This is a genomic window from Arcobacter aquimarinus (genome assembly GCF_013177635.1).
Classification (GTDB): Bacteria; Campylobacterota; Campylobacteria; order Campylobacterales; family Arcobacteraceae; genus Aliarcobacter; species Aliarcobacter aquimarinus.
The window spans coordinates 1,960,003-2,075,345 of the sequence record NZ_CP030944.1; the positions used below are offsets into that span (position 1 = coordinate 1,960,003).

Here is a 115,343-nt window from a genome sequence, read left to right on the forward strand (position 1 = left end):
ATAAACTTACTTCTATCTTCTTTTAATTTTATTATATGTTCATCTATATTTTGAATATTTATTTCTGTACCAAAATCTTTATATGATGAAATTCCCAAAAGTCTATCAAGAACAATATTTCCCAACTCTTTTTTATAATGACTAGATTCCCAATGATATTTCATTATTTGTTCATTATCTTTTGGTATTTGCTCTGCTGTTAGTTCATGATAAACTGAAAAATCTATAATTTTAAATGGCTCTTTATTTTCTTCTTTAGCTATTTCTTCTACAAATAAAACTACATCTTTTTTCCATTGTAAAAATACATCATATCCTATATAATAATCAAAAGATTCCCACTGTCTAATATGTGAAGGTCCAAATATAATATTTAATTTTATATTATTTTCATGACATAATCGTAATATTTCTTTAAAATCATCAAAGCTATTTTTACCAGTATCTTTATATGTATTATTTGAAGAAAACATTGAATAATAAAATTTTTCTTCTTTTTTCATCAATTTTAAATGACCACCTTCTTTTATGACATATAAAGCCATATGACTATCATTCATTAATCCATTATCAAAGTAAATATTTTGTGTATTTTGATTTTTCAAAGTATATATACTATCTTTAAAAGTAGTATAATTCAATAAAAATTTATATGGATTAAAAAAATTAAAATAACTTTCAAAATCTTCTGTCTTTTTCATTTGTACATCATTAAACATTCTCCAATCAAGAACTAATAATATGCTTTCTAAATTTTTTCGCTTTACTATATCTTTCACATAAAATTTTGTTTCATACATAGTTGCTCCACTATTTGACAAATTGTAAGAAGGCTTATTAAAATAATTATGATTAGGATCTATTGCTAAATCTGCTCTAGAAGTACCTAAAATAACTGATTTAGGTTTTATATCTCTAACTTGAGATAACTTAACTAATCTCATTTGATTAATTAATTTTGGTTTTATCTTATATAAATTAGTTTTATATAAATTATAAGGGTCAACAATATAATTTAAAGCTGCTACAAAAATTATAACAATTAGAATCAACCCTAATAGAATTTTAGTCCATAAGATACTAGTAATTTTCATAATAAAGCCTTAAAAATTAAAATATAAAAATTCAGAAATCTTATTTAACTGAAAAATTGAATAAATTATAAATGAAAATGACAAAAATAAATTAAAATAAGTTGGCTTAAATTTATACATTTTTTCCATACTATTTTTAAAAGCTAATACAACAATAAACCCAACAATAATAAATACAGTTGTATTATCTTTTCCTAAAATATTCTCATAAACCGTACCAAAATTAAAATAAACTTCATTATATTCTGCTAAAAACTTAAAATATTTCTGTGGCAACACAACATTATCCAAGCTAAACATTGAACTTAAAACCTTTATAGCATCTTCCCATTCCTTCGCTCTAAAAAACACCCATGCTATATTTACAAAGTTAAATGTTATAAACCATGCTAGGATTGTATTCATTCTAAATCCTAGGTTTGTCCATGCCCTATGTATTATCAATGCCATTCCATGCAGAAATCCCCAGAACACAAATGTCCATCCTGCTCCATGCCAAAGTCCACCAATTACAAAAGTAGCTAGTAGATTATTATATGTTCTAAAGCTTCCTTTTTTATTTCCTCCCAATGGAATATACACATAATCTCTTAAAAATCTTGAAAGAGTTATATGCCATCTTCTCCAGAAGTCTTGGATATTTGTCGCTTTATATGGAGAGTTAAAGTTAATAGGAAGTTTTATATTAAACAGCAGTGCTATTCCTATTGCCATATCTGTATATCCTGAAAAATCAAAGTACAATTGAAAAGTATAAGATAGGCTTGTTGCCCATGCTTCTATTAGGTTTAAAGTTTGAGCATTATCAAATCCTGCTGTTGCCCAAGTTGCAAATGTATCTGCTATTACTACTTTTTTAAACAATCCTATTGAGAATATAAAAAGACCCAAAGCAATATTTTTATAATTCTTTACCATATTCCATTTACTTGCAAACTGAGGCATCATCTCTTTATGATGAACTATTGGTCCTGCTATTAGTTGTGGAAAAAATGTTACAAACAGTGCATAGTTTAAAAAGTCATACTCTTTTGTTTCACCTCTATAACTATCAACTAAATATGCTATTTGTTGGAATGTAAAGAACGATATTGCCAATGGCAAAACTAAATGTAAAAGGTTTACATTTGAAGAAGTTACTAAATTAAAGTTTTCAATAAAAAAATCTGCGTATTTAAAGTATCCAAGCAAAGATAAATTTACTATTATTCCAAAAATCAATATTGATTTTTTTGAAAATGATTTATTCAATCCTTTTTTATTCTCTTCACTACTTTTTGCTAAGCTATTTCCAACTACATAATTAAACAGCATTGATATCAATATCAATGGCAGATATGCTATATTCCACCAAGAATAAAAAAACAAACTTGCAAATACCAAAAAACCTTTTGAGGCTTGCGTTAATCTTTTACTATTTAAGTAAAAGTATACAAAAAAAGTTATTGGCAAAAATGCAAATATAAATTCGTATGAGTTAAATAACATTATTCTCTTCTTTCTTTATTAGTTTCTGTTTATATCTTAAACTCTCTTTTTTTGGAAAACCTTTCAACATTGATAAAAATATTGCCAGTCCATTTTTTTTCTTAAATACCCTAAAAAACAATTTAAAAAATAGTGCTATTTTTAATAAAACTCTCTCAAATACATTAAAATGTTTATTTAATAAATGATAATAAGATATATAAAATTCTCTTTCCATTAGAATATTTTGTGAGGTACTACCACCTGATTTATGATAAACTTCTGCTTCTGGAATAAAATAAACTTTTTTGCCAATATCCCAAACCTTTTTAGAAATATCTTCTTCTTCACAATAAAGGAAAAAAATTGTATCAAATCCTCCAATATCACAAAAAATATCTGCTCTAAAAAACATACAAGAACCACTAATTACTTCAACCTGAGAATTTTTATTCAATTTTATTTTATTACTTGGAAATTTGTTTTTAGAAAAAAATCTTTGGATACTATTGCCAAAAAGTTGCTTTAATACATGAGGAAATTGTTTATATGAAGATGAAAAATTCTTTTTATCATCTAATACTTTTGCTGTAACTAAAGCAACATCATCATTATTATCCAAAAAGTTTTTTAAAATACCTGCTGTATTATTCAGTAAAAGACAATCATTATTAATAAAAAAATAATATTTTCCTGAAACATAATTTACACCCAACATATTTCCACTTGCAAAACCACTATTAATATTATTTTCTATTAGTTTTAAATTGCTTATATTTTTAGTAAAATTTTTTAAAGTTGAAAAATCTTCTTTTTCTGAAGCATTATCCACTACTATTATTTCAAAATTTAAATCTTTAGTTTGAGAAATAATACTCTCTATAAGTTTTATAGTAAAACTTGAAGAGTTGTAATTTATTGTAATAAATGATATATCTATATTTTTCACTAATATCCCTATATAGAATAAAAAAATAATTTTAATAACTTGTTTTTTGAAGAATATCTATTAATATATCTATCTCTAGTTTTTTCTCTTTTTATTGCAAGAAGTTCATTTTTATATTTTATTAAACAAGCTTTCATTTTAAAATTAAAATAACCTTCTTTGTAATGAGAATAATGTTCTATAAAAATATCTAGAATTTCTTTTAAATCTTCATCTATATTTTTTACATTTCTAAAAGCTTTACAATAATTTACTAAATTTTCAGCATGAAGCAAATAAGAATTTTGCTTTTTATTCAATCTATCTCTTATTGATTTGTAATCTTTTTTTACATTTTTTGTAACTTGTTCATTATATCTTCTATAATAAGTCATTGATTCATCTGTAAAAGTAATAGTTCCATTAGTTGAGGCTAAAAAAGCGATCCATATATCATGAAAAGTAACATCTTTAGGAATTGGAATAATATCTTTAACCAACTCTTTTTTAAACATCAAAGTATTTCCTGAAACACAATTATAAAAAATAAAAGATTTATTACATTTCCCTTTAACTAAATTACCATCTGGTCTAATTAATTGATTTCCTGTTTCTTTTGAATGTTCATCAATTAATATAGCATCTGAATAAATCAACATATTTTCATTTATATTTTTGAGAAATACTTCTAATTTATTTTTTTTCCAAATATCATCTTGATCTGCTAAAGCTATAAACTCTCCATTACATAAACTTATTGCTTTTTCAAAATTCTTAACAAATCCGAGATTTTTTTCATTTTGAAAAAGTTTTATTCTACTATCCTTTGACTGATACTCTTTTATTATCTTTATAGTATTATCTTTTGAGCCATCATCAACAATAATTAATTCAAAATTCATATAAGTTTGTTCTAAAATAGAATCAATTTGTTCTTTTATAAATCTTTCCCCATTATAACTGCACATTGCAATAGAAATTAAACTATGCATTTATCTCTTCCTTATCATTTTTTGTAGTCAAACATATAATTATTGATATAAAAATTGCACTAAGCAACATTACTTCCCTTTGCCAAAATAAATTAGACGATAAACCACCAAAAGTTACAACAAATAAAAATGAATAACGTATATAGTTTAAATAATAATCATCTATTTTTATAGTAAATAAATAGTACCACAACATTAAAAAGATGAACAATCCAACAAATCCTAATCCAGCAAAAATAGTTATATAAGTGTTATGCAAGTGCCCAAATGTTCCACTAAAAGAACTATCTTTACCAAACTTATCAATATGTATTTTTTGAATTATTTTATCAACTTCACAATATCCCATTCCAAAAAACACATTAAATTCTTCATTTTTTATAATATCTGGAATAATAATATACGAAGATAACCTTATTCCCCAACTTGTATTATAATCTTTTTCCTTAATTACTTTTTTTATATCACTATAACCTTGTGTTAGCCTAGTGTTTACATTTGAACTAAAATTAAAAGCAAGTATAAATATACATCCTAAAGTTATTAAACTAAATACTATATATTTCCAATTTCGTCTAAAATATATACCTACTAAAAATAATGAAGTTATAAAAAGTGTAAATTGACCTGTTCGCCCTATAGTAAGAAATAAATTTGTAATCATAGTAATTGAAAATACTAATAAAATTACTTTTAGTATTTTATTATTTACTTTAAAAATACCGAATAATGACATAAGTATTGATAGAGATAAAAATAGAGTATATTCAATATGAGATGTTAAAAAAGGAACAGGATTAGACTTATGACCAACAATATCAAATCCTAAAAATTTATCTTTAATAAATTCAAAATAAATTCCATATGATATTAACTCATTTATAAACATTCCCAATAAAAATGAACTTAATAAATATTTAATGTGCTCTACTTTTATACTCGTAGATATAATCAAAATGGGTAATAAAAAATATTTAATGAAGTTATCAAAATTATAATAATTTGTAGTAGGAGTCATTAAAATAGAAAAAATAATCCATATAAAAAATAAAATTATTAAGAAAAATATTTTGTTATTTTTAAAATTAAAATATAATTTTTTAAAATTTAAACTTAATAACCAAATATAAAACATATTATTTAACAACTCTTTGCCAATACTTGGATTAAAAGATACAAAAAAACAGAATAATAATATTGATAAAAATAATATTATCTGAAAAAAACTAGTAAATTTTTCATATTTCAAACTAAAAGAAGAAATCATTTATTATCTTTATATTTTTTTAATTATGCCATTATCACAGAAAAACTTATTTGCATCAAAATTTTTTTTCAAAATAGCATTATTTATAATTCCTTGAGAACTATCAAATCTTTTTTTATGATATAAATGAACTAAATTAGCATTATATCTACAAGATTTAAGCTCTATCCCTAATCCTCTAAATCTCCATCCTAAATCTACATCTTCTCCAACAGAAGGAAGATAATAAGTCTCATCAAAACCATTTATCGTCAAAATATCTTCTTTAAAAGCAGACCAATTGCAACCAATAATATAATTAACTTCTTTTTTTACAAATGGAGCTAAAAATGATTTATAAGAAATATGTAAAATATCCTCCAAATGCCTAGTTTTATCTTTTATTAATTTTATTGCATATAACCAATAATTATTAGTTAATTTTGAAACTGTTAATTTTTTAGAACGAATTTCTTTTGTAATTTGCTCACCTAACTCTACTCTTTTACCTGCTAAAACTATCTTTTTAGAAGCTTGTTTTACATGATTTTCAATAAAATCATCAAAAGGAACACAATCCCCATCTATAAAAATTAAATATTCATATTTTGAAGCAATAATTGCTCTATTAAGAGCAATATTTTTTCTCCATCCTATATCTTCTTGAAATAAATGAGTTATATCTAAATTATTATATTTATCTTTTACATTAGCTACATATTCAGCCATTTCCGCACTATTTCCATCTTCTGAAATAATAATTTCATCTGGAACTACTGTTTGTTTTGATAAAGAATCTAAAATCAAATCTAAACTATCTGTATCTTTATATACAGATATTATTATTGAACATTTCATTTACAAATCCCATATTTATTTAAATACCACTCAATAGTCTTAATTATTCCACTATCAAAGTTCTCATCTGCTTTCCAACCTAGTTCATTTTCTAGTTTACTCGCATCTATTGCATATCTTCTATCATGTCCGGCTCTATCTTCTACGAAAGTAATAAGACTTTTATATGAAAAATTAGGTTGTGGAACTTGTTGGTCTAATATAGTACAAATTCTATCAACTATTTGAAGATTTGTTCTTTCATTTCTTCCACCGATGTTATAAGTTTCTCCTTTTTTACCTTTATGGTAAACAAGGTCTATTCCTTTACAGTGATCTAATACATACAACCAATCTCTTATATTTTTCCCATCACCATAGATTGGAATAGGATTATTATTTAATGCATTTCTTATAATTGTTGGAATTAGTTTTTCATCATGTTGTTTTGGTCCATAGTTATTTGAGCAGTTTGTTATAACTGCGTTTAATCCAAATGTTTCTACATATGCTCTTATTATCATATCACTTGAAGCTTTACTAGCTGAGTATGGAGAGTTTGGAGCGTATGGAGTTTTTTCTGTAAATAGTTCATTTGGGTCTAGGCTTAATGTTCCATATACTTCATCTGTAGATATATGATGAAATCTACAGTCTTGATATTCTATTTTATAAGTAAATGGTTTTTCCATCCAATATTTTTTTGCTACATCTACAAGGGTATATGTTCCATTTACATTTGTTTGTACAAACACACCTGGATTTTTAATAGAGTTATCTACATGTGATTCTGCTGCAAAGTGAATAACACCTTTTATATCATATTCACTAAATATAAATTCAACTAATTCTCTATTACAGATATCACCTTTTATAAATTTATAGTTAGGATTTAGTTCACACTCTTTTAGATTTTCCAAATCACCTGCATAAGTTAAAAGGTCTAGATTTACTAAGTTATAATTTGGGTATTTTTCTAGAAAGTATGGCACAAAGTTTGAACCTATAAATCCTGCTGTTCCTGTTAGTAGTATTGTCTTATTTTTATTATTGAACATTTTATTTTCCTTTATCTTCTTTCACCTAATCTTCTTAAACAATCATCCAATCCATCTTTCCAATATGCTATTTCTATATTGAACATAGATTTAATTTTCTTTTTATTTAATAGTGAAAAATGAGGTCGTTTTGCTGGTGTTGGGTATTGATATGTTTCTATTGGATTTATTTTACAGTTTAATTTTGCCATTTTCATTATTTCTTTTGCAAAATCATACCAAGACAATACACCTTCATTTGAATAATTATAGATTTCAACTTTTTGATTATTTATTTGAGGAACAATATCAAGAATAGTAATTGCCAAGTCTTTAGCATAAGTAGGAGTTCCTATTTGATCAAATATTACACCTAATTCTTCTTTTTCTTTTCCTAATCGAAGCATTGTTTTTACAAAGTTATTTCCATAGTAACTATAAACCCATGAAGTTCTTATGATTATAGAATTTAATGGATTTATATCTCTCATTTCATTTTCACCATCAAGTTTTGTTTTACCATATATTGATTGTGGGTTTGTTTGGAATTCTTCACAGTAAGGTTTAAAATTTTTACCATCAAATACATAATCTGTAGATATATGAATTAATTTAATATTTAACTCTTTAGAAACTAAAGCTAATTTTTTTATTACTTTTCTATTTACTAAATCTGCATTTTCTATATCACTTTGGGCTTTATCCACTGCTGTATATGCTGCACAATTTATAATCACATTAATAGAGTTTTTTTCACAATAAGATTTAATACTCTCTTTATTTGTAATATCTATATCATCTCTTGTTGTAAAAAAGAAGTTATAGTTATAATTTGAACTTAATTCTTTTATTTCACTTCCAACTTGTCCATTTGAACCTGTTACTAAAATATTAAAATTAGGCATAATAGTTTACTCCAAATTCAAATATTTCTTTATCATCTTTTATATCAAAAAGTTTTGGTTGTTTTGTATCTTTAGCTGACAGATTTAATTCATCATGATTTAAAATCCAATCTATATTTAGATTTTTATCATCAAAGGCTATTCCTCTATCACATTGTGGGCTATAATAGTTATCTACTTTATAAGCAAATACTGTATCATCTTCAAGTACAACAAATCCATGAGCAAATCCTCTTGGAACCAATAATTGTTTTTTATTCTCTGCACTTAAAATAACTGCTACATATTTTCCAAATGTTGGTGAGTTTTTTCTAATATCAACTGCTACATCTAGAACTCGTCCGTGAATTACTCTTACAAGTTTCGTTTGAGCATGAGGTGGAAGTTGATAATGAAGTCCTCTTAGAACTCCTTTTGAAGATTTACTTTCATTATCTTGGCAAAAGTTTATTTTATATCCTAAAAATTCTTCAAGTTTATCTTGCCTAAAAGTTTCAACAAAGTATCCTCTACTATCACCATGAACAGTTGGTTCTATAACTACTACATCTGGAATTTCAGTTCTTGTAAATGTCATAATTATTTCATCCTTCTTGGTTGATTTGCTCTAGTTATTAGATATTGACCATATTGGTTTTTCTTTAAAGGCTCTGCTAATTCAAGAAGTTTTTCTTTTGAAATATATCCCATTTCATAAGCTATTTCTTCAAGACAGGCTACTTTTAGGCTTTGTCTATGTTCTATAGTTTGGATAAAAGTACTTGCTTCAAGCAGTGATTCATGTGTTCCTGTATCAAGCCAAGCGTATCCTCTTCCCATAAGTTCAACTTTTAATCTATTTTCATTTAGATAATCTTGATTTAAAGTTGTGATTTCAAGTTCACCACGATCACTTGGTTTTACTTCTTTTGCTTTTTTTACTACATCATTTGGATAAAAATACAATCCTACAACTGCGTAGTTTGATTTTGGCTCTTTTGGTTTTTCTTCAATAGAGATTACATCTCCACTATCATTAAATTCTGCAACTCCATATCTTTGAGGATCTGAAACATAGTAACCAAACACCGTAGCTTTATTTTCATCTTTTATATTTTTTACACTTTTTGCTAATAATTCTGTTAATCCATGACCATAAAAAATATTATCACCTAATACTAAACATGCATCATCTCCATCCAAAAATTCTTCACCAAGAATAAATGCTTGGGCTAATCCATCTGGGCTTGGTTGAATTACATATTCAAATCTCATACCCAAATCTTTTCCATCACCTAAAAGGTTAATAAAACTTTGCTGATCTTGTGGAGTTGTTATTATAAGTACTTCTTTGATACCTGCTAACATTAAAACAGACAAAGGATAATATATCATAGGTTTATCATAAATTGGAACTAATTGTTTTGAAACACCCTTTGTTATTGGGTACAATCTTGTCCCACTCCCTCCTGCTAGGATTATCCCTTTCATATACTATTCTCCTTGTTTTTTTTCTTAATAACTTTCATTATACTATAACTTTGCTTTTAATTAATTCATCTATAACCATCTTAGCACTTATATTTTTCATGCACAAATTATCTTTACAAGCCTTCATAACTTCTGTTTTATAACAAGGACTGCATTCTAATCCTGCACTTATAATAGTTACTTCATTAAAAGGTGTTTTATACGGTCCTGTTTGAACAGCTGGTGTTGGACCAATTAAACAAAAAACAGATGTATTAACTGCTGATGCAATATGAGCAGTTCCTGTGTCAGTTACAACCAAAGCTTTTGCGTTTTCAATAATACTAACCATTTGAGGAATTGATATTTTTCCTACTAAATCTATTACATTTGAATTATATGGTTTTAATGGCTCAAAAAAATGTTCTTCACCCTTTGCCCCAATAACTACAATCTTCATTTCTTTGGGTAATAGATTCAAAAACTCTTTCCAGTTTTCATGACGCCATGCTCTATAATTTATACCTTTTTTCTTATTATGAGAATTACTTGGACTTATTATTATATATTCATTTGGTAAAGATAATTTTTCTTGTATTTTTTCAAAATTTTCTCCTATTAATCTTGGAAAAGAGTTCCCTAAATTCTCTTTTGAAACAATACTTGAATAAAACTCTTTACAAATCTCAACCATATGAGTTTTTGTAATATTTATATTTTCACTAAACCAACCAATTTTTCTATTTGCAACGATATTCTCAACTAAACTTTTGAACTGTTTACCCATTTCAAAATTTATCAAAATATCATAAGGTTCTTTTTTTGATTCATTTATAATAGCTTTTTTTTGAGAACTAAAAAAAATAGGTATTTTTTTATGTTTCAAAAAAAATATTTTATTAACTCTTTTATCATATTCAAATAATTTAGAGCTACTAGGAGTTGAAACAAAATCTATTTTTATATCTTCTCCATACTCTAATCTCAAAGCATCAAGTACACTTGTTGAATAAACCAAATCTCCTAATGCTCCGCATCTAATAATCAATATTTTTTTAATATTTTGCATATTTAACTACTTTTCTAAAGAATTTAAAATCTCAAAAAGTTTAAAGAAGTTTTTTACATCACTTCCTAACCTTTTTTTTATAAATGAAACATTACTCAACCAAATAAAAAATGAAATCTTTTTACTAAAATTTCTTAATTTTTGTGTTAAATCATCACTTTTTGTCAACTCTTTATATCTGTTTATTATAAAAAAATAATCTACTTCAAAAGATAATTCCTTCATTTTTACAAAAGATAAAATAAATAATAAAAAATCTCTAAACTTCAAAGTTTCAATATCTGTACTATTTGAAAAACTCTCTTCTAAATCTATTACATAAACATTATCATTTTTATAAGTAAAATTTCGTATTTGCGTTCCACCATGAAACTCATTTTGATTATGAATTTTTGCTAATTCAAAAAGAAGTTTTTCAACAAAATCATAAAACTTTTCTTTAGTTATATTTTTATCTCTTAAATAAGCATTTACACTATTTCCACAATCTTCTAAAACAAAAAAATCATCACACTTATAAACTACTTTAGGAGTGTTTATTCCTAAACTTCTAAATTTTTCTAATTTAGAAGTTTCATAATCCAAAGCCTGAAGAGCTGTTTTATTTAATGATGGTATTAAAAGTTCAAGTGGGAAAAATCTATAAAAAAATTTTTGTATTTTATTTGCTTTAGTTTGCCTAGCTCTTTTTATCCAATATCTTTGATTTTCAAACTCTATTGGAAAAATCTCAGCACTATTTGAAAGAAACTCTTTTTTTGCTATTTCTTCCAGACTAGACACTTTTTTCCTTTCTATAAATATCATTGTGATATTTTTTAAATCTTTTGTGTTGCCATAACCAATAATCAGGTTTAAAAAAAACTTGTTTTGTAATCAAATCATTTTGAAGTTGTGTTAGTTCTTGTATTTTATCATCTGTTTTAAACTCTAAAGTTTTAACATCAATAGCTTCACCTACGTTAATAGTATAATCTCTAAAATCATTACAAACTGTAAAAATAGGAATAATAATAGCATCAAACTTCAAAGCTAATCTTGCTGTTGAATCTGTTGCCATATCTTTTTGTCCTAAAAATAAAACATCAACTCCACTTCCTATATGTTGGTCAATTACAACAGCAACTGATTTATTCTCTTTAAAAGCTTTTATCATTCCTTTTGCTGCAACTTGTTTTTCTAGCATTGTAATCTTATTTTTACTTCTTGCTTGTGCGTAAAGTTTTTGAATATGCGGATTATCCATTTTTCTATTTACTACAGCTATTTCTCCAAACATTAAAGCAATATAAGGTAAAGTCAATTCCCATCCACCATAATGAGCTGTAATATATATAACTTTTCTTTTTTCATCATGAGCTTTTTTAATTATATCGGCATTTATAATATTTGCTTTTTTAAACATATCTTCTTTTGAAATAGTTTGATTTTCCATAAATTCATACATATTGAAAACTAAAGATTTATAAGAGTTATAGATAATTTCTTCTTTTCTTTTTTCATCTATTTGGTTTTGATAAACTAAATCAAGATTTGCTTTTGCAATACGTTTATGTTTTTTATTAAATTTATAAGCAAAAAAAGCTAGAAATTGTAAGATTTTTTTCATTATAAATTTTGGAGTTATTAGAAAAATAAATCTAAAAACAATATATAAAAAATATCGAAAATAATCTTTAATCTTTCTTTTCATATAAAAGTTCCTTTGCTATTTTTACTATCTCTTTTTCATCTATTTCATTTATAGAAAAATCATTTTTATCTAATTTAAAAGGATTTACTAAACTCTTTGATTCAATAATTTTATTTACTGAAGTTTGATAAGTATTTCTATATCCTGGAGTATTTCCAAAAATAGTGATAGAAGCAATATTTAAAGCCCAAGCCATATGAGTAGGACCTGTATCATTACCAATTACTAAATCAACCTTTGAAACAACAGCTTTTAAACTATTTAAATCCAATTTTGGTAAAACTCTAGCCTTTGAAATTTTTTCTATAAATAAAGCACTTTGTTTTTCTTCTTCATTTCCCCAAGTAAGTAAACAATTTTCATCTAAACTATCTATTATTTTAGCGAATTTTTCTTTAGAGTAAATCTTACTTGGCCAACTAGCTCCAATTACAAATAAAACATTTTTTTTATTTGTGTCAAGATAATCATAAATAACCTTATCTTCATTTTTAAAAAATAAAAATGGTTCCTTATTTAAAATATCATTTTTTGTGATTTCAAAACCCAAACTTGAAGATAAAACCTTTGCATTTCTTTCTATTGCATTTTTATCATAGGCTATATCTATTTTTTTTGTATAAAAAAAAGAAGCTAATTTCTCTCTTGTAGAATCTTTGCTAAAACCTGCTCTATTTTTACCTAAAAATCTAGCAACTAAAGATGATTTTATAAGTCCTTGTGCATCAATTACTAAATCATAAGAGTTTTTCGAATGCTGCTTTACAAGTTTAAGCTGACTAAAAATTTCTTTTTTATCTTTTTTTATACCTTTTAGATTTAGTCTTATTATTTGATTTATATGTGGATTATTTTCTAAAACTCCACTAAAAGCACCCTCAACAAACCAATCTATTTGTAAAGATGGAAAATGTTTTTTTATATATTGCAAAGCTACCATAGCATGAATAATATCACCCATTGCAGATAGCTTTATGATAGCTATTTTTTTCATTATAAAATCTTTACAGTTAAATCTTCTGGTGTTTCTAATTTATCTATATTTGATTCTATCAAAAAAGATTTATTTGAAAGATTAATTTCTAAAGTTTCATCATTCAAAAAATATTCTACTTTTGGTCTTGAAAAATCTTGATTTACTGCAAAATTTAAAGATATCATAAAACTCATCCATTGCATAATTTTCAAACTTGGAAGAAGTTCTTCATATTCTAAAATATCACTTCTTGTTGGTAGAGATTTTTTTGAAAACTTAATCGTATAAGCAACAACAACCCTTGATGTATGTAAAAAATCATAATTCAAACCATTTAATATAAAATCAAAAGCATTATCATTTGATTTATAAAAATTCAAAGTTGAACCAATAGAATGAAGTTTTGAAGCAATTACTAATAATCCTCTATATTTATTATCTAAGTTATGTAAAGGTTTTAAAGCATCAAATATTTTTTTTGCATTATTTCCAAGATATGCACTTTGTTTTTCATCTATTTGAAATCTATCGAGTAAACTTCTAACGCTAACATTGAAATTTTCAGGAAATTTATGATTTGAATTTCTTAATAAATCTGTTAAATAAACTCCTTCTCTAACTCCAACTCCTGAAGTTACAACTTCATTTATTTTAAGTTCTTCAAGAATTGTTTTAAAGATAAAAGAGCCTTCTTTTATAGTATCAAATCTATCTTTTTTTACTCCAAAAGATTTTAAATCATCATTATCTTTTGCTCTTGAAATTCTGTCAAAAAAAGACAATTCATCTTTTACATCATAAGCAAATCCATGTAAAATATCTAAAGGATACTCTTTTTTTGCCATTACTATTTTTGATAAAGCTCTAATACTTCCACCAATACCAACAACTTTTTTAGGTATCTCTATATCTAATTCAAAAATCTTTTTTAAATTATCTAAAATATAATTTTTAGCACCTTCAGTATTATTTTTATTAAAATACAGCTCTTTTATTCTAACAGTTCCTATATTTAAAGAGATAGATTTTTCTATTTTTCCATTTTTTACAAATGAAAATTCTGTAGAACCACCTCCAATATCAACTGTTACAAAAGTGTCATCATGAAGTAAATTTGAAGCTGCAACTCCACCATAATATGCTTCTTTTTCACCATCTATTACTTTTATATTTAATCCTAAATCTTTTCTGACTTTTGATATAAAAATATTTGAATTTGGAGCATCTCTAAGAGCTGATGTAGCAACACAGATAATTTTTCTTGATTTTAGTGCATTTGATATATTTAAAAAAGATTTTAAAGATTCATAGGCTCTTTGCATAGGAATTTCTTGAAGATTACCATTATTTTCATAACAACCCTCAGATATTTTAACCCTACTTTTAGTCTCATTTATAAGATTAAAAGCAAACCTACTACTTTTTTGCAAGACAACCATTCTCATTGAGTTTGACCCAATGTCAATGATTGTTGTTACTTTAGACATTAATTTTCTTCTTCCATTAGTTGTTCATATTTGAACTTTAACTCTTCCATTGTCTCTTCGTTATCTGGATCTATTATGATACAGTCTACCGGACAAACTTCAACACATTGTGGCTCTTCATAATGTCCAACACACTCTGTACATCTATCAGGATCAATTACATAAATTGGATCACCCTCTTCGATAGCATAATTTGGGCACTCTTCTCTACATGCATCACATGCGATACATTCATCAGTAATCATTAAAGACATATAATTTCTTCCTATTGTAATTTAATTGTGTTGGAGTTATAACCTAAAATTGATTAATAATTTCTTTAATTAGCTTATAATTTTCTTCACTTTTTGATATAAACAAAAACTTTTCTGTTCTGTAAATATATAAATTTTTACATATATATAAAGCAGCTTCCACATCAAATTCTCTTATTTTTCCAGCATGTAAAACAAAATTATAATTTATAGCATCACTTAAAGACAAAGCAACTGCACCTAAACTTCTAAATTTTATTCTATTTTCATTTAATTTTTTACAAATATCGGGATATTCATAAGCTCTTTCAAAAACTGCTATTTTGCTTTTTTCAATGAAAAATGAATTAAACTCTTTCATTTGCAATAATGAAAAATATTTAACTTCGTCTTCAAATGCTCTATACACAATAGCTCCAGTAGCTAAATTAGTAACAAAACCAGCAACTATTTTTTCATCTTTTTTTAATGCAATAGAAGTTCCATAATAAGGTAATTTTGAATAAAAATTATTACTTCCATCAAGTGGATCAATTATAATTGTAAAATCTTTATTTTGATTTCTGAAACCACACTCTTCTGAGTATATATTTCCAAATTTTTCTAGATGTTTTATAAATATATTTTCAGCAATTAAATCTATCTTTAAAGAATTATCACCACCAAAACCAGTGATATTTGTATATTCAAAATCATTTAAAGATAGATTATTATTTATATAGTCAAAAAGTTCTTTATTTGCAAGTATTACAGCCTCTATAAAAGCTTTTTTATACAAGGCTGTAATATTTTTCATTTTTTACAATAAATCTTTTATTATTGCTTTTGCTGCTTCTCTTCCATCAACAGCAGCAGTAACAGCTAAGTGTGCTCCTCTTTGGCAATCTCCACCTGCATATACTTTTTTATTTGAAGTTTTATAAGAAGAGTCAATCACAACTCCACCCCATGAATTTGTTTCAACATTTAATTCTTTTAAAAATGCTGGAACTTCAGGAGAGAATCCAAGTGCTAAAATCACTATATCAGCATCTTCAAAATATTCACTTCCTTGATTTATTACAACTTTTTGTCTTCCTGAAGAGTCAGGCTCACTCATAGAAGTTTCAAGTAATTCAACTGCAATAGCTTGGTTATTTTCAACTTTTATAGATTTTGGGCTTACATTAAATACAAACTCAACACCCTCTTCTTTTGCGTTAACAACCTCTTTTTTACTTCCTGGCATATTTTTTTCATCTCTTCTGTAAAGACATTTAACACTTAAAGCACCTTCTCTAACAGAAGTTCTAACACAGTCCATAGCAGTATCTCCACCACCAATAACAACTACTTTTTTATCTCTAACATCAATATACTCAACATTTTTATTTCCAAGATTTCTTTTTTGAATCCCCGTTAAAAAATCAATTGCAAAATGTACATTAGAAGCATCTTCTCCATCTATTTTCACTTTATTACTAGCAGTTGCACCTATTCCTAAGTAAATTGCATCAAATTCTTTTTCTAATTCAGAGATTGACTTATCACGACCAATTTCACAATTTAAATGAAGTTTCATTCCAGCTTCTAATAACCAGTTTATTCTTCTATCAACTGTTGTTTTATCAAGCTTAAATCCAGGTATTCCATACATTAAAAGACCACCTGCTCTATCCGCTCTTTCAAACATTTCAACTTCAAAACCTTTTCTTAATAAAAAAGTTGCTGCTGAAATTCCTGAAGGTCCTGAACCAATAATAGCTACTCTTTTATCATTTTTTTCTTGAGCAAATTTAGGTTTCATACCTTTTTCAAATGCATCTTCTGAAATATGTGTTTCAATAGCTCCAATAGAAATAGCACCATGACCTGTATTTAAAGAACAAGCACCTTCACAAAGTACATCTTGAGGACAAATTCTTCCTAAGATTTCAGGGAAAGGAGATGTTTCATTTGATAAAGCAAAAGCTAAATCAGGATTTTTAATAGCTGTTTGTTTTAACCATGCTGGAATATAATTTCCTAATGGACAACCAGTATGACAATATGGATCTCCACATTGCATACATCTATCAGCTTGTTCTGTTGCTCTTTGCTTTGTAAATACTTGATATACCTCATCAAAATCTTTTAATCTTTGAAGTACATCTCTTTTTTCAGGATTAATTCTTTCGAATTTTGTAAAATTTAACATCTCTTAATCTCCCTTGTCTGGATCTAATGGTAATACAGTCATATTTTTTGGTTTTACCATCCAGAAGTTTCTAATTTCTGCTCTAAAATTTTGTAAAATATCTTCTGCCATTTCACTTTCAGTTTCATGTAAATAATCAAGTAATAATCTTTTTAAGAATAATCTCTCTCTTTCTGTATCATCTGTATCAATTCTTACTGATTCTATTAATTCTTGATTCATTTTATCAACAAATGTTTTTTCAGGGTCATAAACAAATGCTAAACCACCTGTCATACCAGCTCCAAAATTAATACCAGTATTTCCTAAAATTACAGCAATTCCACCTGTCATATATTCACAAGCATTATCTCCTGTTCCTTCTACAACCGTTGTACATCCTGAATTTCTAACAGCAAATCTTTCTCCTACAGTTGCTCTAACATATAGTTTTCCACCTGTAGCACCATATAAACAAGTATTTCCAGCTCCTGCGAAATTTTTTCCTTGATGTACTGGATTTATGATGATTTTCCCACCATTCATACCTTTTCCAACATAGTCATTTGCAGCACCATCAAGATATAAATTCATACCTTTTGATAAGAATGCTCCAAAAGATTGACCCGCAATTCCTTTTAAATTGATTGTAATAGAGTTTTCAGGTAAACCTTTATCCCCATAAAATCTTGCTATTTCTCCTGAAATTAAAGCACCAAAACTTCTATTTAAGTTAGATATTTCAGCACTTACTTTTACAGGTGAGCTTGGATTTTCTATAGTTCTGTGAACTTTTTTCAATAACTCTTTTTCAAATTTATTATCATCAAAAGGAGCATTTGTCTCTTTTTGACAAGTATCAATTCCATCAACTCTTCTTAAAATATTTTGGAAATCAAATTTTTGTGCAAATTTGTCATCAATAACTTTTAATAAATCACTTCTTCCAACAATCTCTTCAATTGTTTTATAACCTAAACTTGCAAGAATATTTCTTACATCTTCAGCAATAAATGTGAAGTAAGAAATCAATCTTTCAACTGTTCCTGTAAAGTGGTCTCTTAATGTTTCATCTTGAGTTGCAACCCCAACAGAACATTTATTTGTATGACAAATTCTTAAAATTTTACATCCAAGTAATGTTAAAGAAGCTGTTCCAAAGGCATAAGATTCAGCACCTAACATTGCAGCTTTTACAACATCAAGACCTGTTTTTAATCCTCCATCTGTTTGAACATGAACAAACTCTCTTAAATGGTTTGCTTTTAAAGCATTATGAGCTTCAGAAAGTCCCATCTCCCATGGATTTCCAGCGTGTTTGATAGATGTTAAAGGGGCAGCTCCTGTTCCACCATCTCCACCTGAAATAATAATTTTATCAGCATAAGCTTTTGCAACTCCTGCTGCAATTGTTCCAACACCAATTGAAGATACAAGTTTAACTGTGATTTTAGCCAATGGATTTATCTGTTTTAAGTCAAAAATCAACTGTGCTAAATCTTCAATAGAATAAATATCATGGTGTGGTGGTGGTGAAATTAAAGTAACACCTGCAACTGTGTGTCTAAGTGTTGCAATTAGTCCTGTTACTTTATGCCCTGGTAATTGTCCACCTTCACCTGGTTTTGCACCTTGTGCTACTTTGATTTGTAACTCTTCAGCACTTCTTAAATATGCTGGAGTTACCCCAAATCTTCCTGATGCAACTTGTTTGATTTTAGAGTTTCTAATCGTTCCAAATCTTTTTGAATCTTCTCCACCTTCACCTGAGTTACTCATACCACCAATTGTATTCATAGCAATAGCCATTGCTTCATGAGCCTCTGGTGAAATTGAACCTAAACTCATAGCAGCTGTTGCAAATCTTTTGAAAATATCCTCTTTTGATTCTACTTCATTTACATTTATTGGTTTTCTATCTGAATTAAACTCTAAAAAATCTCTAATAAATTTTTTATCTCTGTTTGCTACAAGCTCTCTTAAACCATCAAAATCTGTTAATTCTTCTTTTGTTGTTGCAGTTTTATTATGCATTGCTTTTGTAGTAGCTGGACCATAATCATGATATTCACCACCATTTGAGTATTTATAAAATCCTCCTAAATCAAGTGGGAAAATAGAATTTTCTTCTTTAAATGCATTATGATGTGATTTATCAATTCTTTGCTCAATATCAGCATAAGTTAACCCAGCTAATTCACTATGAGCTCCTGTAAAACAGTCATTTACAATTTCATCACTTAAACCAACAACATCAAACAATCCTGAATTTCTATAAGAAGCTATTGTACAGATACCCATTTTTGACATGATTTTTAATAAACCAGCATTTACTGATTTTTGAGTATTCTTTAAATATTTTTGCATCTCATATTTACTTGGTTTTTCTCTTTGGAAAAAAGAAACTGTCGATGCATACATCATATATGGATATATTGCCGTACATCCAAATGCTATTAAAACAGCAGACATGTGTGGATCATATACTTCACCAGTTACAGCTACCAATGAAGCATTATGTCTTACTTCTGCTTTTAATAATTTCTGATTTATATATCCAATAGCCATAGCCATAGGAATAACTTTTTCATTTTCATTTATGTTTCTATCATCTAAAATAACTACAGAAACTCCATCTTCTTTTACTGCTTTAATTACATAAGAAGCTAAAGTCTCTAATGCTGCTTTTAAATTTGTTTTAAAAGTTGTTGAGAAAGTTCTATTTTTGTAATAACTGTCATATCTTGGTGACTTTTCATCTCCAAAAGAGTATAAAATATCATATTTTTCTTTCATTAAAATAGGACTTGTTACTTTTAATCTTCTTGCATATTCTGGTTTTTCATCTAAAATATTATGAACTTTTCCAAAACCTGTTTCTAAAGACATAACTACTTTTTCTCTATATGGGTCAATTGGTGGATTTGTAACTTGTGCAAATTTTTGTCTAAAGAAATCAGTAAAATTTCTATTTACATTTGAAAAACATGCCAATGGAGTATCATCACCCATAGAACCAACTGGTTCTTTTCCATCTTTTGCCATAGGCTCGATTACTTGGTCTAATACTTCATAAGTTATATTAAAATATTTTTGTTTTTTATCTAAATTTTCTGGCTTATAATCTTTTACATTTAAAAATGTATCTTCGATATATTCTTGAATATAATCCATATCATCATTTAACCAAGTAGAATAGTGTTGTGATGATTTTAAATAATCATTAATATCTTGCTCTTTTAGAATTTTTCCATGTTTAAGGTCAAGTGCAATCATCTGTCCTGATTGTAATCTTCCTCTTTCTAAAATATTACTATCTTCAATATTTAGTGTTCCATACTCAGATGTAATATATAATTTATCATCTTTTGTAATTACATATTTAGAAGGTCTTAATCCATTTCTGTCAATCAAACATCCAATATGTCTTCCATCTGTTAAAGATACAGCAGCAGGTCCATCCCATGCTTCCATCGCAGTTGCTGTATACTCATAAAACGCTCTTAAACTAGAATCCATGTGAGGAGAATTTTGCCATGGTGCTGGAATTAAAGCACGTGCAGCTTTGAAAAAATCCACTCCATTTACTATTAAAAACTCAAACATATTATCTAAAGACGTAGAATCCGAACCAATTGGTTGTAAAATTGGTAATAATCTTTTCATCTCTTCATCTGAGAAAATTTCTGATTTTAATTGTCCTGATTTTACTTCTACATTAAATCTATTCGCTTCAACAGAGTTTATCTCTCCATTGTGAGCTATCGCTCTAAATGGTTGTGCTAATCTCCATAAAGGAAGAGTATTTGTAGAAAATCTTTGATGAAATAAAGAAAAAGAAATTTTAAAATCTTCATCTCTTAAATCAATATAAAATTTTCTAATATGAGTAGGCATTATTAGCCCTTTGTAGGCAATAACTTTAGATGAAAATGTAGGTATATAAAAATCTTTTTTATCTATTAATTTATGTTCACACTCTTTTCTTGTCAAATAAAGCATTGCATCAAATCTTTTTGATGACATTAAAGTATTTGGTACAACAAACACTTGTACAATATTTGGCAAACTATCTAAAGCTTGTTGTCCTAAAGCATCTGTATCAACAGGCACTGTTCTTGTAAGAATAACTTTTAAATCATTTATTTCACAATACTCTTTAAATGTATTTATATCTTCTAAATCTCTTGAAAAAATCATTGCAACAGCATAAATTTCTGGTAAATCAACACCTTTTTGTGTTGCAATTTTTCTCATAAATGAATCGGGCATTGATAATAATAAACCAGAACCATCTCCAGTTTTTCCATCGGCTGCTACTGCACCTCTGTGCATCATTCTTTCAAGTGAAGTTATTGCATCTTCTAAATTTTTATGACTTGGTCGATTTCTTAAATCTGCTACTAAACCAAACCCACAATTATCTTTAAAAGAAGTTAGTAAGTCTAAATTGCACCCCATCATTTTCCTTTATATTAATCTTTCTTCTATCCTATTTGTTAAGTAAAAAAATATACTATAAATAAGTTTAAATATAGTTAAACCCCTAGAATATCGCATTTTTGCTAGAATAATTATACAACATTATTTTTGATTAATTTTGGCTTTATTGTATATATTTTATACAATTGTTAATTTTTTCATAAACTAAGATTTTTTAGATATTTATTGGAATTTAGATAGAATAAAAATAAACTAAGGAGAGAGATGAACACACTAGAATCTGAGATTTTTTCTTTTTTAATAATCACTTTTACAGTGATTTTATTAGCATATTTTACAAAGAAAATCCAAGATAGAAATACTAAAGAGTAATATTTTCAAATATAACTCCACTTATTTTTGTATATATTTTATTATATTGGTTATTTTTTCTTACTGTCCAAATTAGAATTTCTAAATTTTTATTTTTGCAAAAATTAAATATTTTACTTTCAAATAATTTATAATCTAAAGAGATAAAATCTGGTTTTATTTTTAAATATTTATACAAAAAAATCAGATTTTCATATTTTTCAAATTTTTTTGGTACTTTTTCAAATATCAAACCTATTTTTAAATCTTTTCTATTTTTTCTAAACCAAAATAAAATATCTGTTTGAAAGGAGCAAATAAAATAATCTATTTTATAAAAATCTAACATCTCAAGTAAAAATTTTTCTAAAACTCCAATATTTTTATGTTTTTTTATCTCTATTATCAAAGAAATATCTTTTTTTAAATCTATTAAAGTCAAAACTTCTTTCAATAAAGGTATTTTTTCCTTTGTATCAAAAAGAGAGAGATTTCGTAAAAAATCATAATCTACCTCTTCTATTTTTTTATCTATATTACAAACTCTTTTTAAATCCTCATCATGAAAAACTACTATTTGCTCATCTTTTGTAATATTTATATCAAATTCTATAGAGTAGTTTTTTTCGATTGCTTTTTTAAAAGCTAATAGGGAATTTTCTGGTATTTCTCTATTTTTATGTAATCCTCGATGAGCTATTAACTTAATCTGTGATTTGCTCATCTTTTTGTCCATACTTTACGAGTTGGTCGAGTTTTATAAAATAAGAATGTCCTAAATAAATTATAAAATAAACAGCACTAAATAGTGTAGCAAAAGGAATCATAGAAATTATATATAAAAAAAGTGTTCTAAGCCTAAAATTATTTGCTTCTTTTTTATAAATAATTTTGTATTGTTCCTTATTTAAGATAGTTGAGCTAACATCAAAATTTAGAAGTTTATGGAAAAAATAATAAAGTGGTAAAGCAAGTGCAAACACGTTTATAACAGGTACAAAATAGACAGGAATCAAAAGTACAAATAAAAGAATCATCATAAAAACACTTTTAAATAAAACCCAAACAGATAAAGAAATTGTTCCATAACCTTCAAGTTTTAAATGAGAATAATATCTTTTATGTAAAATTCCTAAAATCATAGGAGTTAAAAATCCAATTATTACAATAGTTAAAATAATAGAAGCTTGTAAAATAATAATTGTCCCTATTGTATAAAGTAAAAATCCTGCTATCCAAGAAGTAAAAGAATATTTAAATAAAAAAACGATGAAATAAGTAGCCCAAACAAAATAAAATGGAGCATTTTCATCAATCACAACTTCTTGTCCATTTTGTGAAGCTGCTGCTATTTCTTGCAGGCTTGAAATCCCAAAATCAGCTGCTGCAAAAAACATCATATATAAAATAATCATCGTTACAATCAAAGGAACTAAGGCAATTTTTAACATAGAACTTGTAAAAAAGTCCTTTATACTTTTAAGTATTATTTCTATTTCGTTCATTATTATCAATCCTTTTTATCAAATCTTGTTCGATATTCACACTTTTGACAAAGTTCTTCAACTAAAATATTTTGTTTAAAACCTTTTTGAATATCCAAAACTCTTTTTGAATTTAATATATCTTTTAGTTGTGTATTATTTGTATTTCCAAGTTTTATACAAGCATTTTGGTCTAAACAACAAGGAATTACATCACCATTTGCTAAAATACCAAAATGAGAATCCAAACCATAACAAAATCCAGTCTTTGAAACTATCTCATTTTTTAAAGATGGCCAAGAGAAATACTCGTCAAAATTAAAAAATATTTTTCTAGCAATTCTTATATTTTTAGGTTTTTCTTTATAAACTTCATCAATATTTATATTTATTTCAAAAGTTTCATTTATTTTGTCAAAAACTTTTTTATTAAACTCTTTTGCACTTTTTTCTTCATCTAAATTCCAAATTCTAAAGTTTATAAAATATTCATGGTTTTGTTTTTGAGCAAATTTTACAAAATTTAAAATAGGATTTAAATACTCATCAAGTGATTTTTTATGACTATTTGCATTATAAGAGTTGATTGAAAAATTTATTTGTTTGATTGTTAGATTCATAAGTGATAAATAGTGTTTTTCATTTATATTATTCGCAGTTGTTGTAATATTAACTTTTAAATCATATTTTAAACTAATATTCAAATACTCATTTAAATTTGTCAGCACTAATGGATCGCCAACAATATGATAAGCCAACTCTTTTGTATATGGTTTAAGTTGAGCATTTAAACTCTCAAATTTTTCTAAACTCATAGTTGCACTAGGAGATATTTTGGGAGGGCAAAATGTACATTTTAGATTACAAATATTGGTTATTTCAATATGTACTTTTTTAAATTTTTTTATAATACTTCCTTTAAAAATTTTCAAAATTGTATCTAATAGTTCATAAAAACTAATCTTTTGCTAACTTCTGTTTGACTATAATCCAAAAAGCAAATATAAGGGCAAAATATGGAAATGATTTTAAATGAAAATGATTTAGTTGTAGGTGCTAGATTTGAAAATGGAACTATTCAAGACTATGTTGATGAGAAAAAAACTTATGGACTTATAAGAATTGAAGATTCTACGGCAAATTGGTTTTTATTCAACAAAGATGAAAGTGATGATGATTTACAAGAACTATATAAAAAAGTTTTAAAACAAGAACATCTTATTCAAAATGATTTTGGTGAAGAGATTGTTGTTTTTAATAAAACAGGTTCTAAATCTTTTGAAGTATTCATCAAAAAAATTGATGAATACTTAGGAGATGAAATGGGAAGTTTTATCTAATTATCTATTAAAACTTTTTTATAAATAAAATCAAAATTCTGAATAGCAGGAAGATTAAAATCTTCCTCTTTTTGAGGATTCCAATATAAGTATCTATTTCTAAATTTATCATTACTTGTTACAAAAAAGATATTAAAAGCTGTTGCTAAAACTATATTTGTCTGTTTATCAACAAATTTATATTCATATTTTCCGTAAATCTTTGGTAAAAATGTCTCAACTAATTTTTTTGTAACTTCAAATCTTGCTGTTTCTTCTTTTGGAGATGGAAAATTACCATTTAAATATACTCGTTCATTATTTAAAATATATCTATTAAATTTATAAGAGTAAGTTGAAATATCTATGAATTTTTCTACATAATGCTCATGTAATTCTTTTATATCTTCTATTTCTGTTTCAGTTAAATTTGTAGCATATTTCAAAGGATGAATATAAACTCCTATCATTGATAGACTATCTATTTTAAACTCAGAATTTTTTGGAGTTTTTGCATAAATTTGCGAATCCATTTTTACAAAAGAGTAATAGTTTCTAATTGTATATTTCACAAAAATATCATAATAAGCAATACTCAATAAAGATATCAAAAGTACAAAAAACACTATATTACTTTTAAGTATTCTTGATAATAAAAAACTTATAAAAAAACAAAAAGAGATAAATGATAAATTTGCAGGAATAAATAAAAAACTCTCAGGAACGACTAATTCAAAACTTGGCATCTAAACTCTTAGTTTAATAAATAAGGCAAATCTCTTTTTAGAGATTCTAATAAATCTTTATTCAAGAAAAACTCTGAATATTTTGTGTTTTGATTTTTATAACAATGAGCACAAATATATCTATTTCTTTTTATAATTTCTACACCTTTTTCTAAAAACTCTTGTAAAGAAGAATCACTATGAAAATATTCATACATTTTTTCTAAATTATTAGAAATATCACTATCTTTTATAAAAACAATACTCTCTTCCATAAACTCTATGACATTTAATTCTTTTGATTTGATATTTAAAAATGCTGCCTTTACATCTTCAAATCTTATATCAAATTTAGCACCTGCTAAAAGTAACTCTTTTAGATTTTTCAAGTCATTATTTTGAAAATAATACTGTAATAAAAGATTTAAATAATGTTTTTTTACATCTGTTGGATAATTTTTCAAAACTTGGAAAACTTCATTTGAATTATTTATTTTTCCATTTTCAATTAGTGTATTGTGTAATACACCTATTTCTCCAATAATCTCATGTAATCTATCACTCATGAAATTCCTTTGTTAAATTTGTTGTATTCTATCCAAAATAGTTTTTAATATTATTATGAAATTATGTTATGATATTATAAAAAAGTAAATTTACTTAATTTTGAGAAACATAATGAAAAAAACTCTATTAAAATTTTTAATATTATGCACTATTTTATGTCAATCTATTTTAGCCAATACTCAAAAAGTAACCCTACAACTAGAATGGAAACATCAGTTTGAATTTGCTGGTTTTTATACTGCTATTGAAAAAGGTTATTATGAAGACATTGGTATTGACCTTGAAATCAAAGAGTTTCATGATGGCATTAACATTTCTCAAGACGTCTTAAATGGCAAATCTACTTTTGGTATCTCTTCTTCTGCTTTAATTTTAGAAAGGCTCAACAACAAACCTATTGTTTTAATCGCTTCTTATTTCAAGCAAAATGCTCTTGCTTTAGTTACCAAACCTGAAATTAAATCTCCAAATGATTTAAAAAACAAAAAAATTATGGCTTTAGATTGGGAAATGGGTCATACTAGTTTAGGAGTTATGTTAAAAGATTTTGGCATTAACAAGAACGATTATGATTTAGTTTTACACGATTATCAAATTGAAAAGTTCATAAATGGAGAAGTTGATGCTATGAGCATATTTACTACTTCTCAACCTTACGAGCTAGACAAGCTTGGAGTTAATTACAATATTTTAAATCCTGCTAATTTTGGAATATACTCTTATGATGTTGAGTTATTTACAAGCGAGGACACAATAAACAAACATCCAAAGATGGTAGAGGATTTTGTAAATGCTACAAATAAAGGTTGGGAGTATGCCTTTAACAATAAAGAAGAGATAGTAGATTTAATATATAACAAATATTCAAAAAGAAAAACAAAAGAAGCTTTATTATATGAAGCAAATCAAACAGAGCAGATATTCAAAACAAACATATTTAAAATAGGAGCAATAGCTCCTGAGTTAATAAAACTAAATGCTGACATGTATACAAATCTTGGTTTAGTTGACAAAAACTTAAAAATTACTGATTTATTGAATGGGTATTATCAAAAAAAGGGTTATCATTCTATAGTTGAATTAAATAAAAATGAAAAAGAGTATCTAAAAAACAATCCAAAAATAAAAGTTCACAATGAATCAAATTGGCCACCATACAACTACAATACAAATCAAACACCAAAGGGTTTTTCTATTGATTATATGAATCTTTTAGCCTCAAAACTTGGAATACAAGTAGAATATATTTCAGGTTTTAGCTGGGATGAGTATATAGAAAAACTAAAAAACAATGAAATTGATGTGATGTTAAATATTGCTAAAACACCTCAAAGGGAAGAATTCTTTAATTTTACAACAAATTATACAAAATCAATAGATACAGTTTTTACAAAAAAAAATTCAAATCTTAAAAATTTAGATGATTTTGATGGAAAAACAGTAGCTGTAATAAAAGCTTTTTATGAAGAAGAATTATTAAAAAAATACTATCCTAACATAAAACTATTGGTTGCTGAAGATAGTATTGAAGCTTTAAAAAAAGTAGCATTTGATGAAGCAGATGGAGCTATTGATAATTTTGCTGTTGGAAGTTATTATATTCAAAACAATTTAATTTCAAATCTAAAACCAGCTTTTGAGATAAAAGATAAAAGATTCAATTTAGAGATGCATTTAGCAACAAATAAAAACAATGAAATTTTAAGGGATATCCTAGAAAAAGCAAAAGCAAAGGTAACAGAAGAAGAACTATTTAAGCTAAAAAAGAAATGGATGGATGAAAAGGTTTACCTAAATAGTTCGAACATCTATCTAACACAGATAGAACAAAGCTATTTAAATAATAAAAAAGAGATTACTATGTGCGTTGACCCAGACTGGGAGCCTTTTGAAAAAATAAATGAAAATAAAGAACATGAAGGAATTGCTGCTGATTTAATCGCTATTATTTCAAAAAAACTAAATATTGATATAAAACTTATCCCTACAAAAACTTGGGAAGAGAGTCTTGAATTCTCAAAAAATAAAAAATGTGATATTTTAAGTTTTTTAAATGAAACTCCAAAAAGAAAAAAATGGTTAAATTTCACTAATACTATCTTTAAAGATCCAAATGTAATAGTAGGAAGAATAGAAACAAATGAAATAAAAGATTTATCAAAAGTAAAAGCCTCTATAGCTTTACCAAAAGGTACAGCTATGTATGAAAGATTTGAAAAAGATTTTCCAAATATGATGATAATTCCTGTAAATTCTGAAGAAGAAGCTTTTACTTTAGTTGAACAAAAAAAAGCTGATTTAACACTTCGTTCTTTGATTATCACAGCTTACACCATAAAAGAACAAGGTCTATTTAATCTAAAAATTTTACATCAACCCAAAAATTATGAAAATTTTTTGAGAATTGGTGTTATAAAAGATGAAGAAATTTTAGTTGAAATATTAAATAAAGCAATTGAGCAAATAACTTCGAATGAAATCCAAACTATTGTAAATAAATGGGTATCAATAAAATATCAAGAGGCTGCTGATTATACATATTTTTGGGTATTTTTTGTTCTAACTTCTATATTGATTTTTTTCTTTTTATATAGACAATATTTACTTAAACACTCAAACAATCATCTTCAAAAAGAAGTTATAAAAAGAACTAGACAACTGGAAAGTTCAAATCAAAGTTTAAAACGAAAAAGAGATGAATTACATAACTTAAATAAAAATCTTGAACTTAAAATCAAAGAAGAAGTTGAAAAGAATAGATTGATTCAAGAAAAACTATTTAAAACTGATAAACTAGCCTCTATGGGTGAAATGATAAGTAATATCGCTCACCAATGGAGACAACCACTATCTGTTATATCAACCCTTGCAACTGGCGTAAAACTTCAAAAAGAGTTTGATACATTAAGTGATAAAGAACTTATCTTAAATATGGATTTGATAAATAAAAATGCTCAATATCTATCAGAAACAATAAATGATTTCAAAAACTTTATAAAAGGTGATAGAAATTTACAAAACTATAATCTAAGTTCAACAATAACCAATTTTATCCACTTAATAGAGTCCTCTATAAAAAACTCAAATATAAGAATGATTTTGGATTTAGATGATGATATTTTTATTGATGGTTATCCAAATGAATTAATTCAATGTTTTATAAATATTTTTAATAACTCAAAAGATGCTTATGAAGAGACAAATCAAGAAAATCCACTATTTTTCATAAAAACTCAAAAACAAAATAATCAAGTAATTATAAAAATAAAAGATAATGCACAAGGGATTCCACAAAACATAATCTCAAAAATATATGAACCATACTTTACAACAAAACATAAATCACAAGGCACAGGACTTGGACTTCATATGACTTATAAACTAATAACAGATGGAATAAATGGAAAAATTGATGCTAAAAATGTATCATTTGAATTTGAGAATCAAACTGAAATAGGTGTTGAATTTAAAATAGTTATAGATTTATAATTTGTGGATGGGGTAGAAGGATTCGAACCTTCGAATGACGGTACCAAAAACCGTTGCCTTACCACTTGGCGATACCCCAAGAAAATAAAGTTATGAAAAAATGGAGCTGGTGAAGGGAGTCGAACCCCCGACCTGCTGATTACAAATCAGCTGCTCTAGCCAACTGAGCTACACCAGCGCCATACTCCTATCGAAGTGGTGTCAAGAGAGGGACTCGAACCCTCGACCTCCGGCTTATGAGACCAGCGCTCTAACCAGCTGAGCTACCTTGACACTTAGAAATTGGTTGCGGAAATAGGATTTGAACCTATGACCTTCGGGTTATGAGCCCGACGAGCTACCTAGCTGCTCTATTCCGCGATATATAAAAAAGAACTTTACTAACAAAAAGTTAGTGGAGCGGGAGACGAGACTCGAACTCGCGACAGTCTGCTTGGAAGGCAGAAGCTCTAGCCAACTGAGCTACTCCCGCATACTTTAGAAGTCTTAACTTTTAAAGGACTGGAATTATAATAGAAAGTTTATTAAAAAAACCTTAATTAAGTTTTTTTAATTTTCTTCTTTTCTTATATTATTTATAAACTGCATGATAAATACTAAAAAAATTGATATTATAAATCCTGTCACAAATCCAACTATTACAATAAGTGCTTTTTTAGGTTTTTCAGGATCTTCATCTACTAAAATATTTCCTACTATTTCTGTGTTTTTAAGATTATGTTCTAAAGTTAAAGATTCAAGTAATTTTTTTCTTTCAAGTAATTTATTTATATCAACATTCATCAAACTTTCTTTTGCTTCTATCAAATCATACAAGTCAGACTTATTTTCCACTATTGCATTTGATATATCTCTTTTTTCCATAAGCTTAAGAGCTGAAATTGAAGGGTCTAATTTGTTAATGTTTTTTAATGTTTCTGTTACAAAACTCATTTGTTCTTCTAAATTCGATATATTTTGATTTAATAAATCTATTTTTTTATTGATACTTGTGATTTTATCTTCTTCAATATTTTTAATAGATATATCAATATTTTTGATTTCTATAATATTTTTTTCTCTTACATCTGCTAAAAGTTTAGAGTGTTCTTCTTTTACATAATCTAATATTTCTTTTATACCATTTATTGCTTCATCATTTGAAGTTGATTCACTTGTAATTTCAATAAAATTTTTCATCCCTTTAGGAATAGAAATATTTACAATTTCATATTTTTTATCCTCTATATTTTCTCTTAAATCTATAAAAATCATAGATAATTTCTTCGATAAAGAATCTGCATCATCTACATAAGTATTTTTATCGTTATCTGTTTTAAAAGTACCTATTTCAACTAAAGCTTTCACGCTATAAATTGGTGTTTTTATATAAGCGAAAGCTATTGCTAAACCTGTAACAACTGCTGTAAAAACTAAAATAAAAACTCTTTTATTCCAAATTGTTTTAAATAACTCTTTTAAATCTATTTCATCTTCTACTATGTATTCTTTATTTTGCAAGTTTCATTCCTATGTTTAAATTTTTAAGGGGGTAAAATTATACCAAAATACTTTACTCTTTTTCTACTCTTTTTTGAGTAAATATGAAATTATTGTAAATTCAATTGGTGATTGAATTCAGGTACAATCTCTTTTAATTTTGCTATTTTATCTTCGCAAACCAATAACTCTTCTATTTTTTGATTTAGTTCATTTATATCAAAAATAGTTGGGCTTGCTACGGTTATTGATTCATATTTTGTTTTTTGGTCACTATCATTTATAAGCAACTCTTCATATAGTTTTTCACCAGGTCTTAGTCCACAAAACTCTATTTTTATCTCACTTCTACCACTTAGCTCTATCATTTTTTTTGCTAAATCTACTATACGTATTGGTTCTCCCATATCAAGGATAAATATTTCTCCACCTTTTCCAATACTTGCAGCTTGTAGTACTAACTCACAGGCTTCTGGAATTAACATAAAATATCTTGTAATATCAGGGTGAGTTACTGTAATATTTTTGCCTTGTTCAATTTGTGATTTGAATTTTGGAATTACACTTCCACTACTTCCTAAAACATTTCCAAATCGAACAGCAACTATTTCAGTTTTTTCACTTTTTACATTTTGGGCATAAAGTTCACAAATTCTTTTAGTTGTTCCCATTACATTTGTAGGTCGAACTGCTTTATCAGTAGAAATTAAAACAAATTTTTCAACACCATATTTTATAGAGATATCAATACAGTTTTTTGTACCTATTATATTATTTGAAATACCTTCTAAAATATTATCTTCTACCAGTGGTACATGTTTGTATGCAGCTGCATGAATAACTATTTGAGGTCTGTATTTTTCAAAAGTTTTTTCTAAAAACTCCATTTTTCTAACTGTTTGCATAACAGATACTATATTTGAATTTTTTAACTCTTCTGTAATAGTATAAAGATTAAACTCACTATGATCTAGTAAGATAAGTTGTTTTGCTCCAAAAAGTGCACACTGTCTGCTTATCTCACTTCCTATACTTCCACCTGCTCCTGTAATTAAAACTACTTTATTCTTTATAAAATTTTCTATTTGTTTTTTATCCAAATCTTTTGGATGTCTTGCAAGTAAATCTTCAACTCCTATATCTTTTAACTGTTTAGAGAACTCTTCTTTTTTTAATATTTTTTCAATAGTAGGTAAAATTTTTATAGTAATAAAATAGTTTTGCATATTTTCATAAACTATTTTTATTTTCTCTTTTGAAGCTGAAGGCATAGCTACAATCATCAAATCAAATTTCTGATTTTCATATAAATTACAATATTTTTCTTTAGAATAAATAGAAATACCATCGATACTTCTTTGATGTAAAATTTCATCATCATCTATAAAACAAACCAGTTTATATTCACTATTCAAAAACTCTCTTTGAAGTTGAAGCCCTGCTTTCCCAGCACCATAAATCACCAAAGTTTTTGTTTTACGATTTTTCCCAACGCTCAAATAATATTTATAAACATAAACCAAAATATTTATACTAAAAGTATAAAAGATTAAATCAATAAATATAAGATTAAAAGGTACCTTCAAATAATAATATAAAATGGGAGCATAAATAACAAAACTTATCACAGCTAATAAAATTTTCATCAAACCTGTTTTTGTAGAAGCTTTTGACCAAGAAAGTTTATAATCATCAAAAAATAAGAAAGAAGTTACAACTCTTACTGCTATTATAATTGCTAAAATAATAAATGAAAAACTTTTAGTTAATAAAAAACTAACTAAAAATAAAGAGAATGAAGATACGACTAAAATAGCTAAAATACCCAAAAATCTCTTGTCTCTTAAATAATTCATCAAACTCCTTTTAATAGTAATTTTTTTCATAAAAAAATGGTGATGTTGTTTCTATAAATTTTGGCAATTTTTCATCTGCATTTGATAGTATCTGTAACTCTTTGGGTATTTTCCAATCAATATTTAGATATTCATCATCAAATTTAACACCTATACTTTGTCCTGCTGCAAAATATCTATCTATTTTTATATTTACAATAGCATCTTGGCTTAAAACAGAAAAACCATGTAAAAATCCTCTTGGAATAAATAACTGTTTATTTTCTACACTATCAAGTTCCATACAAATAACTTTTCCAAAGCTAGGACTTCCAACTCTAAAATCAACTGCAACATCTAAAATCTTTCCTTGTAATACACTTACAAGTTTTGATTGAGCAAAATCAACAGTATTTGTATGAAGTCCTCTAATGACTCCATATTTACTATAAGAGATATTATCTTGACAAAAATCTACTTTAAATCCGACAAATGAATTAAAACTCTCTTTTTTAAAAGCTTCAAATACAAATCCACGATTATCTTCATGAAGCTTAGGTTCACAAAGAATAAGTTCTGGTATTTCTAATCTTTTATAATTCATTACTCAAAAGCCTTTTTATTATCTACAAACTTCATACTTAAAACTAGAACTATCAAAGCAAGTATAAAAGCTACAAAAATATTTGATACAAAATAAACTATAGAAAATAAAATTAGATTTAATCCTATAGAATAATTTGTTACTTTATAGTGACTCCAACCTGATTGGGTTAGTCTTTGATATGCGTGTTTTTTATGAGCTTGAGATAATTTTTCTTTATTTAATTTTCTTCTTATCAAAGTTAAAGTAGCATCAAACCAATAAACACCAAATAATATAATCCATATCCAAAAATTTGTTGATTCTTGATTTGCATAATAGATTGTAAAAATTGCTATGTTATATCCTAAAAGCGTACTTCCCACATCTCCCATAAATATCTTAGCTTTGTTCCAGTTCCAATATAAAAATCCTAAAACAGCTACAGCTAGAACTAAAAAATGATTTCCACTAAATAGTACAAATCCAGCAAGTGCTAAAAATACTGCTTGACTTCCTGCATAGCCATTTATTCCATCTAAAAAATTGTAAAGATTGATGAACCAAATTATCATAAAAAATGCAAAAATATTTGTAAAAATTGGATTTTGTATATCAAAAACACCAAAAGTCAAAGTATCAAATCCACCTAAAAAGTACAATCCACCAACAGCAACTAATGATTGAACCATAAGTCTTAGTTTTGGGCTTAATTCATAAATATCATCAAAAAAACTTACTATTGATATAACAGCACCAAATAGCAAAGCATAAAAAAGATTTGATGAGATTTCACCTATAAAATATAAATAAATCAAACCTATAAACCAAGTAATAGCAAGAGCAATTCCTCCACCATGAGGTGTTGGTACTGTATGAGAACTTCTTTCATTTACACTTGCAACAAATGATTTTTTTATCATATAGTTTTTTATAAAATATGTAAGTAAAAAAGAGATTAAAAATAATATAATATAAATCATAATTAGTTACATCCTATCTTTTCACAAAATATTTTAAATATTTTTTTTTGTTTTTCTGCATTTATAGTTCCTAAATATTTAAATAATATTGATTTATGAAGAGTGAAATTTTTAGGAACAATTATCAAAAAATCTTTTTTCAATTTTCCATCTATCAAATCATAATTTGAAATTATCATGTTATCATCATAATATTGTGTTGTTAGTTGTAAACATATACAATCATCATCTAAGTTTTTGATAACTAAAACTGGTCGTATTTTATATTCACTTAAATCCATAAAATAAATCTTTGCTAGATGTATCTGTCCTACCATTTAGAATAATCCTCACTATCTTCTACAAAACTTTTAGAGTTTAAACCTATCTTTCCAATATTTTCAAGCTCTTTTTTATGCCAGCTCATATAATCATGACTAAATGCTTTTTTTAATATATCATACTCTTCAAAAGGAATAACAACCACATTTTCACGACCTTTTCTATGAATAATTACCTCATCATTGTTATTGTAAACAGCATCAAATATTGCTTTAAAATTATTTCTAGCTTCTGTCATACTAACTACTTGCATAATTTATCCTTACGTTTTTTTGTACATTATAACATGAAATTTTATAAAGTGTTTAAGTTTCTAGATATATTCACCTTTTATCATCAATTTTATAGCCTCTTCCACACTATATGGATTTTTTAGGTTTAATTTATCTTTTGTGATACTGTTATCTACTTCCAAACTTCCATAAAGTCGCTTGTGAAATGATGGTTTTAGTATCTTCAATAAACTTTCAAAAAATGGTACTTTTATTAGATATATTTTTTTATCAAGATTTTTTGCTATTAACTCTATCAATCTTGAAGTGCTAAGAGATTCATCATCACTTACCAGAAATATTCCTGCTTTTTGTTGAGTTATTACCTCATCTACGATGAAACAAAGATTTTGAATAGATATAAAACTTCTTTTATTCTCAATTTTATCTAGAGGTATAATAGGTATTTTTTTTACAAGTTTTATCAAACTATCTATATTTCCAGGAGCATTCTTACCATAAATCATAGGTGGTCTGATAATACTCACTACAAAATTATCATCAATTAATTTCAAAAGTTCTTTTTCTGCTTCTAGCTTACTTTTTCCATAAGGTGTAATTGGATTGCAAATATTATTTTCATCTAATTTTTCTTCCTCTTCACCATAAACTGCAATAGTGCTTATAAATACAAACTGTTTTACGCCATTTTGTTTTGCTAGCTTTGCAAGTTTTACTGGATACTCAACATTTATATCATGATATTTTTCATAAGAATGTTCTACTTTTTGATGTACAAGTGCGGCACAATGTAAAATAATATCTATTCTATCAAAATTAATATCTTCTATTTTTTGATTTAATAATGAAAATTTTTCAAACAAATATTTATTTTTATGTTGGTTTATAAAACTACTCCCTAAATAGCCGGTTGAACCAGTAATTAAAAGATTTTTAATCATTTGATATATCTTTATAATAATTAATATAACTATTTCTATTTAATTCTAAATTATAACTATTGTTAAATAATTTTAGTGATTTTTCTGAGAATTTATTATTATTTGAAATAGTATTAATTATTGCATTTTTTATTTCATCAATATTATTTTTAACCAAAATTCCATTTTCATCAATAAGTTCAAAACATCCTCCAACATCACTTAAAATAATTGGTAATTTTGAACTCATAGCTTCTAAAGCAGATAATGGTAAACCTTCACTATCTGAAATCAAAGCAAAAATATCATAATTTTTAAAATCATTAAATCCATCTATTTCTCCATAAAAAATTACATTTTTATGTTTTATAGATTCTAAATAATTTCTTTGAGAACCATCCCCCACTATATGTAGTTCAACATCGTTCAAATCTTTAGTTGCTTCAATTAATAAATCAACTCTTTTAGGAATTTCTAATCTAGCAACAGTTAATAACTTTATTTTTTCATCTTGTTTTTTTAAAATTTCTCTATTTTTTATAGGATATATTTTATTCGTAATCCACTTTAATTTATTATCATTGATTTTTATAATATCTTTTGCGTTCTGAAAATCTTTTTTTGAGATACAAAGAATTGAATCACTAATTTTTGAAAGTTGTCTTTCAATAAAAGTATATAAAAAAGCTAATTTCCCTCCATTATAAATAGAAGACCAACCATGACTTACATATATAACTTTTATTTTTTCATTAAATAATTTAATTAATCTTGAATAAATTCCTGCATTTGCAGAACTTGCAATTATTAAATTTATATTATTATATTTTATAAATTTGTTTAATAGCAATAAATAAGAAAAAGAAAGTCTTCTATATATTAATTTATTTAAAAATTTATCTTGAACTTGCACATTTTGAGAAAGCCATCCATCTTCATCAGTTGCTAAAAAACAATTAAAATTATTTGAACAGATTTCAATTTGTTCTTTTGTCCATTTTTGAGCCCCACCATTTTGGGATTTCGTCACCATAAATAAAATATTTTTCATAACTTCTTAATTCCTTGATTGAATTCAACAAATTCATTTATTTCTAAATATTTTTTTATTTTTTTATTATCACAAATAGATTCTTTTATATCTCCATTTCTAGGCTGTAAATAATTTATTTTAATATTTTTAGAATATTTATGATTTAATACACTTACTAAATTATTTATTGATATTTTTTTAGATGTTCCTACACAAAAAACTTCCCCTGAAACATTTGAATTATTCATAGCTTTTATATTTGCTTTTGCTACATCTTTTACATATACAAAATCTCTATACTGTTCACCATTTCCATAAATGTTTGGTATTTCATCGTTTTTAAACTTTTTTTCAAAAATTGAAATTACACCACTATAATCACTTGTAGCACTTTGTCTTTCTCCATAAACATTAAAATATCGTAAGCATACAGTCTCTACTCCATAAAGTTCACTATATAGTTTCATATATTGTTCACCAATAAGTTTTTCATATCCATAAGGGGAAATAGGTTTAGTAATAGAGTTTTCATTTTTAGGTTGAGTTGGTTCATCTCCATAAACAGCAGCAGAACTAGAAAAAACAACTCTTTTTACACTATTTAACTTTGCTGACTCCAAAATATTTAAAGTACCTTTTACATTTACTTCATTTGATAAAAGAGGATTTAATATTGACTCCTGAACTGATACGATAGCAGCTAGGTGATAAATATATTCTATTTTTTTATCTCTTATAATTTTATTTATTTCCTCGAAATTTCTAATATCTACTTCTATAAATTGAAATCTATTTTCTTTATCTATAGATTTTATAAACTCTAAATTTTCTTTTGTTCCACTATAGAAATTATCTATACCAATAATACAATTATTTTGATCTTTTAAAAGTTCTTCTATTAAATGTGAAGCTATAAATCCAGCACTTCCTGTTAGTAAAATATTTTTCATTAATTAATACATTTCCCTTCTTAAATTAATTTTCTTCAAAAAAATAATGATTTTATATATAAACCAAACAAAACTTATTAAAATAATATTCAATATTAAACCTTTAAAAAATGGGAAAGAAGAAAAGCCACCAGTTATTGACGATGATGTTATATACATTGGTAAAGAAAATATAACTGCTATATTTCTATTAAAAAATAACTTCATATAGATAAACATAACTTTAATTCCTAAAACATAACTTAATCCCATTATAAAAGGAGATAAAACTAAAAGGCTCCAACCGCCTATGCCATATGCTTCAGAAATAAACATAGAATTTTTAACTCCCATTTGCTCAAAATTATAACTTTCTGTAAATAGCATCAGTGCTTTATCATATGGTATATAATTATTAAATAAACTCGCAAATGGTATACAGTGTAAATAAAATTCTCCTTCTAATTTAGGTATACTCAAAGTTTCAAAAACTCCAGCCATTTGACCTACTCCTAACCTTTCTACTAAAAATATATTTAATTTTTCAATAGTCAATTCAGAAATTTGTAAAGATACTATAAAAAATAAAAGCATATAAATAATGGGTAAATATACTAATAATGTAAAAAATACTTTACTAAAAGAAATATTTATTCCTTTAATATAAGTATATGAAATAAAAAATAACATTATAGAAAATATTAAAGGTGCTTTATCACCTGCAGCAGAAGCTAAAAGCAATGAAATACTTAAATATATTATTAATTTTAAATACTTTTTCAGAACAAGAAGTATTCCAGAGTATATCGAAGCAACTACATATGACATAACTATTAAATACTGTATTTGTGAAGGTAAATAAGAATTATGAGTATTACTTAATCTAATCTGTAAAATACTTGAATCTGAAATTATTGATTCAATTAATGCATGTTTATAATTTAAAAAAAATATAGAAAAAACTAATAAAAATAATCCTAAAAAAACAAATGTATTAACAAAAATAACTAATTCCCTATTTTTAATTGCACTTTGTTTATATTCTAAATCTATACTTGGTAACAAAACTTTTGAAAAAATAGCTAAAGTCAATAAAAATAAAAATATTGATACTAAACTTACTAATGATATCCAAAATATATCTTTATCTTTTGCAAATAAAATAATTTCTGAAAATTTAGATATACCATAATAATTAAGTAATAAAAGTGGCAAATATATAAATAACAACTCCCTATATATAAGCAAACTCCAAACTGATCCATTTTTAAAATTTATTTCTAATACTGTTTTTTTTGTAAAATAATAAAAAATAAATATACTAGTTAATAAACCTATTAAAATAACAAAAGTTTCAATCATTTATTATCTTTTAATTAACTGTTTATAATTATTAATATCTGTATACAATTTATTTAATAATCCAGTTTTTGATATAAAATCTATACTACTAATTCTTATTTTTTCTCTTGAAATTTTTTTTAAATTAACTGCAAAAGTATACATCTCTTTTACATCAACCTCCCCTACTTTATAATATTCAAATTTAGGAGGAATAGCTGAATCTTGAAATCCAGAATATACAGGTAACCCATATGCTAAATATTCTCTTACTTTCAAGGCTGAACCTTCTTTTAATCCTTCTCTAAATAAAGCTAATGAGTCTAATCCAATATCACATTTTTCAAGAACTTTATTATAATCATCTTCTGTTAAATGACCATATGTTACTATATTATTAATGTTGTTAATATTTGCAATACTTATCAAATCTTTTTTTAATATATTTCCAATAAGGTGGAATTTTATATTATTATTTTTAATAAAATCTTCATTTTGCTTTATATTATCCAAAAGTAAGTCTAATCCATGCCATTCTGAAAATATACTACAAACAAATGCTATATTAACTTCACTATCAATTCTGCAATCATTTAATAATGAAACAATTTCAGTATTAATGCCATTAGGATACAAAAAAGTTTTTACTCCAGCCCTTTTATTTTGATATTCAGCTATATCATTTGTTACACAAATAGCACCTCTAACTTGTTTTAAACTTATAAATCCTGTAATTTTTTCAACTAAGGAAGCTACTTTACCCTTCCAATTTTTTCTAACTACTCTTAAACCTTCTACTTCTTTTCCATGATGAACACTAAATCTATTTTTTACAAACCATCCAAATAAAATTACGAATATATCAAAAGTAATATGTCTATTTATAACAATATCATAATTTTTTTGATTTTTAATTATATATATCCATGTATAAAGATTTCTAAAAAGCAAATTTCTAAATATTTTAGGAGGATTAACTTCATGCATACTATCTTCAATTTTTCCATCATGAATAACTACTATATTCCAATCTATTTTTAAGTCCTGAGATGATTCTATTTCCCATTTCAGTTGTTTTTTTGCTCCACTAAAAAAATCTCTCATACTACTAACATATAAAACTTTCATTAATTAAAATTCCTTATAAAGTTTTGGTATTGAATTTACCACTTTTATAACTTCATTAAAATCTAGTCCCAGCGTATCTAAATACCATCTTATATTTTGATATCTTGGTTGATTTTCATCTTCTATTAACTGTAAAGCTTTTTCTCTACTCAATTGACCTTCTCTTATTTGGTTACTTCTAAAAGTATCATGTTCTGTAAATCCAGCAACTGTATAATAAACATAATTATAAAAACCTGCTGTTCCATCTCCAATACGCCAAGTTGTACTAGTATCAATTGCTGTTTCCCAATTATATTGATTTATTAAAGTATCATTTAATATATCTTCTTCCCATGTCCAATAATCAAAAATGTGATAATAATCCTCTTTTTGCATAAAGCTTCTATAGTACTCACCAGACAATGTATCCCATAAAGAACTATTAAAATAACCTGGACTCTCAAGCATAGCTTTAAATCTTTTACTATGGTATCTTAGTTGTTTCATTACTCCATTAGTATAAACTTTATCTTCTTCAAAATCAGGTTTTATACCTAAAAATCCTGTTTTAAAATGAGTTTGTTCTAATGGATTAACTCCCCAAAGATTAAGATTTATTCCAGTTTGTTTTTTAATCTCTTCTACATATCTAAAAAAATGTTTATCTCCAGCTGTTAACATCGCCATCATTCCAAGATGTGGCGATTTAAGCCATGCTTGTAAATTCATCTTAATATTTTTTCTTTTTTGTGAAATATCCGCAGCTACAATAATATTTTCTACTCCCATATCTCCACACATTTGACTTATATTTCTTCTTCCTAGGTCTGTTACCATTCCCCAATCATAAGTATAAGTTACAGGTTTCATTCCAAGTTCATTAACTATTAGATGCAACCCATAACAGCTATCTCTGCCTCCAGAAAAAGGAACTATACAATCTAGCTCTTTTCCTGGTCTTCTATAAGGTTCTACTAATTTAAATAATTCTTCTTTAGGCTTTGGTTTATTTCTTTTTTTATAATTATTACAGTAATTACAAACACCTTTATCATCAAACTTTATAAAAGGCATAGTTTCTGGTAATATACATTTAGTACATCTTTTTAAATTTAATTCTTTTAAAGTTTTAAACTCTAATAATTTTTCTTCATTTTGATTAAATTTAAACTCAGGAATAAGATTTTCCGTTCTACTATTATCATCTATTACTAATAAATTTTGTTCTGAAAAAGGAATATCCAAAATTAAAGCTTCATCTCTTATTTGTTTTATACTTTCACAATTAATTTGATCCAATGCATATCTCTCTGAAGCAAAATAAATGTCATCCTTTAAATATCCTACGTACAAACTTCCATTGTTAGAAAACAAAAGAAGCTTACCACGTTTTGGTAATAATAATGCACATGCGACTACTCCTCTACATTTACTTAATATTTGATTTACTAATTTATTTTCATCTGAATTATTTTTTAAATATTCTTCAGCAATTGCAACTATAACTTCTGAATCTATTTGATATTTTCTTTGAACTGTCAACTTTTCCCAAATTTCTTTTTCATTTACAATTATTCCATTGTGTATAGCACAAATATCATCTCTTATAACTGGTTGGTTATCCCCTAAACCGTTTGTTATAAGTCTACTATGCCCAAGTACAATATTGCTATTATATGGTTTTATTTTCTTTAAAAGTTTTTCTATATTATAATCAGCCCTATTTATCTTATATATTCCACCATCAAAATGAATTAATCCACTAGAATCAACACCTCTTTGCTCCGAATGCTTTACTAGTTTCTCAAATTTTTCTTGGTTAATTTTATATTTAGATATTTGTCCAAATATTCCACACATTTTACTTCCTTATTCTTAAATTTAAAATCTTTAACTTACCTTTTATTTTACTAATTACGAAATACTTTCATCCATTTTATATACTACTAAAAATATTATGAAAAAATATATTAAATATAATACAACTTGGTGTAAAACATAATATTCCAAAAATATATTAAATTCTAATTCTAAATAATATACTAAAAAGAAAAAAACAATACTACTAAATAAATAAAGATACTGCCAAATAGCTAGAAACTTAAGTTTATTATAACTTACCAAAGTGATACTTAACGTAGATACAATAAACGTAAAAAAAAATATAATTGCCAAATACTGACTTATTTCTCCAGATATTCTCCATTCTTTTCCAAAAATAATTTCAAATATTGTTGGTGAAAATAAATATATAAATATTGACATAGGCAAAGATAACATTAGCAATTTTTTCAATATATTTAAAAATATAGGCATATTCTTAATATTGTTTTTATTATTTTCAGAAATTTTTTCAAAAAATACTTGTGATATAGAATTAGCTATTAAAAGACTTGGTATAGAAATCATTTTCTGTGCAAAAAAGAAATATCCAGAAACAGTAATATTAAATACCTTAGGTATAACAAAAAATGGAATTTGTAGAGTTAAAGTATTTGACAAATCTGAAATCAAATTATATTTTGGAAAATCTTTATATTTTTTAGCAAGAATAATTATTTTTACTAGTTTTATTTTTAATATCAGCCTTTTATTCTTTAAAATATTTTTAGCTAACTTAATATTTGCAAATCCATTTGAAATTATATTTCCTAATATTAATCCACTCACTCCAGATTTTATGAATCCTAGAGAAAGTTGAGCTATAGCTAAAACTATAGATTTTAAAATAGTTGCATTTTTTATATCTTTATAGTTTTTTTTTCTAGTGTTAAAATAATTCAAAATATTAAATAAACCTACTATAAACACTGTGATAGGTACAAAATACAACCAAAAACTTATTTCGTTATTTCCTAATAATTTTGTAAAATAATTATTAAATATTACAACCAAAATTAAAAGTAATAGAGAGATGAAACAATTTATTATAAATCCTAAAGCAAAAATATTTATAGCATCCTCATCTTTTTTAGGAAGCATGATAGCTAATTCGTATCTTCCATTTGCAATACTAGCAAAGATGGAAGTTATAGCCAAAAACAATGCAAGAACACCAAAATCATTCGGTGTATATATTCTTGTGAGTATTGGACTAATAGCTATAGGTATTGCTTGTGCTATTGTAGTTCCTGACATAAGAGTGAGGATATTTCTATTAAATTCTGATTTTGGCTTTAGTTTATTTATCATTAAACGTTTCTTTAGGTTTCCATAATTCTTGTATTTCATTTCTTGACTTTAGAAACAAATCCGATACTTTATCATAATTTTCTGGAAAGTTCAAACCTAATTTATTAAGTAAATTTAAGTCTAAACTTCTTATTCCTCCTGGAGCAGTTAATATCCAAGCATTTTTAAGTTTATAATCAGAAATACTACTTAAAACTCTATAAGCAAATTCATTACTTCCTGAATATCCACCTCCAAGCCATGCAAATTGAAAAAACTTTGCTTCCAATATTATATTTGCACCTGGTGTTGCTCCTGTAGTATCAATTAGATATGTCTGTCTATAATTATTTTTAATACTACTTAACTGATTTATGTAATTCTTCTGTTCATCATCTACTTTTAGTCCTCCAAGTATATCTATTTTATGTATTTGTTCTTTAATTGAAGTATTAAGTCTATAAGGATTTTCATAAGCGTTATCTATAATTATATAAATAGATAAAGATATTACAATTCCTACAATAATTTTTAAATTTTTAATCATGTTATGATACTTATCAAGTATAAAAACTAAACTTATTATACCTGCCACAGGAAATATATATGATAGATTAGAATGAAACCAAATATTATTATTTGTTCCAAAAGATACCGCTATACTTAAATATGATAAAAAAATAAATATTGAAAAACTTTGAAAAAATATATTAAATTTTTCTTTTATATTATTTTCATTAAAAATATATATTAAAAAAATATATATTGAAAAAAATAATATTGTAATATAAAATTTACTAGGCACATCAAAAGGAATAATTACAGGTAAATATAAAATATAAGCAAAATAACTTATAAAAACAAAACTTAAAACTACTAAAAATAAATTACTTGAATAAAAATATCTAGTGATCAATAATGAAAACAATAAATAAATAAATAAATAACATTTATTTATTTGAAAATATATATTTTTTGCATTTTCATAAATAGATATAAAGATATCTTTAAAAGTGTGACCTCCTCCAAGTAGAGAAAGTCTTTCAATTGATTCTTTCAAATTAATTATATAATTAGATAATCCTCCATCAAAAAATATTATATGTAAAATGATAATAAAAATAAAAACAAAAGATATAGAAACAATAGCTTTAAAGAAATCTATTTTTTTATAATTAAATATAATAAAAAATAAAAATGCAGGTAATAATCCTAACAAAGATGTTGGCTTAGCAATAAAAAGTAAAGATAACGAAACTCCTACATAAAAATATTCTAAACTAAATAATTTTCCTCTAATTATATTAATACTATTTATACATCGAAACATTGAAGCTAATATTAATATCATTGCAACTAATGAAAACCAATTATAAGAAGGGGTTAATAACCACCACATATAATAAGCAAGAGAGGATAGAGATATTATTAAAACAAAATACACCTTATTATAAATATCATAATTTAATTGATATTTTTTTTCTATATATTTATAAAGTTCTACGGCAAACCAAAAACTAGCTAACACTAAAATAATGATTCCAAATATTCTAAAAATAGATAAAGTGTAACCTGTTAAATAAAAAAGTAATCCTGTATAATAATTTTCATGAGTAATAACAGAAAATACATCAAAAGGATATATTGCATTTAAAATATAATAACTATCATCAGTTAAATCAAACCCTCTATCTGCATTTAAAATTAAAATTCCAATAAGATATATAAATAATCCAAATACAAATAATATATGAAAATTTGATAATCTTAATAAATTTATAATTATTTTTTTATTCAAAATTAACTCTTTCTTTTTCAATCACTAATGGTCTTTTTTTGCTATATGCATGAATAGAACCAATATATTCTCCAATAATACCTATAAAAAAAAGCTGAACAGATGAAAAAAAGAATAGTCCAATTACAATTGGTGCAACTCCCATACTAAAAGTATCCCAAAATATTATTTTTAGTATAAAATAAACAAATGCAACAACTAGACTTAGTATTGAAATAGAAAACCCTAACATCGTCGCAAGCCTCAAAGGAACTAAAGAGTGACTTGTAATTCCCAACATAGCAACATCATATAAAGTAAAAAAATTACTTTTTGTTATACCTTTAAATCTCAAAGGTTGAGAATATTCTATAAAAAATATTTCCAAACCTATTTCAGATATCAATCCTCTAAAATAAGGATATGGCTCATCCATTTCTCGTAATATTTCAATAATCTTTTTATCATATAACCCATATCCTGTAAAATTATCTATTAAGTCTATATTTGATAATTTATTTACAAACCTATAATACAATTTTCTTACATTAAACATAAATTTATTTTCTTCTGAATTCTTTTTAATTCCTACTATACTCTTATATCCTTCTTCCCATTTTTTAATAAAATCTGGAATAAGAGAGGCTGGATCTTGCATATCTGCTACAAATAATATAACAGCATCTCCATTTGCTTGTAATAAACCATAATATGGGGATTTTATCCAACCAAAATTTCTACTATTTACTATTATTTTTATATTTTTATTTTCTTTTGCCAATTCCTTTAATTTTTCAACTGTTGAATCAGTTGATGCATTATCTATAAAAATATGTTCATATGAATAATTGCTATAGTTTGAAAAAACTTCTTTAATAACTTTTACACATTCATAAATATTATCTTCTTCATTATAACAAGGTGTTACAACACTAATTTTTTTCATTAATTTTCCTCACTTTTTATATACAAAAAATTTATTAAGTAAAAAAGATAGAATAGCAACTGGTATTATTGCCAAAAAACCAGCAAAATATTCATCTATATTAAATAATTTAAAAAATTTAATTAATAAGATATTTGTAATAAACAATACAAAATAAACAACTATAAATTTAAAAATTAAGTTTTTAGCATTTGATTTAAATACATACCTACTTATGGTTTTAAAATTAAATAAAATCCCTAAAATTGTAGCAAACAAAACAGCTACAATATAACTAAACCCAAAAAATATAAATAATGCATAAATAGAGTATCCAAATATAGTATTTATTATTCCTACTAAAATAAAATTAATGATTTGTTTTTTTAACACAAAACTCTCTAATTTTCTTCATCATATAATTAATCGCATCATCACTCATACCAGGATATAATCCTATCCAAAAACTATCATTCATGATTTTATCTGTTACTTTTAAGTCACCAACAATTCTATAATCTTGATCTAAAACCATATGGTCAAACATAGGATGTCTCGTCATATTTCCAGCAAATAAATTTCTTGTTTGTATTTTATTTGCTTCAAGATACTCTACAAGGTCATTTCTCGTAAAGTTTACACCATCTTTTAAAGTCATCATAAATCCAAACCAACTTGGATCAGAGTTTGGTTGTGTCTCTACTAAATGTAATTGTTCTAAATCTTTTAATCCATCATATAGTTTTTTTCGATTCTCTTTTCTTTTTTCAACAAATGTTGGGAATTTTTCAAGTTGAGCACATCCAATTGCAGCTTGCATATCTGAAACTTTTAAATTAAATCCAAAATGAGAATAAACATATTTATGATCATAACCTTTTGGAAGTGTACCAAAGCTTTGAGAGAATCTACATCCACAAGTATTGTCAATTCCACTTTCACACCAACAATCTCTTCCCCAGTCTCTCATTGAAAGCATAATTTTTTTAAGAAGTAAATTATCTGTATAAGTAGCTCCTCCCTCACCCATAGTCATATGATGTGGTGGATAAAATGAACTAGTACCTATATCTCCCCAAGTTCCAGTTGGTTTTCCTTCATAAGTAGAACCTAAAGCATCACAATTATCTTCTATTAACCAAAGATTATGTTTATCACAAAATTCTTTTACAGCTCTTAAATTAAATGGATTCCCTAAACTATGAGCTATCATAATAGCTTTTGTTTTAGGACTAAGTGCTAGTTCAAGTTGTGTTACATCGACATTTGCATGAGTTAAATCCATATCTACAAATACAGGAACTGCACCATATTGAACAATAGGAGCTACTGTTGTTGGGAATCCAGCAGCAACAGTAATAACTTCATCACCTCTTTTTACCTGCCTATCTTTAAGTAGTGGAGAAGTTAAAGCATAAAAGGCAAGAAGATTTGCACTACTTCCTGAATTAACTAAAAAAGCCCATCTAACACCAAGATATTTTGACAATTGTTTCTCAAATTTTTTAGAATAATCACCATATGTAAGCCAAAAATCAAGTGAACTATCAACTAAATATTGCATTTCTATTTCATCAAATACTCGACCTGCATAATTTACTCTACTTTCACCATCTACAAATTTTTTTTCTTGAGCTGGTTTATGAATTAATTCATAATATTCTTTTGTTTTTTGTAAAATCTCTTGTTTTAACTGTTCTTGTTTAGTCATTTAATAATTCCTTGATCTTATTTAAATGCTTTTGATTATGTAAAAAGAAAAAATTTGTTTCAATAGTTTCATCTGTCATAACTTTTATCTCTTTTAATTTATCACCAATAACTAAATAACATCTATAACCCATATCTTTAAATAATTCAATAATTTCATTTGGATGATAGTTAAACTTTGCAGACCATTTTCTAAGCATTTCAGTAAATACTATAGGCTTATAATTACTTATTGTTTCAACACCACCTTTAAAAGTTAATAATTCAGCACCTTCAACATCACACTTAATAAAATCAATTTTTGTTAATTTATTTTCTTTAAAATAATTATCTATAGTATCAACGTGGCATTTTACTTCAATATTTTCCTTTTCTTCATTCATAATAGCTGCTGATGCATTAACTGAACCTTCTTTGTGGAAATAAAAAGTTAAATCTTGTTTTTTATCTGATAACCCAAAATTATTTATTTTTATCTTTGCACCATTTATCTTTACATTTCCTACTAGACTTTCATAGGTTGAAGGAATTGGTTCAAATGTATGTATATCAATATTTTTTTTAGCCTTATAAAGTCCTATAGAATACCATCCCATATTTCCCCCAATATCAAATACTGTATCATTATCATTTATAAGATTAAAAATCATATTCGAATCTTCTTTTTCATAATTTTTAAAATTTAAAATCTCAATAGGTGCTATTCTTTCATCAAACCTATTACAAACTATTTTTATACCTAGTTCTCTAGAAGTCATTATTACACTATTATCTGTTATCTCTATTTTTTGGATGTCTCTACTTTTTATAAACTCTGCATATTCAAATAACCTATCATGATTTTCTTTATACATTCTTGAAATAAAATCAGCTTTATCAACTTTACCATTTAAATACTCTTTTTCTAGTTTTTCTATACCCATAAATAACTCCTTATTGTTTTTCTAAATCCATCTATTATAGAAATACTCGGTTTCCAACCTAATTTCTCAAGTTTATCTATATTAATATTATTTCCTTTTACTGGACTTTCCAAATAATTTTTACTTTGTTCAACAAATACAGCTTTTAACTTTTTTTCTGGAAACATATTTATGAGTACTAGTGCTAATTCTCTAATAGATATTATAGATTTAGAATTAGCCATGTTATAAGCATTATTTTTTTCACCATTTAAAAGTATCATAAAGAAAGCTACTGTAGCATCAGATAAATAGCAAAATGCCCTTTTAACACTTCCATCACTTTTCATCTCAATATTTTCATTATGAATAATATTTTTTACAAAATCAGCAAAAACTCTTCCATCATCTAATTTCATTCCTGGACCATAAGTATGAAATGGTCTTACAATTTTTATAGGAATATTATACTGATGTCCATAACTTACACAAAGATTTTCTCCCATTCTTTTACTTTCACCATAACAAGCTCTAACTGTTGTTGGATCTAAATAACCATATTTATCTTCATTTATAACTTCCCCATCATTTAATTGCCCATAAACTTCACCACTACTAAAGTAAAGATATCCTTCAACTTTATTTTCTATAGCTAAATCTAAAGTGTTTTTTGTACCTAAAATATTTGGCATTATTACCCCTACTGGATCAATATTATAATACTTTGGAGAAGCTGGACTTGCAGCATGAACAATATAATCAATTTTTTCAATTAAATTTATTTCATTAGATACATCTTGAACTATTATTTTAAAATTCTCATCACTTAAATAGTTTGAAAATCTTTCTTTTGTATGCTTTTCATTCCTAACTAAAGATATTACTTTGCAAGGAGAATGCTTTAAAATGTCATTATTTAAAAGTAATAATGTTTCTACCATATAAGCAGGTAAAAAACCATTTGCACCAGTTACTAAAACTGTTTTATTTGCAAATCGTTCCCAATCAATCGATGAATTTATAATTTTATTAAAATCTTCTAATATCATTTTTGTCCTATAATTTTATTGAAATACTTTTTTTATAAACTTAGTAAAACTTGAACATCTGTTATAAATATCTTTATATTTAATTTTCTAAAGGTTTTATGATCATAAGCAAAGCTAATTCATCTTTTGGGATAAATGGATGCATGTCTTCAATGGGTTTATTTACTATTAATTTTGGTTCTACAGTTGTCATTTTAATTGGTAATTCAATATTTATTAACTCTGGCTCATTATTTGACAATATATCTTTTAGTTCAATTTCTAGTTTAGTTATATCGTCAATTTTTCTAGCTTTAAGACCATATGCTTTTGTAATTTCAACTAAATCTGGAACACTATAATCATCAATAGTTCCTAGATATTTTTTATCAAAATAAAGTTCCTGAAATTGTCTTACCATTCCTAAATTTTTATTATTTAAAACAAATATTTTTATAGGTAATTTTCTTCTTTTTATTACTTCTAGTTCTTGAATATTCATCTGAATACCTCCATCACCTGCAATAACAATAGTTCTTTTATTTGAACCTATACAAGCACCAATGGCTGAAGGAAGAGCAAATCCCATTGCACCCATACCACCAGAAAATAAAACTCTTTGAGAATTTTTAGTATTTAGTGATTGAGCAGTCCACATTTGATGCTGTCCAACATCTACACATATATTTTCATCTATTAAATAACTAGAAATGACAGAAATCACATGATTAGGTATTTTTAAATTATTATCTATATCTACAATAGAAGAAAATTGATTTTTATATTCTTCTAATTTTTTTAACCATTTTGTTATATCAATATCTATTTGGTATTGACTTAAATTATTTATAAAATCTTTAATATTACAGTTTATTTCTACATCAACTTTTATTTTAGAACCTAATTCATTTTTATCAATATCAACTTGAATTATTTTTGCTTCTCTTGCAAATGTATCTAAGCTTGTTCCAGTCTGTCTAGTATCTAATCTAGAACCTAATACAAGTATTAAATCACTGTTTGCTAAAGCTAAATTTCCATATCTATTTCCATATGAACCAATCAATCCTAAATTATATTTAAAATCTTCACTTATTGCATCTTTACCCATTAAAGAGTAAACAACTGGAATATTATACTTATTAACATAATTTAACAATTCATCATTAGCATTTGAAAGCCTAACTCCTCCACCAGCTAAAATAATTGGTCTTTCAGATGTTTTTAATAAATTTACAACTTTTTCAATATCATTTTGTTCTTTTTTATTATTTTTTAATTTAAAATATTCTTTACTGTCAAAAAAAGATTCTAAAGAATTTATATCAACTTGGCTTCTTTGAATATTCATAGGAATATCTACAAGAACAGGACCTTTTCTTCCTTCCTGTGATAAATAATAAGCTTTCTCAAGTTCATATTTTATATTATTCACATCATCTATCATTACTGCATATTTTACAATTGGTTTTATTATACTTACAATGTCTGTTTCTTGAAATCCAATTTGGCGTACAGTCTTATCATATTTATACTCATAAGTATTAACTTGACCTGTAATAAACATTGTTGGAACTGAATCAAAATAACAACTTCCAATAGGGGTTATCAAATTTGTTGCTCCTGGTCCACTTGTAGCGAATCCAACTCCAGACTTTCCCGTTATTCTTGCATACCCTTCTGCTGCAAATCCTACACCTTGTTCATGAATACAATTTATTACTTCCATATCTTCATATTTGTCAATTGAATGATAAATATGAGCTATCGCTCCTCCAATATATCCAAATGTTTTATTAATATTTTTATTTAATAAAAATTCTATTATATAATCTGAAATTTTTATATTCATACTGCCCATTCTATATTTTTTGATTTTGCATCTGCAATATAACTTTCTAAATCACTTTTAGTTAATATTTTTTTGTTATTTTCATAATAAGCCTTATACCAATTTACAGTTTTTTTAAATGTAGTTTGACTATCCCAAACATTTTTCCATTTTAAAAGAATATGAGCCTTTGAACAATCAAGTTTTAATAAATTTGCCTCATGAAATTGAGTTGAATCTTGATTTATTTCATAATCTATTTTATTCCAATATTTTTTTACATTTTGAACAACTTCTTCTACGGTAATACTTCCTTCATCACTAGATCCAAAATTCCAAGCTTCTGAAAATTGTATTTTTTCTTCAAGAAGTTTTTGCCCTATAGCTAAATATCCACTTAGAGGTTCAAGTACATGTTCCCAAGGTCTTGTTGCTTTAGGATTTCTAATACTTACTTTTTTACCTTGAGATACAGAAACCATAATATCTGTGATGAGTCTATTTTTAGCCCAATCTCCACCACCTATTACATTTCCAGCTCGGCAAGTTGAAAGTAAAGTATTATGAGTTTTTTTATACTCTTTAATATTAAAATATGAATTTCTATATGAAGAAGCTAAGATATCAGCACATCCTTTAGATGAACTATAGGGATCATATCCACCCATAGGGTCATTTTCTCTATATCCCCAAATCCATTCTTTATTTTCATAAGCTTTATCACTTGTAATATTTACAATAGCTTTTACATTATTATATTTACAAGCTTCAAACACTTTTAAAGTTCCTATTACATTTATTTCATAAGTTTCTATTGGATTTTCATAAGATAATCTTACTAACGGTTGAGCTGCAAGATGAAATACAATATCTGGTTTATACTCTTCAAAAGTTTGATTTAATTTATCCAAATCTCGTATATCTCCAATAATTGAAATAATATCTAAATTTAAGAGTTCTATATGATTTGGATTTGTAGGAGCTTCAAGTGAATATCCAACTACTTTTGCTCCCATTTGATTTAACCAATAAACAAGCCATGAACCTTTGAATCCAGTATGTCCTGTAACTAATACAGTTTGATTTTTATAAATACCAGAAAAAAGATTTTCCATTACCAAATTTTCCATGGAGCTTTGCCACTATCCCAAAGTTTATTTAAATCATTTTTATCCTTTAAGCTATCCATTGGGGACCAAAATCCAATATGTTTATATGTAAACATTTCTCCATCTTTTGCTAAATCTTTAAGTGGTGCTTGCTCAAATATTGTCTTATCACCTTCAGTTATATAATCAAACACTTTTGGTTCACAAACAAAATATCCTGCATTTATAAAATGTCCATCACCCTTTGGTTTCTCTTGAAAACTTACTACTTTGCTATTTATGGTTATTTCTATAGCTCCAAATCTTCCATCTGGTTGATGAGAAGTCATGGTTATTGCTTTTCCATGTGATTTATGGAATTTAACAAGCTCTTCTATGTTTATATCAGCTACACCATCTCCATAAGTAAGCATAAAAGTCTCATTTCCAATAAAATTTTGGGCTCTTTTTATTCTTCCACCTGTCATACTATTTAGTCCTGTATCAAGAAGTGTTATTTTCCATGGTTCACTAGAGTTATTTAAAACTTCCATTTTTCCTGTTTTCATATCAATAGTAACATCACTTTGATGTAAAAAATAGTTTGCAAAATATTCTTTTATATAATAACCTTTGTATCCAAGAAGAATAACAAAATCATTAAATCCATATTTTGAATAAATTTTCATAATATGCCAAAGTATTGGTTTCCCACCAACTTCTACCATTGGTTTTGGTCTAATATCAGTTTCTTCTGATAGTCTTGTTCCATAACCACCAGCTAACAATACTACTTTCATTTAAAATTTTTCCTTTTTTATTAAAGTGATATATTAATACTCGTCTCTAATTAATCAAATCTGCAAACTTAATATTTACTACGATAACTTTTAGCCCAAATTTTCACAAATATATTCAATCTCTTCATCCGTAACATAAGGATTCATAGGTAAACTCATGATTTCTTCTGATACTATTTCTGATATTGGGAAATCACCTTTTTTATATCCAAGATATATAAAACACTCTTGTAAATGTAAAGGCATAGGATAATGTACTGCAGTTGGTATTCCAGCAAGTTTTAGTTTTTCTTGTAATTCATCTCTATTTTTTACTCTTATTGAGTATTGTGCCCAAGCTGATGTAGTTTTTTTATCTACATAAGGTAAAACTATATTTGATTTATTTTCTAAAGCTTTTGTATATTTAGAAGCTACTTCTGCCCTTTTTGCCAAATCTTTTGGATAATATTTTAGTTTTACATTTAAAATAGCTGATTGCATAGTATCAAGTCTTCCACCCATACCTATATATTTATGATGATACCTTTTCGATTGACCATGAAGTCTTAAGCTTTTCATCTTATTTGCTAAATTTTCATCATTTGTAAATACAGCTCCACCATCTCCATAACATCCAAGTGGTTTAGCTGGGAAAAATGATGTAGTTGAGATATCTGCAAGTGCAGAATCGGTAATACCATTATATGTACTTCCAAAACTTTGAGCACCATCAATGATTACTTTAAGATTATGTTTTTTAGCTATTTCACTTATTTTATCCATATCTGCTGGTTGCCCATAAATTGATACAGGAATAATAGCTTTTGTTTTTGGTGTAATCTTTTCCTCTATTTTATTTGGATCAATATTATAAGTTTTTTCATCGATATCAACAAATACAGGAGTTGCTCCTAAAAAAGCTATTGTTTCAGCTGTTGCTATAAAAGTAAAAGGAGTAGTTATTACTTCATCACCTGGTTTTATATCAAGTGCCATCATAGCAAGTAACAAAGCATCTGTTCCATTACTACAAGATACTGCATATTTTGCACTTGTAAATTCTTCTAGTGATTTTTCTAGTTCTTGTACTTCATTTCCCATAATAAAGTTACAATTTCTTGCCACTTGTAATATAGCATTTTCTATCTCTTCTTTATAAAGTTCATGTTGATATTGTAAGTTTGCGAAATCTATCTTCATTTTTACTCTTCTATTAAAATTAAATTATCATTTTCTATTTTATATTTGCTATTATCAAAATTATCAATAGCAATACTATTTTCATCAAATTTTAGTGTATTTCCAGCTTTTGAAACCCATCCAATTTGACGAGCAGGAACTCCAACCATCAAAGAATATGGTTTTACATCTTTATTTACAACTGTTCCACTACCAATAAGTGCATATTCACCTATTGTTACACCACAAACGATAGTTGCATTTGCACCAATAGAACAACCCTTTTTAAGAAGAGTTCTCTTAAACTCTTCTCGTCTAACTATAAATGCTCTAGGATTTGTAACATTCGTAAAAACCATAGAAGGTCCTAAAAAAACATCATCTTCTACTTCTACACCCTCATAAATTGAGATATTGTTTTGAACTTTAACACCATTTCCAATATTTACTTTTGGACCAACTACACAATTTTGTCCAAAAGAACAATTATTACCAATATTTGAGCCACTTAAAATATGTGAAAAATGCCATATTTTTGTATCATCACCAATAATTACATTATCGTCCACATACGATGATTTATGAGCAAAATAAGAAGCCATAATTTATCCTAAAACTTTTTTACAAAAGGGATGATATTCACCCTGAAGTCCAAGAGCAGGAAGGTTTCTAATAACAGAAACTATATTTATAGAATTTCTAGCCTCATCAAGTCCAAATCCTCCACCATTTAAAATATGTTCATAAGATCTAGTATGTAAATCTGTAAATCCTTCGCTAAATTCAAATTCTTCACCATCTACAGTTATACTTCTAAAAGTAGTTTTACCTGTTGCTTTTATTTCTTCTGGAATATAGTCATAATTTACAGATAAGAACCATCTAACATTTGCATTTTTTAACTTCATAAATCCAGCATTTGCATCTGCTTGCTTTAAATGCACTAAGTTTTCTTCAATAGGGCCAAATATCCAAGATAACATATCAAAAAAATGAACACCTATATTTGAAGCAATTCCACCTGATTTATTTTCATCCCCTTTCCAAGAAACAAAATACCATTTACCTCTACTTGTAAGATATGTCAAATCAATGTCATATATTTTATTTGGGTTTTTTTCTAACTCTTTTGCTATTTTATTTTTTAAAGCTATAATAGAATCATGAAGTCTTAATTGTAAAATATTATAAACTTTTTTTCCAGTTTCTTCTTCTATTATTTTTAATTGGTCTATATTATGAGGATTTAAAACTAATGGTTTCTCACAAATAGCATGAGCACCATTTTTAAGTGCAAATCTTATATGAGAATCATGTAAATAGTTTGGTGTTGTAATTCCAATATATTCTATTTTTTTATTTCCATCTCTATGCCATTTATCTACAAATCTATCAAACCTTTCAAATTCAGTAAAAAAATGAGCTTGAGGGAAATTACTATCCATTATACCTATTCCATCATAAGGATCTAGTGCAGCTACAAGTTCATTTCCTGTCTCTTTTATAGCTTTCATATGTCTTGGTGCTATATATCCACTAGCACCTATTAGTGCAAAATTTTTTTTGTTTGGCATTTTTTATAATCTCCATGTTGGATTTTCAACGATGCCTTTAACATCGATGATAATTGATTTACCATTTGACATATTTTCATAGTCTGCAGTTGTGATTTCCTTAAATTTATCATGTCCAACTGCAACTATAATAGAATCATATTTTTTACTATTTAATGGTAATTCATCAATAAAGTTAAGTTTTTTTGTCTCTTTATCACTTCTATCTACCCAATAATCATAAACTTCTACATTACACTCATACTCTTCAAGTTCTTTGATTATATCAAGTACTTTTGAATTTCTCATATCAGGACAATTTTCTTTAAAAGTTACACCCAATACCAACACATTTGCATTTTTAAGTTTTTTATCAAATTTAACCATTTTTTTAATAGCCTTATCTGCTATAAGCTTACTCATACCGTTATTTATTTGTCTTGCTCCCAGAATAAGATTTGGTATGTATCCTAAACTTTGAGCTTTATGAGTTAAATAATATGGATCAACACCTATACAGTGTCCACCAACTAGTCCAGGTGTAAGTTTAATAAAATTCCATTTTGTAGCTGCTGCTTCTATAACATCATGAGTATTGATATTCATAAGATCAAAAATCATTGCAAGTTCATTTATAAGTGCAATATTTACATCTCTTTGAGTATTTTCTATAACTTTTGCAGCTTCTGCTACTTTTATAGTAGGAGCTAAGTGTGTACCTGCGATGATAATTGATTTATATAAATCATCTACTTTTTTAGCTATTTTGGGAGTTGAACCTGAAGTGATTTTAAGTATTTTTGTAACTGTATGTTCTTTATCTCCCGGATTAATTCTTTCAGGAGAATATCCACAGAAAAATGTTTCATTAAACTTTAATCCACTAAATCTTTCTAAAATAGGCACACACACTTCTTCTGTAACACCTGGATATACCGTACTCTCATAAATCACAATATCATCTTTTTTTAAAATTCTTCCAACTGTTTCTGTTGATTTTACAATAGGGGTTAAATCAGGTTCGTTATTATCATCAATAGGTGTAGGAACGGTAACTATATAAATATTACAATCCTTAATATCATCTACATTTAATGTAAACTTCATTCCATTTTTTATAGACTCTCTTACTTGTTTTTCATTTAATTCCAAGGTTCTATCAAAACCACTATTTAGTTCTTCTATTCTTGGTTTATTAATATCAAATCCAACTACTTCATATTTTTCACTAAAAGCATGAGCTAAAGGAAGCCCTACATACCCTAGACCTATAACGCATATCTTATCTTTCAAATTCTTCCCCTTGATGTGTAATATCTAAAATTTGTTTTCTATGTTTATGGATTAAATTATACCAAACTACTTTACTCTTTTTGTACTCTTTTTTGAGTAAATTTCAAAATTTGACATTTTTTAAGGCGCGAATTGTAGCTTATTTACTCTTTAAAGGTGTTTAATAATATTTTCTAAAATTTTATTTCAAAATCTCTTTTAACAAAACATAAGTTTCTATTTTTAAAGAACATTTAGGATATAATCTAGCTTAAAACTACAAATTTTGGAGAAACAAATGAAAGTAATTGAAGGTAATTTAAGATTAAAAGGTAATGAAAAGATTGCTATTATCAATGGAAGATTTAATCATATCATTACAGATAGATTAGTAGAAGGTGCACGTGATGCTTTCAAAAGACATGGTGGAAATGAAGAAAATTTAGAACTAATATTAGTGCCTGGTGCTTTTGAAATTCCTTTTGCTCTTGAAAAAGCACTATCGAGTGGAAAATATGATGCTGTTTGTTGTGTAGGTGCAGTTATTAGAGGAGCAACTCCACATTTTGACTATATTTCAGCAGAAGCTACAAAAGGTATCGCAACAGTTGGAATAAAACATGGAAAACCTGTATCAAATGGTGTTTTAACAACTGATACAATAGAACAAGCAATTGAGAGAGCTGGTTCAAAAGTAGGAAATAAAGGTGCTGAAGCTATGATTACAATCATTGAAATGTTAGATTTATACTCTGAAATGGAGAAATAATTTTGGCAACAAGAACACAAGCAAGGGAGTCAGTAATAGGACTACTTTATGCCTATGATTTAGGAAATGAAGGTATTGTAAAATTTGTAGATGAGATCTTAGAAGAAAAAAAAATTAGAAATCAACAAAAAGAGTTCGCACTAAAACTTTTCAACGGTACAGTTACAAATATCGAAAAAATTGACAATGAAATTGTAACTCACCTAAATCAAAGAACTTTAGATGATTTGGGTTCAGTTGAAAAATCTATTTTAAGACTTGCTATTTATGAGATTTTATTTGAAGATTTACCAAAAGCTATCATAATAAATGAAGCAATTGAATTATCAAAAAGATTAGCAAGTGATGGTGCTCCAAAGTTTGTAAATGGTCTACTTGATAAAGTAATAAAGGCTTAGATTATGAATAATGCTATGAAATTATGTATCTCTTTGGATTTACCAACAGTAAAAGAAAACCTTGAATTAGTAGAACAAATCAAAGATTTTGATGTATGGCTAAAAGTTGGTTTTAGAAGTTTTATAAGAGATGGAAAAAAGTTTTTAGAAGATTTAAAAGCTATAAATCCAAACTTTAAAATATTTTTGGATTTAAAACTTTATGATATTCCAAATACCATGGCAGATGCTGCTCAAGAAATAGCAAATTTTGGAATAGTTGATATGTTCAACGTTCATGCAAGTTCAGGTGTAGAAGCCATGAAAACAGTGATGGATAGAATCAAAGATATTCCAAATAAACCTTTAGTTCTAGCAGTTACTGCTCTTACCTCTTTTGATAATGATAGTTTTAAAGCTATCTATAATGAAGATATAAATACAAAAGCAACACAATTTGCAATAGATACTTTTGAATCAGGAGTTGATGGAGTTGTTTGTTCTGCGTATGAAAGTTTTGATATAAAAAATAACACTTCAAAAGAGTTTATCACTTTATGCCCTGGTATTAGACCTTTTGGTGAAGAAAGTGGTGATCAAAAAAGAGTTGCAAATATTCCATTTTCGAAAGAAAATTTAGTTGATTTTATAGTTGTTGGAAGACCTATATATAAATCTGAAAATCCAAAAAAAGTAGTAGAAGAGATATTAAAAAATATTTAATATCTCTTTTTTATATTTTAAGTGATATTTAAGAGATATGATATTATAATTCCCGTCCTGATTTTATAGTATTAAAATCAAACAGCTGAATATGGACAGTTGGGTGAGCTGGCTGAAACCACCTCCCTGCTAAGGAGACGTACTGGCAACGGTACCGAGGGTTCAAATCCCTCACTGTCCGCCATCGTGGGTCATTAGCTCAGCTGGTTAGAGCACTCGGCTCATAACCGAGTGGTCGAAGGTTCGAGTCCTTCATGACCCACCACTTACAAAGCCTAATTTATGAACTCTTTGGAGTTTTTAAATCGGGCTTTTTTTGTTTGATTATAAACTGCTACTATATCCCAAAGCTTCTCGTATTGCAAAAATCTCTTCAACAGTTTTATACATAGTTTCAATATTTAGCATATTTGGTCCATCACTTTTTGCTACACTTGGGTCTATGTGTGTTTCAAAGAAAAAGCCATCCACACCAACAGCAGCAGCAGCTTTTGCCATAGCTGGAACAAAAGATGAATTTCCTCCTGTTGTTCCTCCTGTGCTTGGAATTTGAACTGAATGTGTAGCATCAAAAATCACAGGAGCATACTGTTTTAATAAAATTAGATTTCTCATATCCACAACTAAAGCACCATATCCAAAAGTATTTCCTCTTTCACAAAGCCAAACACCTGCTTTTTGAGCATTTTCATAATTTACTTCAAAAATCCCTCTTGTATTTAAAATCTTTTCAACTGGGTGTTTCATCGCATCTGCTGCTAAAAATTGCCCTTTTTTGATATTTATAATTGCAGGTGTTTTAGCAGCTGCTACTAGTAAATCCGTCTGTCTACATAAAAATGCAGGAATTTGTAAAATATCCATTATTTCACCAGCTGGTGCTGCTTGATAAGATTCATGAATATCTGTTATTACTTTATATCCAAACTGCTCTTTTATCTCTTGAAATAGTTTTAATCCTTCATCAAGTCCAGGACCTCTAAATGAACTAATACTTGTTCTATTCGCTTTATCAAAACTAGCTTTAAAATAAAAATCCACTCTTTTATCTTCACTTAGTGGTTTTAGCTTTTCAGCTATTCTCATAACTGTATCTCTATCTTCAAGTACACATGGTCCTGTCAATATTTTCATAAAAATCCTTTTAAAATTGTTTGTTTTTCTTTGCCTGTTAATGCATAATAAAATTCATAAATATTTTGGCAAATATACTCTATATCATTTTTAGCATGACTATCACATGCTAACAAAATTTTATCGCCTATTTTTAGTTCTTCTTCCCATAAAGGAAGTAATATTGTATCATTTTCTCTTTGAAGTAACAATGGAACAACATTGTTTTTTAACTCTTTATTATACAAAGAAGTTCCTAGTAAATTTAAAGTTAATTTTTCTTTTGAAAGTAAATATTTATAGAGTTGTGGTGCTTTATTTTCACTTATTTCAAGTTCCAATAATAAAGGTTTTTCATTTATTTCTTTCAACAACCTAGCTACCAATTTTGAAGCCCAAATATTGTCTTTTTTGATAATAAGCTTCAAAAATTTATCACTAAGAGGCATAAGTAAAGCATTTGTAACCTTATTTACAAGAATTTTTGATGGAGTAAAAATATGATTTATATTTGCATTTTTAAATAAAAAATCATCAGCTATATCATTTTCTCTTACTATTGTTACTATATTTGGATTTAATTTTTTTGCCGTTGCTAAAATAGATAAATTTGTAGTGTCATTATCTGTAATTACAGCAATTGCAACCGCTTCTTTTATTCCAACTTCTAATAATAACTCCCTATCATCTGCATTTCCAAAAACTAAATGTGAAATCTCATCTTTTGTTAATTCCATATTTTTGTTTTTATCTATTTCTATTAGTTTTACATCTATATCATGCTCATTTAATTTTTCAAAAACTTTTTTACCCATTCTTCCATAGCCACAAATAATATATAAACCTTTTGGAAAAATTGGTAGAGTGGCATTTAAATTATCAATTCCATAAAGCCACTTTTCAATCTTAAATAAATTAGCAGACCATAAAGCCAAACTTATCTCTGATGAAATTATAGAAAAAGGATTTACAATTACCTCAGCATCTAAATCTTTTAGATTTTCTGTATGATTTGAAGTTGTTGATTTTACTGCAACTTTTACATTTGGATTTAAAGCTTTTGCAATTAGTGTTATTTTTAAATTTAAATCATCATTTTCAAAAAGCGAAACTATGGCTTTGCAATTTCTTTTTTTTAGACCAGCTGCTTCTAAAACTTTTACAGAATAAGTTTCAGTATGTAAAATAGGAACAACTGGGGTAAAGTTTTCTAACTTTAAATTATTTATCTTTGACTTATCTCTTTCTATTACAACTGCTCGTAAACCTTGCTCCATTGCTTTTAAGATTATCTTTTTTGTGATTTGATTATAATCTAAAACCACAATAAATCTTTCATTTAGATTTTTTATCTGTCTTAAAAACTTTGCTTTTTCAAGTTCACTAATAAAAAGCTTATCTTGAAATAAAGAGATTAAAGAACCAATACTATAAAACCAACCAAGAACCGTAAGATAAATACAAAAAGTAACCCATATTCTTTGAGAATATGTAAAAGCATAAGGAGTTTCACCAAAACCAATAGTTGTTGCTGTATAAGAAATAAAATAAAAAGCATCAAAAATGCTCATATTATATACATTTCCTTCAGAATCAACCCCATCTATCAAAGTCAATCCTAAAATAGCAATAGCATAAGTTATTAATATTACTAAAAATGGTTTTCTCATTTTTTGTAATATTATAAATAATGAATTATTTTTCAAAATCTTACTCTATCTTTTTGATTTTAATGTATCACCAACATACAATATAACAGAAGTTAAATTTGCAAGTAATGCCCCACCTGATAAAGATACAATAACAGCCATAATTTCACTATTCATTCCAGAGCCATAAACAGCGATAGTCCAAACAATAGCTGCTGCTATTAATTGAATATCTGCAACCAATGAAGTTGCTAATAAAACAGAACCAACTTGTGTTTTATCACCTAATTTTAGAATAGTAGCTATTAAATTTACAACTATGGCCGCAAATAATTCATATTTACTATGACTTTCAATAGTATGCATATCACCATAAAAAAAACCAAAATTTAGAGTCATTGCTAAAATGATAAAAAAACCTGAAATTACCTTATCTAAATTCATTTTGTTCTCCTTTATCTTTTCCTAAATCTAATTTTCTTCTAAATACCTCATCAAGATTATCATGTACTCTTGAGTTTTTATCTACAAAAAGTAATTTCTTTTGGTCTAATTGTTTTATATTTTTAAGCCCCATAATAGCTAATAAACCTTTTACATTTTTCAAAAGGTTTTTATGATAATTTGCCACATAATTTGCGTGTTTAAACACAAAATATTTTTTTCTTTTGCTTTTATCTTGAGTTGCAAGTCCAACAGGACATTGTCTTCCTGTTGTTCCTGAACAATATCTTGCTCTAATACAACCTGCACTCATCATAAATCCTCTTGCTATTTGCAAGAAGTCTGCTCCTAAACTCATTACAATTATAATATCATCAGGAGTTAATATTTTTCCACTTGCAACAATTCTAACTTTATCTCTAATTCCATAATCTTTTAAAATTTTATCTACTAAATAAACAGAATCTCTAACATCTAAACCAACTCTTTCCATCATTTCAAGTGGTGCTGTTGCGCTTCCACCACTTCCTGCATCAAGAGTAATATAATCAGGATAAGCATCAATTCCAGCATCTACTCTTCTTTTTATCTCTTTAGCATAAGGTTCAATGTTTTCCATATCTGAAATTACTATTTTTATACCTACTGGTTTCCCTGATAACTCTTGAAGTTTTCCAACAAAATCAAATAACTCCTCAATAGTATTAGCATAAGGAAATCTATTTGGAGAAAAAACATCTTTATAGGCTTCAACATTTCTATAATATGCAATTGCTGGAGTTACTTTTGCACCTGAAAGTTTTCCACCTGTTTGTTTTGCTCCTTGAGCAATTTTGATTTCTGTCATTTGACAAAAGCTCATCACTTTTTGATATCTATCTTCATCAAATTTTCCTGTTTTATCTCTAGCTCCATAAAGTCCTGAACTAATTTGAAATACAATATCTGGCATATCAGAGGGAACTTCTTTAGGAAAAACTTCTAAAGGTGCATCCCAATTTGGTCTATAAAATCGTTTTGTTTTTAAATCCAAAATATATGTTTCTGCTTCTGGGTCATTTTTAAAAACCAATTTTCTATAAACATCAGCTGCAAGTGAGCCATTGAAAAAGAATTTAAAAAATCTTTTTATAGATTTATTTAAATGTGTACTATCAACTATTTTCATATATGATTCATCATAATTTTCATGGGTTACAAAAAAGTTTGATGTAACTCCACCTTCACCTGAATTTATTGGAAATCCTCCAAGATAAGAGCCTTGAACAAAAGCTCTTGTTCCTTCTGGAGAGATAGAACCATCACTCATAGCAGACCTTGCTATTATACTTTTTGAGATATAAGGTTTTCTTCTTCTCTCTCCAAAAACTACTTTAAAATCATTTTCTACCTCATCATCATTTAAAACAATATTTGCATGTCTTATCATAAATTTAGGCTTAGCTAAAGGTTGAGATGGAGAAAAAGATGCATAATTTGGTTTATCTCTTGCTGCTTTATAAACCCAATCTAATTTGTCCTTTGATTCGTAGAACTTTTCATCACCAAAATATTGTCTAAAAGGTTCACTAACTTCTTCAAATAAATATCTTAATCTTCCAATAATTGGATAATTTACAAGTAATTGATGTTCTCTTTGTACATATTTATCATGAATATACCAAGCAACAATTACAACAACAAATACAATCCAAAAAACATCAACAAAACTTAACTCCATATTATTCCTTTTTACTTGAAACTAAAACTCCACTAAAAACTATCAAAATTATACCTAAAACTATCAAAACAGAAGGAAAACTATCACCTAAAATAAGTCCTAAAATTATCGAAAAAGCAATATTACTATATGAAATAGTTCCTATAATTCCAGCTTTAGCAAATGAATAAGCTTTTGTCATATATATTTGTGCAAATGTGGCAAAAACTCCTAAAAGAATAATATAAATCCAATCACTAGCTTTTGGCATAACAAATGTTCCTAACATAAAATCCAAATTTGGATTTGAATAAAAACTTCCTATAATCATCAAAATAAGTGGTCCAATAGTTCCAATTGTCATAAAAGATAAAACAATAGCTCTTGAATCATAATAACTTCTAAGTTCCCTAACAGATGTATAAGCAAGAGCAGCACCTACTCCTGATAATATTCCTAAATAATCTGTTTTTTCTAGACTACTTCCATCAAACTCTGTAATAAATACAATTCCAATAAAACCTACAAAAACTCCTAACCAACCTTTAAATCCTAATTTCTCTTTTAAAAATAAATAAGCAAAAATAGCTGTAAAAATAGTAGAAGTTTTAGAAAAAGTCATAGCTTCTCCAAGTGGAATTTGCGAAATATTATAAAAGAAAAATAAAAGAGCTACAAATCCAGCAACACCTCTAAAAGTAAGTAACCAAAACTTTCCACCAATCTGTTTTAAGGGAGAGTTATATATTGAAATTAATATTAAAAGAACTCCAAAAACATTTCTGAAAAATACAACTTCAACTGAACTCATAGAATCGCTTAATTCTTTAGCAACAGCACCCATAAATGCAAATAATAGTGAAGCAATCAACATATATTTTATGCCCTTGCTAACTTGATCTTCCATAAGCTTCCTTTTTTTGAAGGGAAAATTGTATTTATAATAGCTTTAAATAAAGATTATTTTGGATAATATAATCACTTTATATAAAGATTTGTAGGGGAAATATGGAATATTTAAAAATTGTTGGAGGAAATGATATTTCAGGAAGTGTAGAAATATCAGGTGCTAAAAATGCAGCTCTTCCTTTGATTGCTTGTACAATTTTAGGAAAAAATGAAATCACTATTGGAAACTTACCAAATGTTGTCGATATTAATACATTTTTAAAATTAATCAAAAAGCTAGGTGGAAGTTTTGAAAAAGATGGAAATAGTGTAAAAATAAACACTTCAACAATAAACAACACAACAGCTACTTATGATATTGTAAAAACAATGAGAGCTTCTATTTTGGTTTTAGGACCTATTTTAGCTAGATTTGGAACTTGTGAAGTTTCACTTCCAGGGGGTTGTGCAATTGGTCAAAGACCTGTTGATTTACATCTAAAAGCACTAGAACAAATGGGTGCAAAAATAGAGATTTTACATGGTTATATAAAAGCAACTGCTCCTAATGGTTTAAAAGGTGCAAAGATTGTATTTGATAAAGTAACTGTTGGTGGAACTGAAAATACAGTTATGGCAGCAGCACTTGCCCATGGAACTACAACTATAATAAACGCAGCAAAAGAACCTGAAATTGTTCAGCTTTGTGAAGTAATTAAAGAAGCAGGTGTTAAAATAGAAGGTATTGGAACTTCAAAAATCATAATCGAAGGAACAGCACAAAAACTTCTTGATATAAAACCATTTGATGTAATTCCAGATAGAATTGAAGCTGGAACTTATATGTGTGCAGCTGCTATTAAAAATCAAAAATTAAAAATAGAAAAAGTAATTCCTTTACATTTAGAAGCGATTATTTCAAAACTTGAAGAGATGAATTTTGAAGTATTACAAGATGAAAATAGTGTTACAATTCTACCTACAAAAGAGATAAAGCCAGTAAATATAATAACAACAGAATATCCAGGATTCCCAACTGATATGCAAGCTCAGTTTATGGCACTTGCAACTCAAGCAAATGGAACAAGTACAATTGATGAAAGATTGTTTGAAAATAGATTTATGCATGTTAGTGAACTTTTAAGACTTGGCGCTGATATTCACCTAAATGGAAACACAGCAACAATAAACGGAAAAGCTGGAACTTTAAATGGTACAGATGTTATGGCTACAGATTTAAGAGCTTCATCAGCATTGGTTTTAGCAGCACTTGTTGCAACTGGTGAAACAAATATTCATAGAATCTACCATCTTGACAGAGGTTATGAAAACCTAGAAGGAAAACTTTCAAAAATAGGTGCAAATGTAAAAAGGTTTACAGAATAGCACACTTTTTAATGATAAGTGATAAAATCATTCACTTATCATTTCTTTTAAGTATAAATTAAATAAAATCCTATCAATTACAAAAAAGGTATTATTTATGAAACTAGAAATTTCTTTATTTAAATTTGATAAAAACTCTGATTATTTACCATACTACACAAAACACTTTTTTAAAGTGGAAAATGAAAAAAATCTTTTGGATATTTTAAAAACTATAAACAAAAATGAAAAATTAGGCTTTGAAAATAGTGATAATTTTGATTTAGTAGTAAATGAAGTTTTTACTAAAGCATCTATTTCTATAAAAGAATTAGTTGATAACTTTGGAAAAGAACTTACAATTGAACCTATTTCAATTAGAAGAGCCTATAATGATTTATTGATTGATGATAAAGATTTTAAAGAAAGAATTGATATTTTAAAAGATTTTATAAAAGAAGAAGATAAAAGTAATTATCTAAGTTTAAAACCTTACTATTATGCTTCTAATACTTTAAATTACAGAAGTGATTATATTGGTGATGCTATTTTAATTTTAGCTCATGATTTAATCCAAAAAAATCCACAAGTTCAAAATCATATATTAGATAGTTTAAAACAACAAGAAATAGGTGCATCTTTTCATACAAGTTTAAAAGATAGAATCTATAATTTTGATAATAATATTGAAGATAAAATCATAGAAATTCAAAAAAAATTAAATCTATTTGAAGAACTTGATAAACAAAACTTTAGAATAAACAAAACTTTGATTATTGATTTTGGAACATTCGATGAAAATTATGAAATAAAACATGATTTTAAAGATTTTAATATTGCATATTATCCATCAAATGATTCAAAACAGACTTTTGATTTATTAAATAAATTAGATGCAAATATTCTAAAATTAAACTCTACAAAACTTGATTTAGCTAAAAATACTTTTAATAAAAATCCATTAATTACTTATCATGTAGCAATTACTATTTTACTTGATGCTTTTGATAATAATGCTGATTTTTTAGTTGTTGATACAAATGAAGATTTTTATATTTTTGATTATAATAGAAAAGAATTAGAAAAAATTTGTGGAAGAGATGTAATTTTACCAATTATTCACAAAAATGAACTTCAGAAATTAGCTTGTGGAAATCACAAAGAGGCTAAAAAAACACTTGAACTTCATCAAGTAAACCCTGAAATAATATAAAGGCAAGATATTGATACTAGATATAGAGTTTGTAATATATTCATGCCTTTTATTATCTAGTATCTTACCTCTTTATGTTTATAGAAAAACTATATTTAAAAAGTATTATTCAACAAGCTCTGATAATTTTGATTTATTCTTAAAAGATATAAAAATTTATATGGAAAAAAATTATCCTAAAATCAAAATTGATTATTCAATTGTTCAAAAAACAAAAAATGAGCAAAATATAGAACTTAGAAAATCTTTGTTGATAGAAAACTTAATAGAACAGTTCTATAATTTTAACTACAAAAAAGAGACTCAAAAATCAATATCAAAAGATAAACTTTGGGTTGGATATGATGAAAAATCAAAATCTAATCCAAAACCTCCTAGTGATTGGATTCAAAGAAAAGATATGGCTCATAGAAGAGACAACAGAGTTTGTGATAGATGTGGGCATATGTTGTTAACAACTTCTGATGTATATATAAATTTTGTAAAAGATATAGAAAATGGTGGTGGGTATAACTTTGAAAATCTTATTTGTTTATGTGTAGATTGTAACAAAATTTTAAATTCAAAAAATCCAAAAGGAACTATCTCTTCGTTGAGTATAAATGATAAGCTATATAACATTGCAAAATATTAATAGCCCAAAATATCTTTTACTCTTTTTTTATGTTCATCTGTCATAATTTCTTTATTTTTTGGCTCATTTGGTTCTTGAATTAACCTTTTTTTATCTTGTTCCTCTTTTAATTTTAAAAGTGATTTTTCCAAATACTTATCCTCTAACTCTTTTAATTCACTAAGTTTATTTCTAATAAAAGTTATATCTTTTGCTTTTGGTATTAAATAAGGAGTTACAATTACAACTAAATTATTTTTTTTACTATTTTCAACACTATTTTTAAACAACTCTCCAAATAAAGGAACATCTCCTAAAACTGGAACTTTTTGTTGGGTTTTTTCTGATTTATTTTCAATCAAACCTCCAATTATTACACTTTCACCATTGTTTAAAATAGCCGTTGTTTCTATTCTTTTTTTTGAAGTATCAGCATTTCCACTTATAGTTTGAGTTGTTTTAACACCTTCTAAAATAGTCTCTATTTCTAAGGTAACTTTTGTATCATTTGAAATTCTAGGTTTTACTTTCAAAGTTAAACCCACATCTTCTCTTTCATAGTTTTCTCTTGTAGTTCCTCCATCACTAATACTACTTGAAACTTTTATAGATATTGTTTCTCCAACATAAATAGAACTCTCTTTGTTATTTACAGCTAAAATTGATGGTTCAGATACTATATCTAAAGCACCTTTTTGTCGAAGCAAATTTAAACTAGCTCCAAGAGCTAATCCAGAAACCATATCAGGTATTTTTAATCCTTCAATAGAAAAAGATGGAATAGAGCCCTTATTTAAACTTGAAGAGAAACTAGCCAATACATTTCCATTACTTTTTGCTCCGAAAATTCCATAAGAAAGACCTATTTGATTAACTAATTCATCATTTACTTCAATGATTCTAGCTTGTACATAAACTTGTGTTTTTTCTTTATCAAGTTCATTTATAAGTTCTGTTATATAAGAAATCTCCTCTTTTATTCCCATTAAAATGATAGAGTTTGATTCACTTTCTAAAGATACTAAAGGTTTTTTATATGTTTTTTCGTACTCTTTTTTATTTATAATCTCTTCTAATATTTTTATTATATTTGTTGCATCAATATTTTTTAAAGGTATTACCTTTACCTCTTTTCTTTCTTGAGGAATATTTTCATCATCTTTTTTTATTTCAATCAATGGCACAACTCTTAAAATATTTTTTTCTTCAACTAAAGAAAAACCTTTATCTTGAAGAACCATATGTAAAATATTTAATAAATCACTCTTTTTTAAATTTCCTTTTGGAATAAAATCCACATTGCCTTCTATATTTTGACTTATTAGTATGTTTTTATCTAAAATTTTAGAACTTACTTTTAGTAATTCACTAATTTTTAAATCTTTAAAATTAATATTTATAAACTCATTTGAAAATAGATTGATTGTAAAAAAGATAGAAATAAAAATAAGTTTCATAAAAATACTCCAATAAATAATAATTAAGATTATTATAATACTTTAATATTTCTTGAAAGTAAAGTGTTTAAATGTTCAAATTGTTCATTTGTTAATTCTATTGTTAGTTTTACATTTGTAGAAAAATCTTTTGATTTTATGTTTATTTCTTCTTGATTTAAAAGATATTCAAGAAGTGAGAGTTCACTATATTCGCATTCTAAAGTTTTTATTATTAGTTTTTGATACTCTTTAAAAGTTGCTATTTTTATAACTTCATTTACACTATCCCCATAAGCTCGAACTAAGCCACCAGTTCCAAGTTTTATTCCGCCAAAATATCGCACTATTATTACTGCACTATTTATTATTTGGGCTCCTGCCATTACAGCAAGGCTTGGTTTTCCACTTGTTCCTTTTGGTTCTCCATCATCGCTACTATTTTCAACAATTTGACCAAATTCATTTAAATATCTATATGCATAAACAAAATGTCTAGCTTTTGGATGTTCAATTCTTAATTTAGCCATTATTTCATCAAACATAGAATAAGGAAATAAAAAAGCTATAAATTTTGATTTTTTCTCTTCAAAAGTAAAACTAAACTCTTTTTGAACAAATTTCAACTATAATTGCCCCCATGAGATTGGATTTATATTTAACACAAACCTTTAATATTCAAAGCAGAAACAAAGCTCTTGAATTAATAAAATCAGATAAAGTTAAAATTGATGGAGAGATTATATCAAAACCCTCTTTTAATGTTGAGCAAACTCATAAAGTTGAGATTTTAGAAGATGATTTTTATGTATCAAGAGCTGCTTATAAATTAAAATATTTTTTACAAGAATTAAAATATTTTGATTTAAAAAATAAAAATACTCTTGATATTGGAAGTAGTACAGGTGGATTTACTCAAGTTTTACTTGAAAATGAAGTATCAAGTGTAACTTGTGTTGATGTTGGTTCAAATCAACTTCACGAAAGAATCAAACACCATCCTAAGATCACTTTTTTTGAAAACACTGATATAAGAAATTTTCAAAGTGAAGATATATTTGAAATTGTAACTTGTGATGTTTCTTTTATCTCTATTTTAAATATCTTAAATGACATAAATCGCCTAGCTTCAAAAGATATAATTATTTTATTTAAACCCCAATTTGAAGTTGGAACAAATGTAAAAAGAGATAAAAAAGGTGTGGTAAAAGATAAAAATGCCATTATTAAAGCTAGACAAAAATTTGTAGATTCTACACTTGCATTAAATTGGAATTTAAAATACTCAAGTCTTAGTAAACTACAAGGAAAAGATGGAAATGAAGAAGAGCTCTTCTATTTTAGTAAATAAAAATACAATAACTTCTATAGCTATTGGTGGATTTGATGGAATGCATGTTGCACATCAAGAACTTTTTAAAAATTTAGATGAAAATGGAGCAATTGTTTCAATTGAATCTGGATATGCAAATTTGACACCCAAAAGATATAGACAAGAGTATAGTATCTATCCTATTTATTATTATGTCCTTGATAGTATAAAACATTTAGAAGGTGATTTATTTGTAAAACTTTTAAATGAAGAGTTTCCAAAATTAAAAAAAATAGTTGTAGGTTATGATTTTTGTTTTGGAAAAAACAGAAGATATTGTACTGAAAAATTAAAGGAACTTTTTGATGGAGTTGTTGTAGTTATTGATGAAATAAAAGTCGAAAATATACCTGTTCATTCAAGAGTTATAAGAGAATACCTAAAAGATGGTGATATTCAAATGGCAAATAAACTTTTAGGAAAAGAGTACAAAATCTATGGACAACAAATAACAGGACAAGGATTAGGCGCTAAAAATTTTGTACCAACAATAAATCTAAAAGTAAAAGAGTTTTTACTTCCAAAAGAAGGAGTTTATATTACGAAAACTATTTTAGACAATAAAGAATATAACTCTATTACTTTTTTAGGACATAGAGTAACAACAGATGGAAGTTATGCTGTGGAAACTCACATTTTAGATGAAGAGATAAAAGAGAATAACTATACAACTCAAATAAAATTTATAAAAAAAATAAGAGATAATCAAAAATTTGAAAGCTTTGAAGAACTAAAAAATCAGATTTTAAAGGATATTAATCTAACTAAAGATTACTTTATTAATATTTATTAATATGCATTTAGATAAAATATTAAGATGATAGATAAAGTATTTAATAAATCAATTACAAAACAATTCGAATTTGATGAAGAAGTAGCATCAGTATTTGATGATATGTTAAACCGTTCTGTTCCTTTTTATAAAGAGATGCAAAGATTATCAATAAATTTTGCTTGCAATTTTTTAAATGAAAATGACAAAGTTTATGATTTAGGTTGTTCAACTGCTTCAACGCTAATAGAACTAAGTCACCATTGTAAAAATAATCTAAAACTAATAGGAATTGATAACTCTGTTGCTATGTTAAATAGAGCAGCAAAAAAAGCAAAAGCTTTTGGAGTTGACATAGAGTTTATAAATGCTGATTTACATGATGTTTCTTATGATGAAGCAAAACTTATTCTTTCAAACTACACTTTACAATTCATTAGACCTCTACAAAGAGAAAAATTAGTAAAAAAAATATATGATTCACTACAAGATAAAGGTATATTTATTTTTAGTGAAAAAGTGATATCTTCAAATTCAACTTTAAATAAACAATCTATTGATGAATATTATGAATTCAAAAAAACTCAAGGTTACAGTGAATTTGAAATAGCTCAAAAAAGAGAAGCTTTAGAAAATGTACTTATACCTTATACTGAAGAAGAAAATAAAAAAATGATTTTAGATGCTGGATTTAGTCATTGTGAAACAATTTTCAAATGGGTAAATTTTGCAACATTTATAGCAATAAAAAAATAGCAAAGGCTTTATTTTAAAGCTTTTTCAAATTAAAAAATAATGGTTCCCTTTCAAATTGGGAACTAATTTGAAAGGAAATATGATGTTAAAAGTTGGAGACATAGCACCTAGTTTTTGTGCACCAAATCAAGATGATGTAGAGATTTGTTCAAGAGATTTAGCAGGGAAATGGATAGTTTTATACTTTTATCCAAAAGATTTAACACCAGGATGTACAACTCAAGCTTGTGATTTTACAGATAAACACTCTTTTTTTGATGATTTAGATGCAGTAATTTTAGGTGTTAGTGCGGATGATACTGAAAAACATAGAAAATTTATTGATAAATATGATTTAACAATAACTCTTCTGTCTGATACAAATAAAAAAATGTGTGAAGATTATGGAGTTTGGCAGTTAAAACAATTTATGGGTAAAGAGTTTATGGGAGTTGTTAGAAGTACATTTATTATTAATCCTGAAGGAAAAATTGCAGCTATTTGGGATAAAGTAAGTGTTAGAAAGAAAAAGAGTGTAAAAGGTGAAAAGATAGAAGTTTTACATGTGGATGAAGTTAGAGAAAAACTTCAAGAATTACAATCAAATTAATTAGGAATAAGTATGAAAAAAATGTTCAATAAAGTTTTATTTTTAAGTGCAGCTGTTTTACTATCAAACAATCTATTAGCACAAGAGACTATTTGTTTTAAAAATGGACTAGAAAAACCTTCATTAATCGAAACAACTCCTTTAGATGGAGAAGTTTGTAAAGGAATACAAACTTTAGAAGATATGAAAAATAGTGGATGGCAAGTTTTAGATATAAAATTACAACCTGTTGGAAATAAATTTAATTATTCATACTATTTTTATAAAGATGATAATAAAAAGTCATCTGTAACTTCACAAAAAAATGTTAATCAACAATTGAGTTTATCAAAAGGTGAATTTTCTATAAAACCAATTGGTGCAAAAGTAACAAATATTAATAACAATAAAAGCAATATTGATATTGGAAATTTAATAGTTGGACAATCAGGGATTGTAGTTCATATTTATGATAATGATAAAAGATTAATAGTTTCAAATGCAAAAGTTATTAGTTCAAATGAAAATTCTTCTGTTGTTGAATTTTTTCCTTTTAATGATTTAACTCAAGATGCTATTCCTACTTCAAATAGAAGTGTTACAGAAAATGATATATTAATTTTAAATTATATGTATAACTCATCACTTTTAATTGCTCCAACACTAGACTCTTTTCAAGCAGTAAGAGAAAACTTCAAACTAAATAATTTTATGCATTCTGATATTTTTGCAGCAAAATTAAAAGTAGAAAACAAACCTTATCCAACAAAAGAAGATATTCAAAAATTTGCAATTGAACAAAATTTAGGCACAATATTTTTTGTTTTAGATAATAAAGTTTATGTACTTGATACAAAAACTTTTACAATTTTAGAAAGCTACGCTTTTGCTTATGAAAGTGCTGAAAAGCAAATGCCATTTTACACAAGAGTTGAAGATATTGAAGAATCAATTTTTAACTCATCATTCTTTGATTTCTTCAGTGAAGATAAAAAATCAAACTATGATGAATATTACAAAAGAATTTTAGGATTAAAATAATGATTGATAAAAAACATTTAGATTATATAACTTCTATTGTTGGTCTTGAAAATATAAAAAGTGATAAAGCTCATTTAATAGCTTTTTGTTATGATGCAACAAGAACAAGATTTGAACCAGATGCAGTTGTATTTCCACGACATGAGCAAGATATAAGCGATATTTTAAAGTATTGTAATGAACACAAAATAATAATTGTACCAAGAGGTGCTGGTTCTGGATTTACAGGTGGGGCACTACCAGCAAATGGAGGAATTATTCTTTCATTAGAGCGACATATGAATAAGCTTTTAGAAATTGATATGGAAAATATGGTTGGAGTTGTTCAACCAGGACTTATAAATATGGAGTTCCAAAAAGCAGTTGAAGCTGTTGGATTATTTTATCCGCCAGATCCAGCAAGTGAAGAGTACTCAACACTTGGAGGAAATGTAAGTGAAAATGCAGGTGGAATGAGAGCTGCTAAATATGGAATTACAAAAGATTATGTAATGGCATTAAGAGCTGTTTTACCAAATGGAGATATTATTGTTGCTGGTAAAAAAACAATAAAAGATGTTGCCGGATATAACACTGCTGGTATTTTGATAGCGAGTGAAGGAACATTAGCTATTATTACTGAAATCACTTTAAAATTGATTCCAAAACCAAAGTTTAAACAAACATATATGGGTGTTTTCCCTTCTGTTGATACGGCAATGACTGCTGTATTTAAATCTCTAGCAGCTGGTGCAAATCCTGTTGCTATGGAATTTTTAGATGCACTTGTTATAAAAGCTTTAAGACAAAAATTTCCTCAAATAAGCCTACCAGAACATGCAGGTGGAATTTTAGTAGGAGATGTGGATGCAAGTAGCCAAGCAGAGATTGATTCACAACTTCAAACTTTAAAAGAATCATTTGCTGCAAATGGTTCTATTGATTTTATTGTTGCACAAAATGAAGAAGAAGGTAAAAAATTATGGTTTGCTAGACGTAATGCAAGTCCAGCAACGATGATTTATGGAACTAAAAAATTAAATGAAGATATTTCTGTTCCAAGAAGTAAACTTCCAGTTGCATTGGATGGAATATACAAAATTGGTGAAAAATATGGTTTCCAAGTTCCATGTTTTGGACATGCAGGAGATGGAAATATTCACGTAAATGTAATGGTAAAAGATAAAACAAATCCAAAAGAGATGGAAGATGGACATAAAGCCATTGAAGAAATTTTCCAATATGTTGTTGATTTAGGTGGAACTTTAAGTGGTGAGCATGGAATTGGAACATCTAAAGCTCCATTTATGCATATTGCGTTTAGTGAAGCTGAAATGAACTTATTCAGAAGTATCAAAAAAGCATTTGACCCAAATAATATTTTAAATCCATTTAAAATGGGACTTTAATGATAAGAGAATAATATGGAAGAAAAAAGCATCTTAAGAAAGTTAATTGATGGGTTAGATTCATTTTTCAATGATGATACAACTTATTATGCAGCTTCTTTAAGCTTTTTTACCATTTTCTCTATCTTACCAATAATTGCCCTTGTTATTGCAATAATCTCAAATTTTTCTGAATTTGACAACTATATTGATATCTTTACAAACTATATTTTTAACCTTATAAATCCAACTCACTCAACAGAAATAGTTGAAACTTTAAAAAAATATATATCGAACTCCAACCAATTAGGATTATTAGGTTTAATTTATATGACATTTGTTTTTATAATGTTCTTTAAAGATTATGAATACATAGTAAATAAAATTCATAAAACAAAAAGAAAATCTATTCAATTTTCTTTTATCTTTTATACTTTATATTTAATAGTAGTTGCATTACTTTTTGTTGCTTCAAATATAATAATGTCTATTTATAATAATATTTTTATAGAAATAGTTTTATCTTATATCTTTGGATGGTTAATATTTTTTACTCTATTTAAATTAAGCGTAAATAGAAAGATAAACAATAAAGCAGCTATTATTTCCTCTTTGCTAACGTTTATTGTTATTACTGTTACAAAGAATTTATTTGTTTATTATGTAATTTATAATAAAACTTATGCAACCATTTATGGTTCCCTTGCAACTTTATTATTTACTTTTTTTTGGATTTATATCTCATGGATTATTTATTTATATGGAATTAAAATGTGTCATAGATTAAATATTCAAGAACAGTTGAGAAAAGATAATTTATAAATTTTAAATTGTAAAGTTATATCTATTGTCAAACGAACTGCTAAAATCGCCAGTTAAAACTAAAAAAAAGTTACATTCTGAAACTTAAACCAACTCTGTTTTTTCTACCATTTTATCTGAAGATTTAGCTCCAAACTTATAAACATCTGAATTGATAATTCCATTCTCTTTTTTCTCTTTTAACCTATAACTATCTCCTTGTATATTGATTATATGTGAATGATGTAATACTCTATCTAGTATCGCTGTTGTAACAATTTTATCTCCTGCAAACACTTGTGTCCATTTACTAAACACTAAATTTGATGTTAAAATTGTTGAACCTTTTTCATAGCGTTTTGAAATAATTTGGAAAAAATGATTAGCTTCTTCTTTATTCATATTAAAATAGCCTATCTCATCAATAACAAGTATTGACGGATTTGTAATTGATTTTAAAAAAGAATCATATTTCTTCTCTTTTTTTGCATTATTTGCTAAAGATAAAAGTTCAGATATAGTTGTAAATCTGGCTTTATATCTATGTTGTACAGCTTTAAATGCTAATGCAATTGCAAGATGAGTTTTACCAACACCACATTGTCCTAATAGAATAATATTCTCATTTCTTTTTATAAATGTAAGTGTTGCTAATTCTTCAATTTGTTTTCTATTAACTCCGACAGAGAAACTATAATCAAATTGTTCTAATGTTTTTATAGCTGGAAATCCAGCTAATTTTGTTAATATATTTTTACTTCTATCCATCCTATTTTCTACTTCAATTTTAAGCATTTCATGTAAAAATTGAGTATATTGCCAATTTTCTTTTGCTGCCGTTGTTGCTATTGTATGGTATTCATTTTCAATAGTTGAGAGTTTTAATTCTCTGCATAATTCGATAATTTCATTATTTAATTCCATAACGTATTTCCTATTTGATTAATTGTAAAAAAGGAACTACATATAGAGTAACAGCTGGTATTAGTTCATCATAACTTTGAATATCTCTTGATGGTATGTAAATTGAAGTTGTGCTAACTTTATTATTGAATGAAGACTCTTTTTTAGCTACACTTTGGATGGATTCCTACATAAGGTTTAGGTCGTGAGCGCAAGTGGGGTTGCTCCTGTATAATTCCATTGGAATTTGTAATGTTGTTTGATGAATTCTTTTATTTGCTGTATCATCAAGCCATTTTAAAACTTCAGCATTAGCATTTTCTATATTGAGTTGATAATTTTTCATAGATAGTTTAACTTTTAAACCATTATGGAAATTGTATCTTAGATAGTGATTGAATTTTTCAACTTTTCCTTTAGTTTTAGCTCTATATGGTTTACAAAGTTTTATAGCAAAGCCACAATGCTTTGCAAAGTCTTCAAAGAGAGCATTAAATTGATGTTTACCTCTACCATAACCATTTCTTCTTAAAATTACTGTCTTCATATTATCATACAAACATTCCTGTGGTACTCCACCGAAATATTCAAATGCACGCGACAAAATAAAACATACATTTAGTATGTTTTATTCTATCTTCTATGGCATCCTAATAATGTTTCAACTTTTTCATTATCCACATATTCAACATAAGATGCCCTACTATAACCCATTGTTGCAACAAATGCTGAAAGATTATCTTTGGGAAACTCTACCCAATCAACTTGCATTTGTTTACCTGCTGGAGTTTCAAATCTAATTAATGGTTCATCATCTTTAGTGCGTTTTCTGAGTTCATATTTCCTCATAACTTGTTGAAGCCATCGTAAACTATCATCGTATCCTAGTTTTACAATTTCATCATATATTACAGTAGTTGGAATTTCAACTCCTTCATTTCTTGCTGTTTCAAGCATAGTTGCAATATATGGTAAATATGGGTCAACACTATTTATTACTGGTTTTCGATTTATTTTTGGAATATAATCATCTGGAGCATTTGCATAACGCCTAACAGTATCTCTACTAAGACCTAATTTTCGTGCAATGGCACTTTTACTAAAGCCTTTTTCTAAAAGTTTTTTTATCATTTTTATATCGCCTTTCCTTAACACTTTACTCCTTTCATAGATTTAAAAGGAGTCTAGCAAAAATTAATTTATTTTTTTAAGGTTTAGTATAAAAATGTAGCTTCTAACATTTCTGACTGGCGATTTTGGCAGTTCGTTTGACAAATTTTTTCTAGCTATTATAATTGTTTGTTGAAGTCTTTATTATATACACTAATCCAAGCAAAAATTAGACTAGTTTTGTGTATCATTTTTATTATGAAAGTTAGAAAGCCCATAAAGTGGTGCTCGCAATCGGAGTTGAACCGATAACCTCTTCCTTACCATGGAATTGCTCTACCATTGGAGCTATGCAAGCAAATTAAGTAAGACATACTAACAAAAAAAGAGTAAAAAAGCCTTTAGAAGAAAAGAGATAGAAAACAAGAACTAAAGAGGAAATAACAAACAAGGGTAAAAAGGGTAGGTAAAAAAAAAGCTTCTTCCAAAGAGAACTAGTAGTAGTTCAAATAGAAAGAAGCTTTGTGTGTGTAAAAACTCAAAGCTGGCAGCGACCTACGTTTCCACCAGGGGACCCGGCAGTATTATCGGCGATGAAATGCTTGACTTCCAGGTTCGGAATGGGACTGGGTATTTCCACTTCTCTGTAGCCACCAGCAAGTTGAGTATTAAATAAATTAAGAATAAAAAAGAACTAAAATTCTGTTCACTCATAAAAATCATCACTTAGATAATTTCTCTAAATTTACTTAATACTCAACTCGTTAAGGAGTTAAGAAAAAATAATGCTAAAGTCTTTGCTTCTTAAAAAAATTGACATTTTTTCAAGGTAACATTAAACACAATATATATTAAATATAAAAACATATATTTAATAAGATAGTAAACCAAAGAATTGTTAAAATAAGCCAAACGTTCTATTAGTACTGGTCAGCTAAACGCCTTACAACGCTTACACATCCAGCCTATCAACCAGCTAGTCTTGCTGGGAACTTCAGGGAAAGTTAATCTTAGAGTTGGCTTCGAGCTTAGATGCTTTCAGCTCTTATCACATCCGTACGTAGCTACCCAACGATGCTCTTGGCAGAACAATTGGTACACCAGTGGTACGTTCATCCCGGTCCTCTCGTACTAGGGACAAATCTCTTCAACTTTCCTACGCCCACGGAAGATAGGGACCGAACTGTCTCACGACGTTCTGAACCCAGCTCGCGTACCGCTTTAAATGGCGAACAGCCATACCCTTGGGACCGACTTCAGCCCCAGGATGCGATGAGCCGACATCGAGGTGCCAAACCTCCCCGTCGATGTGAGCTCTTGGGGGAGATCAGCCTGTTATCCCCGGCGTACCTTTTATCCTTTGAGCGATGGCCCTTCCACGCAGAACCACCGGATCACTATGACCGACTTTCGTCTCTGTTCGACTTGTATGTCTCACAGTCAAGCTAGTTTATGCCATTATACTCAACAAGCGATTTCCATCCGCTTTGAACTAACCTTTGTAAGCCTCCGTTACTTTTTAGGAGGCGACCGCCCCAGTCAAACTACCCACCAGACATTGTCCTGATACAAGATAATTGTACGCAGTTAGTAACTCAAATATTCAAGGGTGGTATCTCAAGGATGGCTCCGCTAGTACTTGCGTCCTAGCATCACAGCCTCCCACCTATCCTGCACATGAATATCCAAGCTACAGTGTCAAGCTGTAGTAAAGGTGCACGGGGTCTTTCCGTCTTTCCGCGGGTAGGAGGAATTTTCACCTCCACTACAATTTCACTGGATCCCTGGTTGAGACAGCTCCCATCTCGTTACGCCATTCATGCAGGTCGGTATTTAACCGACAAGGAATTTCGCTACCTTAGGACCGTTATAGTTACGGCCGCCGTTTACTCGGGCTTCAATCAAATGCTTCGCTTGCGCTGACATCATCAGTTAACCTTCGAGCACCGGGCAGGCGTCACACCTTATACATCCACTTACGTGTTAGCAAAGTGCTGTGTTTTTGGTAAACAGTCGGGAGGGACTCTTTGTTGCAACCTCTCTAGCTTTTTGGAGCAAGTCCATATACCAAAGTAGGCACACCTTATACCGAAGATACGGTGCTAGTTTGCAGAGTTCCTTAACCAGGGTTCTTCCACGCGCCTTAGAATACTCATCCCACCCACCTGTGTCGGTTTACGGTACGGGCAACATACAATATACTTAGTGGCTTTTCTTGGCACGACAGTATCATCGATTCTCCATCTCCTCCGAAGAGTGTCAAGAGCCTGTAAGATCTCGGCCTATTGCAACCCGGATTTGCCTAAGTTACAGCCTACGTCCTTCGACCCACTATTCCATCAGTGAGCTCGATTAACTCTATGCGTCCCCACATCGCGCTTATATGTTGGTATTGAAATATTAATCAATTTGCCATCGTCTACCCCTTTCGGACTCGACTTAGGTCCCGACTAACCCTACGATGACGAGCATCGCGTAGGAAACCTTGGGTTTTCGGCGTTGAGGATTCTCACCTCAATTATCGCTACTCATGCCTGCATGCTCACTTCTATCCGCTCCAACGCTCCTTACCGGTACATCTTCTACGCTGAATAGAACGCTCTCCTACCACTCAATTAAAAATTGAATCTAAAGCTTCGGTGTACATCTTAGCCCCGTTATATTTTCCGCGCAGAATCACTAGACCAGTGAGCTGTTACGCTTTCTTTAAAGGATGGCTGCTTCTAAGCCAACCTCCTGGTTGTCACAGTAACTCCACATCGTTTTCCACTTAGATGTAACTTAGGGACCTTAGCTGTTAGTCTGGGTTGTTCCCCTCTCGACGATTGATTTTATCACCCACCGCCTGACTCCTGTGATTCCACATATAGTATTCATAGTTTGATAGGGTTTGGTACCGCGGTAAGCAGCCCTAGCCCATTCAGTGCTCTACCCCTATATGCTACAACACAAGGCTATACCTAAATATATTTCGGAGAGAACCAGCTATCACGAAGTTTGATTGGCCTTTCACCCCTATCCACAAGTCATCCCAAGACTTTTCAACGCCTGCGGGTTCGGTCCTCCACTGGCTCTTACACCAGCTTCAACCTGCTCATGGATAGATCACTTCGTTTCGGGTCTGCAGCATCTGACTAATTCGCCCTATTAAGACTCGCTTTCGCTACGGCTTCGTACTTGACTTAACCTTGCCAGACACCACAACTCGCAGGCTCATTATGCAAAAGGCAGTCCATCACCCTGATAAATCATAGGGCTCTGAATGATTGTAAGCTAATGGTTTCAGGTTCTATTTCACTCTCCTCGCTGGAGTACTTTTCACCTTTCCCTCACGGTACTTGTTCACTATCGATCTGTAAGTAGTATTTAGGATTGGAGGGTGGTCCCCCCAGTTTCAGTCAAAATATCACGTGTTCCGACCTACTCAGGATACCATTAGAGCTATTGAGAATTTAAACTACAGGAGTTTCACCTTCTATGCTACACTTTTCCAAGTATTTCATCTATCCTCTTTAGTCTCATGTTATGGTCCTACAACCCCCAATGCAAGCATTGGGTTTGTCCTAATCCGCTTTCGCTCGCCGCTACTAACGGAATCTCGTTTGATTTCTCTTCCTCTGGCTACTGAGATGTTTCACTTCACCAGGTTAGCTCCCATATTGGGTAATATAGCTCTCACTATATTGGGTTGCCCCATTCAGAAATCCCCGGATCAAAGCTCTTTGGCAGCTCCCCGAGGCTTATCGCAGCCTAATACGTCTTTCATCGCCTCTTACAGTCTAGGCATCCACCATTAGCCCTTAATAGCTTATTAATAAATAGAGTTAAACTCTATCGCATTTTTGATAATATTCTTTGGCTACTATCTTATTAAACATATTACTTAAAATATATCTAATAAAACATGTTGTGTTCTATCTATAGTTTTATTTCTAAAATTTAGATATGAAATTTTTTTTGTTTTAAATTATTTAACATTGCTGTTATATAATTCTTACGAAAAAATTAAAGACTTTAACATTATATTTTTAAATATCATTTTCAAATCTCTTTGAAAAACTTTGATTCGAAAATCAAATATAAATTCAATCTCTTTGAACTTATATTTAACTTTCTATCATCTTTTTTTATCTTAATTGAACTATTTCTATTTAAAACTCTCATTTTAAATAATAGGTGGTGGAGAATAGCGGGATCGAACCGCTGACCTCCTGCGTGCAAAGCAGGCGCTCTCCCAGCTGAGCTAATTCCCCAACCTAAATTAATCTTTACTAGATTATTTAATGGTGGGCCTATCAGGACTTGAACCTGAGACCTCACGATTATCAGTCGAGCGCTCTAGCCAGCTGAGCTATAGGCCCCTTTTACTACCTATTTAAATAATCTTTATAAACCGAATATAAAATCATATATTTTTTTAAGTTTTTAAGTTAAGAAACAAATCTTAACTTAATTCTCTGAAAGGAGGTGATCCAACCGCAGGTTCTCCTACGGTTACCTTGTTACGACTTCACCCCAGTCGCTGAATCCACTGTGGAAGGTAGCTATTTTAGCATCCCCGCTTCGAATGAGTTCAACTCCCATGGTGTGACGGGCGGTGAGTACAAGACCCGGGAACGTATTCACCGTAGCATAGCTGATCTACGATTACTAGCGATTCCAACTTCATGTAGTCGAGTTGCAGACTACAATCCGAACTGGGAGATATTTTTGAGATTTGCTCCACCTCGCGGTATTGCTGCTCTTTGTATACCCCATTGTAGCACGTGTGTAGCCCTGGACGTAAGGGCCATGATGACTTGACGTCGTCCTCACCTTCCTCCTACTTGCGTAGGCAGTCTCATTAGAGTTCTCAGCCGAACTGTTAGCAACTAATGACGAGGGTTGCGCTCGTTGCGGGACTTAACCCAACATCTCACGACACGAGCTGACGACAGCCGTGCAGCACCTGTATATAAGTTTCTGCAAGCAGACACCAATCTATCTCTAGAAAGTTCTTACTATGTCAAGTCCAGGTAAGGTTCTTCGTGTATCGTCGAATTAAACCACATGCTCCACCGCTTGTGCGGGTCCCCGTCTATTCCTTTGAGTTTTAATCTTGCGACCGTACTCCCCAGGCGGTACACTTAATGTGTTAACTGCATTACTGCAAGGTCGAGCCTCACAACAACTAGTGTACATCGTTTAGGGCGTGGACTACCAGGGTATCTAATCCTGTTTGCTCCCCACGCTTTCGCGTCTCAGCGTCAATAATGTTCCAGTAGATCGCCTTCGCAATCGGTATTCCTTCTGATCTCTACGGATTTTACCCCTACACCAGAAATTCCATCTACCTCTCCCACATTCTAGGTATACAGTTTCAAAAGCAGTTCTATAGTTAAGCTATAGGATTTCACTTCTGACTTATATACCCGCCTACACGCTCTTTACGCCCAGTGATTCCGAGTAACGCTTGCACCCTCCGTATTACCGCGGCTGCTGGCACGGAGTTAGCCGGTGCTTATTCATATAGTACCGTCATTATCTTCCTATATAAAAGGAGTTTACGCACCGAAATGTGTCATCCTCCACGCGGCGTTGCTGCATCAGACTTTCGTCCATTGTGCAATATTCCCCACTGCTGCCTCCCGTAGGAGTCTGGACCGTGTCTCAGTTCCAGTGTGACTGATCATCCTCTCAAACCAGTTAGGCGTCATAGTCTTGGTGAGCCATTACCTCACCAACAAACTGATACCATACAGACCCATCCTCTAGCACTAAAGCGTTTCCCTTGCATACTTATGTATTAAAGGCATATAGGGCATTAGCAGACGTTTCCATCTGTTATTCCTTTCTAGAGGGCAGGTTATCTATACATTACTCACCCGTGCGCCACTTAGCTGACAATTATAGCAAGCTATAATCCGTTCTCGTTCGACTTGCATGTGTTAAGCACGCCGCCAGCGTTCACTCTGAGCCAGGATCAAACTCTCCATAAATTATAGATTATTTGAAACTGACATTTTTGTATTATTTTACTAATTACAAAATTATCACTCATTATCATAGACAAGTTTTCAATGTTTTACCATCTCATCTTGTTTTATATATTTTTTATATTAACATTATTTCTTATTTTATTTCTGTAAACAATGAAACAGATTTTTATAAGATTTATATATTCGGTTTATAAAGATTACTTCATAAACTTCAATTAAATTATTTTAAAGATCATCCTAATAAACTAAAACCTTTCTCATCTCTCTTTCGTTTGATGCGCTTCAGTCAATTTGGACGGGAATTATAATAGGATTTTTTATCCTTGTCAAGAGCTTACAGCTTAAATTTAGCTAAAATTTTCAAATTTACTGTTTTAGAAAAAGGATTTCCCTTTTTCTAGCAGTTTTTCGTATTATAAATTTGAAATAAATGTAGCTAAAGCTTCTATTTCTGCATCTGTTTTATTTTCAACTTGAGGTTTCATAATATTTTTCATCACTCCACCATAACTTCCATTTTTATATCCATTCATTGCATTTATAATTTTTTCTTTATCCCAACCTGCAATAATTTGTGATTTTCCTAGAGCTTCTTTTTCTGCTTTTTGTCCATGACATGACGCACAAGTTTTATATAATGCTTCTCCATTTGGTCCTTCAACAACTATTTCAGTTGATTCTTCTGAAGTAACTTCTGTAATTTTTTCATTTACAGCAATCGTAGCCTCTTCAGCTTTTTCACTTACTGTTTGTGTAGCTGATAATACTTCTTCTTTTAAATTATTTTTAATCTCTTCTGTACTATCTTTAACTTCTTCTACTTTTTGTTCAACTATCTCTTTTGTAGATTCTATTACATCTTTTGAATTCTCTTTTATCTCTTCAGCAGCTTTCTCAATAACCTGAGTTGTAGTTTCTACAACAGAATTAGAAACTTCTTTAGCTTTTTCTTCTACAGTAACCACACTATCTTTTACTTCATTAGAAACTGTCTCTTTTGTTTCTACCATTTTTTGTGTAGCAACCTCTGCAGTAGTAGCTTGAGTATCTGTTTTCTTATCCTCTGAACATCCTGCAAGTAATAATACTGTTACAGCTGAACTTAATAAAATTTTATTCATCTTACCTATCCTTTTGAATTTTCTTTTGTTCTTTCAAAAAACAATTTTTGCATTATAACCAAACTATTGTATAATAATTGTGTTATAAATTTTCATATTTAAATATAAATTCTTCATTAAAATCAATTTTTACAATTCCACCTTTTTTAAGTTTTCCAAATAATATCTCATCTGTTAAAGGATTTTTGATTTTATCTGAAATAACTCTATTTAATGGTCTTGCACCCATAGCTTTATCATAACCAAGTGTTGCTAACTCTTTTTTAGCTTTTGCACTAATTTCAATTTTTATTTTTTTATCTACTAATTGTTTTTCTAAATCTTCAATAAATTTACCTGCAACTTTTGCAACTATATCCATACTTAATGAATCAAATGTTACAACCGCATCCAGTCTATTTCTAAACTCAGGGGCAAAGAATTTATTTATTGCTTTATTCTCATTTAGTTTTTCATTTTTTGCAAATCCCATTACATTTGCTTCTGTTGCACCTAGATTTGATGTCATAATTAGAACTACATTTTGGAAATCTGCTTTATTTCCACTGTTATCAGTTAATTCAGCATTATCCATAACTTGAAGTAAAATTGACATTAAATCAGGATGAGCTTTTTCAATCTCATCTAATAATAAAACTGTATGAGGATGTTTTCTAATAGCTTCTGTTAAAAGTCCACCTTGTTCAAATCCAACATATCCTGCAGGTGCTCCAATTAATCTTGAAACAGTATGAGCTTCCATATATTCACTCATATCAAATCTTTCAAAATGAATTCCTAATTGAGTTGATAACTCTTTTGCTACTTCAGTTTTACCAACTCCTGTTGGTCCACTAAATAAGAAACTTCCAATTGGTTTTTTATCAAGTCCAAGTCCAGCTTTATTTCTTTTTATTGATTGAACTATAGTAGTAATTGCTTTATCTTGTCCAAATACTCTTTTTTGCATATTTTTTTCTAATGATTTTAAAAGAGTTAAATCTGATTTTGTTGCACTTCTTTCAGGAATATGTGCCATTTTTGCTATTGTTGTTTCTACATCTTTTGAAGTAATAGTTATATTAGTTTCAGATTTTGTTTTTAAACTTGTTGATAAACTAATTTTTTTAGAAGCTCCAACCTCATCAATAACATCAATAGCACAATCAGGTAAAAATCTATCTGTAATATATTTTTTACTAAGTTCAACTGCACTAGAAATTGCACTTTTTGAATACTTAACTCCATGATACTCTTCATATTTTGATTTTAAACCTTCTAAAATTAAAATAGAATCTTCAATACTTGGTTCATCAACATCTACTTTTGCAAATCTTCTACTTAGAGCCTTATCTTTTGCAAAATCATTTCTAAACTCACTAAAAGTTGTTGCACCAATACATCTTAATTTTCCATTTGCAAGCATTGGTTTTAAAATATTTGAAGCATCCATCGCACTTCCACCAACACTTCCAGCTCCAACAATTGTATGAATTTCATCTATAAATAAAATTGCATTTTTAATTTTTGATACTTCTTTTAAAAAAGTTTTTAATTTTTTCTCAAAATCTCCTCTATATTTAGTTCCAGCTAACATAGAACCCATATCTAAAGAAAAAACTTTTGATTTTAATAAAAACTCTGGAACTTTCTCTTGAGCAATTTGCAAAGCTAATCCTTCTGCAATTGCAGTTTTTCCAACTCCAGGTTCTCCAACTAAAATAGGATTATTTTTCTTTCTTCTACTTAATATCTCAATTACTCTACTTATTTCTCTATCTCTTCCAATAACTGGGTCAATTTCACCTTTTTTAGCTAAAGCAACTAATTCAACTGAATTTTGCTCTAAAACTTTATTTTCATTGTCATTACTATTTTCATTAATTTCATCTTCATCATTTTGTTTATGAGATATCTCTTCTAAAATATCCACTCTTTGAATTCCTAATTTTCTAAGCAAATATGTTGCGTATGATTTTTCATCTTTTAAAATTGCTACAAACATATCTTCAACATTTGCATTTGGCTTTCCACTTCCTTGAGTATGTGCTACCATATATTCTATTGTTGAAGATAAAGATAAAGTTTCCATAGGTTCTTCATTTATATTTTGATCTTCTGGAAATTGTGGAGTATTGGTATCAATATAATTTTTTAATTCGTTAAAAAGTTCATTTGTATCAACTCCTAAATCTAAAAATAACTCTTCTATTGTTTGATCATGTATTAGCATTAAAAATATATGTTCTATTGTTAAATACTCATGTTTACTACTTTTTGCATAAGCTACTGCTTGTGCAAAAATATTTCTTAAATCTTTACTAATCATTTTTATTCTTCTTCCATAACAGCTTTTAAAGGAAAGCCTTTTTCTCTTGCCATATTTTTTACTTGTGCAACTTTTGTTGAAGCAATTTCATAAGTATAAGTTCCACACAATTCTTTTCCATTATTATGTATACTTAACATAATAGCTGATGCTTCATCAAGAGATTTTCTAAAAACTCTAACTAATACATCTATTACGAAATCCATTGTTGAATAGTCATCATTAAGTAAAAATACATTATATTTTTTTGGCTCTTGTAAATCTAAATCATCATTTAATTCTATTTCTATTTCATTACTCACTTCAAACCTTTATTTTGATAAAATCTTTTTTAATTAAAAAAACAGATTTATTATAACAAAAAAGAGATTATTATGAAAAAAGATATCAATTACTTTAAAAACAAAACTATATTTATAACAGCTACAAATACAGATGTAGGAAAAACTTATGCTTGTGAAAAATTTTTAAACTATTTTTCCAAAAATGGTTTAAAAGTAGGATATTTTAAACCCTGTGAAACAGGAGTTAAAGATTTTCCACTCGATGGGTCTAAAATGCTTGATTTAACAAAAAAATTAAATCCTTCTTTTAATGTAACTATAAAAGATGTTGTTCCTTACCAATTTTCTTTACCTGCTGCTCCTTATGTTGCGAAATGTAAAACTATTATTGATTTTGAATTTCTAATAAAACAAAAAGAGTATTTACAATCTTTTTGTGATGTTTTAATCATTGAAGGAGCTGGTGGTTTGATGGTTCCTATTCAAGACAATATTTTTATAATTGATTTAATAAAAATATTTAAAAGTGAAGCTATTTTAATAACTCCTTCTAAACTTGGTTGTATAAATGATACTTTATTATCAATTGAAGCATTAAAAAGTAGAAATATAAATTTTGATTTTTTTATAAATCTATATGAAGATAAAAATAGCTTTGATGAAGTCTCTAAACCATTTTTAATTGACTACTTTGGTGAATTAAATTTTTTACAAGATTTATAAAAAATTAGAAAAAAAAGAAAAATTTTCTAATTTTTTTTTAGTTTAATAAATTTCTTCTTTCTAAATTTACTAGTTTTTTAAGTATTTTTTTCTATTTTTTATTTCATATTTAAGTTTATTTTCCCTTATTATAGGCTTTTATCGATGTTTTATTATTTTAAACTTAAATTTATTTGCTATTTCAAAAGCCATAAATACAATTCATATTAAATGGTGTATAACTTTCCTGTTAGTTTTCATGTATAATAATATGTTTACAAACATGAAACAAAATAGTAACAAAATCAAATAATGAAAGGTAGATAAAATGACTTCTGCAATAGATTTATCTAAATTAACAGCAAATGATGATTTAACGCCAGTGTTAGGTGGATATTGGCCTGGTATTCAAATTTATTACCCACCAATAAAATTTAATCCTTTAGATGGAACATACGAAAGTATTGAGCAAGCAAAATTAAGATTACAAAAACACGCTTACAAAACAAAAGCACATACTGTTTTGTTTGACTTAGAAGATGGGTGTAGACAAAAAGCTATGAGTAGAGAGCTTTTAATTCAAGAATTACCAAAATTTCCTGAAAGAAACTTTCAAATAGCAGTTAGAATAAATCCATTTAGAACTGATGAATATGAAGAAGATTTAAAAATGTTAAAACAAATTCATCAATATATCGATGTAATTGTTTTAGCAAAAGCTGGAGAAGTTTATGGAAGTGCAGAAATTAGAGATTTATCATCTTGGTTAGTTTCTATTGGAAGTAAATTAACTATTCAACCAATCGTTGAGCATCCAAAATCTTTACAAATTGCTGATAGATTAATGGAACACTCAACTGTTAAACATATCGTATTTGGTATCCACGATTTTTCAAAAGCAATGGCTTATAAAATCACTCCAAAAGGATGGATTGATGAATTAGAAACTTTCTTTAATATGTTAACAATGGAAGCGAGAATTAAAGGAAGAGGAGTTATTGGTGGAGTTGAAGTTATGCTTACACCTCATTCATTACCTGATTCTTGCGTTGAGAAAAAAGATATTAGAAGATGGCTAGATTTACATGGAGATGAAGCTTCTAGAGCTGTTTATTCTCATGCAAATAGAGAATATGCAATGGGATTAACAGGTAAACAAGTTATTACTCCAAACCATATCAATGTATGTAAAGTTGCATTTACTCCATCACCAAATGAAATAGCAAAAGATGTTTCTATTTTAAAAGCAGCTATTGAAGCAGATGCTTTATTAAGTGGTGCAATTAGATATGAAGGAGAGATGTTAGATCCACCAATGTTTGGTAAATCATTACAAAATATTTTAAGAGCTTACGCTTTAAGAAGTTTATCAAAAGAAGATGAGATATTTGCATTATCTGTATTAAATAGAATGCCTATTCACACGTTTAAAGAAAACTGGCCATACGGTCAACTGTAATTTCGTAAGGAGATTTATCATGAATGAAACAATTAAAATAGATATACCAGAATTTTTAAATATTGGTGTTGCTTGTACATCAGCACACGTTGGAACAGCAAGAGAAAACAATATTGCAATGGTAATTGAAGATGACAAATTAGGAACTGATGAAATTACATATAAAGATTTAGCAACAAAATCTGATCAAGTTTGTAATTTCTTTACGGGAATTGGTCTTGAGCCAAGAGATAGAGTATTAGTTTGTTTAAAAAACTCTCTTGCTTACCCTATTTCGTTTTTTGGAACAATGAAAGCTGGAATTATAGCAGTTCCAACTTCAACACTTTTAAGTGGTAGTGAAGTTAAATATCTTGCTGAAGATTCACAAGCAAGAGCTATTGTATTAAGTGCAACAATGTATGAAAACTTAGTTCCATATTTAGAAAATTTAGATAATTTAAAAACTATAGTAGTTGCTGGTATTGATAGTGTTGAAGAGTTAAAAAAACCAAAAGATATTAATGTTTATGCATTGAATGAAATTTTTAAATCAACTGATAAAACACCAAATCACTATAATTCAAAATCAGGTGAACCTGCTTATTTAGTATATACATCAGGAACAACAGGTTATCCAAAAGGAGTATTACACTCTCATAGATCATTAGTTGGAAGAAAACCAGCAACTGATTATTGGTTTGATTTTAAAGAAAATGACAGAATCATGCACTCTGGAAAATTTAACTGGACTTATGTATTAGGATCAGCACTTATGGATCCATTATTTAATGGTCATACAGTTATTGCTTATGAAGGTTCTAATGATGCTTCTACTTGGATTGATTTAATTAAAAAACACCAATGTACAATTTTTATTGGAGTTCCAACAATTTATAGACAAATTATTCAAAAAACAGATTTCACTCTTGATGATTGTCCATCATTAAGATATTGTATGTCTGCTGGTGAACATTTATCAGATGAAATGTTAGGATTATGGAGAGATAGATTTAAACAAGATATTTTCGAAGCAATTGGAATGTCTGAGTGTTCTTATTATATTTCACATTCAAAATATAATCCAATTAGACCAGGAAGTGCAGGATTCCCTCAACCAGGACACATCGTAAAACTTTTAGACCCTGAAACTTTAGAAGAAGTTGGAGTTGAAGAAGAAGGTATGATTTGTATTGGTGAAGATGATCCAGGTTTATTCTTAGAGTATTGGCAATTAGAAGAAGAAACTGCAAAATCAAGACATGATGGATACTTCTTTACAGGAGATTATGCAAGAAAAGATAAAGATGGATATATTTGGTTCATTGGAAGAAAAGATGATATCATCAATACATTTGGATTTAGAGTATCTCCACATGAAATCGAAAGAGTTGTAAAAACAAATGATTTAGTTGCTGATTGTGTTGCTTTTGGTTTAGATATAGGAAAAGATAAAACTATTGTAGCAATTGCTGTTGTTGGTTATAAAGAATTAACTAAAGAACAAGAAGATGAAGTATTAAAATTTGCACAAGCGAACCTTGCAAAATATAAGGCTCCAAAAGAAATTTTTACAATGGCTGATTATCCAAGAACTAAAAATGGAAAAGTTTTAAGAAAACAACTTGTAAAACAATTACATGATTTATATCACGCTCAAGAAAGTGGTGAAGAAATTGTTGAGTATAAAGCTAGAAGATCTATGTTATTTATACCTTCATATAATAAACAAAATGTTCAAAAAGCAAAAACAGTATTAGCTGATACAGTGATTTTTGATTTAGAAGCTATTTTACAAGAACAAAGAGAAGTTGGAAGAGAAACTTTAAGACAAGTTTACAAAGAAGATGGTGCTAAATTTGGTGAGTCTGAAAGAGTTTTAAGAATTAATAATCTTGGAACTGAAGATCTTAAAAAAGATTTAGAACTTGCTCGTGAAATTGAACTTGATGGTTTATTATTCTCTAAAATTGATTGTAAAGAGGATGTTTTAGAAGCTGAAAAATTAATCAATGAAGTAAATCCTAATTTATCTTTAATGATTATGATTGAAACTCCTATGTCTGTTTTAAATATCCATGAAATTTGTGCAGCATCTACTAAAGTAGAAGTTGTAGTTGTAGGTTCTAATAAACTTGCAAATAGACTTCAAATTGATATTAAAAAAGGTTCAAAAGCGATGTTTAATTACTTATCGCAAATTGCCCTAGCATCAAAAGCTTACGGAAAAACAGTTATCGATGGACCACATTTTGACGTACATGATGAATTTGCTTGTGAAGATTCAACAAAAGATGCATTTAATTTAGGATTTGATGGTAAATCATTGATTCACCCTGTTCAGATTGAATATATCAATGATATCTTTACTCCAAAACAATCTGAAGTTGAAGATTATGAAAAAATGATTGCTAAATATGAAGAAGCGGCAAGAGAAGGGAAAGAAGTAATTCTACATAATGATAGATTAGTAGATTCTTCAAGAATTAAATGGGCTAAAAAAATGATCACTTTATATGAAACATATAAAGCTTTAGGTCAAAACCTATTTAATAAATAAGGAGTAAATGTGTCTAAGATAAATATGGGTAATTTTTTTGAAGATTTTTCAATCGGTCAAAAAATCGTTCATCCACTTCCTAGAACAATAAGTGAAGGAGATGTATCTTTATACATCGCTTTCACTGGTTCTAGATTTGCCCTACACTCTTCTGATGTAGTTGCAAAGGAAATGGGATATGACAAAAGACCAATTGATGATATTTTAATGTTCCATTTAACATTTGGTAAATCTGTACAAGATATCTCTTTAAATGCAATTGCAAATTTAGGATACGCAGAAATGGCTTTTCCTAATCCTGTATATGTTGGAGATACAGTAAGTATGACTTCAACAGTTATTGGATTAAAAGAGAATTCAAATGGAAAAAGTGGAGTTGTTTATGTTCACTCTATTGGTGTAAATCAAAATGGTGCTGTTGTACTTGATTTCAAAAGATGGGTAATGGTTCATAAAAAAGACCACTCTACTTTAAGTGGAGTTAATGAAGTTCCAACTTTTGCAAAAACAACACCAATTTCACAAATTAATATTCCAACTATTAAATGTGTTAATACAGATTCAACTGGTGGAAAATATTTCTTTGAAGATTATATTGAAGGTGAAAGATTAGACCACCCAGAAGGAATTACAGTTGATAATAGTGACCATACTTTAGCAACTAAGTTATATCAAAACAATGCAAAAGTACATTTTAATGACCACATGATGAAATCAACTCCAATGGGTCAAAGATTAATGTATGGTGGAATTATTATTTCAATGGCAAGAGCTATTTCATTTAATGGTTTACAAAATGCTCAATGGGTATGTGCTATAAATAGTGGAGCACATGCAAACCCAACATATGCAGGTGATACTATTTATGCTTATACTGAGATTTTAGAAAAAATTGAAGTAAATAGAAATGATATTGGATTATTAAGAGTTAGAACAATTGGATTAAAAAATCAAACTGCTAAAGAGACTCCTAATCCAAAAGGTGAAGATGGTAAATATTTACCAAATGTTGTACTTGATTTAGATTACACTATTGTAATCCCAAAAAAAGTTACTGAAAAAAAATAAAACAAATTTAATTTTAACAAAAAGGAAAAAATATGACACACCCAAGCGAAGCTTTATTTGAAAATGGTAAATCTTTACCAATTATCCCTACTTGTGAACACTTTGCAGGAAGCGAAAAGCTAATCCTAAAAGGTTTTGAAATGCAAAAAAAATTAGGTCCAGTTTTTGATATTACTTGTGATTGTGAAGATGGTGCTGAAACTGGTAAAGAAGTTGAACATGCTCAAATGATCGTTAGAGTTGTTAATTCTGCTGAAAATCCTTATGCAATGGCTGGAACAAGAATTCATGACCATTCACATCCAGATTGGAGACAAGATGTTGATATTTTAGTTCCAGGTGCAGGTGAGAAATTAGCATATATTACATTACCTAAATCAACTTGTTATGAAGATGCAAAAACTCAAATTGAGTACATCCAAAAAGTGGCAAAAGAAGCTGGAATTTCAAGAGAAATCCCAATTCACGTATTAATCGAAACTCATGGTGCATTACAAGATGTAGAGAAAATTGCTACATTACCATGGTTACAAGTTTTAGATTTTGGATTAATGGATTTCGTTTCAGGATACCAAGGTGCAATTCCAGCAATTAACATGAGAAGTCCTGGTCAATTTGATCATAGATTAATTGGTGCTGCAAAAGCAAGAGTTGCACAAGCTGCTATCCAAAATAAAGTTATTCCAGCACATAACGTAACTTTAGATTTAAAAAACCCATACCAAACTTATAAAGATGCAGAAAGAGCGAGAAATGAGTTCGGATTTATGAGAATGTGGTCAATTTACCCAACACAAGTACAAGCTATCGTTGATGCAATGAAACCAGACTTTACAGAATTAGAAGCTGCTCAAAATATCTTAATAAAAGCACAAGATGCTGAGTGGGGACCAATCCAATATGATGGTGAGTTACATGATAGAGCAACTTATAGATACTTCTGGGAATTAGTTCAAAGAGCTAAATTCTCTGGTGCTAAATTATTTGATGAAACTGAAAAAAGATTCTTCGCTTAATATATCAAACAAAAGCCTTTTGGCTTTTGTTTATTTTTTCAACATACAATTTCTACATAATTTTTTTTATATATCAAAACTAAACACTTTTTTTAAATATTCACTTTTTAAACACTAAAAAAAAGAATTTTTTCATAAGTGCATTGGTATAATATTTCAATTTCTAAGCAAAAAGGAAAACAATGAGCGTTATTAAAGAACAAGATATTATAGATAGTATTGCATCAGCATGTCAATATATTTCATTTTACCACCCAGAAGACTTCGTAACTGCGATGGTTGAAGCGTATGAAAATGAGAAATCTGAAGCTGCAAAAAATGCATTAGGGCAAATTTTAATTAACTCTAAAATGTGTGCAATGGGACATAGACCATTATGTCAAGATACAGGAAGTGTTAACATTTTTGTAAGAGTTGGTTTAAAAGCTAATTTAGAATTAACAAGAGAATTAACTGATGTGTTAAATGCAGGTGTTGCAAAAGGTTATACAGACCCTGATAATACATTAAGATATTCAGTTGTATCAGATCCAGCAGGAAAAAGAACAAATACAAAAGATAACACACCAGCGGTTATTCATGTTACAGTTGATAATTCTGATGAATTAGATATTACAGTTGCTGCAAAAGGTGGAGGAAGTGAAAATAAATCTAAATTTGCTGTATTAAATCCTTCTGATTCAATTTATGACTGGGTTATGGCTAATGTAAGAGAAATGGGAGCAGGATGGTGTCCTCCAGGAATCTTAGGTATTGGAATTGGTGGAAATCCAGAAAAAGCAATGCTTTTAGCAAAAGAGTCTTTAATGGGTCATGTTGATATTCATGAATTACAAGCAAGAGGTCCTCAAAACGCTTTAGAAGAGTTAAGACTTAAATTATATGAAGATATTAATAAAGTTGGAATTGGTGCTCAAGGACTTGGAGGTTTAACAACTGTTGTTGATGTTAAAATATTAGATTATCCTTGTCACGCAGCTTCATTACCAGTAGCTATGATTCCAAACTGTGCAGCAACTAGACATATTCACTTTAAATTAAAAGCAGGAGAAGGTGTAGCTAAATTTAAAAAGCCAAATTTAGACTTATGGCCAGATATTACTCTACCAATGGATACAATTAAAAGAGTAAATATTGCAGATTTAACTAAAGAAAAATTACAAGAATTTAAATCAGGTGATACACTATTATTAACTGGGAAAATTTTAACTGCAAGAGATGCAGCTCACAAAAAAATCGTTGAGTACAAAAATGCAGGTAAACCACTTCCAAATGGAGTTGATTTAAAAGACAGATTTATCTACTATGTTGGACCAGTTGATCCAGTAAGAGATGAAAAAGTTGGTCCTGCAGGTCCTACAACTTCTACAAGAATGGATAAATTTACTAAAGACATGATGGAAATTGGAATCATGGGAATGATTGGTAAAGCAGAGAGAAAACAGCCAACAATTGATTTAATTAAAGAGTACAAATCTATGTATTTAATTGCAACAGGTGGTGCAGCATATTTAATTTCTCAATCAATTAAAGATGCTAAAGTACTTGCATTTGAAGAATTAGGAATGGAAGCTATTTATGAATTTGATGTTGAAGACATGCCTGTAACTGTTGCAGTTGATACAGAAGGTGTTTCTATTCATACAACAGGTCCAGCTAAATGGAGAACTATTTAATCTAAATTTTGTTACAAAAGGATTTCCCTTTTGTAACTTTTTTCTAAAACAATCCTTATATTACCAAACTACCTTTCATTTTTGACTTTAACTAGACTTAACTTTTGCTATTCTTACAACCATTAAAATATTATAGGAAATAATATGAATTTATTAGAAGATTTAAAAGATTATTTAGGATTTGCTGTTGCTGGAAATTTTGCAAATCACTTAGGAGAAGCTGGAGAAGCAGATGAATTCTCAGTAATTAAAACGGATGAGAAAGATGCACCAAAAGGAATGTTCCCATTTTATATAAAAGGGCATAATAGTTTTTTAGGAACATATCCAATTTGTGATGAAGTAATATTAACGCATGGAAGAGATAATGATAAAATTCAAGTTGAAGCTGAAGTTGCTTTGATTTGTGATTTTGTATATGAAAATGATAAAGTAATTGATTTAGTACCAAAATATTTTTCAGCTTTTAATGATTGTTCACTTAGATTTCAAGATGGTAATAAATTAAGTACAAAGAAAAATTGGGGAACAAATACAAAAGGAATTTCTCAAGATATTATTGAAATTGATAACTTTACAGAAAAAGGTATTTTAAGTAAATATCATATCTCTTCATTTGTTAAAAGAGATGGAATTGTTTATGATTATGGAACTACAAGTGCTGTTAAATCATATAGTTATTTTTTTAATCAGTTAAAAGATTGGATGATTGAAAAACTAAATACACAAGAAGATTGTGGACCACTTGAAGAGTTAACACAATTTTTATTTGATGCAAAAAATGCAAAAGGTATTTTAATAGCAGCAGGTGCAACAGCATATACAGAGTTTGGGAAACATAACTTTTTAAAAAAAGGTGATGAAATTTTTGTTTATGTTTATAATGCTCACGCTCACAGTTTCAATGATATTATGAATGATATGTGTGGAATGGATACTTATTTAGGGCAATGTTCTAAACTTCATCAATATGTTAAATAGGAGATTATCTCTTATTTAACTCAGAATCTATATATAAAACATCATTTAAACTATCAAAAACTTTTGCAGTAGACTCTTCGATTTCACTTGCTATTTTTCTTAAAATTTGATTTTTCTCTTTATTAGCATTTTTACTAACATAAGCTTGAACTTTTTCATGAACATCTTTATGATTTTGTTTTAATAAATTCCATTCATTAAATTTTGTAAACTCTTTATTTTCATTTTCACAAGAATTAATCCATTTTCCCATATTACATGAGTTACAATCAACAACACTACAATCCTCAAAACTATCTAAATTTTTATAATAACTCTTTTTAAAATTAATATGATCATTTTTATATTTTGAAACTTCTTTTATAAGATTTATATTCTCAACCATTTCATAATATCTTCCATCAATCTGTGATTGACTTGTAATATCCAATAATCTGCTTGAAAGTTTTGAAACTTCATTTGATAAAATATCTATATTTGAAGCTGTCATTACATTTTTCTGAGTTGCACCATCTAATCTTGAAATAGTCTCATTAATTTGAATAATTCCTCTCTCTTGTTCTTTACTAAATAAAGTAACACTTTGAATAATATCTTTTGTTTGAGATATTTTTGAAGTAAGATTTTCATAACCTTTTATCATATCATCAGCAATAACTTTACCCTCATTGGATTTAACACTTGCACTTTCTACTAAATTTTTTATCTCCCTTGCAGCATCAGAACTTCTATTTGCCAAATTTCTTACTTCAGCTGCAACAACAGCAAATCCCTTTCCAGCTTCACCTGCAGTTGCAGCTTCAACTGCTGCATTAAGTGATAAAATATTTGTTTGAAATGCTATTTTATCTATTATTGCTATTGCATCATTTATTGCATGAACTTTTTCATTTATTTCATCCATTGAAATTGATGTTTGTGTTGCTGCTTGACTCCCAACATTTGAAGCTTCGTTTAATTCATTTGCTATATTCATCATTTTATTCATATTTTCATTATTATTTCTTATATTTGCTGTTATTTGTTCAAGTGCTGCTGAACTTTGCTCTAAAGAACTTGCTTGTTCTGTTGCAGAAATTGCTAATTCATTTGAAGAATTTGTTAAAACTTTTGTATTTTTTTCTAAATCAACTCCTGCATTTGTAATCATTGCTATTAATTCAGATGAAGATTGTCCAAGCAATAAAGTAGAAGAACAAAGTGTTCCAAAATCACCATACATTCCTTTTTTATGAATTTCATCAAGTTTAAATTTATAATTTCCTTGAGTATAGGAATTCAATAATAGATTTAAACTATCAATTTTTAATTTTGTTCTATCAATCATTTTATTAATAATTTCAACTAAAGCCTCAAGCTCTTTTGTTGAAGCTTTAGTTTTAATAGAATATTCAAAAAATCCATTATTTACTTTTTCAACAATATCTGTAATTTCTAATAAAACCTCTTTATCGTTTTCAATTATTTTTTCTATTTTAATTATCTCTTTATTCATATTTAAAGTCATCAAAGCAAATTCATCTTTTCCATCAATTTCATCTAAAATTATTGAATCTTTTTCTCTCATAGAATAAGCAAAAAATTCATTGAGATTATTTTGAAACTTTTTCATTGATACTGTTATTCTTTTTAATATAAAACTAATACTTATAAAAATCACGATAAGAAGTACAAGTAAAAATACTATAAAAAGAATCATTTGATTATTTAAATTTTGACTATTTTCATCTATATTTTTAAGCATATTATTTATTGTTTTATCTTTAATTTGCTCGAAAAACTCTATTTTTTTATATGAAAAATCTTCCCATTCTTTCAAATTTGCACCATAAATATTTTTTGATAAAATATTTAAAGCTTTTATTGTTTTTAAATCATTTACAGAATCATTAAAAAAATTATTATCAAAAGCATTTGACATATATAAATCAAAAGTTTCTTGAATTTGATCTAGCAATTCTATTTCATCTTTTGTAATATTTTCAATTCTTTTATAATCTTTTATTGCTTTTAACATTTTTGTATGATTTTTTTGAATTTGATTTAATAAAGAATCTTTTTGTTCAATAAAATAATCTTTATAAGAATGTATTAATCCTCCATATCCTAAAGATTCTTTTATCTCCATCAAATAAGCATCTTTTTTTATTTTAGAATAAATAACATTTCTAAAATTTTCTATTTTTTGAAAAACTTCATTATTCATACTATGTTTATAAAATTCTAACTGTTCTAAAGATGCATTTTTTGAAAATACCTCTAAATAAGAATTTTGACTTGAAATAAAAGATATTAATCTATTATAATCTTCATTAGAAATATTATTTCTTGAAAATATTCCACTTACAATCTCTTTTTCCATATATGCTTTTTCAACAACATTAATCAAAGAAATATAAGCTTGTGAATGTTTTGATAACTCTTTATTGTTTGAATAAATTAACAAATCATCATAAAATGAAATTAAACTTTCTATATATTTATTATAAGTTTCATAACTTTCTAATCTATTTATTTTTAAATCTATTAATTTATTTCTCATTGTTGTTAAATCTAAAATAGATTTATTTAGCATTTCAAGTTTTGTTGATATATTATTATCTTTTTCTATTAAATGAAAATTATTTAAAAAAAATTTCAACTCTTCTTGCTTTATCTCACTACTTTTTATTTGTGAATTTAACTCTTCTTTTCTATCTTTTCCATAACTATCAAGATATGTTAAAGCATATTCTCTCTCTTTTTGTAAATCACCAAGTAATGTTGAGACTTTTAAAATAAAACTTATATAATAAGAAGTATCATTCATTTTACTTTTTTGTTCATATTTATTATAAAGTGATATAAAAGATAGTATAAGTATTGTAATTAATGGAAGAACTAATATCAAAAATATCTTATCTTTTAATCTCAAATTATTCATCTTTTTTCCCTAAAAATTAAATTTTTTGTAATATATAATTTATTATTTAAATAAAAGGTTATGAAGTAAAAGCTTGTAATCAAGGTGTAATTTTTCAATTATTTTCTAGTTATTTATTCTTATATAATTATTATTTAATTTATTTTATTATTCATAAAGTTTTTTATACTAAAATTTCAAAAAAATTAAGGATAAAAAATGCTTAAAGAATTTAGAGACTTCCTTTTAAAAGGAAGCGTTGTTGATATGGCTATTGGATTTATTTTTGGAGCTGCATTTGCAACATTTGTAAAATCATTAGTTGAAAATGTAATTATGCCTCCAATTGGATTATTACTAGGAAAAGTTGATTTTTCTCAACTATTTATCTCTTTAGATGGTAATTCTTATGCTACTTTAGCTGAATTAGAAAAAGCTGGAGCTCCAGCTATTAAACTTGGAGTATTTGTAAATGACACCATTTCATTTATGATTTTAGGATTTGTAGTTTTTATGTTTATAAAAACATATAACAAAATGAAAAAAGAGGAAGTAAAAGAAGTAGTTCCAACTACAAAAGTTTGTTCTGATTGTGCTATGGAAATTCCACTTGCAGCTAAAAAATGTGGACACTGTGGAAATACAGCAGTATAAAAATAGATAATTAAAAGGCAAATGCCTTTTAATTATAAATCAACTAAAGCTTTAAATGTAACTCCACATCTTCCAATATTTTCAACATTTACATGATTTCTTTCATTGATTCTATCATCTTCAATAAACTGATACTTTAACTCTAAAACAACAGGTGTTGTATCTCCTGGAATTTCATAAGTATCATAATACTCGCAAAATAATGCACTTTGAGAAGAGGCAATCATAGGTGGAAATCCATCCATTACATTTTTTACTTCTATTTCAAATTTTTCTATTTCACTTTCATCTTTTCCTAATTGTAATGCACATTTTTGGACTTTATCAACATTATCTTTATTTACAAAACAAATAGTTGCTTTTTTTGTTTTTAAGATATTTGCTAATGAATCCTTTGGAGTTCCATCATCTTTTTGACCAATTGCTACAATTAAAAGTGCTGGATTTGAAGAGATTGGAATAAAATATGAAAATGGAGCTGCATTTAAAACACCATTATCCTCTGTCACAATCCAAGCAATTGGTCTTGGAATTACTGTTCCTGACATAATTTTATATCTATTTAAATCATTTATATCTTTGTAATCTAAAATCATCTATTTCCCTTTTATATTTTAAATTCTTGTTCAACATTTTTTGCTATTGCTTCACCTTTTAAAGTTAAAAATGAATCACTTATAAACTGTTCAGCTTTTAATTTTTTTAAAAGTTTTTTCCCCTCTTTTAAAGAAAATAATCCTGTATCCTCCAACTTTAAAACAATATCATTCAAAGTCTCATTTGATTCTTTTTTTAATATTGCAAGTAATAAAACTTTTTCGTTTATATCCATTTTAAAATCCTTGTGTAATAAAAAGCAAAAGCTAAAAAACCTACTCCCAAAAGAATAGTAATTATATCAACAGAAGTTAAACTTGCCATTAATCCAATAAATAAAGTTGTAAGCACACAAGCTAACATAAAAAACATATCATTGTATGAAATCACTCGTCCAATATATTTTTCATCACATTTATCTTGTAGTAAAGCGTAAGTAAATGACCATAAAATCGTCGTACTAAGTCCAACAATAAATAATGCAATCAATGAAATATAAAAATTCTCTTGAACTAATCCCCATAGAATTATTGAAATTCCTTGAAAAATCATTAAATAGTGTAAGTTCTCTTTTGTAACATATTTAGAAAGAAGTATTGGTCCAAACATAAGTGCAACAGCACGAACTGCATTTGATAAACCAATAGCAAGTGGCACTGAAATAATATATTTATACTCATTTTTTGCCAAAATAGTAATAAGTGCATCAAAAGAAGTAAGCCCAACACAAGAGTGTAAAAATATTAGATGTAAAATAATTTTATTACTTTTAATATAAATAAATCCATCTTTTATAAGTTCTAATATTTTATCACTAGCAATGCTAGCTTTTACAACAAAATCTATTCTAATAAAAACAACTAAAGCTGTAAAAAATATAAATGCATCTATTATAAAAGCTATTTTTACACCATAAGCATTTACTATAAAACCACTAACAGCCATACCAAAAGCATAGGTAAAAGACCAAATGATAGAGTGAATTTCATTTGCTTTTTGTAAAGGTTTACCATTTAAAAGTTTCGCTAGAAGTGACATTTCAGTTGAAAAAAACATTGATGCTGCACTCATTCTAATAAAAATAAATATCATTAAAAGCCAAATTTCACTTTTATCATCTATAGTTAAAAATAAGATTGTCATAAGCAATTCTATACTCAATAATGCAATCATTAAAGGTTTTATTTTAACCCTATCTATAATCGCTCCTGAAAATGGAGCAATTAAAATAGCTGGTAAAAAGTGCATAGCTGTTACAACTGAAATTGCCAATTCTGTTGAACCAAAATCAACAAGCATTGTATAAATAGCAACATTAGAAAACCAAGCCCCAAAATAAGCGATAAACTGAACAAGGGACAAATCTCTTATAATTTTATGTTCAGCAAATAATTTACGATAATTCAATTTCTACCAATACCTCTTGATACATAGCAGAAAAAGAACTCTCATCTTCATCATTTGGGGTTAAATAGTTTACATTTTTATTTCCTGCATAAAAAAATGCACAATTATCTTTTATATCATCATTTATTTTAACGATAAATTTTGCACTTCCATATTTTGAAGAGATAAGAACTTCATCATTATCATTAAAATTTGAGCTAGAATGTAAATAAACAAAATCATCATTTGCAAATTGAGAATTTAAAGAGTTTTTATTTTTTGCAGTTATTAAATAAAAATTCTCAGAAGTCTTCTCTTTGTAAAGTGGTTCAATATCAAGTTCATCTAAAAACTCAAAAGTTTCAAACTCTTCAATTTTTGGCTTATGATTTATATAATATGAAATTATTTCATCTTCATCTTTTAATTTTTCAAAACCAAACTTTTCAAGTAAATAGTTTGTCAATTCATATTCACTTATAGTTTGTGGATTTTTCTCTTCTACAATATCACTAACAGCTTTTAATTCATGTCCATAAGATAATCTAACATCTTTTTTTGATAAAAATGAACTCGAAGGGATTATCAAATCAGCATATTCACATGTATCATTGTATGTTGTTCCAAAATATACCACAAATGGATTTTTTAAACCTTCAATAACTTTTTTAGTATTTGGATGAGAAATAACTGGATTTGCACCTTGAATAAAAACTAATTCATAAGAATTAAAATCAATTTTTGGAATAGAAACTTTTTTATTTGTTCCTTTTACTTCAAATTGTTTTTCATAACCATAAGTTGAATTTGATAAATACCAAACTCCACCTGCATCTTTTTTATGAGCTCCTATATATGCGGCAAAAGAGTCTATACATCTCATAATTTGAGCACCTTCAAAATATTTTTGGACACCAAGCCCAATAACAAATGCTACACTTTTATTTTCAATCAAATCTATAAAGTCATTAACTTGCGATAAAGGAACTCCTGTTGTTGCTTCATAAGAAACAACAGGTCTATTTCTTGTTATATCAAAAAACCAATCAGCGTTATTTCCATACTCTTCTATAAAATCTTTATCTTCTAAATCTTGCATATTAACAAATCTTGTAAATAATAAAGCTAATTCATAATCTGTTTTCGGATTTATTTGCATATGAATTTTAGATTTTTTAGCAATTGGCGTACATATTGGATCTATTGTTACAAATGTTTTATCTTTTACAAGATTATATAAATGAGGAGAAGTAACACTAAAATTTCTACCCCAAACTACAATAACATCTGCATTTATTAATTTTTCTAAAGGTGGATTAACCACATTTTGTCTTCCTTGCTCAATTCCAACTCCACCACCTCCATCACATAAACTACCACGTGTAAGTGTAGAACCATATTGTGTGAAGAAATTTTTTGGAGCACTTTGCATAACACCTAAATTTCCACTACCTTTATAAAATAAAGTTTTTGAAGGAGTAGTATTTTTTAATTTATCCACTAAAATAGATAAACCTGTTTCTAAACTTATCTCTTCATTTTGAAAATATGATTTTTCTAATTTCTCTTCTTTTAATAAATTGGCAAACTTTACACAAAGTTTGCCATCTGTTGTTTTATGTTCTTTTGAACCTTTTATTGTACCATCTTGTAATTTTTCTGCTTGACAAGCATCATAACAATCCAAAGGACAAGCTACTTTATTATTTGAATTCAATTTTTACCAACCTTGAAAAATTATCTACATTATCTAAAATTAATTCAACTTTATAAGATGAAATATTTACAGAATCAGCTACATTATAAATCTTAGAAATTTTAACATCACTTTTTTGACCATCTAAATATATCTCTTTATTTTTTATCTCATTTATAGATGCAATTGGAATAAAAATCTCTAATTTTCCTTTTGATAAATCTTTTGCTTCATACAATAAAGTCCCAGGATTTACATAATCCCCCTCTTTTACAGAAATGTTATAAATATAATTTGATTTTTCAAATAATTTTTTATTTGAAATAGTATCTTTTAAACTCTCTATTTTAATTATCATATCTGCCTTTGAAGATTCTAAATTAATAACTTTTAATTTTTGTGTGTCTTTTTCAAACTCTGATTTTGAAGATACTTGATTTAATCTTTTATAATTATTATTTTCGATTTTTAACATCTCATCAATATATTTCAATTTATTTCTTGATTGTTCTAACTCCACTTTATTTACAACTGAATCAATCTCAATAACAACAGAATTATTCGCTTTTGAACCCTCAAGTTTAGAATTTGAAAATATTACTTTTCCTGAAACTGCTGATTTTACTTGATAACTTTCAACTGGCTCTAATTTTGCATAATATTCATTTGCAAATATAGAACTTATAAATAATAAACAAAGCCATATTATTCTCATAAATTTTTCCTTATAATTTTAAATTTTTTAATACTTTTAAAATCTCTTTTTTTAAAGATTTAAAATCCTCATCTTTTTCAAGTTTTAATATCAATTCATCCAATTTTGAATCTACTTTTAAATAAATAGCTAAAATTTTTATCAACTCTTCTTTGGATTTTGAACTTGAAACTCTTTTAGTTAAAGGTCTATTTTTATACTCTTTTTTTTGCTTTGAATTTATAACATAAAAATATAAACTTATAATTAATAAACAAGAAACAACTCCTAAAATAAAAAATAAAACTCTTTGTTCTAATATAGAGATTGCAACAAGCTGTTTTGCTAAATCCTCATTTTGCTTTTCTATTTTTATCTCTTTTTGTAAAACAGTCTCTTTTGTATCACTTGATAAAATCTCTATATAAAAACTATTTGTATTTTTTTTAATAACTTCTTTTCTATTTTTATCAAAATATTCTAACTCTAAAGAAGGTATTTCAAAACTTCTATCAGAAATTAATAAAAAGTTTTTTTCATATTCTCCTATATATTCATTTTCTAAAATCTTTGTTTTGATAATAGGCTTATTTTCATATACAGTAATATCTGTTAAAGGAAGTTTTATATCAGGGATATCATCGATATTTCCATTTCCTTTTATTTTTAGCTTATAAGATATTGCTTCACCAGCCTTTACTTTTTGTTTATCAATAATTGATTCAATTGAAAAATCACCAACTAATATTATATTATTTGGTAATTCTTTTATATTTAGATTTAACTCATTTGAATATATTTTCAATACTTTTGTAGATGAAAAAAAAGATTTGTGACTTTCATCTAAAACTTTAACATTTAAAGATAAAGGTTCTATTTTCTTTATATTCGTATTTAAAGGAGTCAATAAAAAATCAAGTTCAAGGATATTATACTCACCCTCTTCATAACTTCTAGATTTTTCTATTTGTTTGTACCAAAAATCTTTAAAATTTGGTTTATCAAGAGATAAATCAACTATTTGCATATTTTTCTTATATTTAAAAATAACCTTTAATATAAAGTTTTCATTTATATAAAATTCATTTTTCTCACTATTTATTGATAAATCAAAAATAGAAGATATAGTTTTTGAAGGATTTTCTATTATTATATTCTTTTCAGGAGTTTTATATTCTATTCCATCTATCACAAAATTAAGAGAAGGAAAAATAAAACTTTTTGTTGGCTCAAAAGAATAACTTTTTTTTATAATTTTTGTTATTTTACCATTTATAAAACTTGTAGAGACATTAGTTGATATCTCTTGAACTATATTTTCATCTATAGTACTAAAATCGGGGAAATAATCAATACTTTCACCTGTAAGTTCTATAGTAAAATTAAATCTTTCACCTTTTATCCCTTTATCATTTATACTTAAATTTACATTGGCAAATAAAGAAGAAAAAAGAAGAAATTGTAATAACAAAAAAATTTTAATTATTTTCATTTTAGAACTCTAAAGTTCCTTCTATTGCAAAATTTGCCCTTGAATCAAGTTCTGCGTGCGATAAAACAGATACTTGTAAACCAAATTTTTCATAAATCTCTGAGATTCTTTTTCTTAAAACTGGATCTACAACCATGCATATTTTTGAGAAACCTTTTCCTTCAACTGTATCTAGAAGTTGTTTTGTTTTTGTAACAAGATTATTAATTTCTGCAATTGAAAGCATCAATTGAGAAACTCCATGATGTTCTTGAAGTTTTCCAATAAATTGCTGTTCCAAATCTGGTTTTATTGTAATTATATGTAAAATTCCATCTGTATCTTTGAATTTTTGAGTTATTAATCTATAAAGTTTTGCCCTTACATGTTCAAGTAATATTTCAGGAGCTTTTGTAAATTCTGCAATATCAGCAACAGCTTCAATAATAGTTAACATATCAACAATTGGTATTTTTTCATGTAATAAGTCTTTACAAACTTTTAATAAAGAACCATAAGAAGTAACCTTCATAGCCTCTTCAATAACTATAGGGAAATCTTTTTTCAATCTTTCAACAATATCCACTATGTCTTGTCTAGTTATAATATCTTCAGCATGACGTTTAATAATTTCTGAAATATGTGTTGAGATAATTGTAGGAGCATCAACAACAGTAAAACCTTTCATCAATGCCTCTTCTTTTAATTCAGGAGTTATCCATGTAGCATCAAGATTAAAAACAGGTTCTTTTACATGTAAACCTGTCAATTTTTCATTTCCTAATCCACCCATTGCAAGAAGTTTATCAACCTCAATTCTTCCTTTTACTAAAGGAATCCTTTTTAAATATAATTGATATTCATTTGCTCCTAAATTAGCATCATCAGAAATTCTAATTTGAGGGATTATAAATCCTAACTCACTTGCAATATTTTTTCTAATTGCTTTTATTTTATCAAGTAATTCAGAATTTCCTTGAACAAGTTGTAATAATCTAATTCCAAGTTTCAACTCTAAAACTTCTAATTTCATAATATTTTCAATTGTTTGTCCCTCATCAGGAACAGCCATACTTTTTTTCTTATCTTTTAAAGTTGATACATTTTCATCAATTTTTGCTTTTGCAGGTTCTGCTTTAAAAAGTCTAGTTAATACATTATCTTTTTCACTCTCTATCATGCTTATAACATAACCTATGAAAATCATTAAAAGACCCATAACCATTAAAATACCTGTTGGGAATCCTGGTACAAAACCAAATAACACCATTCCCATACCAACTAGCATTAAAGACTTACTATCTTTAATAAGCTGATTTACTGATTGATTAGCAAACCTTTCCTCATCCATATTTGAACGAGTAATGATAATTGCCGTTGCTGTAGATAAAATAAGTGCTGGAATTTGAGCTACTAATCCATCTCCAATAGTTAAAATTGTATAAATTTCACCTGATTGTGCAACTGTCATATCATGTTGAAAAAGCCCTATTAATAAACCACCAACTAAATTAACCATAGTGATTATAATACCAGCAACTGCATCACCTTTTACAAATTTTGATGATCCATCCATTGCTCCATAGAAATTTGCTTCAGATATTAAAGACTTCCGTCTTTCTTGTGCCTCTTTATCATCAATAAATCCAGCATTTAAGTCAGCATCAATTGCCATTTGTTTACCAGGCATAGAATCAAGTGTAAATCTTGCTGTTACCTCAGCAACCCTTGTAGCACCTTTTGTTACAACCATAAAATTAATCAAAACTAATATAATAAATACGATTATACCAATAACCATATCTCCACCAACAACAAACTCTCCAAAAGCTGAAATTATGGAGCTTACAGCTTCAGGACCATTATGTCCCTCACTTAAAATAGATCTAGTTGTTGCAATATTTAAAGCCAAACGAAATAATGCTAAAATCAAAATAAGTGTTGGAAAAGTTGTTAAATCAGATGGCTTTTGAATATATAATGAGATTAATAAAATTAATAAAGACAAAGATAAAGATATAATCAAAAAGAAATCTAAAATTCCCTTTGGTAAAGGAACAATTATAATTGCAAGTATTGCAATAAACAATGCAACAATAATTAAATCTTTTGAAAATATCTTTTTTATATTCATATACTAAAATTTGTATTTGCTAGTTAATTTATAAAATTAACTAGCGATAATTGATTTGTTTTACTTATTGTTGAATACAATGCAGTATAAGTTAATTCTAAAGCTTTTGCTTTTACTGCTACTTCTGTTAAATTAGCAGCACCTAACTCTTGAGATAAAATATTCAACTGTGTTAATTTTGAACTAACTCTATCTAATGAGTTTAGAAATATTTTATTTCTACTTCCTAGTTCTGCATGAGCAATATTTAAATCATCAAATGACTTTTTTACACTATCCAAACCTTTAGCAATCAACTCTTTAGATTGAGCATCAGTAATTGGATTTCCTACTGAATCAACTTTATTTAAAGCATTTACAACATTATCTAACATATTAAAAATTGTAGTTTTTGCTTCAAATTTTGTTCCATTAGGAAAAGTATTTGGAATAGTAACTGAAAATGTGTTTGTCACTGGATCTAAATTAACAGGAGTCAATGTTTCTGCAGTAACATTACCATCTAAATCATATTTTGTTAATGTATCATTAGTAGGAGAATTTAATTTCCACTCATTTCCATCTTGATCTAAAATTCTATCATTTTGATTAAAAGTTAAATTTTCATTTCTTAAAGCTGATGATGAAGTATACATCATAGAATCAAAACCATTAATTCCTCTTTCTCTATAAGAACCTTCTTCTACTGGAACTTTTCTTAACTTATTATCTCCTTGATAAATTATTTCACCAGCTGAATTTTTCTCAAAAGGTTTTATCGCTGAATTTGAACCTGAGAATACATACTCACCTTCTACTTGAGTATTTGCTAAATCATAAAGATTTTCTTTCATACCCGCAATGTTTAAAGCTATTGCTTTTAATCCATCACTACTTGTAGTATCTGTATTTGCTTTTATTAATTCAGCGTTAATACTTTCCATAATTTTTTTTATCTCTTCCATTGCTGAATCAGAGCTATCATTTTGAATTTTAGTTCTTTCAATCTGAGTTTTTAAACCCTCAAAAGTTCTGATTTTATCATCAACAACCAATTCTCTAGAATATAGAACTGAATCATCACTTCCATCTTGTAATTTTTTACCTGTAGATGATTGATATGAAAGCTTTTGTTGTAAACTATCTAAATTTTTTAATCTGTACATAGTTTGATCTATTTGACTAATCATTGTAAAACCTTTCTAAAATTAGCAATGGTCTCATTAAAGTCAAAAAGCTTTTGAGAATCTTGAATTAAAAATTCTCTTATTTGCTCTTTTTTTGCCATTGCATTATCAAGTTCCGGATCCATACCAGTTTTGTATGCACCAACTCTAACTAAAACTTCATTCTCTTTTATTAATGATAATACTCTTTTTAACTTTAAGAAATCATTATAATGTTCTTTTGTAACTACTTTATCAATCACCCTTGAAGCGGATTTTAATATATTTATAGGAGGATAAAACCCCTGCTCTGTTAAATCTCTTGTTAATACAATATGACCATCTAAAATAGACCTACTTTGATCTGCAATTGGATCATTCATATCATCGCCATCAACTAAAACTGTAAAAAATGCAGTTATAGAGCCTTTTTTACTATTTCCTGCTCTTTCCATTAATTGTGGTAAAAGTGCGAAAACAGAAGGTGGATATCCACGACTAACAGGAGGCTCTCCTGTACTTAAACCTATTTCTCTTTGAGCCATCGCAAATCTTGTTACTGAATCCATCATCAAAAGTACATCATGACCTCTATCCCTAAAAAATTCAGCAATTGCCATGGCTGTAAATGCACCATATTTTCTCATTAAAGCAGATTCATCAGAAGTAGCAGCTACAATAACTGTATTTTCTAAACTATTATTTAAATTATAATGTATAAATTCAGGGATTTCACGCCCCCTTTCTCCAATTAGTGCTACAACTTTTATTTGAGCTTCACAACCTTTTACAATCATTCCCATTAGAGTTGATTTTCCAACTCCAGAACCTGCAAATATTCCTACTTTTTGCCCTTTTCCACAAGTTAGCATTGAATCTATAGCTTTTACTCCTGTTGAAAATCTTTTATCAATAATTCCTCTTTCCAAAGCAGGCATTGAAACTTTATTTATTGCAGAATTTTCCTCAATATTTTCTATTTTACCTTTATCATCAATTGGCTCACCTAAGGCATTCACAACTCTACCTACCAATCCATAACCACATCTAACACTTAACCCATCTTTTTGTAAATAAACCTTATCATTTATCCTAAATCCTTCAATAAATGAAAAAGGAACAACTGTAAAATTTTTATCACTTATTGATGCTACCATACCCAAAACAGTATATAAATGTTGTACTGATTCAATCTTAACAATATCACCAACTGCAACTTCAAGCCCCGTAGCACTTAAAGTTGTAGTTGATATATTTGTAATTCTTCCAAATGCTATAGAGAGATTTGTTTCATCAATTCTATTTAAAATATCATCTATATTCATTACATCTCATCACACATTTTTTTATAAAGACTTTCTGTTGTATCTTTTACTTCTTTACATTTCAAAATATATTCAGTTTTTTTATTTTTATCGCCTAAACTTTCATATAAACTTAAAATATCATAATATATTTTTACTTCATCATTTGGTTTTAATTTTCTTGTGTTAGATATTGCTTCTAATAAATAATCAACAGATTTTTGATAATTATTTTTTTCTTTTTCTATTCTTGATAATTCAGTTTCTACAAAAGGAGAATAAATAAATGCTTTTACATCTTTTTGCTTATCATAAAGTTTTTGTAAAATTTCTTCAGCCTCTTTTTTCTCATCAATTTGTAACAAATATAAATAATAATCATGATATAAATCTATAATCATAGGATTTGATTCGTTTGCTTTTATAAAATCTTTATTCATAAAAGTATAAATAAAGAATTTTTCCATAGCATTTGGTTCATTTTTTATTTTATTTAACTGGTATCTATACATAAACTCTTTTGCTAAAACCGCCTTGTCATCAACCATTTCAACTTTTGCTGAGAAATCAAATGCTTCATCAATCAAATTTAAATTAAATGCCATTCTTTCAAGATATAAATATATATTTGCATCTCTTGTCTTATTAAAAGTCTCTTTTATTTGATAATAAGCTCTTTCATAAGGAGCTTCTATTAAACATTCAAAGAAGTTATATTTTACACTCTCATCTTCAATCAATTTTTCTAATGTTTCACTTCTTGAAGTTTTTAAAAGTTCACTTAACTCAGAACATTTTCCTTGAGATAAATAATCTTTTATTAAATCTATATTTACCTCATCTAAGATCTCATCAATAGAGTTATAACCAAACCTTTTTACTATCTCATTTGATATTTTTCTATATACTTTTTCTGTTTTTAAAACTTGTTCATATTTTTTATCTTTTATATCATTCATTAATTCTTGAAGTAATGATTTTTGTTGCATTGCTTCATTATCTTGATATTTTGCAGCAACTACACTAGGTGTTAAAAAACCTTGTCTCATAAGAATTTCATCAATAAACATCTTTGAATTATTTGCATGAATTCCTTGAGAATAATCATTTATAATATCTTTATACAAGTCTTTTGCTTTTTCTAAATAATAATTTGTTCTATCATACATTATCATATAAGTATTTGCTAATTTATATTTAAAATCTTCTATTACATCATCTTTACTTGTTCTTTTTAATAATTCTCTTAAAATCTCTGCTGCATGTTCTGGCATACCTGCTTTTATCAATCTATTAATTTTTCTATTTGCAACAAAAGAATCATTTGCATAAAATTCTATATTTGTTCTTAATACTTGTTTTATTAACTCATTTGCTTTTTCTAACTCTCCAGCTAAAACATAAACATCAAATAGTTCATCAGCAACCACAGTTGCCACTTCTTTATTTTTTGTTAAAGTAAGAATTTCATACAAATAAGTTATAGCTTTTGAATAATCCTTTTGATATTTAAAAACTTTTGCCAAAGATATTTTCCCATAAGTTTTAGTTAACTCATCATCAAAATTATCAATAATAACTTGAGCAAAATATTTTGCGTCCTCTATTTTATTTATTTCAAGTTTTAATTCAACCAATAACATATATGCTTTTGATAAATCTGTTTGGTTTATTAAAGAAGAATTTATGGCACGTTCAAGTTCATTTGAAGCTTCAAGTATCAATCTTTTAGTCTGTTTTTTCAAAACTAATTCAGAATATAAAATCATAATATCAGAAGTTAAAACTCTTATTTTATTTTTTTCTTTAAAATCCTTTACTTGAGTATAAGCTTCATCTATTTTTCCATCTCTTGCTAAATTTTTAGCATTTTGTAAAATATCGAAACCATCGGAAATTTCTTGTTTCCTCTGCTCTGATATTTGCTCACCTGTTGAATCTATAAAACTATAATAAAAATCTTTGTTTGCATTTAAAACATTTACTAATAAAAATAGTGTAATTAATAATTTCAATTTTTACCTTTTTCTTTTTAACTCATATACATACGAAAAAATTTCTGCCATAGCCTTATAAAAGTCACTTGGAATTTCTCTATCTATATCAATTTGCTCATATAAAGACCTAGCTAATGCTGGATTCTCAATTATTGGAATATCATGTTCTCTTGCTACATCTTTAATTTTTAAAGCCAGAAAATCTATTCCTTTTCCAACAACTAAAGGTGCAGAATTCACTTTATTATCATATTTTAATGCAACAGCATAATGGGTTGGATTTGTTATAACAACATCTGCATCAGGAACATTACTCATCATTCTTTTTTGAGCCATTTGCATCTGTATTCTTCTAATTCGACCCTTTACTAAAGGATCTCCTTCCATATTTTTAAATTCATCTTTAATTTCTTGTTTACTCATTCTTAAAGATTTCATATAATAATGTCTTGAAAAATAAAAATCTATTATAGCAAAAATAATAAGAATTAAAAGAATTGCTAAAATAAAATAGATTGTCAATTGCACCATAATAGATATAGTTGCGTTTGTTTCCATATCCATAATTGCTAAAAAATCTTTGTTAGTTAATATAAAAAGAATAAACATAACAATCATAATAATTATTAATTTAAGTGTTAATTTAAAAGCTTCAATTAATTTTTTTAATCCAAAAATATTTTTCATTCCTTTAATTGGGTCAAGCTTTTGTAAATCAAATTTTAAAGGAACAGTTATAAATCCAAATTGCATCCAATTAGTAGCTAATGATAAAACTACCACTAAAATAAAAATTGGTGCTAATGCTTTAAGTAAAGTTATAGTCATACTATAAGTAATAGAAAAAAATACTGTACTATCTAATTCTTGTCCTATAAAACCATAAGAATACATCATTAACTTTTTTATTTCTAATAAAGAAAAAGATGAGAAAAAAAGTAAATACAGTGAAGCAAAAAATAAAATAGCTGCACCTGTTACTTCCATTGACTTATTAACATTTCCCTCTTTTTTGGCATCCTCTATTTTTTTGGATGTAGGTTCTTCGGTTTTTTCTTCTTCATCTGCCATATAAACTCTTTTTTATTATTGAAATTTATCTATAAAATAATTTGTAAATGCTTCTGAAAAAATTTCCATTGCCAATATTAGAAAAACAAATATTAATGCAAATTTTAACTGAAATGTTATAACAAAAGGTGAAAATGAAGGCATAGATCTAGTTCCATATCCGTAATAAACATCCATTATAAATCCAATAAAAAATAATGGCAAAGCAAAAGCAAAAGCAAAAGCGAAC

Annotated in this window: 99 protein-coding genes, 10 tRNA genes and 3 rRNA genes (2 of these 112 only partly in view); 25 read left to right on the forward strand and 87 right to left on the reverse strand. The window is 27.5% G+C overall.

What is annotated here, in order from left to right:
• From AAQM_RS09900 to AAQM_RS10005, 22 genes are all read right to left on the reverse strand, one after another.
• Window positions 1–1,094 carry the 5' portion of a hypothetical protein gene (locus tag AAQM_RS09900; protein ID WP_129096278.1) on the reverse strand. The gene continues 37 nt to the left of window position 1, outside the view, so only the first 1,094 of its 1,131 coding nucleotides appear in the window; the start codon lies at window positions 1,092–1,094; its stop codon lies beyond the left edge, outside the window.
• 9 nt (window positions 1,095–1,103) lie between these two features.
• A complete protein-coding gene (locus AAQM_RS09905; RefSeq protein WP_171920709.1) occupies window positions 1,104–2,582 on the reverse strand; it encodes an MBOAT family O-acyltransferase in 1,479 nt (492 codons plus the stop codon).
• Window positions 2,572–3,510 carry a glycosyltransferase family 2 protein gene (locus tag AAQM_RS09910; protein WP_164967091.1) on the reverse strand — a complete coding sequence of 313 codons (939 nt, stop codon included), beginning with the start codon at window positions 3,508–3,510 and terminating at the stop codon, window positions 2,572–2,574. The genes AAQM_RS09905 and AAQM_RS09910 overlap by 11 nt, the downstream gene beginning before the upstream one ends.
• Window positions 3,511–3,518: 8 nt before the next feature.
• On the reverse strand, window positions 3,519–4,481 hold the full coding sequence (locus tag AAQM_RS09915) for a glycosyltransferase family 2 protein (RefSeq protein ID WP_129096273.1): 963 nt from the start codon (window positions 4,479–4,481) through the stop codon (window positions 3,519–3,521).
• Complete coding sequence (locus tag AAQM_RS09920; RefSeq protein WP_129096272.1) at window positions 4,474–5,748, reverse strand: O-antigen ligase family protein; 1,275 nt, start codon at window positions 5,746–5,748, stop codon at window positions 4,474–4,476. The genes AAQM_RS09915 and AAQM_RS09920 overlap by 8 nt, the downstream gene beginning before the upstream one ends.
• 9 nt (window positions 5,749–5,757) lie before the next feature.
• Complete coding sequence (locus AAQM_RS09925) at window positions 5,758–6,585, reverse strand: glycosyltransferase (protein WP_129096271.1); 828 nt, start codon at window positions 6,583–6,585, stop codon at window positions 5,758–5,760.
• Complete coding sequence (rfbB, locus tag AAQM_RS09930) at window positions 6,582–7,622, reverse strand: dTDP-glucose 4,6-dehydratase (RefSeq protein ID WP_129096258.1); 1,041 nt, start codon at window positions 7,620–7,622, stop codon at window positions 6,582–6,584. Before rfbB ends, AAQM_RS09925 begins: the two co-directional genes overlap by 4 nt.
• 11 nt (window positions 7,623–7,633) lie before the next feature.
• On the reverse strand, window positions 7,634–8,506 hold the full coding sequence (rfbD, locus tag AAQM_RS09935; RefSeq protein WP_129095135.1) for a dTDP-4-dehydrorhamnose reductase: 873 nt from the start codon (window positions 8,504–8,506) through the stop codon (window positions 7,634–7,636).
• A complete protein-coding gene (gene rfbC / locus AAQM_RS09940) occupies window positions 8,499–9,083 on the reverse strand; it encodes a dTDP-4-dehydrorhamnose 3,5-epimerase (protein ID WP_129095136.1) in 585 nt (194 codons plus the stop codon). The genes rfbD and rfbC (AAQM_RS09940) overlap by 8 nt, the downstream gene beginning before the upstream one ends.
• A gap of 2 nt (window positions 9,084–9,085) precedes the next feature.
• Complete coding sequence (gene rfbA / locus AAQM_RS09945) at window positions 9,086–9,976, reverse strand: glucose-1-phosphate thymidylyltransferase RfbA (RefSeq protein ID WP_129095137.1); 891 nt, start codon at window positions 9,974–9,976, stop codon at window positions 9,086–9,088.
• 37 nt (window positions 9,977–10,013) lie between these two features.
• Window positions 10,014–11,024, reverse strand: coding sequence for a glycosyltransferase family 9 protein (locus tag AAQM_RS09950; protein WP_129095138.1), 1,011 nt, complete (start codon window positions 11,022–11,024; stop codon window positions 10,014–10,016).
• Between the two features lie 6 nt (window positions 11,025–11,030).
• Window positions 11,031–11,807 (reverse strand): BUD32 family EKC/KEOPS complex subunit, encoded by a 777-nt coding sequence (locus AAQM_RS09955; RefSeq protein ID WP_171920710.1) that lies wholly within the window; start codon window positions 11,805–11,807, stop codon window positions 11,031–11,033.
• Window positions 11,800–12,717: an LpxL/LpxP family acyltransferase gene (locus AAQM_RS09960; protein ID WP_129095140.1), complete on the reverse strand. Its 918-nt coding sequence runs from the start codon at window positions 12,715–12,717 to the stop codon at window positions 11,800–11,802. The genes AAQM_RS09955 and AAQM_RS09960 overlap by 8 nt, the downstream gene beginning before the upstream one ends.
• Window positions 12,701–13,714, reverse strand: coding sequence for a lipopolysaccharide heptosyltransferase I (waaC, locus tag AAQM_RS09965; protein ID WP_129095141.1), 1,014 nt, complete (start codon window positions 13,712–13,714; stop codon window positions 12,701–12,703). Before waaC ends, AAQM_RS09960 begins: the two co-directional genes overlap by 17 nt.
• Window positions 13,711–15,180: a Ppx/GppA phosphatase family protein gene (locus tag AAQM_RS09970; RefSeq protein ID WP_129095142.1), complete on the reverse strand. Its 1,470-nt coding sequence runs from the start codon at window positions 15,178–15,180 to the stop codon at window positions 13,711–13,713. The genes waaC and AAQM_RS09970 overlap by 4 nt, the downstream gene beginning before the upstream one ends.
• Window positions 15,180–15,434 carry a YfhL family 4Fe-4S dicluster ferredoxin gene (locus tag AAQM_RS09975; protein WP_014475006.1) on the reverse strand — a complete coding sequence of 85 codons (255 nt, stop codon included), beginning with the start codon at window positions 15,432–15,434 and terminating at the stop codon, window positions 15,180–15,182. The genes AAQM_RS09970 and AAQM_RS09975 overlap by 1 nt, the downstream gene beginning before the upstream one ends.
• Window positions 15,435–15,477: 43 nt before the next feature.
• The gene (locus AAQM_RS09980; protein WP_129095143.1) at window positions 15,478–16,230 is read right to left on the reverse strand and encodes an inositol monophosphatase family protein; all 753 of its coding nucleotides are present in this window, start codon (window positions 16,228–16,230) and stop codon (window positions 15,478–15,480) included.
• A gap of 3 nt (window positions 16,231–16,233) precedes the next feature.
• Window positions 16,234–17,610 (reverse strand): glutamate synthase subunit beta, encoded by a 1,377-nt coding sequence (locus AAQM_RS09985; protein ID WP_129095144.1) that lies wholly within the window; start codon window positions 17,608–17,610, stop codon window positions 16,234–16,236.
• Between the two features lie 3 nt (window positions 17,611–17,613).
• Entirely contained in the window at window positions 17,614–22,050 is a 4,437-nt protein-coding gene (gltB, locus tag AAQM_RS09990; protein ID WP_129095145.1) for a glutamate synthase large subunit, read from the reverse strand.
• Window positions 22,051–22,393: 343 nt separating this feature from the next.
• Window positions 22,394–23,107, reverse strand: a complete 714-nt coding sequence (locus tag AAQM_RS09995; protein ID WP_164967045.1) for a glycerophosphodiester phosphodiesterase family protein — start codon at window positions 23,105–23,107, stop codon at window positions 22,394–22,396.
• Complete coding sequence (locus AAQM_RS10000) at window positions 23,088–23,888, reverse strand: EI24 domain-containing protein (RefSeq protein ID WP_129095147.1); 801 nt, start codon at window positions 23,886–23,888, stop codon at window positions 23,088–23,090. Before AAQM_RS10000 ends, AAQM_RS09995 begins: the two co-directional genes overlap by 20 nt.
• A gap of 5 nt (window positions 23,889–23,893) precedes the next feature.
• Complete coding sequence (locus tag AAQM_RS10005) at window positions 23,894–24,799, reverse strand: radical SAM/SPASM domain-containing protein (RefSeq protein ID WP_228254519.1); 906 nt, start codon at window positions 24,797–24,799, stop codon at window positions 23,894–23,896.
• Window positions 24,800–24,883: 84 nt separating this feature from the next.
• Between AAQM_RS10005 and AAQM_RS10010 the strand changes: the two genes are divergently transcribed.
• Window positions 24,884–25,207 carry a hypothetical protein gene (locus AAQM_RS10010; RefSeq protein ID WP_129095148.1) on the forward strand — a complete coding sequence of 108 codons (324 nt, stop codon included), beginning with the start codon at window positions 24,884–24,886 and terminating at the stop codon, window positions 25,205–25,207.
• On the opposite strand, the gene AAQM_RS10015 is transcribed toward AAQM_RS10010, so the two are convergent.
• Both AAQM_RS10015 and AAQM_RS10020 read right to left on the reverse strand, forming a co-directional pair.
• A complete protein-coding gene (locus AAQM_RS10015) occupies window positions 25,204–25,932 on the reverse strand; it encodes a hypothetical protein (protein WP_129095149.1) in 729 nt (242 codons plus the stop codon). The genes AAQM_RS10010 and AAQM_RS10015 overlap by 4 nt on opposite strands.
• Window positions 25,933–25,940: 8 nt before the next feature.
• Window positions 25,941–26,477, reverse strand: a complete 537-nt coding sequence (locus AAQM_RS10020; RefSeq protein WP_129095150.1) for a hypothetical protein — start codon at window positions 26,475–26,477, stop codon at window positions 25,941–25,943.
• A 112-nt stretch (window positions 26,478–26,589) separates the two neighbouring features.
• On the opposite strand from AAQM_RS10020, the gene AAQM_RS10025 reads away from it, so the two are divergent.
• The gene (locus tag AAQM_RS10025) at window positions 26,590–29,967 is read left to right on the forward strand and encodes an ABC transporter substrate-binding protein (protein WP_171920711.1); all 3,378 of its coding nucleotides are present in this window, start codon (window positions 26,590–26,592) and stop codon (window positions 29,965–29,967) included.
• Window positions 29,968–29,971: 4 nt separating this feature from the next.
• Here AAQM_RS10025 and AAQM_RS10030 read toward each other — a convergent pair.
• From AAQM_RS10030 to AAQM_RS10180, 31 genes are all read right to left on the reverse strand, one after another.
• A tRNA-Gln gene (locus AAQM_RS10030) sits at window positions 29,972–30,046 on the reverse strand.
• Window positions 30,047–30,068: 22 nt separating this feature from the next.
• A tRNA-Thr gene (locus AAQM_RS10035) sits at window positions 30,069–30,145 on the reverse strand.
• Window positions 30,146–30,163: 18 nt separating this feature from the next.
• A tRNA-Met gene (locus tag AAQM_RS10040) sits at window positions 30,164–30,240 on the reverse strand.
• A gap of 10 nt (window positions 30,241–30,250) precedes the next feature.
• A tRNA-Met gene (locus tag AAQM_RS10045) sits at window positions 30,251–30,327 on the reverse strand.
• A 35-nt stretch (window positions 30,328–30,362) separates the two neighbouring features.
• A tRNA-Gly gene (locus tag AAQM_RS10050) sits at window positions 30,363–30,439 on the reverse strand.
• 77 nt (window positions 30,440–30,516) lie between these two features.
• Complete coding sequence (locus AAQM_RS10055) at window positions 30,517–31,467, reverse strand: Wzz/FepE/Etk N-terminal domain-containing protein (RefSeq protein ID WP_129095740.1); 951 nt, start codon at window positions 31,465–31,467, stop codon at window positions 30,517–30,519.
• 89 nt (window positions 31,468–31,556) lie between these two features.
• Complete coding sequence (gene pglF, locus AAQM_RS10060) at window positions 31,557–33,302, reverse strand: UDP-N-acetylglucosamine 4,6-dehydratase (configuration-retaining) (RefSeq protein WP_129095739.1); 1,746 nt, start codon at window positions 33,300–33,302, stop codon at window positions 31,557–31,559.
• Window positions 33,303–33,312: 10 nt separating this feature from the next.
• Window positions 33,313–33,885: a dTDP-4-dehydrorhamnose 3,5-epimerase gene (gene rfbC / locus AAQM_RS10065; RefSeq protein ID WP_129095738.1), complete on the reverse strand. Its 573-nt coding sequence runs from the start codon at window positions 33,883–33,885 to the stop codon at window positions 33,313–33,315.
• Entirely contained in the window at window positions 33,885–34,847 is a 963-nt protein-coding gene (locus AAQM_RS10070; RefSeq protein ID WP_129095737.1) for an MraY family glycosyltransferase, read from the reverse strand. The genes rfbC (AAQM_RS10065) and AAQM_RS10070 overlap by 1 nt, the downstream gene beginning before the upstream one ends.
• A gap of 2 nt (window positions 34,848–34,849) precedes the next feature.
• Window positions 34,850–35,164: a type II toxin-antitoxin system PemK/MazF family toxin gene (locus tag AAQM_RS10075; RefSeq protein WP_129095736.1), complete on the reverse strand. Its 315-nt coding sequence runs from the start codon at window positions 35,162–35,164 to the stop codon at window positions 34,850–34,852.
• Complete coding sequence (locus AAQM_RS10080) at window positions 35,158–35,421, reverse strand: type II toxin-antitoxin system Phd/YefM family antitoxin (protein WP_129095735.1); 264 nt, start codon at window positions 35,419–35,421, stop codon at window positions 35,158–35,160. Before AAQM_RS10080 ends, AAQM_RS10075 begins: the two co-directional genes overlap by 7 nt.
• A 60-nt stretch (window positions 35,422–35,481) precedes the next feature.
• Window positions 35,482–36,342 (reverse strand): NAD-dependent epimerase/dehydratase family protein, encoded by an 861-nt coding sequence (locus tag AAQM_RS10085; protein ID WP_129095734.1) that lies wholly within the window; start codon window positions 36,340–36,342, stop codon window positions 35,482–35,484.
• Entirely contained in the window at window positions 36,335–37,372 is a 1,038-nt protein-coding gene (locus tag AAQM_RS10090; protein ID WP_129095733.1) for a glycosyltransferase, read from the reverse strand. Before AAQM_RS10090 ends, AAQM_RS10085 begins: the two co-directional genes overlap by 8 nt.
• Window positions 37,369–38,304, reverse strand: coding sequence for an NAD-dependent epimerase/dehydratase family protein (locus AAQM_RS10095; protein WP_129095732.1), 936 nt, complete (start codon window positions 38,302–38,304; stop codon window positions 37,369–37,371). The genes AAQM_RS10090 and AAQM_RS10095 overlap by 4 nt, the downstream gene beginning before the upstream one ends.
• A 3-nt stretch (window positions 38,305–38,307) precedes the next feature.
• Window positions 38,308–39,645, reverse strand: coding sequence for an O-antigen polymerase (locus AAQM_RS10100; protein ID WP_129095731.1), 1,338 nt, complete (start codon window positions 39,643–39,645; stop codon window positions 38,308–38,310).
• 3 nt (window positions 39,646–39,648) lie between these two features.
• Window positions 39,649–40,752, reverse strand: coding sequence for a glycosyltransferase (locus AAQM_RS10105; protein WP_129095730.1), 1,104 nt, complete (start codon window positions 40,750–40,752; stop codon window positions 39,649–39,651).
• A 3-nt stretch (window positions 40,753–40,755) separates the two neighbouring features.
• The gene (locus tag AAQM_RS10110) at window positions 40,756–42,594 is read right to left on the reverse strand and encodes a glucosamine 6-phosphate synthetase (RefSeq protein WP_129095729.1); all 1,839 of its coding nucleotides are present in this window, start codon (window positions 42,592–42,594) and stop codon (window positions 40,756–40,758) included.
• A 54-nt stretch (window positions 42,595–42,648) separates the two neighbouring features.
• The gene (locus AAQM_RS10115) at window positions 42,649–43,926 is read right to left on the reverse strand and encodes an oligosaccharide flippase family protein (RefSeq protein ID WP_164967064.1); all 1,278 of its coding nucleotides are present in this window, start codon (window positions 43,924–43,926) and stop codon (window positions 42,649–42,651) included.
• On the reverse strand, window positions 43,916–45,703 hold the full coding sequence (locus AAQM_RS10120; protein ID WP_129095727.1) for a hypothetical protein: 1,788 nt from the start codon (window positions 45,701–45,703) through the stop codon (window positions 43,916–43,918). Before AAQM_RS10120 ends, AAQM_RS10115 begins: the two co-directional genes overlap by 11 nt.
• Complete coding sequence (locus tag AAQM_RS10125) at window positions 45,696–46,628, reverse strand: glycosyltransferase family 2 protein (RefSeq protein ID WP_129095726.1); 933 nt, start codon at window positions 46,626–46,628, stop codon at window positions 45,696–45,698. Before AAQM_RS10125 ends, AAQM_RS10120 begins: the two co-directional genes overlap by 8 nt.
• 9 nt (window positions 46,629–46,637) lie before the next feature.
• The gene (locus AAQM_RS10130; RefSeq protein WP_129095725.1) at window positions 46,638–47,000 is read right to left on the reverse strand and encodes a GtrA family protein; all 363 of its coding nucleotides are present in this window, start codon (window positions 46,998–47,000) and stop codon (window positions 46,638–46,640) included.
• Entirely contained in the window at window positions 46,978–48,318 is a 1,341-nt protein-coding gene (gene rfbH, locus AAQM_RS10135) for a lipopolysaccharide biosynthesis protein RfbH (RefSeq protein ID WP_129095724.1), read from the reverse strand. The genes AAQM_RS10130 and rfbH overlap by 23 nt, the downstream gene beginning before the upstream one ends.
• Window positions 48,311–49,240, reverse strand: coding sequence for an FkbM family methyltransferase (locus AAQM_RS10140; RefSeq protein WP_129095723.1), 930 nt, complete (start codon window positions 49,238–49,240; stop codon window positions 48,311–48,313). Before AAQM_RS10140 ends, rfbH begins: the two co-directional genes overlap by 8 nt.
• On the reverse strand, window positions 49,231–50,268 hold the full coding sequence (locus AAQM_RS10145; RefSeq protein WP_129095722.1) for an NAD-dependent epimerase/dehydratase family protein: 1,038 nt from the start codon (window positions 50,266–50,268) through the stop codon (window positions 49,231–49,233). The genes AAQM_RS10140 and AAQM_RS10145 overlap by 10 nt, the downstream gene beginning before the upstream one ends.
• A 79-nt stretch (window positions 50,269–50,347) precedes the next feature.
• Window positions 50,348–52,099 (reverse strand): thiamine pyrophosphate-binding protein, encoded by a 1,752-nt coding sequence (locus tag AAQM_RS10150; RefSeq protein WP_206731599.1) that lies wholly within the window; start codon window positions 52,097–52,099, stop codon window positions 50,348–50,350.
• A complete protein-coding gene (gene rfbG, locus AAQM_RS10155) occupies window positions 52,096–53,208 on the reverse strand; it encodes a CDP-glucose 4,6-dehydratase (RefSeq protein WP_228722694.1) in 1,113 nt (370 codons plus the stop codon). The genes AAQM_RS10150 and rfbG overlap by 4 nt, the downstream gene beginning before the upstream one ends.
• Window positions 53,193–53,966 (reverse strand): glucose-1-phosphate cytidylyltransferase, encoded by a 774-nt coding sequence (rfbF, locus tag AAQM_RS10160; RefSeq protein WP_129095721.1) that lies wholly within the window; start codon window positions 53,964–53,966, stop codon window positions 53,193–53,195. Before rfbF ends, rfbG begins: the two co-directional genes overlap by 16 nt.
• 90 nt (window positions 53,967–54,056) lie before the next feature.
• On the reverse strand, window positions 54,057–55,148 hold the full coding sequence (locus tag AAQM_RS10165; RefSeq protein WP_129095720.1) for a DegT/DnrJ/EryC1/StrS family aminotransferase: 1,092 nt from the start codon (window positions 55,146–55,148) through the stop codon (window positions 54,057–54,059).
• A gap of 2 nt (window positions 55,149–55,150) precedes the next feature.
• Window positions 55,151–55,729: an acyltransferase gene (locus tag AAQM_RS10170; RefSeq protein ID WP_129095719.1), complete on the reverse strand. Its 579-nt coding sequence runs from the start codon at window positions 55,727–55,729 to the stop codon at window positions 55,151–55,153.
• A 3-nt stretch (window positions 55,730–55,732) separates the two neighbouring features.
• On the reverse strand, window positions 55,733–56,701 hold the full coding sequence (locus tag AAQM_RS10175; RefSeq protein WP_129095718.1) for a Gfo/Idh/MocA family oxidoreductase: 969 nt from the start codon (window positions 56,699–56,701) through the stop codon (window positions 55,733–55,735).
• Window positions 56,702–56,704: 3 nt separating this feature from the next.
• Window positions 56,705–57,973: a nucleotide sugar dehydrogenase gene (locus AAQM_RS10180; RefSeq protein WP_129095717.1), complete on the reverse strand. Its 1,269-nt coding sequence runs from the start codon at window positions 57,971–57,973 to the stop codon at window positions 56,705–56,707.
• A gap of 277 nt (window positions 57,974–58,250) precedes the next feature.
• On the opposite strand from AAQM_RS10180, the gene ribH reads away from it, so the two are divergent.
• From ribH to AAQM_RS10205, 5 genes are all read left to right on the forward strand, one after another.
• Window positions 58,251–58,721, forward strand: coding sequence for a 6,7-dimethyl-8-ribityllumazine synthase (gene ribH, locus AAQM_RS10185; RefSeq protein ID WP_129095716.1), 471 nt, complete (start codon window positions 58,251–58,253; stop codon window positions 58,719–58,721).
• Between the two features lie 2 nt (window positions 58,722–58,723).
• The gene (gene nusB, locus AAQM_RS10190; RefSeq protein ID WP_129095715.1) at window positions 58,724–59,119 is read left to right on the forward strand and encodes a transcription antitermination factor NusB; all 396 of its coding nucleotides are present in this window, start codon (window positions 58,724–58,726) and stop codon (window positions 59,117–59,119) included.
• A gap of 3 nt (window positions 59,120–59,122) precedes the next feature.
• A complete protein-coding gene (gene pyrF, locus AAQM_RS10195) occupies window positions 59,123–59,821 on the forward strand; it encodes an orotidine-5'-phosphate decarboxylase (protein WP_129095714.1) in 699 nt (232 codons plus the stop codon).
• A gap of 93 nt (window positions 59,822–59,914) precedes the next feature.
• Window positions 59,915–60,005: transfer RNA gene (locus tag AAQM_RS10200), tRNA-Ser, on the forward strand.
• 4 nt (window positions 60,006–60,009) lie between these two features.
• A tRNA-Ile gene (locus tag AAQM_RS10205) sits at window positions 60,010–60,086 on the forward strand.
• A gap of 59 nt (window positions 60,087–60,145) precedes the next feature.
• Here AAQM_RS10205 and kdsA read toward each other — a convergent pair.
• Genes kdsA through AAQM_RS10230 form a run of 5 tightly spaced genes read right to left on the reverse strand, consistent with a single transcriptional unit; the run spans window position 60,146 to window position 65,633 of the window.
• Complete coding sequence (kdsA, locus tag AAQM_RS10210; protein ID WP_129095713.1) at window positions 60,146–60,955, reverse strand: 3-deoxy-8-phosphooctulonate synthase; 810 nt, start codon at window positions 60,953–60,955, stop codon at window positions 60,146–60,148.
• Complete coding sequence (locus tag AAQM_RS10215) at window positions 60,952–62,640, reverse strand: potassium channel family protein (protein WP_129095712.1); 1,689 nt, start codon at window positions 62,638–62,640, stop codon at window positions 60,952–60,954. The genes kdsA and AAQM_RS10215 overlap by 4 nt, the downstream gene beginning before the upstream one ends.
• Window positions 62,641–62,649: 9 nt before the next feature.
• On the reverse strand, window positions 62,650–63,027 hold the full coding sequence (locus AAQM_RS10220; protein WP_129095711.1) for a DUF6394 family protein: 378 nt from the start codon (window positions 63,025–63,027) through the stop codon (window positions 62,650–62,652).
• A complete protein-coding gene (locus tag AAQM_RS10225) occupies window positions 63,014–64,747 on the reverse strand; it encodes an FMN-binding glutamate synthase family protein (RefSeq protein WP_129095710.1) in 1,734 nt (577 codons plus the stop codon). The genes AAQM_RS10220 and AAQM_RS10225 overlap by 14 nt, the downstream gene beginning before the upstream one ends.
• Before the next feature lies 1 nt (window position 64,748).
• On the reverse strand, window positions 64,749–65,633 hold the full coding sequence (locus tag AAQM_RS10230; RefSeq protein WP_129095709.1) for a DMT family transporter: 885 nt from the start codon (window positions 65,631–65,633) through the stop codon (window positions 64,749–64,751).
• A 101-nt stretch (window positions 65,634–65,734) separates the two neighbouring features.
• Between AAQM_RS10230 and murA the strand changes: the two genes are divergently transcribed.
• The 3 genes from murA (at window position 65,735) to AAQM_RS10245 (ending at window position 68,826) form a co-directional block, all read left to right on the forward strand.
• Window positions 65,735–67,000 carry a UDP-N-acetylglucosamine 1-carboxyvinyltransferase gene (gene murA, locus AAQM_RS10235; protein ID WP_129095708.1) on the forward strand — a complete coding sequence of 422 codons (1,266 nt, stop codon included), beginning with the start codon at window positions 65,735–65,737 and terminating at the stop codon, window positions 66,998–67,000.
• 97 nt (window positions 67,001–67,097) lie between these two features.
• Entirely contained in the window at window positions 67,098–68,192 is a 1,095-nt protein-coding gene (locus AAQM_RS10240) for a DUF5644 domain-containing protein (RefSeq protein ID WP_129095707.1), read from the forward strand.
• 10 nt (window positions 68,193–68,202) lie between these two features.
• Window positions 68,203–68,826, forward strand: a complete 624-nt coding sequence (locus AAQM_RS10245; protein ID WP_171920712.1) for an HNH endonuclease — start codon at window positions 68,203–68,205, stop codon at window positions 68,824–68,826.
• On the opposite strand, the gene AAQM_RS10250 is transcribed toward AAQM_RS10245, so the two are convergent.
• Both AAQM_RS10250 and AAQM_RS10255 read right to left on the reverse strand, forming a co-directional pair.
• Window positions 68,823–70,262: a type II secretion system protein GspD gene (locus AAQM_RS10250; RefSeq protein WP_129095706.1), complete on the reverse strand. Its 1,440-nt coding sequence runs from the start codon at window positions 70,260–70,262 to the stop codon at window positions 68,823–68,825. The genes AAQM_RS10245 and AAQM_RS10250 overlap by 4 nt on opposite strands.
• A gap of 32 nt (window positions 70,263–70,294) precedes the next feature.
• Window positions 70,295–70,867 carry a YigZ family protein gene (locus AAQM_RS10255; RefSeq protein ID WP_129095705.1) on the reverse strand — a complete coding sequence of 191 codons (573 nt, stop codon included), beginning with the start codon at window positions 70,865–70,867 and terminating at the stop codon, window positions 70,295–70,297.
• A gap of 14 nt (window positions 70,868–70,881) precedes the next feature.
• On the opposite strand from AAQM_RS10255, the gene tlyA reads away from it, so the two are divergent.
• From tlyA to AAQM_RS10290, 7 genes are all read left to right on the forward strand, one after another.
• Window positions 70,882–71,592: a 23S rRNA (cytidine-2'-O)-methyltransferase TlyA gene (tlyA, locus tag AAQM_RS10260; protein ID WP_129095704.1), complete on the forward strand. Its 711-nt coding sequence runs from the start codon at window positions 70,882–70,884 to the stop codon at window positions 71,590–71,592.
• Window positions 71,561–72,406, forward strand: a complete 846-nt coding sequence (locus AAQM_RS10265; protein WP_129095703.1) for a bifunctional riboflavin kinase/FAD synthetase — start codon at window positions 71,561–71,563, stop codon at window positions 72,404–72,406. Before tlyA ends, AAQM_RS10265 begins: the two co-directional genes overlap by 32 nt.
• 24 nt (window positions 72,407–72,430) lie before the next feature.
• Window positions 72,431–73,141: a carboxy-S-adenosyl-L-methionine synthase CmoA gene (gene cmoA, locus AAQM_RS10270; RefSeq protein WP_128987378.1), complete on the forward strand. Its 711-nt coding sequence runs from the start codon at window positions 72,431–72,433 to the stop codon at window positions 73,139–73,141.
• Between the two features lie 82 nt (window positions 73,142–73,223).
• Window positions 73,224–73,730: a thioredoxin-dependent thiol peroxidase gene (gene bcp / locus AAQM_RS10275; protein WP_129095702.1), complete on the forward strand. Its 507-nt coding sequence runs from the start codon at window positions 73,224–73,226 to the stop codon at window positions 73,728–73,730.
• A gap of 12 nt (window positions 73,731–73,742) precedes the next feature.
• Window positions 73,743–74,750: a plasminogen-binding N-terminal domain-containing protein gene (locus AAQM_RS10280; RefSeq protein WP_129095701.1), complete on the forward strand. Its 1,008-nt coding sequence runs from the start codon at window positions 73,743–73,745 to the stop codon at window positions 74,748–74,750.
• Window positions 74,750–76,138: an FAD-binding oxidoreductase gene (locus AAQM_RS10285; RefSeq protein ID WP_129095700.1), complete on the forward strand. Its 1,389-nt coding sequence runs from the start codon at window positions 74,750–74,752 to the stop codon at window positions 76,136–76,138. Before AAQM_RS10280 ends, AAQM_RS10285 begins: the two co-directional genes overlap by 1 nt.
• A gap of 15 nt (window positions 76,139–76,153) precedes the next feature.
• Window positions 76,154–76,939: a YihY/virulence factor BrkB family protein gene (locus AAQM_RS10290; RefSeq protein WP_129095699.1), complete on the forward strand. Its 786-nt coding sequence runs from the start codon at window positions 76,154–76,156 to the stop codon at window positions 76,937–76,939.
• A gap of 84 nt (window positions 76,940–77,023) precedes the next feature.
• On the opposite strand, the gene istB is transcribed toward AAQM_RS10290, so the two are convergent.
• From istB to AAQM_RS10350, 12 genes are all read right to left on the reverse strand, one after another.
• Window positions 77,024–77,842 (reverse strand): IS21-like element helper ATPase IstB, encoded by an 819-nt coding sequence (istB, locus tag AAQM_RS10295; RefSeq protein WP_129095698.1) that lies wholly within the window; start codon window positions 77,840–77,842, stop codon window positions 77,024–77,026.
• Window positions 77,843–78,008: 166 nt separating this feature from the next.
• The gene (locus AAQM_RS10300) at window positions 78,009–78,368 is read right to left on the reverse strand and encodes a hypothetical protein (protein WP_228254538.1); all 360 of its coding nucleotides are present in this window, start codon (window positions 78,366–78,368) and stop codon (window positions 78,009–78,011) included.
• Between the two features lie 86 nt (window positions 78,369–78,454).
• Window positions 78,455–78,976: a helix-turn-helix domain-containing protein gene (locus AAQM_RS10305; RefSeq protein ID WP_268878223.1), complete on the reverse strand. Its 522-nt coding sequence runs from the start codon at window positions 78,974–78,976 to the stop codon at window positions 78,455–78,457.
• A gap of 237 nt (window positions 78,977–79,213) precedes the next feature.
• Window positions 79,214–79,289, reverse strand: a tRNA-Thr gene (locus tag AAQM_RS10310).
• A 184-nt stretch (window positions 79,290–79,473) separates the two neighbouring features.
• A 5S ribosomal RNA gene (rrf, locus tag AAQM_RS10315) occupies window positions 79,474–79,589 on the reverse strand.
• A 241-nt stretch (window positions 79,590–79,830) separates the two neighbouring features.
• Window positions 79,831–82,745: ribosomal RNA gene (locus AAQM_RS10320) — 23S ribosomal RNA — on the reverse strand.
• A 363-nt stretch (window positions 82,746–83,108) separates the two neighbouring features.
• Window positions 83,109–83,184 (reverse strand) — tRNA-Ala (locus AAQM_RS10325).
• A gap of 31 nt (window positions 83,185–83,215) precedes the next feature.
• Window positions 83,216–83,292: transfer RNA gene (locus AAQM_RS10330), tRNA-Ile, on the reverse strand.
• Window positions 83,293–83,391: 99 nt separating this feature from the next.
• Window positions 83,392–84,909, reverse strand: a 16S ribosomal RNA gene (locus tag AAQM_RS10335).
• Together the 16S, 23S and 5S rRNA genes with 3 tRNA genes alongside form the textbook arrangement of a ribosomal RNA operon.
• A 413-nt stretch (window positions 84,910–85,322) precedes the next feature.
• On the reverse strand, window positions 85,323–86,030 hold the full coding sequence (locus AAQM_RS10340) for a c-type cytochrome (RefSeq protein WP_129094280.1): 708 nt from the start codon (window positions 86,028–86,030) through the stop codon (window positions 85,323–85,325).
• A gap of 82 nt (window positions 86,031–86,112) precedes the next feature.
• On the reverse strand, window positions 86,113–88,338 hold the full coding sequence (clpA, locus tag AAQM_RS10345; protein ID WP_129094279.1) for an ATP-dependent Clp protease ATP-binding subunit ClpA: 2,226 nt from the start codon (window positions 88,336–88,338) through the stop codon (window positions 86,113–86,115).
• A 2-nt stretch (window positions 88,339–88,340) separates the two neighbouring features.
• Window positions 88,341–88,640, reverse strand: coding sequence for an ATP-dependent Clp protease adaptor ClpS (locus tag AAQM_RS10350; RefSeq protein ID WP_129094278.1), 300 nt, complete (start codon window positions 88,638–88,640; stop codon window positions 88,341–88,343).
• 72 nt (window positions 88,641–88,712) lie between these two features.
• On the opposite strand from AAQM_RS10350, the gene bioD reads away from it, so the two are divergent.
• The 7 genes from bioD (at window position 88,713) to AAQM_RS10385 (ending at window position 98,063) form a co-directional block, all read left to right on the forward strand.
• A complete protein-coding gene (gene bioD / locus AAQM_RS10355; RefSeq protein ID WP_129094277.1) occupies window positions 88,713–89,345 on the forward strand; it encodes a dethiobiotin synthase in 633 nt (210 codons plus the stop codon).
• Between the two features lie 307 nt (window positions 89,346–89,652).
• Window positions 89,653–90,783, forward strand: coding sequence for an HpcH/HpaI aldolase/citrate lyase family protein (locus tag AAQM_RS10360; protein ID WP_129094276.1), 1,131 nt, complete (start codon window positions 89,653–89,655; stop codon window positions 90,781–90,783).
• Window positions 90,784–90,802: 19 nt separating this feature from the next.
• A complete protein-coding gene (locus AAQM_RS10365) occupies window positions 90,803–93,322 on the forward strand; it encodes an aldolase/citrate lyase family protein (protein ID WP_129094275.1) in 2,520 nt (839 codons plus the stop codon).
• A 9-nt stretch (window positions 93,323–93,331) separates the two neighbouring features.
• Window positions 93,332–94,390, forward strand: coding sequence for a MaoC family dehydratase (locus AAQM_RS10370; RefSeq protein ID WP_129094274.1), 1,059 nt, complete (start codon window positions 93,332–93,334; stop codon window positions 94,388–94,390).
• A 32-nt stretch (window positions 94,391–94,422) separates the two neighbouring features.
• Window positions 94,423–95,406, forward strand: a complete 984-nt coding sequence (locus AAQM_RS10375) for an HpcH/HpaI aldolase/citrate lyase family protein (protein ID WP_129094273.1) — start codon at window positions 94,423–94,425, stop codon at window positions 95,404–95,406.
• Window positions 95,407–95,588: 182 nt separating this feature from the next.
• On the forward strand, window positions 95,589–97,082 hold the full coding sequence (locus tag AAQM_RS10380; protein WP_128987395.1) for a fumarate hydratase: 1,494 nt from the start codon (window positions 95,589–95,591) through the stop codon (window positions 97,080–97,082).
• A gap of 144 nt (window positions 97,083–97,226) precedes the next feature.
• Window positions 97,227–98,063 carry a DUF5718 family protein gene (locus AAQM_RS10385; RefSeq protein ID WP_129094272.1) on the forward strand — a complete coding sequence of 279 codons (837 nt, stop codon included), beginning with the start codon at window positions 97,227–97,229 and terminating at the stop codon, window positions 98,061–98,063.
• Window positions 98,064–98,067: 4 nt separating this feature from the next.
• Here AAQM_RS10385 and AAQM_RS10390 read toward each other — a convergent pair whose 3' ends face one another.
• Complete coding sequence (locus AAQM_RS10390) at window positions 98,068–100,986, reverse strand: methyl-accepting chemotaxis protein (protein WP_171920713.1); 2,919 nt, start codon at window positions 100,984–100,986, stop codon at window positions 98,068–98,070.
• A 198-nt stretch (window positions 100,987–101,184) separates the two neighbouring features.
• On the opposite strand from AAQM_RS10390, the gene mscL reads away from it, so the two are divergent.
• Complete coding sequence (gene mscL, locus AAQM_RS10395) at window positions 101,185–101,619, forward strand: large conductance mechanosensitive channel protein MscL (protein ID WP_129096028.1); 435 nt, start codon at window positions 101,185–101,187, stop codon at window positions 101,617–101,619.
• A gap of 32 nt (window positions 101,620–101,651) precedes the next feature.
• Here mscL and AAQM_RS10400 read toward each other — a convergent pair whose 3' ends face one another.
• The 12 genes in view from AAQM_RS10400 to AAQM_RS10455 are tightly spaced (at most 23 nt apart) and all read right to left on the reverse strand, a layout consistent with a single transcriptional unit that may run on beyond the window.
• Window positions 101,652–102,215 carry a flavin reductase family protein gene (locus tag AAQM_RS10400; RefSeq protein ID WP_129096029.1) on the reverse strand — a complete coding sequence of 188 codons (564 nt, stop codon included), beginning with the start codon at window positions 102,213–102,215 and terminating at the stop codon, window positions 101,652–101,654.
• Window positions 102,216–102,226: 11 nt separating this feature from the next.
• Window positions 102,227–102,451 (reverse strand): hypothetical protein, encoded by a 225-nt coding sequence (locus AAQM_RS10405; protein ID WP_129096030.1) that lies wholly within the window; start codon window positions 102,449–102,451, stop codon window positions 102,227–102,229.
• Window positions 102,442–103,623, reverse strand: coding sequence for an MFS transporter (locus AAQM_RS10410; RefSeq protein ID WP_129096031.1), 1,182 nt, complete (start codon window positions 103,621–103,623; stop codon window positions 102,442–102,444). Before AAQM_RS10410 ends, AAQM_RS10405 begins: the two co-directional genes overlap by 10 nt.
• Complete coding sequence (locus tag AAQM_RS10415) at window positions 103,610–105,319, reverse strand: molybdopterin-dependent oxidoreductase (RefSeq protein ID WP_129096032.1); 1,710 nt, start codon at window positions 105,317–105,319, stop codon at window positions 103,610–103,612. Before AAQM_RS10415 ends, AAQM_RS10410 begins: the two co-directional genes overlap by 14 nt.
• Window positions 105,306–106,013 carry an efflux RND transporter periplasmic adaptor subunit gene (locus tag AAQM_RS10420; RefSeq protein WP_129096033.1) on the reverse strand — a complete coding sequence of 236 codons (708 nt, stop codon included), beginning with the start codon at window positions 106,011–106,013 and terminating at the stop codon, window positions 105,306–105,308. The genes AAQM_RS10415 and AAQM_RS10420 overlap by 14 nt, the downstream gene beginning before the upstream one ends.
• A 10-nt stretch (window positions 106,014–106,023) precedes the next feature.
• Complete coding sequence (locus AAQM_RS10425) at window positions 106,024–107,484, reverse strand: BatD family protein (RefSeq protein WP_129096034.1); 1,461 nt, start codon at window positions 107,482–107,484, stop codon at window positions 106,024–106,026.
• A 1-nt stretch (window position 107,485) separates the two neighbouring features.
• Entirely contained in the window at window positions 107,486–109,597 is a 2,112-nt protein-coding gene (gene flhA, locus AAQM_RS10430) for a flagellar biosynthesis protein FlhA (RefSeq protein ID WP_129096035.1), read from the reverse strand.
• Between the two features lie 23 nt (window positions 109,598–109,620).
• The gene (gene flgL, locus AAQM_RS10435) at window positions 109,621–110,766 is read right to left on the reverse strand and encodes a flagellar hook-associated protein FlgL (RefSeq protein ID WP_129096036.1); all 1,146 of its coding nucleotides are present in this window, start codon (window positions 110,764–110,766) and stop codon (window positions 109,621–109,623) included.
• Window positions 110,763–112,067, reverse strand: coding sequence for a flagellar protein export ATPase FliI (gene fliI, locus AAQM_RS10440; protein ID WP_129096037.1), 1,305 nt, complete (start codon window positions 112,065–112,067; stop codon window positions 110,763–110,765). The genes flgL and fliI overlap by 4 nt, the downstream gene beginning before the upstream one ends.
• The gene (locus AAQM_RS10445) at window positions 112,067–114,061 is read right to left on the reverse strand and encodes a tetratricopeptide repeat protein (RefSeq protein WP_129096038.1); all 1,995 of its coding nucleotides are present in this window, start codon (window positions 114,059–114,061) and stop codon (window positions 112,067–112,069) included. The genes fliI and AAQM_RS10445 overlap by 1 nt, the downstream gene beginning before the upstream one ends.
• A 3-nt stretch (window positions 114,062–114,064) precedes the next feature.
• On the reverse strand, window positions 114,065–115,114 hold the full coding sequence (flhB, locus tag AAQM_RS10450; RefSeq protein WP_129096039.1) for a flagellar biosynthesis protein FlhB: 1,050 nt from the start codon (window positions 115,112–115,114) through the stop codon (window positions 114,065–114,067).
• A 15-nt stretch (window positions 115,115–115,129) separates the two neighbouring features.
• Window positions 115,130–115,343, reverse strand: partial view of a flagellar biosynthetic protein FliR gene (locus AAQM_RS10455; RefSeq protein ID WP_129096040.1) — the end only. 536 nt of this gene lie beyond the right edge of the window; 214 of the gene's 750 nt are visible here — the last part of the coding sequence; the start codon falls outside the window, past its right edge; its stop codon occupies window positions 115,130–115,132.

Excerpts from the sequence above, each read along its gene's own strand:
- AAQM_RS10285 (WP_129095700.1), top strand. The coding sequence starts at position 74,750 with ATGATTGATAAAAAACATTTAGATTATATAACTTCTATTGTTGGTCTT.
- AAQM_RS10075 (WP_129095736.1), bottom strand. The coding sequence starts at position 35,164 with ATGGTAGGACAGATACATCTAGCAAAGATTTATTTTATGGATTTAAGT.
- AAQM_RS10020 (WP_129095150.1), bottom strand. The coding sequence starts at position 26,477 with ATGAGTGATAGATTACATGAGATTATTGGAGAAATAGGTGTATTACAC.
- rfbF (WP_129095721.1), bottom strand. The coding sequence starts at position 53,966 with ATGAAAGTAGTATTGTTAGCTGGTGGTTATGGAACAAGACTATCAGAA.
- AAQM_RS10225 (WP_129095710.1), bottom strand. The coding sequence starts at position 64,747 with ATGGAGTTAAGTTTTGTTGATGTTTTTTGGATTGTATTTGTTGTTGTA.
- AAQM_RS09920 (WP_129096272.1), bottom strand. The coding sequence starts at position 5,748 with ATGATTTCTTCTTTTAGTTTGAAATATGAAAAATTTACTAGTTTTTTT.
- rfbC (WP_129095738.1), bottom strand. The coding sequence starts at position 33,885 with ATGAATTATAAAAGATTAGAAATACCAGAACTTATTCTTTGTGAACCT.
- AAQM_RS10375 (WP_129094273.1), top strand. The coding sequence starts at position 94,423 with ATGACACACCCAAGCGAAGCTTTATTTGAAAATGGTAAATCTTTACCA.
- AAQM_RS10000 (WP_129095147.1), bottom strand. The coding sequence starts at position 23,888 with ATGAACGAAATAGAAATAATACTTAAAAGTATAAAGGACTTTTTTACA.
- rfbA (WP_129095137.1), bottom strand. The coding sequence starts at position 9,976 with ATGAAAGGGATAATCCTAGCAGGAGGGAGTGGGACAAGATTGTACCCA.
- murA (WP_129095708.1), top strand. The coding sequence starts at position 65,735 with ATGGAATATTTAAAAATTGTTGGAGGAAATGATATTTCAGGAAGTGTA.
- AAQM_RS09970 (WP_129095142.1), bottom strand. The coding sequence starts at position 15,180 with ATGTCTAAAGTAACAACAATCATTGACATTGGGTCAAACTCAATGAGA.
- AAQM_RS09905 (WP_171920709.1), bottom strand. The coding sequence starts at position 2,582 with ATGTTATTTAACTCATACGAATTTATATTTGCATTTTTGCCAATAACT.
- AAQM_RS10425 (WP_129096034.1), bottom strand. The coding sequence starts at position 107,484 with ATGAAAATAATTAAAATTTTTTTGTTATTACAATTTCTTCTTTTTTCT.
- AAQM_RS10250 (WP_129095706.1), bottom strand. The coding sequence starts at position 70,262 with ATGAAACTTATTTTTATTTCTATCTTTTTTACAATCAATCTATTTTCA.
- AAQM_RS10085 (WP_129095734.1), bottom strand. The coding sequence starts at position 36,342 with ATGATTAAAAATCTTTTAATTACTGGTTCAACCGGCTATTTAGGGAGT.
- AAQM_RS10115 (WP_164967064.1), bottom strand. The coding sequence starts at position 43,926 with ATGATAAATAAACTAAAGCCAAAATCAGAATTTAATAGAAATATCCTC.
- gltB (WP_129095145.1), bottom strand. The coding sequence starts at position 22,050 with ATGGGGTGCAATTTAGACTTACTAACTTCTTTTAAAGATAATTGTGGG.
- AAQM_RS10090 (WP_129095733.1), bottom strand. The coding sequence starts at position 37,372 with ATGAAAAATATTTTATTTATGGTGACGAAATCCCAAAATGGTGGGGCT.
- AAQM_RS09980 (WP_129095143.1), bottom strand. The coding sequence starts at position 16,230 with ATGAAAAATATTACAGCCTTGTATAAAAAAGCTTTTATAGAGGCTGTA.
- AAQM_RS10140 (WP_129095723.1), bottom strand. The coding sequence starts at position 49,240 with ATGGGTATAGAAAAACTAGAAAAAGAGTATTTAAATGGTAAAGTTGAT.
- bcp (WP_129095702.1), top strand. The coding sequence starts at position 73,224 with ATGTTAAAAGTTGGAGACATAGCACCTAGTTTTTGTGCACCAAATCAA.
- rfbD (WP_129095135.1), bottom strand. The coding sequence starts at position 8,506 with ATGCCTAATTTTAATATTTTAGTAACAGGTTCAAATGGACAAGTTGGA.
- kdsA (WP_129095713.1), bottom strand. The coding sequence starts at position 60,955 with ATGAAAATATTGACAGGACCATGTGTACTTGAAGATAGAGATACAGTT.
- AAQM_RS10290 (WP_129095699.1), top strand. The coding sequence starts at position 76,154 with ATGGAAGAAAAAAGCATCTTAAGAAAGTTAATTGATGGGTTAGATTCA.
- AAQM_RS09985 (WP_129095144.1), bottom strand. The coding sequence starts at position 17,610 with ATGTTAAATTTTACAAAATTCGAAAGAATTAATCCTGAAAAAAGAGAT.
- AAQM_RS10240 (WP_129095707.1), top strand. The coding sequence starts at position 67,098 with ATGAAACTAGAAATTTCTTTATTTAAATTTGATAAAAACTCTGATTAT.
- AAQM_RS10010 (WP_129095148.1), top strand. The coding sequence starts at position 24,884 with ATGGAAATGATTTTAAATGAAAATGATTTAGTTGTAGGTGCTAGATTT.
- cmoA (WP_128987378.1), top strand. The coding sequence starts at position 72,431 with ATGATAGATAAAGTATTTAATAAATCAATTACAAAACAATTCGAATTT.
- rfbH (WP_129095724.1), bottom strand. The coding sequence starts at position 48,318 with ATGACTAAACAAGAACAGTTAAAACAAGAGATTTTACAAAAAACAAAA.
- AAQM_RS09925 (WP_129096271.1), bottom strand. The coding sequence starts at position 6,585 with ATGAAATGTTCAATAATAATATCTGTATATAAAGATACAGATAGTTTA.
- AAQM_RS09960 (WP_129095140.1), bottom strand. The coding sequence starts at position 12,717 with ATGAAAAGAAAGATTAAAGATTATTTTCGATATTTTTTATATATTGTT.
- AAQM_RS10340 (WP_129094280.1), bottom strand. The coding sequence starts at position 86,030 with ATGAATAAAATTTTATTAAGTTCAGCTGTAACAGTATTATTACTTGCA.
- AAQM_RS10380 (WP_128987395.1), top strand. The coding sequence starts at position 95,589 with ATGAGCGTTATTAAAGAACAAGATATTATAGATAGTATTGCATCAGCA.
- AAQM_RS10220 (WP_129095711.1), bottom strand. The coding sequence starts at position 63,027 with ATGAATTTAGATAAGGTAATTTCAGGTTTTTTTATCATTTTAGCAATG.
- fliI (WP_129096037.1), bottom strand. The coding sequence starts at position 112,067 with ATGAATATAGATGATATTTTAAATAGAATTGATGAAACAAATCTCTCT.
- AAQM_RS10070 (WP_129095737.1), bottom strand. The coding sequence starts at position 34,847 with ATGATTTATATTATATTATTTTTAATCTCTTTTTTACTTACATATTTT.
- AAQM_RS10145 (WP_129095722.1), bottom strand. The coding sequence starts at position 50,268 with ATGATATTAGAAGATTTTAATAAAATTATAAATTCATCGATTGATTGG.
- AAQM_RS10025 (WP_171920711.1), top strand. The coding sequence starts at position 26,590 with ATGAAAAAAACTCTATTAAAATTTTTAATATTATGCACTATTTTATGT.
- AAQM_RS09975 (WP_014475006.1), bottom strand. The coding sequence starts at position 15,434 with ATGTCTTTAATGATTACTGATGAATGTATCGCATGTGATGCATGTAGA.
- AAQM_RS10385 (WP_129094272.1), top strand. The coding sequence starts at position 97,227 with ATGAATTTATTAGAAGATTTAAAAGATTATTTAGGATTTGCTGTTGCT.
- rfbG (WP_228722694.1), bottom strand. The coding sequence starts at position 53,208 with ATGGAAAATTTGGTAATGGAAAATCTTTTTTCTGGTATTTATAAAAAT.
- flhB (WP_129096039.1), bottom strand. The coding sequence starts at position 115,114 with ATGGCAGATGAAGAAGAAAAAACCGAAGAACCTACATCCAAAAAAATA.
- AAQM_RS10230 (WP_129095709.1), bottom strand. The coding sequence starts at position 65,633 with ATGGAAGATCAAGTTAGCAAGGGCATAAAATATATGTTGATTGCTTCA.
- ribH (WP_129095716.1), top strand. The coding sequence starts at position 58,251 with ATGAAAGTAATTGAAGGTAATTTAAGATTAAAAGGTAATGAAAAGATT.
- flgL (WP_129096036.1), bottom strand. The coding sequence starts at position 110,766 with ATGATTAGTCAAATAGATCAAACTATGTACAGATTAAAAAATTTAGAT.
- AAQM_RS10420 (WP_129096033.1), bottom strand. The coding sequence starts at position 106,013 with ATGAGAATAATATGGCTTTGTTTATTATTTATAAGTTCTATATTTGCA.
- AAQM_RS09950 (WP_129095138.1), bottom strand. The coding sequence starts at position 11,024 with ATGCAAAATATTAAAAAAATATTGATTATTAGATGCGGAGCATTAGGA.
- mscL (WP_129096028.1), top strand. The coding sequence starts at position 101,185 with ATGCTTAAAGAATTTAGAGACTTCCTTTTAAAAGGAAGCGTTGTTGAT.
- AAQM_RS10080 (WP_129095735.1), bottom strand. The coding sequence starts at position 35,421 with ATGCAAGTAGTTAGTATGACAGAAGCTAGAAATAATTTTAAAGCAATA.
- AAQM_RS09915 (WP_129096273.1), bottom strand. The coding sequence starts at position 4,481 with ATGCATAGTTTAATTTCTATTGCAATGTGCAGTTATAATGGGGAAAGA.
- AAQM_RS10280 (WP_129095701.1), top strand. The coding sequence starts at position 73,743 with ATGAAAAAAATGTTCAATAAAGTTTTATTTTTAAGTGCAGCTGTTTTA.
- istB (WP_129095698.1), bottom strand. The coding sequence starts at position 77,842 with ATGGAATTAAATAATGAAATTATCGAATTATGCAGAGAATTAAAACTC.
- tlyA (WP_129095704.1), top strand. The coding sequence starts at position 70,882 with ATGAGATTGGATTTATATTTAACACAAACCTTTAATATTCAAAGCAGA.
- AAQM_RS10170 (WP_129095719.1), bottom strand. The coding sequence starts at position 55,729 with ATGGCTTCTTATTTTGCTCATAAATCATCGTATGTGGACGATAATGTA.
- AAQM_RS10095 (WP_129095732.1), bottom strand. The coding sequence starts at position 38,304 with ATGAAAAATATTTTACTAACAGGAAGTGCTGGATTTATAGCTTCACAT.
- AAQM_RS10105 (WP_129095730.1), bottom strand. The coding sequence starts at position 40,752 with ATGAAAGTTTTATATGTTAGTAGTATGAGAGATTTTTTTAGTGGAGCA.
- AAQM_RS10390 (WP_171920713.1), bottom strand. The coding sequence starts at position 100,986 with ATGAATAATTTGAGATTAAAAGATAAGATATTTTTGATATTAGTTCTT.
- AAQM_RS10175 (WP_129095718.1), bottom strand. The coding sequence starts at position 56,701 with ATGCCAAACAAAAAAAATTTTGCACTAATAGGTGCTAGTGGATATATA.
- rfbB (WP_129096258.1), bottom strand. The coding sequence starts at position 7,622 with ATGTTCAATAATAAAAATAAGACAATACTACTAACAGGAACAGCAGGA.
- pglF (WP_129095739.1), bottom strand. The coding sequence starts at position 33,302 with ATGAATTATTTAAGAGACAAGAGATTTTTGGGTATTTTAGCTATTTTA.
- AAQM_RS10015 (WP_129095149.1), bottom strand. The coding sequence starts at position 25,932 with ATGCCAAGTTTTGAATTAGTCGTTCCTGAGAGTTTTTTATTTATTCCT.
- AAQM_RS10125 (WP_129095726.1), bottom strand. The coding sequence starts at position 46,628 with ATGAAAAAAATTAGTGTTGTAACACCTTGTTATAATGAAGAAGATAAT.
- AAQM_RS10165 (WP_129095720.1), bottom strand. The coding sequence starts at position 55,148 with ATGAAGATAGATTTCGCAAACTTACAATATCAACATGAACTTTATAAA.
- clpA (WP_129094279.1), bottom strand. The coding sequence starts at position 88,338 with ATGATTAGTAAAGATTTAAGAAATATTTTTGCACAAGCAGTAGCTTAT.
- AAQM_RS10400 (WP_129096029.1), bottom strand. The coding sequence starts at position 102,215 with ATGATTTTAGATTACAAAGATATAAATGATTTAAATAGATATAAAATT.
- AAQM_RS10150 (WP_206731599.1), bottom strand. The coding sequence starts at position 52,099 with ATGAATATAAAAATTTCAGATTATATAATAGAATTTTTATTAAATAAA.
- AAQM_RS10360 (WP_129094276.1), top strand. The coding sequence starts at position 89,653 with ATGACTTCTGCAATAGATTTATCTAAATTAACAGCAAATGATGATTTA.
- AAQM_RS10365 (WP_129094275.1), top strand. The coding sequence starts at position 90,803 with ATGAATGAAACAATTAAAATAGATATACCAGAATTTTTAAATATTGGT.
- pyrF (WP_129095714.1), top strand. The coding sequence starts at position 59,123 with ATGAATAATGCTATGAAATTATGTATCTCTTTGGATTTACCAACAGTA.
- bioD (WP_129094277.1), top strand. The coding sequence starts at position 88,713 with ATGAAAAAAGATATCAATTACTTTAAAAACAAAACTATATTTATAACA.
- flhA (WP_129096035.1), bottom strand. The coding sequence starts at position 109,597 with ATGAATATAAAAAAGATATTTTCAAAAGATTTAATTATTGTTGCATTG.
- AAQM_RS10265 (WP_129095703.1), top strand. The coding sequence starts at position 71,561 with ATGAAGAAGAGCTCTTCTATTTTAGTAAATAAAAATACAATAACTTCT.
- AAQM_RS10300 (WP_228254538.1), bottom strand. The coding sequence starts at position 78,368 with ATGAAGACAGTAATTTTAAGAAGAAATGGTTATGGTAGAGGTAAACAT.
- AAQM_RS09995 (WP_164967045.1), bottom strand. The coding sequence starts at position 23,107 with ATGAGCAAATCACAGATTAAGTTAATAGCTCATCGAGGATTACATAAA.
- AAQM_RS10100 (WP_129095731.1), bottom strand. The coding sequence starts at position 39,645 with ATGATTGAAACTTTTGTTATTTTAATAGGTTTATTAACTAGTATATTT.
- rfbC (WP_129095136.1), bottom strand. The coding sequence starts at position 9,083 with ATGACATTTACAAGAACTGAAATTCCAGATGTAGTAGTTATAGAACCA.
- AAQM_RS10110 (WP_129095729.1), bottom strand. The coding sequence starts at position 42,594 with ATGTGTGGAATATTTGGACAAATATCTAAATATAAAATTAACCAAGAA.
- AAQM_RS10405 (WP_129096030.1), bottom strand. The coding sequence starts at position 102,451 with ATGGATATAAACGAAAAAGTTTTATTACTTGCAATATTAAAAAAAGAA.